Below are 113,316 nucleotides of genomic sequence, written 5' to 3' on the forward strand. Positions count from 1 at the left end.
GAAGCGTCCCTGTGGAACTGGGGCAATGGAGGGTGCGCGACCATCCCTGCGAACATCGCCAACCTGGAACAGGCCTACCTGACGACGGCCACCTGAGCCCGCTCGGCCGCGTGCCCGCGGGCGGGCCGGACCCGTACGCGGATGCCCTCGCGGGTCACCGGGCCGCCCTGGACCACCCGTTCGCGCAGGTGGACCAGGACTTCCGGGATGTCGATGGCGACCGGGCACACCTCGTAGCAGGCGCCGCACAGGGTGGAGGCGTAGGGCAGCGAGGCGTCGATCTCGCTTGCGGTGCCCCGGAGTTGGGGGCTGAGGATGGCGCCGATCGGGCCCGGGTAGACGGAGCCGTAGGCGTGGCCGCCCGCGCGCTCGTACACCGGGCAGACGTTGAGGCAGGCGGAACAGCGGATGCACCGCAGGGCCTGGCGGCCGACCTCGTCGGCGAGGGTGTCGGTGCGGCCGTTGTCGAGGAGGACGAGGTGGAAGGCGCTCGGCCCGTCGCCCCGCGTGGTGCCCGTCCACATCGTCGTGTACGGGTTCATCCGCTCGGCCGTCGAGGAGCGCGGCAGCGTCTGGAGGAAGATCTCCAGGTCGCGGAAGGTCGGCAGCACCTTCTCGATGCCGACCACCGAGATCAGGGTCTCGGGCAGGGTCAGGCACATGCGGCCGTTGCCCTCGGACTCGAGGACGACCATCGTGCCGGTCTCGGCGACCATGAAGTTGGCGCCGGACACGGCGACCTTGGCGCGCAGGAACTTCTCGCGCAGGTGCAGCCGCGCGGCCTCGGCGAGTTCGCGCGGGTCGTCACCGAGGCCGTCCGGCGCGGGGCGGCCCCAGCGGCCCATCTCCGCCGCGAAGACCTCGCGGATCTCGTCCCGGTTGCGGTGGATGGCCGGGACCAGGATGTGGGAGGGCCGGTCGTGGCCCAGCTGGACGATGAGTTCCGCGAGGTCGGTTTCGTAGGCGGCGATCCCGGCGGCCTCCAGGGCCTCGTTCAGGCCGATCTCCTGGGTGGCCATGGACTTGACCTTGACCACCTCGCGCTCACCGGTGGCCAGGACGAGGTCCGTCACGATCCGGTTGGCCTCCGCGGCGTCGGCCGCCCAGTGGACGGTGCCGCCCGCCGCGGTGACCGAGGCCTCCAACTCCAGCAGGTAGCGGTCGAGATGGCGCAGGGTGTGGTCCTTGACCGCCTTCCCGGCGGCGCGCAGCAGGTCCCAGTCGGCGAGTTCGGTGACGGCCCGGGCGCGCTTGTCGCGGATGGTGTGGGTGGCGCGGCGCAGGTTGGCGCGCAGTACGCCGTCGTGTAGGGCCTCCCGCGCGGCGGCGGGGAAGGCCGGGAAGGAGGGCATACCGAGGTCCGTGGGTCCCGTACCGGTCATCGCGCGGGTTCCTCCTCGGTGGCGGCCAGGATCTCGGCGAGGTGCAGGGCGCGCAGCGGGGATCCGACGCGGCGCAGGGTGCCGTCGAGGTGGGCGAGGCAGGAGTTGTCGGCCCCGCAGAGCACCCGGGCGCCGGTGCCCTCGGCGGCGCGGATCTTGTCGGCACCCATCGCGGCGGACACGTCGGGGTTCTTGAGGGCGAAGGTGCCGCCGAAGCCGCAGCACTCCTCGGCCCCCGGCAGCTCGACGAGCTCCAGCCCCCTGACCGCGGCGAGCAGCCTGCGCGGCCGGTCGCCGAGCCCGAGGAAGCGCAGCCCGTGGCAGGACGGGTGGTAGGTGACCTTGTGCGGGAAGTACGCGCCGACGTCGGTCACCTTGAGCACGTCCACCAGGAACTCGGTCAGCTCGTACACCCGCGGGGCCAGGTCGGCGGCCAGCTCGTACAGCGTGTCACCCCGGCCCTCCCCCGCCGCTCTCCGGCCGATCCGCGGGTAGTGCTCGCGGATCATCGCGGCGCAGGATCCGGAGGGCGTGACCACGTGGTCGTATCCGGCGAAGGCGGCGGCGGTGCGCCGCAGCAGGGGTTCGCTCTCGTGGCGGTATCCGGTGTTGTACTGGGGCTGGCCGCAGCAGCTCTGCGCGGCGGGGAAGTCCACCTCGACGCCCAGCCGCTCCAGCAGTCGCACGACGGCGATGCCCGTCGAGGGGTACAGCGCGTCATTGACGCAGGTGACGAACAGGGCGACCCGCATGACCCGCACAATAGCGGGGTGCAGAATGGCCCGGTGAAGAAGTTCTCAGTGATCGGTATAGGCGCGGGCGACCCGGACCACCTCACCCTCCAGGCGGTGAAGGCGATCGGGGCCGCGCACGCGTTCCTCATCCTGGAGAAGGGCGAGGAGAAGGCGGATCTGACCGGGCTGCGGCGCGCGATGCTCGACGCCCACGCCCGCCCGGACCACCGGCTCGTGGAGGGCCGCGACCCGGACCGGGACCGCACTCCGGCCGATTACGCGCCGACGGTGGACGGCTGGCGCAGCGCGCGGGCCGAGCTGTTCGAGCGGTTCATCGCGGACGACCTGGCCGAGGGCGAGACCGGCGCGTTCCTCGTGTGGGGCGATCCCTCCCTGTACGACTCCACCCTCGCGATCCTCGACGAGGTGCTGGAGCGGGGCCGGGTGGAGTTCGCGCACGAGGTGGTCCCCGGCATCAGCAGCGTGTCCGCGCTGCTGGCCCGGCACCGGACCAACCTGAACCGGGTCGGCCGCCCCGTCCAGATCACCACCGGGCGGCGCCTCGCCGAGGGCTGGCCCGCGGACGTGGACGACGTGGTGGTGATGCTGGACGCGCGGCACGCCTTCACGCACCACCTCGACCAGGACCTCTTCATCTACTGGGGCGCCTACGTCGGCACCGAGGACGAGATCCTGGTCTCGGGGAAGCTGGCCGAGGTGGCCGGGCGGATCGAGGAGCTGCGCACGGAGGCCCGGGCCCGCAAGGGCTGGATCATGGACACCTACCTGCTGCGCCGGAACTGACCCGCCGGGCCGGGGCGACCCGGCCCGGCGAGATGATCTAGGCGAGCAGTGTGGCGAGACCGGCCGCGAGGTGTTCGTACTCCTCGGGCCGGTTGTAGATCTGGCCGCAGATCCTGATGCCGCCGCCGCCCGGCCACGGCCAGACCAGGACCCGGATGCGCAGCCGCGCCGCGATCTCCTCGCGCAGCGCCCGGGCGCCCTCCTGGGTCTCGGCGGTCCCCGGGGGCAGCCGCAGCGCGCGCATGGCGAGCCCTTCGGTGTGCGGCAGCGGCACCAGCCCGGGCAGTTCGGCGAGCAGCGCCGCCCCGTACGCGGCCAGCGCGCTGTTGTGGGCCCGTACCTTGGCGGCGTCGAGACCGGCCAGCAGGTCCAGGCCCTCGGGGGCGGCGAGCCAGCCGGTGTAGTCGACGGTGGCCCGGCCCTCCAGCGAGCGCGGGAAGCCCCGGTGGTCCTCCCAGGAGGGGACCAGGGGCCGGATCCGGGCCCGGTGCCCGGGGTCCGGGACGGCGAGCACGGCGCTGCCCGACGGCGCGTAGCCCCACTTGTGCAGGTTGCCGAACCAGAAGTCGGGCCCGCCGGCGAGCGGCTCGGCGATCATCCCGAGGGCGTGCGCGCCGTCGACGATGGTGGTGATCCCGCGCTCGGCGAGGTCGGCGAGGAGCCGCGGCGAGGCGATGACGCGGGCGGTGGGCGAGCTGATGTGGTCGAGGACGGCCACCTTGGTGCGCGGGGTGAGCCCGGCCAGTACGGCTTCGCGTACGGCGTCCTCGTCGGGCAGCGCCGGGTCGAGGGCGACGGTGGTGAGCGGGGCGCGGCGGGCGGCGGCCTCGACGACGGTGCCGTAGCCGTGGTCGGTGACCAGGATCTCCTCGCCGTCGGCGAGCCGCAGGGCGCCCAGGGCCAGGTTGGCGCCCTCGGTGGCGTTGGAGACGAAGGCCATGGTCTCCGGGTCGGCGCCCGGGGCGAGGTGGGCGGCGACGCGGGTGCGGGCGGCGGCGATCCGGTCCGGGGCGCCGATGAAGAAGGAGTCCGGGTCGGCGTGCGCCTCGTCGCGCAGGGCCTGCTGGGCGTCCTGGACGGGTATCGGCACGGCGCCGAAGGAGCCGTGGTTGAGGTGGGCGATGTCCGGGTCCAGGCGGAAGAGTCCGGCCCCGCCGGGGAAGGCGGACAGGGTGGTGGGCTCGGTCACGGATGCCTCCGGGGTGTCGGCACGGCGGTGCGCGGGTGTGGCGGTGCTGTCCTTCCGGATCATGGGGGGTGGCCGCACGGTCCGGTAGGGCCAATTACGCCACGGCGGACGGCGGCCCCGCCCGGTCAGGACTCCCGGCCGCTGCTGACGCCGTAGTACTGGAGGTCCTGTACCTGGACCGTGCGGTCCACCGGGTACGGCAGCTCCACGGTGGTCGTGGTGGTCCCGTCGCGGACCACCCGGGCCGAGCTGGTGCCGGGTTGGAGGGGAAGCAGCTGCGCGTGGACCCCGGCCGGGGCCTCGTACGCGTCCTTGGCGGCGCCCGTGGCGGTACGGACGGTGGCGGGCGCGGTCAGGAAGCTCAGCACCTCCACCGCGTCCCGCGGGGCGGCGCTGCCCTTGCGCGGGGACATCACCAGGGACTGGTTCCCGGTCGGGTCGGCCGCGGCGAACTGGGTGCGCGAGGTCAGGTAGAGCGTGTCCCGGACGATCGGCGGCCAGGCGCCCGTCTTGAACCGGGCCAGGTAGTAGGAGGAGAGGTCCAGGTAGGTGTGGCCGTTGTGCAGGGACGGCGCGAACTGGCTGCCCTCCGAGTAGTCGTTCCAGGTGGTCAGCTGTACCCAGTCGGCGCCGTCGTCGATGGCGTGGGTCCAGGTGGACCGCAGCGTGGCGGTGTTCCCCGCCTCGTCGTAGATGCCCTGGTTGGGACGGGCGTCCTGGACCGAGACCGGCTGCATCCAGATCTTGCCGAGGCCGTGCGCGCGCCGGACGTCGCCGGCCGCTCCGTCCTGGCCGACGTAACTGCGGCTGCCCCACTCGGAGAACCCGTAGCTGAGGGGCGCGAACCGCTCGTGGTGGGCGTCGAAGTCGAGGAAGAGGGGGACGAACGCGGTCCGGATGCCGTGCTTCGACCGCAGGAGGTCCAGGACCCGGGTCCACCAGGCGACGTCCTTCTGCTCCGCCTTGAACGGCGAGACGACCAGGCGGCCGTCGCCGAGCCGGTGCGCGGCGGGCGCCTTGCCGAGGGCGGCGATCGCGTCGGCCAGCACGGCGGGGTCGTCGGCCTGGAGCGAGGTCATGTCCGGCATCAGCATCACCTTGAAGGCGGGATCGACCGAACGGGCCGCCTCCATCAGCCGGTTGGCCCGGTCCCAGTTGGCGCCGGAGAGGGAGAGCAGGTCGAGGGTGAACCCGTCGATCCCGGCGGCGCGGGCCGTGCGCACCTCCTCGCGGAGGTTGGCGAGCTCCCAGTCGCCCCCCTTGGGCGGTACGGGCAGCGGCCGGTCGCGCAGCAGCCCGCCGTAGCGCTCGTGCTTGCCGTTCTCCCCCGCCGGGGTGAGGTAGTTGCGCGCGTAGTAGTCGCTGTCCGCGCTCGCGTTGTCGAGGGAGAGCGGGTACGGGGTGAAGTAGTGGGCGAAGACCAGCTTCTTGCCGGATCCGGCCCGGGCGGCGGCCGGCAGGTCGAAGGGCAGTGCGCCGGCGGGCCGTTGGCCGGTGGTGCCCGGGCCGGACGGACCGCCCGCGGCTCCCGGCGCGGAGGGGGCGGGGCCCGTCCCCGGTGTGCCGTTCGCGGGGGCCCGGTCGGCCGGGTCGTGGCCGCCGGGTCCGGTGGACCACGGCGCGCCGGTGTCCGGCGCCGAGCGGTCGTGCCGTGAGCCGGCGGAGAAGGGGTCCCCGGCGATGCCCGTCGCGGCGAACACCCCGATCAGGAGGAAGGCCGCCAGGAGCCCGGCCCCCAGGGTCCTGCCGCCGCGCACGCCCGCGCGGCGGCGGTGCGACAAGGGCCGTCTCCGTCTCCGCGCGCCCATGCTGGATCCCCTCCCGGAACACGCCCCGTGCGGGGGCTGCACAGCAGTAGAGCCGATCCCCGCGGTCGGGACAACCGTTGCCGGGCTCGCCGGGTCCGGCGCGTACGTCACGGGGACCACCGTGCCTACGCCGAACGCGGGCCATTCCACGGAATGGGAAATTCCCCTGGTCTTACGGCGCAGCTGGCGCATAATCGTCGGCACGCGGCTCGATTCAACCCTCGTGCCGCACTTGGCCACGCATGCAATGGGGGGCATCGTGCCGATGGGGGAACGGGACCGGGATCAAAGACGCGAACCGGGACGGGAACACGGGCGGGACCCGGGTTGTACGGGGACGCTGCCGGCGACCTCCGCCGAGCTGTCCCGGCTGCTCACGGCCGTCCGGCGGGGGCGGGTCCTGACGGTGACCGGAGGGTTCGGGGCGTCGCGGAGCCGGCTGGTGCGGGAGATGGCCCGGCGGCTGACGTCCAACTTCTGCGACGGGGTGGCCGTCGTCACCCTCGAATACGCCTCCGGGGTGCGCGAACTGGTGGGCGCGCTGGGCTCCGTACCGGGGATGCCCTACCTGCCGTACGGGTCGGCCAACGCCGCCTCGTGGCTCGCCGAGCGGGACATGCTGCTGGTCCTGGACGGCTCCGACCGGCTCACCCCGGAGGCGTTGAACTGGCTGCGCGCTTTACTCGCCCGCGCGCCGGGACTGCGGATCCTGGCGGCCGGACGCTGCCCGCTGGCGCTGGAACAGGAGCGGGTCCACCGCCTCTGACGCCGCCCGGGGCGCACCGCCCGCCGGGTCACCGTCAGGACCGGGGACCGGCCTGCGCCCGGGCCTCGGCCGCGGCCTTCAGGTCGGGTTCGGTCCAGTCCGCGGCGAGCAGGCCGAGGATCACCTCGTCGACGAAAGCGCCGTACACCCAGCCGGAGCCGCGGAGGGTGCCCTCGAGGACGAAGCCGGCCGCGCCCGCGGCCCTGCGCATCGCCGTGTTGTCGGCGAGGGTCTCCACCTGGAGGCGGTTCATCCCGCGCAGGGTGAATCCGTAGCGGCACAGCAGCTGGACCACCTCCGCCCCGAACCCGCGGCCGCGGCTGCCGGGCCGCAGGGACAGCCCGAGGTGGGCGCTGCGGTTGTGGGTGTCGATGCCCCAGAGCACCGCCTCGCCCGCGAGCTCCCCGGAGGCGAGGTCGACCACGGAGAAGAGGTCGGCCTTCTCGGGGGGCGCGGCGGGTTCGTACGGCGAGTGCCCGCCCGCGAGGGGCAGCGGGCGCCAGGGCTGGGCGTTGGCCCGCGAGTGGGTGTACACGTCGTCGTACAGCTCGGCGTGCAGGACGGCCACGTCGTCGGGGTGGCGGGCGCGCAGGCCGGCCAAGTGTCCATTGATCACGCGGTATTACTAGCCGCCGCCGGGTCCGGGCCACAACCGAATAAGACGGCCCCGGCGCGGGACGCACGACCGCCCCGGCCGGAGGGACCCCGGCCGGGGCGGTGCGTCACGTGCGTCGTGCGGGGGCGGATCAGCCCAGGAGCGTGAGCGCCTGGTTCAGCGTCGCGGACGGACGCATGACGGCCGTGGCCTTGGTGACGTCGGGCTGGTAGTAGCCGCCGATGTCGGCCGGGGAGCCCTGGACCGCGATGAGCTCGCCGACGATGACCGACTCCTGCTCGCCGAGGGTCTTGGCGAGGGCCTCGAAGGAGGCCGCCAGCTCGGCGTCCTCGGTCTGGCGGGCCAGCTCCTGCGCCCAGTACAGGGCGAGGTAGAAGTGGCTGCCGCGGTTGTCGATGCCACCGAGGCGGCGGCTCGGCGACTTGTCCTCGTCGAGGAACGTGCCGGTGGCCCGGTCCAGCGTGTCGGCCAGCACCTGGGCGCGGGCGTTGCCGGTGGTCTGGGCGAGGTGCTCGAAGGAGACGGCCAGCGCGAGGAACTCGCCGAGGCTGTCCCAGCGGAGGTAGTTCTCCTTGACGAGCTGCTGCACGTGCTTCGGGGCGGAGCCGCCGGCGCCGGTCTCGAAGAGGCCGCCGCCGTTCATGAGCGGAACGACCGACAGCATCTTGGCGCTGGTGCCCAGCTCCAGGATCGGGAAGAGGTCGGTCAGGTAGTCGCGCAGCACGTTGCCGGTCACCGAGATGGTGTCCTCGCCGCGGCGGATGCGCTCCAGCGAGTAGGCGGTGGCCTTCTCCGGCGACAGGATCTCGATGGTCAGGCCATCGGTGTCGTGGTCGGCGAGGTAGGTCTTCACCTTGGCGATGAGCTGGGCGTCGTGCGCACGGGTCTCGTCCAGCCAGAAGACGGCCGGGGAGCCGGTGGCGCGGGCGCGGGTGACGGCGAGCTTGACCCAGTCCTGGATCGGCAGGTCCTTGGTCTGGCAGGCGCGGAAGATATCACCGGCGGCGACCTCCTGCTCCAGGACCGTGGTGCCCGCGGCGTCGACGAGGCGGACGGTGCCCGCGGCGGCGATCTCGAAGGTCTTGTCGTGGCTGCCGTACTCCTCGGCCTTCTGGGCCATGAGGCCGACGTTCGGCACCGAGCCCATCGTGGACGGGTCGAACGCGCCGTGCGCGCGGCAGTCGTCGATGACGACCTGGTAGACACCGGCGTAGCTGCTGTCCGGGAGGACGGCGAGGGTGTCGGCCTCGGCGCCGTCCGGCCCCCACATGTGACCGGAGGTGCGGATCATCGCCGGCATGGAGGCGTCGACGATCACGTCGGACGGGACGTGCAGGTTGGTGATGCCCTTGTCCGAGTCGACCATCGCGAGGGCCGGGCCCTCGGCGATCTCGGCGTCGAAGGAGGCCTTGATCGCGGCGGCGTCGGGCAGCGCGCCCAGGCCGTTCAGGATGGTGCCGAGGCCGTCGTTCGGGGACAGACCGGCGGCGGCGAGGGTCTCGCCGTAGCGCGCGAAGGTCTTCGGGAAGAAGGCGCGGACCACGTGGCCGAAGACGATCGGGTCGGAGACCTTCATCATCGTGGCCTTGAGGTGCACGGAGAACAGGACGCCCTCGGCCTTGGCACGCTCGATCTGGTCGTTGAGGAAGGTGCGCAGCGCGTCGACGTGCAGCACGGAGGCGTCCACGACCTCACCGGCGAGCACCGGTACGGACTCGCGCAGCACGGTGGTCGCGCCGTCCTTGGCGACGAACTCGATGCGCAGCGAGCCGGCCTCGGTGATCACGGTGGACTTCTCGGTGGAGCGGAAGTCGTCGGCGCCCATGGTGGCGACGTTGGTCTTCGACTCGGGGGTCCAGGCGCCCATGCGGTGCGGGTGGGCCTTGGCGTACTTCTTGACCGAGGCGGGGGCGCGGCGGTCGGAGTTGCCCTCGCGCAGGACCGGGTTGACGGCGCTGCCCTTGACCTTGTCGTAGCGGGCGCGGGTCTCGCGCTCCTCGTCGGTCTTCGGGTCGTCCGGGTAGTCCGGCAGCGCGTAGCCCTGGCCCTGGAGCTCGGCGACCGCGGCCTTGAGCTGCGGGATCGAAGCCGAGATGTTGGGCAGCTTGATGATGTTCGCGCCGGGCGTCTTGGCCAGCTCGCCCAGCTCGGCGAGGGCGTCCTCGATGCGCTGGTCGGCTTCGAGACGCTCGGGGAAGCTCGCGATGATCCGGCCGGCCAGCGAGATGTCCCGCGTCTCCACGCGCACGCCGGCGGTCGAGGCGTACGCCTGGACCACGGGCAGGAACGAATGGGTGGCCAGGGCCGGGGCCTCGTCAGTGTGCGTGTAGATGATGGTCGAGTCAGTCACCGGATGCTCCGCTCCACAGTCTGCGTCTCTCGTCTGCAACATTGCTCGACATCAAGATATCTCGTGATCGGCTCTCCTCCGACAGCCCCCCGCCCCGGCTTCGGCGAGAGACGCGTCACCCCTGGTCGCCGGGGACGCTCCGGCGCTCCGGGCGCCGTGGGGAACGGCGAGAGCGCCGCGCCCACGGGTCCGTGGGGCGCGGCGCTCTCGGTGACGCGGGTGCTACGGGCGGTACTGGTGACGCCGGGGGAACCTCAGACCGCGACCTTCGGGTTCGGGCCGTACTGGTTCGGCTGCGGGTGGCCCTCGGTGGCCATGAGGACGATCAGCCAGATGCCGCCGACGAACGGGATCAGGGCGATCAGCATCCACCAGCCGGACTTGCCGGTGTCGTGGAGCCGGCGGACCGCGAGACCGAGACCGGGCAGCAGGACGGCCAGCCCGTACAGGACGTAGAGCAGCGGGAAGGTGCCGAGAAGGTTGTCCACCAGCGCCACGACGATGACCGCGGCGAGGTTGACCAGGACGAACATCCAGTATTCCTGTCGGCGCGAGCGGCCGGAGAAGTCGATGTAGCGCTTGAGTACCACGTCGGTGTACCAGTGCATGGATCCCCCCAGAGGACGGATGTGCGGCGGCCCGTCCTGGCGGAGCAAGCCGGGGCAGAATTTATGCCCCCTTTATGTGGTGGTCAAGCCATCGCGCAAGACGAATTCAGAGCCACTTTCCTGGCCGGCCGATGGCCCGAAACCATGGACTCGCGTGGCACTTCCGGGTGACGGAAGTCTTACGGCCGGGACGGGAACCCCCGTTGGCGCCCGGACCTCCGTAGCGTCCGGAGCATGCGAGTACTCGTCACAGGCGGAGCCGGGTTCATCGGCTCGCACATCGTCGGGGCGCTGCGGCGCCGTGGACACGACCCGGTCGTACTGGACGCGCTGCTGCCCGCCGCGCACCCCGGTCCGCCGGACCTGCGGGACGCCGAGTTCGTACGGGCCGACGTACGGGACGCGCCCGCCGTGCGGGAGGCCCTGCGCGGGGTGGACGCGGTGTGCCACCAGGCCGCGATGGTGGGGCTGGGCAAGGACTTCGCCGACGCCCCCGCGTACGTCGGCTGCAACGACCTGGGAACGGCCGTCCTGCTGGCCGAGATGGCCTCGGCGGGCGTGCGCGACCTGGTGCTGGCCGGGTCGATGGTCGTCTACGGCGAGGGGCGTTACGACTGCCCCGCGCACGGCGTGGTCCACCCGGCCCCGCGCCGCGCGGCGGACCTGCGCGCGGGACGGTTCGAGCCGCACTGCCCGTCCTGCGGGGCGGAACTGACCCCGGGCCTGGTGGACGAGGACGCCCCGGCGGACCCGCGCAACGTGTACGCGACGACGAAGCTGGCCCAGGAGCACCTGGCGGCGTCCTGGGCCCGGTGCGTGGACGGCCGTTCGGTGTCGCTGCGCTACCACAACGTCTACGGGCCGGGCATGCCGCGCGACACTCCGTACGCGGGAGTGGCCTCCTTCTTCCGCTCGGCGCTGGCCCGCGGCGAGGCGCCCCGGGTGTACGAAGACGGCGCCCAGCGGCGGGACTTCGTCCACGTCCGGGACGTGGCGGAGGCGAACGTGACGGCGCTGGAGGCGGTCGCCTCCCGGCCCGGGGGCACGGCGACGGCGTACAACACCGGCAGCGGTGACCCGCACACGGTCGGCGAGATGGCCGCGGCCCTCGCCACCGCCCACGGCGGCCCGGCCCCGGTGATCACGGGCGAATTCCGCCTCGGCGACGTCCGCCACGTCACGGCGGACTCCACCCGCCTACGCCACGACCTCGGCTGGCTCCCCCAGATCAGCTTCACCACCGGCATGACGGAATTCGCCCACGCAACCCAACGCCCCTCGGCAACCACGACCCACACCGATCCGACCGGGGCCCATCCCAGCCCCGCCGGCGTTTGAGGCGCGGGGGTCCGGGGGCAGCGCCCCCGGGGCCAGCGCCTAGCGAACCGGCAGGGTCACCTCGAACCGACACCCCCCGGGAACGTTCCGCACCTCGGCCCGCCCCGCATGCGCCTCCACGATCCCCCGCACGATCGCCAACCCCAGCCCCGCGCCCGCCGGAGGCACCGGCCCGGCCCCCGCCGGCGGCGTCCGCGCCACGGTCCCCCGCCAGCCCGTGTCGAAGACCCGCGTCAGGTCCTCCGCCGGGATCCCCCCGCACCCGTCGGTCACCGACAGCACCACCCCGTCCCCCCGCCGCTCCGCGGCCACCGCCACCGTCCCGTCGGCCGGGGTGTGCCGGATGGCGTTGATCAGCAGGTTCGCCAGGACCCGCGTCATCTCCTTGCCGTCCACCTCGACCGGGACCCGCTCCACCGCCTCCCCCACCAGCCGTACGCCGTGCTCCCGCGCCAGCGGGTCCACCCCCGACAGCGCGTCCCCGACCAGGTCGTAGGCCGACATGCGGCTCGGGGTCAGGGACAGCGCCCCGGCGTGGATCCGGGACAGCTCGAAGAGGTCGCTCACCATCGAGTTGAGCCGCTCCACCTCGGTGCGGATCTGCCGGTGGTAGCGCGCCGGGTCGGCGGCCATGCCGTCCTCCAGCGCCTCCGACATCGCGCGGAGCCCCGCCAGCGGGGTCCGCAGGTCGTGCGAGATCCAGGCGACCAGCTCCCGGCGGGAGGTCTCCAGCGCCCGCTCCCGCTCGCGCGAGGCGGCGAGTTTGGCGCTCGTCGCCGCCAACTCACGCGAAAGCCCCGCCAGTTCGGCGGTCGCCTGCCCCGGCGGCGCCGCGAAGCTGCCGCCGTCACCGAAGTCGCGCGCCGCCAGGGAGAGTTCGCGGCTGCGGGCGACCACCCAGCGGCCCAGCACCAGCGCGGTGGCCAGCGAGACCACGGCGGCCATCGCGGCGACCAGGGTGACCACGCCCAGGTCGTGCGGGGACAGGAACATCGCCTGGGCGACCGCGAGCGTACCGGCGAGCATCGCGGTGACGGTGACGGCGCCCACCACGGTCAGGGACACGGTCACCGAGCGGTGGCGCACCAGGCGCAGGACGGCCGCGCCCAGCGCCCCGGCGCAGGCGGCTCCGCCGAGGGCGAAGAGCGCGATGAGCAGGATGTCCTTCATCGCGCTTCCTCCTGTCCGGCGTCGAAGCGGTATCCGACGCCCCACACGGTCTGGATGAGCCGGGGGCTGCCGGGATCGTCCTCGATCTTCGCGCGCAGCCGCCGCACGTGCACGGTGACGGTGGACAGGTCCCCGAAGTCCCAGCCCCACACCTCCCGCATCAGGTCCTCCCGGCCGATCGCGCGCCCGGGGTAGCGCAGGAAGTGGGCCAGCAGATCGAATTCGCGCAGGGTCAGGGCCAATGCGGCGCCGTTCTTGGTGGCCCGGTGGGTCGCCGGGTCGAGCGCGAGCCCGGCGCCCGCGAGCACGACCGGGGCGGCGGCCGCGGCGGCGGGCCCGGCGGGCCGCTCGGCCGCGCGGCTGCGCCGCAGGACGGAGGTGACCCGCAGGACGAGCTCGCGCGGGCTGAAGGGTTTGGTGACGTAGTCGTCCGCGCCGACCTCCAGTCCGGCGATCCGTTCGTCCTCGTCACCGCGCGCCGTGAGCATGATCACCGGTACCGGCCCGGTCGCGCGCAGCCGTCGGCACACCTCCAGCCCGTCGATTCCGGGCAGCATCAGGTCCAGGACGACCAGGTCGGGCCGGTTCCGTTCGGCGCGGGCCAGGGCGGCCGGGCCGTCCGCGGCCTGCTCCACGGCGTACCCGGCCCGGTGCAGGTAGCCGGTGACGACCTCGGCGACGGTCGGGTCGTCGTCCACCACGAGGATCCGCGGGAGTGGGGGGTCCATGCTCATGCGCCCAGCCTCCCACCGGTGGCCCTTCGGCGGGGCGGCCGGGCCACCCGGCGGGGGTGACGTCCGCGTTTCGTAAGGAGTAGATGGCCCTTTCGCGGCCTTGTGATTCCTACGGTGAAGCCCGTGACAGCACACTCAGTGAGCACAGACCCCACGACGGTAGACGTCGTCCTTCCCTGTCTGAACGAGGCCGAGGCGCTGCCCTGGGTCCTCGCCCGTATCCCCGCCGGGTGGCGCGCCCTGGTCGTGGACAACGGTTCCACCGACGGTTCCGCCGAGATCGCCCGCTCGCTCGGCGCCACGGTGGTGACCGAGTCCCGGCGCGGGTTCGGCGCCGCCTGCCACGCCGGGTTGCTCGCCGCCGAGGCGGAGGTCGTGTGCTTCTGCGACTGCGACGCCTCCCTCGACCCCGGGCTGCTGGCGGGGTTCGTGGCGTCCGTCGCGGCCGGTGAGGCGGACCTGATCCTCGGGCGGCGACGGCCGCGGGGCCGCGGCGCCTGGCCGCTGCACGCGCGGGCCGGGAATCTGGCGCTGGCCCGGCTGCTGCGCCGCCGGACCGGGCTCACCCTGCGCGACCTGGGCCCGATGCGGGCCGGGCGGCGGGCGGAGCTGCTGGGTCTGGAGCTGAGCGACCGGCGCAGCGGCTATCCGCTGCAGATGGTGGTGCGGGCGGCCGACGCGGGCTGGCGGGTCCGGGAGGTGGACGTGCCGTACGTGCCGCGCTCGGGGAAGTCGAAGGTGACCGGCACCTGGCGGGGAACCTGGCAGGCCGTGCACGACATGAGCAAGGTGCTGGCGCAGCCGCCGGTCGCCGGGCCGTCCGTCGGCGCGCCGGGCGCCCCGGCCGGGGGTGCGCGGTGAGCACATCGACGCGGACCACGCTGATGGTGATCGCCAAGGAGCCCCTGCCGGGCCGGGTGAAGACCCGGCTCACCCCGCCGTTCACACCCGCCGAGGCCGCTTCCCTCGCCGAGGCCTCGCTCGCCGACACGCTGGACGTCGTGGCCAGGACCCCGGCCGCGAGGCGGGTGCTGGTGCTCGACGGGCGGCCCGGGCCCTGGGTCCCGCCGGGTTTCGAGGTGGTACCGCAGGGCGCCGGAACGCTGGACGAGCGGCTGGCGGCCGCCTTCGCGGGATGCGCCGGGCCCGCGCTGCTGATCGGCATGGACACGCCTCAGGTCACGCCGGAGCTGCTGGGGCGCGCGGCCGACCCGGCGGGCTGGGCGACGTACGACGCCTGGTTCGGACCGGCGGTCGACGGCGGGTTCTGGGCGCTGGGGCTGGCCGCCGCGGATCCCGGGCTGCTGCTCGGCGTACCGATGTCCGTCCCGGAGACGGGCGCCGTGCAGTACGAGCGGCTGCGCGCGGCCGGGCTGCGGGTGGGGCGGCTGCCGCTGCTGCGCGACGTGGACGGCGCCGAGGACGCCCGGCTGGTGGCGGCCGAGGCGCCCGGGGGGCGGTTCGCGTCCGTGTACAGGGAGCTGACGAGGGGCCCGGCGGATCCGGCGGCGGCCCCGGCGAACACCGCCGCGGCGGATGCGGCGGCCCGCTCGTGAGCGCCCTCGGCACCGCCGGTACGGGCGCCGCGACCGCGGCGGCGTGGACGGCCGACCCCTACACCGTGGCCCTGCGCCGCGGCCGCGGCCCGCTCTTCCTGCGGCGCGGCGACGGCTGGTTGCTGCCGCTGGACGTGGAGCGGTGGTGCGAGGCTCCCGACCGGGCGGACCGGACGGTGCTGGCCCGCTGCCGGGGCGCGGTGCTCGACATCGGCTGCGGGCCGGGCCGGCTGGTCGCGGCGCTCGCCCTGCGGGGCCACCGGGCGCTGGGCATCGACGTGAGCCCGGAGGCGGTGGCCCGTACGACCCGCTCGGGCGGGGCGGCGCTGCACCGCTCGGTCTTCGAGACCCTGCCCGGCGAGGGCCGCTGGGACACGGCGCTGCTCATCGACGGGAACATCGGCATCGGCGGGGATCCGGCCGCCCTGCTGGAGCGGCTGGCGCGGGTGAGCGCCCCCGGCGGCGCGCTGATCGTCGAATGCGCGGCGGGCGCGGGGGCGGAGGTCGACGAGCGGTGCGTGGTGCGGGTCGACGACGGCCGGGGCGGGGTCGGTACGCCGTTCCCCTGGGCCCGGGTCGGCGCCGCGGCGCTCGGCGGGTACGCGGGGGCGGCGGGCTGGAGCGCGGCGGAGCGGTGGACCGCCGACGGGCGGATCTTCGTCCGGCTGGTCCGGGCCGGGACGGGGGTGACGCGGAGGGGCCGGCCGGGGCTCCGGGGGCTCGACCGAGCGCAAGTTACTTAGACGTATCTAGTGACTTACCACGCAAGCGACAGTAGAACTTGTTCTCACTCCGCCGAGAGTGAGGAAGATCACGTGAGTGACTCCGCCATGCCCGACAAGGGATCCAAGGGATTTTCCCGTCGCGGGTTCATCGCAGGAACAGGTTCTATTCTGGGGGTGATGGCCGTAGCCGGTCGAGCCAACGCGGCCACGGTGCGGGGCTCCGCTTCGAACGCCGCCGCCACAGCCGTCGCGTCCACGCCGATCACCGACGGGGCCCACGTCCCGGTGCTGGTGATCGGCACCGGGTACGGCGGCTCCGTCGCCGCGCTGCGGCTCGCCCAGGCGGGCGTCGACGTACAGATGATCGAGATGGGCATGGCCTGGGACACCCCCGGGCCGGACGGCAAGATCTTCTGCAACACGCTCAACCCCGACCAGCGGTCGTACTGGCTGCGCACCCGGACCAAGGCGCCGCTGAACTACTTCCTCGGCTTCCCGATCGACAGGGACATCCCCAAGTACACCGGCATCCTGGACGCCGAGGACTTCGCGGGCATCACGGTCTACCAGGGCCGGGGCGTCGGCGGCGGTTCGCTGGTCAACGGAGGTATGGCGGTCACGCCCAAGCGCGAGAACTTCGGCGCCGTGCTCCCGACGGTGAACGCCGACGAGATGTACACCACCTACTACCCGCGCGCCAACGCCGGGCTCGGGGTGGGCCTGATCGACCCGGCCTGGTTCGACACCGTGGACTGCTACCAGTTCGCGCGGGTCGGCCGCAAGCACGCCCAGCGCTCCAACTTCCCCTACGTCTTCGTGCCCGACGTGTACGACTGGGACTACATGAAGAAGGAGGCGGCGGGCACCGCCACCAAGTCCGCGCTGGACGGGGAGATCCTCTACGGCAACAACTACGGCAAGAAGTCGCTGCAGAAGACCTACATCGCCGCCGCGAAGGCGACCGGGAAGGTCTCCATCTCGCCGCTCCACAAGGTCACCACCGTCTCCCCCTCGGGCGGTGGCGGCTACACGGTCGTCATCCAGCAGCTCGACACCACCGGCGCCGCCGTCGCCACCAAGAGCGTGACCGCGGACAGGGTGTTCTTCGCCGCGGGCAGCGTCGGCACCAGCAAACTGCTCGTGAAGCTCAAGGCCACCGGCCTGCTGCCGAACCTCAACGACGAGATCGGCAAGGGCTGGGGCGACAACGGCAACGTCATGTGCGGCCGCGCCAACCACATGTGGGACCCGACCGGCAAGCTCCAGGCGACCATCCCCTGCGGCGGCATCGACAACTGGGCGGCGGGCGGCGCGTTCGCCGAGGTGGCGCCGCTGCCGACCGGCATCGAGACGTACGCCTCCTTCTACCTGTCGATCACCAAGAACCCGAACCGCGCGCGGTTCACCTACAACGCCGGTACCGGCAATGTGGACCTGGACTGGCAGACGGCCTGGAAGCAGCCGGCCATCGACATGGCCAAGACCATCTTCGACAAGATCAACTCGAAGGAGGGGACGATCTACCGGACCGACCTCTTCGGCACCTACAAGATCTGGGGCGACCACCTCACGTACCACCCGCTCGGCGGCGCCGTCCTCGACAAGGCCACCGACAACTACGGTCGGCTGCACGGGCACCCCGGTCTGTACGTCATCGACGGAGCGCTGATCCCCGGCAACACCAGCGTCAACCCGTTCGTGACCATCACCGCGCTCGCCGAGCGCAACATCGAGAAGATCATCGCCACGGACCTGTGACCCGGCCGTTCGCGAGACGGGTGCGGGGCCGGCCGGATCCACCGGCCGGCCCCGCACCTCGTCGTGCGCGTCACGCGCCCGGCAGCACGCAGACACTGTCGAGGCCGAGCACGTGGTTGAGCCTGCCGAAGGCCAGCCAGGAGCCGATGCTCATGCTCAGCTCCACGATCTCGGCCTGCGTGTACGCCGCCTTCATCCGGCCCCAGAACTCCTCGTCGAGACCGTGGTGGTCGAGGGTGTAGCGCTCCGCGTACTCGGCGGCCAGCCGGGTCCGCTCGTCGAACACCTTGGTGGTGCGCCACTCGCCGACGGCGTCGGGGAACGAGTCCTCGACCTTCTCGCCGTCCCGGTCCGTGCGCCAGTCGAGGCAGAAGACGCACCCGTTGATCTGCGCCACGCGCAGCCGGGCCGCCTCGAACTCCCGCAGCCCCAGGGTGGTGTGGGCGTAGACGGAGAGCGAGAAGTTCGCGGCGGCCATTCCGATGCCGGGGACCATGTCGCCCCAGACGTACTCGATCGGGTGCTGGCCTTCGGGAATGTCGATGTGCAGGGCGTTCATGGTTGCTTCCTCCTTCACGGCTCCTTCCTCCTTCACGGCTGCTTCCTTCCGAGTCTTCCGACCGCCGGGCGCAGCGGTACGTCGAGCGCGTCGTAGAGGCCGGGTTCGGCGGCCGCGAGCCAGTCGATGGCTCCCACCAGCCGTCCCACGGCCGTGGCGTTGCCGCCCGCCGACCGGTTCTCGCCCTCGTCGGTGCACTCGACGGTGACCTCGATGCGCGGGCGGCCCTCGATGACGACGCGGTGCGCTCCGGCGCCGTCGGGGGGCGTGGGCCAGTCCGGGGCGCAGGAGGCGTGGATCCGGGTGACGTGTTCGATGACGATGCGGGGCTCGCCCTCGACGATCCCCTGGACCTCGAAGCGGATGGCGCCCTGGGTGCCGGCCTCGAACTCGCCCATCGTGGCGGTGCGTACGGTCGTCTCCAGGGCGCGCCGGTCCGAGGTCTCGCGGATCTCGTCGAGTGCGACGCCGAGCGCGCGGGCCATCATCCGTATCTGCCCGCCCCACACCATGGTGGGCACGGACGGCATGAGCATCATCGGCTCGAAGTCCATCGGCCGGCCCATGCCGACCAGGTGGCGGACGGAGTCCGGCTGGTCGTAGGTGGAGTAGTCGAAGATCTCCTGGCAGCGGATCACGTCCACGGTGGTGCCGAGTCCGCTGATGAGCAGGGGCAGTACGTCGTTGCCCCAGCCGGGGTCGACGCCCGAGGCGAAGAGCGAGCCGCCGCCCTCGGCGACCGCGGCGAGCACCGGGTCGCGGAATTCGGGCGGGGCGCTGCGGTGGTCGTAGAGCGGATAGAGGGCGGGGCTGACGACGACGGCGCCGGAGCGGACCGCCCGCACGATGTCGTCGAGGGCGTCGTCGGGCCGGACGTCGCCGGAGGCCGCGTACACGACCGCCCGGTGGCCCGCGGCCAGGACGGACGCGATGTCGTCGGTCGCCGGGACCCCGAGTGCGTAGGTGAGCCCGGCCAGTTCGCCCGCGTCGCGGCCGACCTTGTCGGGATGGTGGACGAGTACTGCGGCGAGGTGCAGGGCCGGGTGGGCCGCGACGGCACGGATGGCCGCGCGGCCGACGTTGCCGGTTCCCCAGACAACCGTGGAAATCATGCGCGGAGGGTAGCGAGCGGGCCTGCAGGTTCCTAGAGCCGCGGCCCGTAAAACTAGAACCGGATTCAGTCTTGGGGGGTCGTGTCCTCGCCCGGGGATGTCGTGCCCTCGCGTGAGGATGTCGTGTCCTTGTGCGGTGGTGTCGTGTCCTCGCGCGGGAGCGTCGGTTCTTTGCGTTGCGGTGTCGGTTCCTCTCGGCGGGCTGTCGGTTCCGCGCGGCGGGTACGGGCGCGCCGCCGGGCGGCGCGGTACGCGGCCGCGGCCAGGGTGAGGGCGAGCACCGCGCCGAGCACGATCAGCAGGTTGCGCCCGTACGGCAGCGGCAGCGCCGAGGAGTTGGGCGGCGCGCCGGGGCGCAGCAGCAGCGGGAGGGTGATCAGGACGAGCGATCCGCCGGTGATCAGGGCGCCGCGTACGAGCCCCCGCGCGGCGGCGTCCGAGCCGTCGGCCGCGGCTTCGGGGCGGGCCCCGGCGCCTGCGCCTGCGCCGGACCCGGCACCGGGCCGTACGCCGGACCGGGCCGCCGCGGCCGCCAGGAGCAGGCCGACCGCGAGGACCAGCGGGGCGATGACCGCGTCGTGCAGGACGAGGCCGCCGCCGAGCCAGATGGCCACGTCCAGCGGGCCGGGCAGCTCCATGACCTGCCAGGCCCCGGCGGCGATCAGGGCCAGCCCGAGCGCGCCGAGGAGATACCGCGCGACGGTGGCACGGTCAGGACGGGCGGGGCGGGCGGGCTCGGCGGGGCCGGCGGGGCCGCTTCCGCTTCCGCGTCCGGGGAGCCGGTTCATCACAGCACCTCCAGCAGGGTGACCCACTTGGTCTGGAGCACTCCGGGCCGGTTCGGCGCGATGATCCGGGCCGGGAAACCGTGGTCGGGCGAGAGCGGCTGGCCGTGCAGCGTCAGGGCGAGCAGGGTCAGCGGGTCCCGGGCGTAGTCGCGCCCCATCTCCATGACCCGGTAGGCGCCGCCCACCTCCAGCGAGGTGACCCGTACGGCGGCGCCGGGCGGCGCCCCGGCCCGGTCCAGCAGGTCCCGCACCCGGACGCCGCCCCAGACCGCGTCCACGCTCCAGCCCTCGACGCAGGCGATCGGCAGCTCGGCCACCGTCTGCGGCAGCGCGAGGAGTTGAGCATGCGTCAGGCTGTACGGGAGCGGCCCGCGCACCTCCAGCCGCCAGTCCCGCAGCATCCGCGGGCTCACGCCCGCGGCGGCCGCCGTGCGGTTGACGGGCAGGCTCTGCGGCCCGTACCCGGGATGCCGGGGAGCCAGCAGGTCGAGCCCGGCGAGCGGGGTGAAGGACTGGCCGACGGTGGTCAGGGTGACCGCGCCGACGGCCGCGCCGAGACCGAGCATCAGGGAGCGCCGGTCCGGTCCGTCCTGTGCGGGGAGTTCGAGCGTACCGGCGGAACGCCTGCTCCAATGGGCCCTGATCTCGGGGGCCTTGACCGCGATGTGCAGCAGGATCGAACCGGCGGCCACCCACGCGACGGCGAAGTGGACGGGCACGAAGGAGAACGGCCAGGGGTACCACTCGGCGATGTTGAGCAGCCCGCTGAAGACCTCGAACACGGCGGAGGCGACGAGCAGCGCGACCGAGAGGCGCTCCAGGGCGTGCCGCACCGAGCGCAGCGGCGGCCAGACGAACAGCCGCGGGTAGACCGTCCACAGTTTGACCAGCAGCAGCACGATCGCGGCGAGCCCGGTGCCCACGTGCAGCCCTTGGGTGAGCGCGTACCCCCAGACCGGACGGCTCGGCAGTGAGTCCGCCGCCCAGGACGGCGGGTGCTGGAGATAGTGGCTGATCAGCCCGGTCACGAAGCACACGGCGAAGGCCGCGCCCAGCCACCGGCCGACGGCGGTGGCGGTACGGGCGTCGTGCAGTCGGCCCGAGAACGAGGGCGGTCGCGGGCGCGGCGGGGAGACCCGGCGCGGGGTCGGTGCGGTCATGCCCTCCATCAGAGCCGCACGGGCCGCCGAGCGGGGGTTTCGACACCTTACGAAACGCGGACACCAGGCCCGGCCGGCCCCGTCCCGGCCCGCCGCGCTGCGAGGCTGACCGCATGCACAGCCCCCGCGCCGCCCTCCGCCGCACCCTGGCCCCCGCCCTCACGGCCGCCCTCCTCGTCGCGCTGCTCGCGACGCTGACGGCGACGGTCCGCACGGACGGCTTCTTCACCGACCAGGCGACCCTGACCTGGTGGTACGCCGCCTCCTGGGCCCTGTTCGCGGTGACCGTGGCCGCCCTGCGCGCGGTCCCCGCCCGGTACGTCGTCCCGCTGGTCCTGGCCGGCGCGGTCGCCGTGGCCGTCACGGGCCTGGTCGCGCCGCCGCGCACCAGTACCGACTCCTACCGGTACGCCTGGGACGGCCGGGTACAGGCCGCCGGGGTCTCCCCGTACGACCACGCCCCGGCCGATCCCGCGCTCCGGCGGCTGCGCGACGACTGGCTGTTCCCGCGGGGGGCGGCCGCCTGCGCCGGGCCGGACCGGGCCGCGGTGTCCGACGGGGTGTGCACGCGCATCAACCGGCCCCGGGTGCACACGATCTACCCGCCCGTGGCGGAGGGCTACTTCGTCCTCGTCCACGCGCTGTCACCGTCCGGCGTACGCCACAAGGCCCTCCAGACCGGCGGCGCCCTGCTGGCCGTGGCCGTGACGGCCTTCCTCCTGCTGATCCTGCGCCGCCGGGGCGCGGACCCGCGCCACGCCGCTTACTGGGCCTGGTGCCCGGCCGTGCCCATCGAGGCGGTGAACAACGCCCACGCGGACGTACTGGCGGTGCTCCTGTCGGTGGCCGCGCTGGGCCTGGTCATCCGCCGCCGGGCTCTGGGCGGGGCCCTGTTCGGCCTGGCGATCGCGGCGAAGATGCTGCCCGCCGTCCTGCTCCCGGGCGCCCTGTCCGGCGTACGCCGATGGCGCGACGCGGCCGCCCTGCTGCTGCCCGCCGCCGGTGTCGTGGCCCTGACGTACCTGCCGTACGTCCTGGCCTCCAGCTCCTCCGTCTTCGGCTACCTCGGCGGCTACGCCGAGGAGGAGGGCTACGACGACCCCGCCGCCAAGGGCCGCTACGCCCTGCTGCGCCTGGTGCTCCCCGACTCCTGGTCCCTGCCGGCCGTGGCCGTCGTCCTGCTCGCGGTGGTCGCGTACGTCTGGCGCCGCGGCGACCCGGACCGCCCCTGGCACGGCTCCCTGCTGGTCACGGGCACCGCGTTCCTCCTGCTCACCCCGGGCTACTCCTGGTACGCCCTGCTGCTGATCGCCCTCGTGGCCCTGGACGGCCGCTGGGAATGGCTCCCGACCGCCCTGGCCGGCGCGGCGTCGTACATCGCCTCCTCCCCCGCGGCCCTGGGCCCCACCACCCCGACGACGTCCTACGCCCTGGCCGCGACGACAGCCCTGACGGCAACGGCGGTGCGGTACTGGGCGGGCCGTCAGAGCCATCCGTTGCGGCGGAAGCCGCGGTGGATGGTGAAGCAGGACGCGGCCATGACGAGGAGGACGGCCGGGTAGCCGTACGTCCAGTGCAGTTCCGGCATGTGGTCGAAGTTCATGCCGTAGATGCCGCAGACCATGGTGGGGACGGCGACGATCGCCGCCCACGCCGTGATCTTGCGCATGTCCTCGTTCTGGGCGACGGTCACCTGCGCGAGGTGGGCCTGCAGGATCGAGTCCAGGAGGGCCTCGTAGGCGCTGATCTGTTCCGTGGTCCGCGAGAGGTTGTCGGCGACGTCGCGGAAGTACGGGCGGACGTCGGCGGGGACGGCCGGTATCGGTTCGGTGCCCAGGCGGTGGAGCGGGCGGTCCAGGGGGGCCACCGCCCGGCGCAGTTCGAGCAGTTCGCGCTTGAGCTGGTAGATCCGGCCCGCGTCGCCCCGGCCGCTGAACTCGCTGAACACCGTGCTCTCGACGGAGTCGATGTCGCTCTGGACCGAGTCCGTGACGCAGAGGTAGTCCTCGACCACGTGGTCCGCCATGGCGTGCAGGACCGCCGCCGGGCCCTTGGCGAGCTGCTCGGGGTCGCGTTCCAGGGCCTCGCGCAGCGGGCCGAGGGAGCCGTGGCCGCCGTGCCGGACGGTGATCACGAAGTCGGTGCCGACGAAGGCCATCAGTTCGCCGGTGTCGACCACCTCGCTGCTCTCGGTCAGCCGCTCGTGCTCGACGTAGCGGACCGTCTTGAGGACGGCGAAGAGCGTGTCGTCGTAGCGCTGCACCTTGGGCCGCTGGTGCGCGTGGACGGCGTCCTCGACGGCCAGCGGGTGCAGGCCGAAGAGCGCGGCGAGGCCGGCGAGCTCCTCCTGGTCCGGCTCGTGCAGCCCGACCCAGACGAAGCCCCCGCCGTCCTTGCGGATCCGGCGCAGCGCCTGCTCGGCGTCGGCGCAGTCCTCCTGGCGCACGCCGTCCCGGTACACCACGCAGTTGACCACGGCGCTCCCCAGCGGGGACCTGGCCGGGTGGCTCAGGTCGACGGCGCGCCGGTAACCACGGCGCACGGCCTTGCGCAGGCTGCTGATACGCAGGCTGCTGAACATCGACACGGTACGTACTCCTCTTCGGCGGATCGCCAGACAGTCTCCCACCAGCCAGGTCCCGTCGACGGCCTGCCCCCGGTGGCGCACGGCGCGGGAGGACGGGGCTCCGGAGCGGGGGCTCCGGAGCGGGGGCTCCGACCGGTGCGCGCGGAGGGCCGCGTACCGTTGCGCCGCAGACGAAGGCGTGGCGGGACGATCCGAGGAGACGGTTGTGGCGGCAGCACCGGAAGTGGGATCCGCGGTGGGGGACTTCACCCTGCCCGGCGGCGAGCTGGTGGGCGACGCGTTCGAGCGGCGTGATTTCTCGCTGGGCGCGCAGCGCGGCAAGCCCGTGGTCCTGGCGTTCTACCCGGGCGACAACACCGCCGTGTGTACGAAGCAGCTGTGCTCGTACTCCAGCGGCTTCGAGGAGTTCGCCGAACTCGGCGCCACCGTATGGGGGATCAGCCCGCAGGACGTCGACAGCCACGAGGGTTTCGCCCGGCGGCACGGACTGCGGATGCCGCTGCTCGCGGACACCGGACGCGAGGTCGCGCGGGCGTTCGGGGTCAGCGCTCCGGGCATCGGCCTGCGCCGGTCGGTCTTCCTCATCGCGCCGGACGGCACCCTGCACTGGAAGCACGTGGCCCTGCTGGGAGCGACGTTCCAGAGCGTCTCCACGCTCGCCCGGCAGCTGGCCGCCTTCGCGTAGGGCGTCCGCCCGGGGATCCCTTCTTTCCCGCCCGCGGGTGAAGGTGGCCGGTCCGGCGGACCGGCCCGCGGCCGGGCGGTAGCGTGCCCCGTGCGTGAGGGTCGTCGACCGTGGGGGATGGATCCGCTGTGCCTGCTGTGCCTGCCGTGCCTGCCGTGTCTCCTGTGCCCGACCCTGCCGTGCCCCTCGCGTCCGCCGTGATGGGCCCGTTGCTGCCCGGCGATCCGGTGGGCATCGCCTCGTACCGCCTCGTGGGGCGGCTCGGCGCGGGCGGCATGGGCGTCGTCTACGCGGCCGTGGACGGCGCCGGCCGCAGGGTCGCCCTCAAGACGGTGCATCCGCAGCTCGCCGCCGATCCGCAGTTCCGGGCCCGTTTCCACCGCGAGGTGGGCGTGCTGCGACGGGTCACCGGGCCGTGCCTGGTCCCCCTCGTCGACGCGGACCCGGCCGCCGCCGCGCCGTGGCTGGTCACGACGTACGTACCCGGCCCCACCCTGCACCAGTACGTCGCCGCGCACGGGCCGCTGACGGGGGCCCGGCTGCACCTCCTGGCGGCGGGTACGGCGGCCGCGCTGGCCGCCGTCCACGCGGCCGGGGTGGTCCACCGGGACCTGAAACCGGCCAACGTGATCCTGTCCCCGGACGGCCCCCGGGTCCTCGACTTCGGCATCGCGCACGTCACGGACGGCACCGCGGTGACCCGTACCGGCGTCATGACCGGCACCCCCGGCTGGATCAGCCCGGAGCAGTACCGCGACGGCGCGGCCGACAGCCGCGGGGACGTCTTCGCCTGGGGCGCGCTCATCGCCTCGGCGGCCACCGGCCGGCCGGTCTTCGGGACCGGGGCCCCGGACGCGGTGGCGTACCGCGTGCTGCGCGAGGAGCCCGACCTGGAGGGCGTGCCGGAGGAACTGCTCGGCGTGCTGGTCGCCTGCCTCGCCAAGGAACCCGGCGAGCGGCCGATGTCCGGGGCCCTGGCGCTCGTCACCGCCCGTCTCCTGGGCGGGGCGGACACGGCGGTCCTGCCCGTCGGCACCACCCCGGCGGCGCCCGCGCCGGTGAGCGGCGCAGACGTATCCGGCGTCGCAGACGTATCCGGCGTCGCCGACGTACCCGGCGTGGGAGACGTACCCGTCGACAACGCCCTGATCGCGGCCCGTTGGGACATCCCCTCGATCGAGGACCCCGCCTGGAGCACCGGCCCCCTGACGGGCGCCACCCCCGGCACCGCCCCCGCACCGGGACCCGCACCCGCACCCGCACCGACACCGACACCGCGCGGAATCTGGCTGCGCCGTGGGCTGTTCGTCGCGGCGGCCGCCGCGCTCGGCGGCGTCGTCGGGCTGGGCCTGAGCCTGCTCCCGTCCGGACCGGCCGACGGACAGACGGCCGCGTCGTCGCGGACCCCCGAAGCCCGGCGCGGCGGTACGGCGTCCAGCGCCCCGCGGACCCCCTCCGCACCGGCCGCGAGCCCGGGCGCCCAGCTCTCCGCGAGCAGCCCGCCGCCCTCCCCGAGCCGCGCCGTCGCCCCGGCCCTCACCCGGACCGCGGTGCACACCATCGCCCCCTGGTCCGTGGCCGGCGGCGAACCCGCCGAGGGGATCACGATCACCGGGGAGATCGACGGATCCTGCTGGACGGCCTCCAGCAAGACCCCGCGCACCGACGCCTGGCGCTGCACGACCGGCAGCACCATCCTCGACCCCTGCTTCGCCCCCGGCGAGGGCCCCGCCGAGGTGCTCCTCTGCCTGGACGGCAACGCGCGCCGCATGCGGCGCATGACCCTGACGCAGCCGCTCCCCCAGGACGCGTTCCGCGCACCCGGCGGCCCGGCCGCGACCACTCTGATCATCGAGCTGGCCAACGGCGAGACCTGCGGCTTCGCTTCCGGCGCGACCTCCGTACTGGCCGGTCAGCGCCTCAACTACTTCTGCGACGGCGGCGGCGCCGTGTACGGCGACCCGGACCAGTCCCACCCGGTCTGGACCGCCGACTACCGCAAGGACCAGAGCCCGACGACGGAGAGCGTCCCGGTGCGCGCCGCCTACCAATAGCCGCCCGCCCGCAGCCGCGTGGACGACCCGCGGCCGTCGCCGGCCGCGTGGACGAGACGCGACGCCCTAGTGGTTCTCGGTCGGCCGCAGGTCCCTCGGGATGAGCGCCCACGTCGTGACCGCCGCGACCACAGCCAGGCCCCCGGCCAGCAGGAACGCCGGGGTGATGGCCAGCGTGTAGGCGTGCGAGGCGGCGTCGAGCAGGGCCTGGCCGGCGCTGCCCCCGAGCCGCTCCGCGGTGTGCGCGGCCTCGCCCACCGAGTCCTGTACGGCGCTCAGCGTCGGGGCGTCCAGGCCGAGCACCGGGAGGTTGCCCCGGTAGAGGGCGGCGGCCGTGGAGCCGAGGACGGCCACGCCCATCGCCGAGCCCAGTTCGTAACAGGTCTCCTCGATCGCGGCCGCGCTGGAGACCTCGTCCGCGGGCGCCGTGGAGATCAGGGTCACGGAGGCGACCGTGGTGGCCATGCCCGCGCCCAGGCCCATGACCGTCAGGGCCACGGCGAAGGCGGGGTAGCCGAGGTCGGTGAACCGCTGGACGGTCCAGGGCAGCGCCATGCCCGCCGCCAGCACGACCAGCCCGGCGCCGAGGACGTGCCGGATCGCGAAGCGCTGCATGAGGGCGGGGGCCACCATCGAGGCGCAGATCAGGGCGAGCGGAGCGGGCAGCAGCCGCAGTCCCGCTTCCAGGGGGGTGTAGCCCTGGCCGTACTGGAACCACTGGGTGACCAGGAAGAGGATCGCGCCCATGCCCACCATCGGCAGGAAGATCGCCGTGGCGGCCACGCTGAAGGCGGGCCTCGCGAACAGCCGGACCTGGAGCAGCGGACGGTCCAGGCGCAGCTGGCGGCGTACGAAGACGGTCAGCAGGGCGGCCGCGAGGGCGAGCAGCGCCCAGGGCAGCGGGTCCGCGACGCCGCTCTTGCCCAGCTGCTTGATGCCGCCCGCGAGGGCGAGCATGCCGACGATCGACTGGCCGACGCCCCACCAGTCCCAGCGGCCGGCGGCCCGGGGCGAGCGCGATTCGGGCAGGTAGCGCAGTCCGGCCGCGACGATGACCGCCGCGACGGGGAGGTTGAGGAGGAAGGCGGAGTGCCAGCCGTAGTCCTGGACGAGGAGGCCGCCGACGACCGGCCCGAAGGCCATGCCGCCCCCGAAGACCGCCGCCCAGACGGCGAGGGCGAAGGCGCGCTCCTTGGCGTCGGTGAAGACACCGCGCAGGATGGACAGGGTGGACGGCATGATCGCCGCGCCGCCGACGCCGAGCAGGGCGCGGGCGGCGATGACGTGCCAGGCCTCGGTGGAGAACACGGCGATGAGCGAGGCCGCCGCGAAGATGCCGAAGCCCGCCATCAGCAGCCGCTTGCGTCCCCAGCGGTCACCGAGGGCGCCCGCGGTGACCAGCAGGCCGGACAGGGCGAGCGCGTAGATGTCGATGATCCACAGCTGCTGTACGGCGCCCGGCTGGAGGTCGCCGACGAGCGAGGGGAACGCCACGTTGAGGATCGTGGTGTCCATCGAGATGAGCAGGAGACTGCCGGAGAGGATCGCGAGCACGATCCAGCGGCGCGGGTCCTGCGGGGGCGTGCGCATGGGGTGTCCGTTCGGGTGGTGCGGGGGGCCGGGCACAGGTAGGCATCACTCAGCGAGTCCCCACAGTCCCAAACGATACAAATTTGTCTCATCTGAAGCAACCCTGACTCACCTTTCACCCTTAGGTAAAGAATCAACCATGTCCCATTTGCCCCCACGGAGCTCTTGGCGAGTTAGGTTAGCCTTCCCTTCATGTCGCTCCTCCATCTGGCCGCCTCGGCCGGCTACAGCACGCCTCCCCTCTGGCGCGTCCTCACTAAGGCCGGTTACTTCATCGGCCTGTCCGGAGCCATCGGCGCCACCGTGACCTACGCCGTCTCCGTACGCCCCGCGCTCCGCGCCCCCTCGAGCGACGCCGCCGACGTGGAGGTCCTCCAACGGAAGAGCGCCCGCTACCTGGCCTGGGCCGGAGTCGTCCTGCTCGTCGCGGGCTACTTCCAGCTCGCCGCACGCGTGGCCCGGGCCGGGAAGGGCATGCCGTTCGGCGACTCCCTCTCCCCCGCGCGGATCGGGGACTTCCTCACCGCGCCGGCGGCCAAGGGCGCGTGGATCGCCCAGGGCGCGGTCCACATCGCGCAGAACGTCGTACTCCTCGCCGCCGCCGTCACCCTGGCCGCGCTGTTCCTGCCGCGTGCACGCCGGCACCTGAACGCCCTCGCGCTCACCGCCCTGCCGCTGAGCCTCGCCGTCACGCTCATCGGCGCGGTACCGACCACCGCGCCCAAGAACGGCGACAAGGTCCTGGACCTGCTGTCCGGCCAGCTCCACATCATCAGCGGCGTGGTCTGGGTCGGCGGACTCGCCGTGCTCGCCTCCCTCGCGACCTCGCGCCGCCTGCCGGGTCAGGGCGCGGGCCTGCTGTGGGCGGACATCTGGCGGCGCTTCTCCCTCGTCGCCCTCGTCTGCGTCGGCGCGGTCCTCACCTCCGGGCTGTGGCTGAGCTGGAAGCACGTCGGCGCCGTCAGCCAGCTGTGGACGACGACGTACGGGCTCTTCCTGCTCGCCAAGATCCTGCTGGTGCTCGCCATGGTGGCGGCCGGCGGCGCCAACCAGTTCTGGCTGATGCCCCGCATCGCCAAGGCCCGCGCGCAGGACGACACGTCCTCGCTCCTGCACCTCACGCTGCGGCACTTCCCGAAGGTCGTGTGGGGCGAAGTCGCCCTCGGGGCCGCCGTCCTGGCCGTGGTCCCCTTCCTCAGCGGCTCCGCCCGCTCCGAGGCGGGCAACCCGGCCGCCGTCTCCAGCGGCAGCGTCTTCGCCGTGGGCGCGCTGTTCGTCCTCACCCTGGCGGCGTCCCTGTACGTCACGGTCCGGACCTCCGACGCCCTCGCGCGGCGCACGGCCACCGCCCCCGGCTCCCCTTCTCCCTCCCCTTCCGCCTCCCCCTCCGCCTCCACGCCCGCTTCCGCCTGATCCCGCTCCCGCTCCCGTTAGAATCTCCCACCACTCGAACAAACTGACGGCCGACAGGGCGCGGTTCGGGCCGGACAGAGGGAACGGGAGCCGCCGTGGGGTCCGTAGGGGAAAGACTGAGCGCGGCGCGCGTACGGTCCTTCATCGGCCGGGATAACGAACTCGCCTGCTTCGAGGCCGCGTTGGCGGGCGACGAAGAGGCAGCGTTCGCGTTCTACGTGCACGGGCCGGGCGGCATCGGGAAGTCGACGCTGCTACGGCGCCTGGCGGACCGCGCGCGGGCGGCGGGCCGACCGCTCATCGAGCTCGACGGCCGGTTCGTCAGCCGGGACCCGGCCGCATTCGAGCGCGCCGCCGGTCCGTTCCTGCACGAGGCGGGCACGGTCCTGTTCGTGGACTCCTTCGAGCACTGCCAGTGGCTCGAGAGCTGGCTGTGGCACCACTTCCTCCCCCGCGCCGCGAACGACACGCTCGTCGTCCTGGGCGGACGGCGCGCTCCGCAGGCGCAGTGGACGTCCGACCCGGCCTGGTCCGGACTCCTGTACGTGAGCGAACTGGGGCCGTTCTCGGCGGAACAGGCCCGGAGCCTGCTGGTCGCGGCCGACATCCGGCCCGAACTGCGCGACCGGGTCATCCGCTTCGCCGGAGGCAACCCCCTGGCCCTCTCCCTCGCGGCCGCGGCGGGATCCGCGGGCTGCGGCAGCGAGGAGATCTGGGCCCCCTCGGCGGACGTCCTGCGCACCCTGCTGGCGGGGCTGGTCGGCGAGGTTCCCACGGCCGCGCACCGCCGCGCCCTGGAGGTGGCGGCGCAGGCCCACTCGACCTCCGAGGAACTGCTGGCCGCCGTACTGCCCGAGGAGGAGGCCCATCCGCTCTTCTCCTGGCTGAGGGACCTGCCCTTCATGGAGTCCACGCACCGGGGGCTCCACCCGCACGACGCCGCGCGCGAGACGCTCGCCGCCGACCTGCGCTGGCGGGCGCCCAACGCCTTCGCGGCCATGCGCCGACGCCTGACCGACGAATTCCTGCGCGTACTGCGCGAGGCGCCCGAAGAGCGGGTGTGGACCGTCACCGACGAACTCTTCTACCTCTTCCGGGAGGGCGAGACCCTCTCCCGGCTGCGCACCTGGTCCCGCGAGGACGAAGTGCACGACCGGCCGCTCTACCCGGCCGACCTCGACGCCGTGCTGCGCATGGCCGCGGAGACCGAGGGACCGGCCTCCGCGGAGCTGGTCCGCTACTGGGCGCGGCGCCAGCCGCAGGCCTTCAGCGTCTACCGTCTCGTGAGCACGGGCCGGATCGTGGCGTTCACGGCCCGTCTGGCGCTGCCGTACCCTCCCGATCCCCGGGACCTGGCCACCGACCCCGTGGTAGCCGCCGCGTGGGAGTACGCCGATGCCACCGCGCCGGTGAAACCCGGCGAGCACATCGGGGTGAGCCGCTTCACGGTCTACCCCGAGCAGTACCAAGTCCCCTCGCGGGTGACCGACTTGAGCAGTTCCCGGGCCCAGGCGGAGGCGGCCCGCGCGCCCGGCAGGGCCTACGGTTTCGCCGTCTACCGGGACGCCGAGACCTGGGCCGCGCGCGTCAAGGGAACCCTCGACGACACCGGGGCACGCCCGCGCGTCGGCGCGTACACCTACGGCCTGTTCAGCGTCGACTGGCGGGACGTCCCCGTCGAGGCCTGGCTCATGAAGTTCATATCGGCCCCCGCCGAGCCCGTCCGGTCCGGACCCTCGCCGCTGTCGCGCACGGCGTTCGACCAGGCCGTGCGGGAAGCCCTGACGCACTGGGGGGACGCGGGCGCCTTCGCTGCCTGCGCCCTGCTGCGCACCCGACTCGCGGCCGATCTCGGCGATCCCGCGGGAGAGTTGCGCATCCTGATGCGCCAGACCGTCGACGACCTCGGCCGCGACCCGCGCGGGGTGCGCGCCCGCGAGGCCCTGACCGCGGGGTACTTCTCCGGCGCGCCCACCCAGGAGGGCGCCGCGCGCCGCCTCGGCCTGCCGTACGGCACCTACCGCCGCCATCTGCGCCAGGGTCTGGACCTGCTCTGCGAGGCCTTGTGGCGCCAGGAGTTGCACGGCCCCCGATAGCGGCGACGGCGGGGCCGAGCCCGGCGGCGGGCGGCCCGGTGGACAGGTGCGGACAGCGGTGGACAGTGCCCGGCCCCGCCGGACCTGGAGAGTGGACACCGGGCGGCGCGAGTCTGTGCGCCATGAACGCAGTACGTACACAGACCGACCGGGCGACGGGCCGGACCCCACGGCCGGGAGCCGCGCTCGCGGCGCTCGCCGCGGCTCAGTTCACCGTCATGCTCGCCACCTCCAACGTCAATGTGGCGCTCCCTCAGATCCGGGCCGGAGTCGGCCTGTCGGACGGCGGGACCACCTGGGTGGTCAACGCCTACGGCCTGGCTTTCGGGGCGCTGCTCCTCGCGGGCGGACGGATCGCCGACCTGCTCGGGCGCCGCCGGGTGCTCCTCACCGGACTCGCCCTGTTCGCGCTGGCCTCCCTGGCGGCGGGACTGGCCCCCTCCGCCCCCGTACTGATCGCGGCCCGCGCCCTCCAGGGCCTCGGCGCCGCCGCCATCGCCCCCGCCGCGCTCGCCCTGGCCCTGGACCGGGCCGCCTCCGGCCCGGGGCGCGGCAGGGCGCTGAGCGTGTGGGGAGCGGTCTCCGGCGCGGGAGGAGCGTGCGGCGTCCTGCTGGGGGGTGCGCTCACCCAGGCATGGGGCTGGCCCTGGATCTTCCACTCGGTCGCGCTCGGGGCGGGCCTGGTCCTGGCGTCGGTCGCGCGCTTCGTGCCCCGGTCGCCCGCGCGCGACGGCGTACGGAGCCCCGGGCGGAACGGAGTACCGAGCGCCGGGCGGTTCGACGTGCTGGGCACCTTCACCGTCACCCTCGCCCTGACCTGCCTGGTCTGGGGCCTGACGACCGCCCGCGGCTCCGGCTGGGCCGACGCCCCGGTACTGGGCGCCCTCGGCGCCACGGCCGTGCTGCTCGCGGCCTTCGTCGCGATCGAGCTCCGGCGGCCGGACGCGCTGGTGCCGGCCCGGCTGTTCGCCGGCGGCCAGGTCGCCGCGGGCAACCTGCTGACGGCCCTGCTGGGGTCCGTCTGGATCGCCCTGTTCTTCTTCCTGCCGCTCTACCAGCAACAGGTGCTCGGATACGGCCCCTTGGCCACGGGGGCCGGACAACTCCCCCTCGCCGCCGCCAATATGCTCGGTGCCTCTCTCGCGCCGCGGCTCGCCCGGCGGCTCGGCGCCCGTACGGCCGTGGTCGCGGGCCTGCTCACCGAGGCCGCCGGGCTGCTCTGGCTGTCCCGGATCAGCGCCGACGGGAGCTACCTCGCCGACCTCCTCGGTCCGTGCGTCCTGATCGGCCTGGGCCTCGGCATCGCGTTCGTACAGCTCACCGCACTCGCCGTCGACGGCGTCCCGGGCAAGGACGCGGGTCTCGCCGGCGGGCTGGTGAACGCCACCCGCCAGGTGGGCGGCGCGATCGGTCTGGCCGCCCTGGCCACCCTGGCCGGCTCGGTCACCGCCCACGCGGCCACCCGGCAGGCCCATCTGGAGGCCCTCACCACCGGCTACCGGGCCGCCTTCGCGGTCTCGGCCGCGGTGCTGGCCGCCACGGCGGCCCTCACCCCGCTCCTCACCCGCCGCACCGGAACGCGTACCGCGACGCCCGCCGCCCAGCCGGCGCCCGAGCCACGCACCTCGACCGTCTGACCAGGCACCCCAAGCCCCCAAGCCCCCGGGCACCCATGCCCACCCACCGAAGGAGATCCCTGCCATGACCACCACGAACCCCGCCGAGAAGCCCTACCTGACCGGCCACTACACCCCCGTCGCGGAGGAGATCACGGCCACCGGGCTCACCGTGGAGGGCACCCTGCCCCCCGAGCTGACCGGCCGGCTGCTCCGCAACGGACACAACCCCAAGCCCGGTGTCACCCCCACCCACTGGTTCAAGGGCAGCGGCATGGTCCACGGCATCCGGCTGCGCGACGGCCGCGCCGAGTGGTACCGCAACCGCTGGGTGCACACCCCCGCCCTCGAGGGCGCCCCGTACATGACCGAGCGCGGACCCGACCTGACCGCCAGCACGGCGGGCACGCACATCATCGAGCACGGGGGACGCCTGCTGGCCCTGTGCGAGGCGAACCTGCCCTTCGAGCTCACCCCGGAGCTGGACACGGTCGGCGCCTATGACTTCGGCGGCACGCTGCGCGGCGCCATGACCGCGCACCCCAAGGAGGACCCGGTCACGGGGGAGCTCCACTTCTTCGGGTCCTCGCCCTTCCCGCCGTTCCTGACGTACTACGTCGCCGACGCCAAGGGCGAGATCATCCACAGCGCCGAGATCCCCGGGGCGACCGCCTCGCTCAAGCACGACTTCGCCCTCACCCGCCACCACGTGGTCTTCATCGAGGGCAGTGTCACCTTCGCCCCCGCCGATCACTCCGGCATCCCCTACGGCTGGAGCGACGCCCAGCCCTCGCGCATCGGTGTCCTGCCGCGCGGGAGCGACGGCGCCGCGCGCGTCCGCTGGTTCTCCATCGAACCGGGCAGCTTGCTGCACGTGTCCAACGCCTACGAGGACGGGCAGGGCCGCATCGTCCTGGAGGGCCCGACCGTGGACCGCGAGGGCTTCCGGCTCTCCTGGAACTGGTGGATCGGCGCGCCCGACCGCGGCACCGAGCCCGCGGCCCGCTCCTACACCCGCCGCTGGGTCATCGACCTGGCCGACGGCACCGTCGACGAGCAGATCACCGACGACCTGCCGGTGGAGTTCCCGACCCTCAACGAGGCGTACCTGGGCGCCGAGAACCGCTACCAGTACGCCATCGCCTTCCCGGACGAGAAGGGCTTCGGCGGCTACGGCGTCGTCAAGTACGACCGCACCACCGGCGCCCGCCGCATCCACCAGGTCGGTGACGCCCGCCTGCCGAGCGAAGCCGTCTTCGTCCCCGCGGCCCGGGCGACGTGCGAGGACGACGGCTACCTGCTGACCGTCGTCTCCGACCTCAAGCAGAACGCGTCACAGCTGCTGGTCCTCGACGCCGCCGGCCTCGACCGCATCGCCACCGTCCACCTGCCGCACCGCGTACCCGCCGGCATCCACGGCTCCTGGATCCCGGACAACCCCCTGACGGACCAGCGGAGCTGACGCTCCGCCCGTACGAAGCGGTCCCGGTGGCCCGCACCCCGGCGGTCGAGGCCGGGGTGCGTGAAGCCGAGTCCCCGGGTCAGGCCCCGGCCGCTCCGGTTCCCGCGATCGCCTCCGGGCGCAGCAGGGCGGCGAGCGTCTCCGCCGGGAGCAGCCCCTGTTCCAGGACGAGCTCGGCCACGCCCCGGCCGGTGGCGAGGGCTTCTTTGGCGATGGCGGTGGCGGCGGTGTATCCGATGTGCGGGTTCAGGGCGGTCACCAGGCCGATGGAGTTCTCGACCGTGGCGCGCAGGGTCGCGGTGTTGGCGGTGATGCCGCCCACGCAGCGCTCGGCGAGGGTGAGGCAGGCCGCGCGCAGGTGGGTGACGGACTTCGAGAGCGAGTGCAGGATGACCGGCTCGAAGGCGTTGAGCTGGAGCTGTCCGCCCTCGGCGGCCATGGTGATGGTGATGTCGTTGCCGATCACCTCGAAGGCGACCTGGTTGACGACCTCCGGGATCACCGGGTTGACCTTGCCGGGCATGATGCTCGAACCCGCCTGTACCGGCGGCAGGTTGATCTCGCCGAAGCCCGCGCGCGGCCCGGAGGACAGCAGGCGCAGGTCGTTGCAGGTCTTGGACAGCTTGACGGCGATGCGCTTGAGGACGCCCGACATCTGGACGAACGCGCCGCAGTCCTGCGTGGCTTCGACCAGGTTGGCCGCGGTGACCAGGGGCAGCCCCGTGATGTCGGCGAGGCGGCTGCGGGCCGCCTCGGCGTATCCGGGCGGGGCGTTGAGACCGGTGCCGATGGCGGTGGCGCCGAGGTTGATCTCGTAGAGGAGCCCGAGGGCCTCCGCGAGCCGGCAGCGGTCCTCGTCGAGCATGACGGCGAAGGCGGAGAACTCCTGCCCGAGCGTCATCGGCACGGCGTCCTGCAGCTGGGTGCGGCCCATCTTCAGGACGTCGCGGAACTCGGCGGCCTTGCGGGTGAACGCGTCCTGGAGGACGGCCATGGCGTCGAGCAGGCCGCGCACCGCGAAGACGGTCGCGATCCGCACGGCGGTCGGGTAGACGTCGTTGGTGGACTGGCCGAGGTTGACGTCCTCGTTGGGGTGCAGGTGCCGGTAGTCGCCCCTGGCGCGGCCCAGCAGCTCCAGAGCCCGGTTGGCGATGACCTCGTTGGCGTTCATGTTGGTGGAGGTGCCGGCGCCGCCCTGGATGACGTCGACGACGAACTGGTCGTGGAGCTTGCCGCCACGTATCTCCTGGCAGGCGGCTTCGATCACGGCGGCCTTCGCGGGCTCCAGCAGGCCGAGTTCCTCGTTGGCGAGGGCGGCGGCCTCCTTGACTGCGGCGAGGGCGTCGATCAGGTGCGGGTAGACGGAGATGGGCGTGCCGGTGATGGGGAAGTTCTCGATGGCGCGCAGGGTGTGGACGCCCCAGTAGGCGTCGGCGGGGACGTCGCGGTCCCCGAGCAGGTCGTGTTCACTGCGGGCGGCGGCGGTCATGGGTGGGCGGCCCTCTTCCTGAGGTGGGTGGGTCACGGTGGTGAAGGGGATGGATTCAGGCGGTGGCGGGGACGCCGGGCGGGTGCAGCGCCGCCACCGGCCGGATGCCGCCGACCGGCCGGCCTCCGCCGGAGACCGGCTCGCCCTCGAACGCGGCGAGCAGCCTCGGTTCGACTCCCGCCCGGGCGAGGGCGGCCGCCGTCACGGGCATGCGCGCCCGGTCCGCGCCGTCGGCGATCTTCACGGCGACGGCGCGGCCGTCGGGCAGTGCGGCGACCTGGACGCCCTCGAATCCGTCCTTGGCCAGCAGCCCGGGCACCGCGCGCATAAGCTCGGCCGAGTCCCGCCCCGTGCCGGACGCCATCTCCGGGTGGACACGCAGGGCGTCCGCCACACGGCGCTCGGCGGTGTCCGGCGCGGCCGTGGCGATGCGGGCGGCGGCGCGGGCCAGGCCGTACAAGGACATCGCGAACAGCGGGGATCCGCAGCCGTCGACGGTGACGCTCGCGATGTGCTGGCCGGTGAGTTCCTCGACCACCTCGGCGATCGCCCTCTGGAGCGGGTGGCCCGGGTCGAGGTAGCTCTCCAGGGGCCAGCCGGCCAGCGTGCACACGTACAGCATCGCCGCGTGCTTGCCCGAGCAGTTCTGGGCGAGCCGCGAGGGCCCGCGGCCCTCGCGCAGCCAGGCGTCCCGGACCGCCGCGGCGTACGGCAGGTCGGGGACGTTGCGCAGGTCGTCCTCGGTGACGCCGGCCCGTTCGAGGATCTGCCGGGTGCCGGCGAGGTGGCGCTCCTCGCCGGAGTGGCTGCCCATCGCCAGGGAGAGCAGGGCGCCGTCGAGCGGCAGCCCGGCCCGCACCATGGCGACGGCCTGGACCGGCTTGAGGGCCGAGCGCGGGTAGCACGCGGCCTCGATGTCGCCGATGCCCCACCGGACGGCGCCGTCGCCGTCGAGGACGACGACGGAGCCGTAGTGGACTCCCTCGATCACGCCGCCCCGGGTGACGTGGGCGACCGGTACGTGCTGGGGCTCGCGGATCGCGGGCGCGTCCGCGAGGAGACTGCTGCGCATCACTGCCTCGTTCGGTGGTGGGTTGCCGCGGACCGGTGTGGCGGGCGGCGCGCCCGGCCCGCCCCGGGGGGCGGGACGGGTCGGGGTCCGCCTCAGCCCTCGCTCTTGCCGGCGGCGTCCGCCACGCGGCCGCGGACGGCGTACCAGCCGGCGACCAGCGCCGCGGCGATCAGCGGCACGCACAGCACGGTGGTGCGCGCGGCCCCTCCGTCGGCGTACATGAGGACCAGGACGGAGGCGAGGAAGGCCAGCGTCACGAGTTCGGTCCACGGGGAGCCGGGCAGGCGATAGGCGGGGCGGGTCAGTTCACCGTCACGGGTCTTCCGCCAGAAGAGGAGGTGGCAGAGCATGATCATGCCCCAGGTGGCGAGGATGCCGATGGCGGCGAGGTTGAGCACGATCTCGAACGCCTCCGCCGGGACGACGAAGTTGAGCCCGACGCCGAGGACGCACATGCCGCTGGTGAGCAGGATGCCGCCGTAGGGCACCTGGGTCCGGCTCAGCCGGGCGGTGAAGCGCGGGGCGGAGCCGTTGACGGCCATCGAGCGCAGGATGCGGCCGGTGGAGTAGAGGCCGGAGTTGAGCGAGGACATGGCCGCGGTGAGGACGACCAGATTCATCACGTCGCCGGCCGCCGGGACGCCGATGTGGGAGAGGACGGTCACGAACGGACTCTGGCCGGCGCTGTAGCTGCTCCACGGCATCAGCATCGACAGCAGGACGACCGAGCCGACATAGAAGAGGCCGACGCGCCACATGATCGAGTTGATCGCCTTCGGCATGATCTTCTCAGGATTCTCGGTCTCACCGGCGGCGACTCCGACCAGTTCGACGGAGGCGTAGGCGAAGACGACGCCCTGGATGATCAGCAGCATGGGCAGCAGGCCGTTGGGAAAGATCCCGCCGTTGCCGGTGATCAGGGCCGGGCCGGGGACGGCGCCGTCGACGGGGTGCCGGGTCACGAGGAAGAAGATCCCGATCGCCATGAAGACCACCAGCGCGCCGACTTTGACGATGGCGAACCAGAACTCCAGTTCGCCGAAGATCCGCACCGAGATGAGGTTCACGGTGAGGACCACGGCCAGGGCTATGAAGGCGATCACCCACTGCGGGACGTCGGAGAACAGGCGCCAGTAATGGGTGTAGGTGGCGACGGCGGTGATGTCGGCGATGCCGGTGGTCGCCCAGTTGAGGAAGTACATCCAGCCCGCGGTGTACGCGCCCTTCTCCCCGAGGAACTCCCGGGCGTACGAGACGAAGGCGCCGGAGGACGGCCGGTACATGACGAGCTCGCCGAGCGCCCGCACGACGAGGAACGCGAAGATCCCGCAGACGGCATAGGCGACGAACAGGGAGGGCCCGGCGTCGGCGAGGCGTCCGCCCGCGCCGAGGAAGAGCCCGGTGCCGATCGCACCCCCGATGGCGATCATGTTGACGTGCCGGGGTTTCAAGGACTTGCTGTAGCCGGTGTCCCCGGCGTCGACGTGACGGGTCGTGGGGCGCTTCTCGTCTTTGAGGAACTGCTCGCTCACGCCTCGGGTCTGCCTTCCGTGGAGGTGGCCGCGCGCTGGGGGCGCACGATGTCGGTGAGGGTCTTCTCGACGCGCAGGAGGTGGTGGGACATGGCCTCCACCGCGTCGTGCTCGGAACCGTCGGCCAGCGCCTCGAGGATCGCCCGGTGCTCGCAGTTGGACTGCTCGCGCCGGCCGCCCAGTTCGTTGAGGAAGGTCGACTGACGCGCCAGTGCGTCGCGGATCTCCTCGATGACGCGCCGGAAGACGGGGTTGCGGGATGCCTCGGCCACCGCCAGGTGGAAGACGGTGTCCATCGCCACCCACGCGGTGGTGTCGGTCTCCTGCTCCATCCGGTCGAGCAGATGGCCCAGATGGTCCAGGTCCTCCGGGGTGCGGCGCAGCGCGGCGTACCCGGCGACCGGGATCTCGACGTGCCGGCGCACCTCCAGCAGGTCGCTGGCGACGTAGTCGCCGAAGGTGGGGTCCTCGACCGTGTTCGCCAGGACGAACGTGCCCTTGCCGGTCTTGGAGACGGTCAGTCCGATGGCTTGGAGGGCGCGGAGCGCCTCCCGCAGCACGGGCCGGCTGACCTGGAGGACCCGGCACAACTCGGCTTCGGAGGGGAGCTTGTCGCCCACGGCGTACTCACCGCGCTCGATGGCGCTGCGCAGGTGACCGAAGACCGCTTCCATCGCGCTGACGCGCCGGGGGGCCTGGCCACCTGTCTGGCTGTCTGACAGGTTCACGCTGCGATCCTGAGGGGTGCGCCGGAGGGTGTCAAGACTCCGTGTCGGAAAGGTCCGGCCCGGCGAGCTCCGTACGGTGCGCGTTGTCCGTCCGGCCGCCGGAGTCGCCGGATCGGCGCCGACGGCGGCCGGAGGTGAACGGACCATGGAGTCCGCATGAAATACGGCCAACCTGGCGACGGCCGCACGCGCGTAGACCGCACCGCGACGCCGGGGATCACGGCGCGTCCGAGTATCGGACGCGATGGCTGAAAGTTAAACTATGGGGTGGGCGGTGCACTACGTTCCCCCTCGGTTGACGTTCCACCGAGAGGACACCCCTCATGACCGCAGCCGACGACAGCGCACCGGCAACGGCCCACATCCTCACCGGCTACCGCCCCGAGGACGGCTTCATGGCCGTGGAGCTGGACCCGCCTCCCGCCGAATACGTCTGGCACGACGAGCACGCCGAGCAGCGGGAGCGGCGCTACGGCCCGGGAGCGGGCTACCACCAGTGGCTGGCCGTGGACGCGCGCGGCGGCGCCGTCTGGTTCGGCGACATCGACTGGCGCGCCCCGCGTGAGGACCTCGGCCGCCGGCTCCCCGGCCTCCCCCGCAGGACGCTCGGCGACGGGGCCGTCCCGGCACCCGGAGTCATGGTGCAGCTGCTCGGCCACCTGACCCATGACGAACGGCGGGGCTGCTCCTGGCGCTTCTTCACCGCCGAGGAGTTGCACGCACTCGCGCTGCGCGTACTGCCCGCCGTGCAGCGGCTCGTGGACTCCATCCACCGGATCGGACCGGAAGGCGAGCTGGAGTGGTCGGCCGAGGCCGCCACCGCCTGGGACGACATCGAGGAGGCCACGACCCACACCGTCACCTCCTCCGGCGAACTCCTCTGGCCCCGGCCGCACACGACACCGACCCCGGCGTGGCGCGTCGAGGTCGGCGCGTTCCTCGCCGTGAACCCCGACCTGTGCGACCCCTCCTGGGGCCTGGCCACGGACGCGGAGCTCGATGCCTACGCCGACTACCGTCCCGAGAGCGGCTACGGCGGCGTACCGGGGCGGCTGTGCCGGGCCGCCGACCGGCGGATCGAGGACGGTTTCACCTTCTACGGCCACCGCGCCGCCCTGTACGCCTACCGCGCCCAGGCGTGCGGCGACCGCACGCCGACGGACGCCCGCACCTGGCTGGAGACGACCGAGGCGGGCAGGGGCACCTGGGAGGCGGCCAAGCCCCTCGGAGCCACTCTCGCCGACGTTCCGGACTGCCTGCTGGCGGCCCTGGCCGAAGGGTTCCAGAGCGCCGCGCACGAGGAGGGCCTGGTCCTGACCGGCCTGGACGCCCATCTGCGCCGGCTGCGTGCCGAGGAACGCTCCGCCGTCGACCGGCAGCTCGTCCGCGAAGCCGAGCACGTCGAACGCCTCGAGAACACGCTCAAGGACCTCCGCGCCGCGCGGAACCGCACCGTGACGCGGATCCTGGCCTGGTCCGACGGGCGCAGCGACGGGGAAATCGCCCGCCTGGTGTCCCTGCCCGACGACTACGTCAGCGAGTGGCGGGCCCGGCTGACCGACGGACGGACGACCGGCACGCCCACCCCCTGAAGCACCGCGCGCGGCGAGGACCGGGGCACCAGCACCGCCGCCTCCCCCACGGCCCGGCCGGCCGGGCCGCCCGGGGCGCGCCGAGGGTCCGTCACGCCGGGTGCCGCCACACGTTCTTCATGCTCCGTGCATGGTCCTGCCCGGCTCGGCCGCGCATGATCGACGGGCGCCCGGCCGCACCCGAACGCGCACCCGAACGCGCCCCCGAGGAGCACCCCCATGCCCAGCCGCCGTACCTTCCTGGCCGCTTCGACCGCGACGCTCGGTCTGACCGCCGTCACCGCCACCGCCGCCGGGTCGGCTCAGGCGGTGTCCGAAGCGGCGGCCCCGGGGACGGCGGAGGGCTCCGGCACCCGGCCGCCGAACATCGTCGTCGTCCTCGCCGACGACCTCGGCTACGGCGAACTCGGCTCCTACGGCCAGAAGTTGATCACCACCCCCCGGCTGGACCGGCTCGCCACCGAGGGGCTCCGCTTCACCGATGCCTACTCCACCGCCGCCGTCTGCGCACCCTCGCGCTGCTCCCTGCTGACCGGACTCCACACCGGCCACGCCACGGTCCGCGCCAACCCTTCCTCCGGCGGCCAGGGCTCGCTCACGGCCACCGACACCACCTTCGCCGAGGTGCTCCGGGCGCGCGGCTACCGTACCGCCGTGATCGGCAAGTGGGGCTTCGGGCCGGAGGCCGCCGGCCAGGACAGCCATCCGGCCGCCCGCGGCTTCGAGGAGTTCTACGGCTACATCGACCACGGCCACGCCCACGACTACTACCCCGAGTACCTCTGGCACAACGGGGTCAAGGAGCCCATCCCCGCCAACGCGGGCGGCGCCACGGCCGTATACGCCCCCGACCTCCTCGAACGGCACGCCCTGGAGTTCATCGACGCCCATGCCGCCGAACCGTTCCTCCTGCTGCTCACCCCGAACGTCCCGCACGCCCCCAGCGACATCCCCGACACCGGCGCCTACGCCGCCCGGAGCTGGCCGGCCGCGGACAAGGGCCACGCGGCCCAGGTCACCTACTTCGACTCGCTGGTGGGCAAGGTGATCGACCGGCTCCACGGCCTCGGCCTGGATCAGGACACCGTCGTCCTCGTCACCAGCGACAACGGCCCCCACGAGGAGGGCGGGGTCAACCCCGACCTGTTCGACGCCAACGGCCCGCTGCGCGGCTACAAGCGCAACCTCTACGAGGGCGGCGTACGCGTCCCCCTCATCGCCTGGGGCCCCGGCCGGGTCCAGCGGGGCACCAGCGACCGCCCCACCCCGCTGACCGACGTCCTCCCCACCCTCGCCGAGCTCGGCGGCGCCCCCGCCCCCACCGACCTGGACGGGCTCTCCGCCGCTCCCCTGCTCGCCGGCAGCGCCGACTCGGCGCGCCACGGGCACCTGTACTGGTTCCGCGACGAGTCGGGAGTCACCAGCCGGGCCAACGCCCAGGACAACAAGCGCGCCACCTGGCTCGCCGAGGCGGTCCGCCGGGAGAACTGGAAGGCCGTGCGCTTCGCCCCCGTACGCGACCACGATCTGCCCGACGACAAGTGGCAGGTGGAGCTGTACGACCTGGCGACCGATCTCGGCGAGACCCGCAACGTCCTCGACAAGAACCCCTCCAAGGCCACGGAACTGGTGGCGCTGATGCGCTCCTCCTGGAAGGACACCTATCCGCGCGCCCCGTTCGGGACCCGCCTGACGCTGCCCCGCCTGGCCGTCCCCGGCCAGGCGTTCACCGTGACCGCGACCCTGGACAACGGGTCCGCACGGCCCTGGACCACCGCGGCCCTCGGCCTGCGCGCTCCCGCCGGATGGACCGTGACCTCCGCCTCCCCGGCCACGGCGGGGGAGCTCGCCGCCGGTGCCCGGCTCACCGCCTCCTGGCAGGTCACACCGCCCGTGGACGCCGCGCCCGCGACCCCGTGGGAGCTCACCGCGGAGGGCACCGCCCTCACCCCGGCCGGGCCGGTCCGCTACCCGGCGGCGGGCACCGTCCCGACCCCGCCTCCCGCGCCCACGCGCGATTCCTACCTCTCCGACCTCACCTGGATCAGCGCCACCAACGGCTGGGGGCCGGTGGAACGCGACGCCTCCAACGGCAAGAACGCCGCCGGCGACGGCCCGCTGATCTCCTTCGGCGGTACGACGTACCCCAAGGGCCTCGGCGTCCACGCGCCCAGCGACATCGCCTACCATCTCGGCGGCCTCGCTGTACGGTTCACTTCCCTGGTCGGCATCGACGACTTCTCCGCCAAGCAGAGCACCCTCGGCGCCACCCGCGCCAAGGTCTACGGCGACGACCGCCTGCTCCTCACCACCCCCACCTTGACGGCGGCCACCGGCCCGGTCCCGGTCGACCTGGACGTACGGGGCGTCCGCGTCCTGCGGCTGGTGGTCGAGGACGCCAACAACCGGACGTCCTTCGACCACACCTCCTGGGCCCTGGCCCGGGTCACCGCGTCCTGACCACCCCCGCACGCCCGCGCCGAAGAGGCCGTTCCGGATCACTCCGAAACGGCCTCTTGGGCAGGTGGGGGCCGTCCTACGCGGGGGCGGCGGCCACGCGGAACCCGATGTTGCCGGTCGAGCTGTCGGGCGTGTTCGAGCTGCGGGCCGCGACGCGGTAGCGGTTGCAGTAGGAGTCGTGGCAGAGGTACGAGCCTCCGCGCATCGCCCGGGACGTCTCCTCGCCGGGGGTGAACCAGTCCGCGCACCACTCCCAGACATTGCCGACCGTGTTGTAGAGCCCGAAGCCGTTGGGCCGGAAGGATGTCACGGGGGCGGTGGAGACGTAACCGTCCGCACCGGAATTGACGACCGGGAACTCGCCCCGCCATATGTTGCACAGGTAGCGCCCGTCGGGCATGAGCTCGTCGCCCCAGGGATAGCGGCGCTGCTCCAGGCCACCGCGGGCCGCGTACTCCCACTCGGCCTCGGTGGGCAGGCGGGTGCCGGACCAGGCGCAGTACGCCTGGGCGTCGTGCCAGGACACATGGACGACGGGATGGTTCCGCCGGTCGGTGACCTGCGAACCGGGCCCTTCGGGGTGGCGCCAGTCCGCCCCCTCCACCGCCCGCCACCACGGGACGGCCGCCACGGGCGCGGAGACCGCGGCGACCTCGTCGGCGAGGAAGGCCCCGAAGGTGAAGGAGAAGCCGAAGCGCTCGGCCTCGGTGGTGTAGCCGGTGGCCGTGGCGAAGGCGGCGAACTGGGCATTGGTGACCGCCGTGGCCGCGATCCGGAAGGGCTCCACGGCCACCTCGCGGATCGGCCCCTCGGCGTCCGCCGGGAAGCCCTCCGGGTCGTCGGTACCCATGAGGAAGCTGCCACCGGGCAGGGTGAGCAGCTGCCGGGCCGGCCGGGAGGCCGTCGGCGCGGGGGGCGGCGGCGCGAGGGTGAGCGTCGGGGCGGGGGCGTGGCCGGGGGTGCAGCATGCGGACATGGCGGCTCCGTCGGGACGGGGAAAGGACGGGAGGCGGGGGGCGCCAGGTGCGGGCCCCGCCGTTCCTGCTGCCATGGCGACGACACTAGGGGAGGGGGAACCCTCGTTCCATGTACGGCGGATGAAATGCCACCGGGCTTCGTCTGCGCGAGGACGAAGCCCTCGGCCCGCACGGGAGGGACGCCCCACCGGTCCGGGACGCACGAAAGGCCGTCCTCTCATCCATGAGAGAACGGCCTCCGACCTGCTAAAAGCATGGTCGGGACGACAGGATTTGAACCTGCGACCCCTTGACCCCCAGTCAAGTGCGCTACCAAGCTGCGCCACGTCCCGCTACGCGCTGACCTGCGGCTTTCGTCGCGATCGGCTCGTGCATGAGAACGATACCGCACTTCGGGTGGTGGTCGCGCGCACCTTTCGTGGCAGGGCGGGGTTGACCTCGAGCGCGGTTGAGGTTGCACGATCGGTGTATGACGCAAACGACTGCGGACACAGGATTCCGCTTCCAGGATCTGGACCGGCTCATGGGGCTCATGACCGGGGACGAGAAGCACGGGCCGGCCGCCACGTCGACCCTGGACACACTGTGGGTGCTGTACGACCGGGTGCTGCGCGTGGACCCCGGGAGCGCCGCGAACCAGGGGCGGGACCGGTTCCTGCTGTCCAAGGGGCACGGGCCGATGGCCTACTACGCCGTCCTCGCCGCCAAGGGGTTCTTCCCCGTCGAGTGGCTCCCCGGCTTCGGCGGGTACGCGTCCCCCCTCGGGCACCACCCGGACCGCACCCTGGTCCCCGGCGTGGAGATCGGCAGCGGCTCGCTCGGCCACGGGCTGCCGCTCGGCGTCGGCAGCGCGCTCGGGCTGCGGGCGCAAGGGCTCGACGGTCCGGCGGTGTGGGTGCTGATCGGTGACGCCGAGCTGGACGAGGGCAGCAATCACGAGGCGATCGCCTACGCCGGGGCCGCCGGTCTGGAGCGCCTGCACACCGTGGTGATCGACAACGACTCCGCCACCCACGGCTGGCCGGGGGGCATCGCCTCCCGCTTCGAGGCGGCCGGATGGTCGGCCGTCACCGTGGACGGGCGGGACCACGAGGCGCTGCACGCCGCCTTCACCGCACCCCACCCCGGGCGGCCGCACGCCGTGGTCGCCCGCGTCGAGACGAAGGGCTGAGGAATCCGTGGACATCGTGCCGGGAAACTCCATGCGGGAGCGTTTCGTCTCCTTCACCACACAACAGCTCGACGAGGACCCGCGGCTCGCCGTGGCGCTCGCCGAGATCACCATGGCCGGGTTCCGCCCCGCCCAGGAGCGGCATCCGGACCGGGTGATCAACGTCGGAATCCGGGAGCAGCTGCTCGTGGGCGTCGGCGGCGGCCTGGCGCTGACCGGGCTGCGGCCGGTGGTGCACACGTTCGCGAGCTTCCTCGTCGAGCGGCCGTTCGAGCAGGTCAAGCTGGACTTCGGGCATCAGGGCACGGGCGCGGTCCTGGTCAGCGCGAGCGCCTCGTACGACTGGCCCGCGGGCGGGTTCACCCACATGGCACCGGGTGATGTGGCACTGCTGGACACGCTGGACGGCTGGACCGTCCACGTCCCCGGGCACCCCGACGAGGCCGAGGCGCTGCTGCGTCACGCGTACGCCGCCGGGGACGACAAGGTGTACGTCCGGCTCTCCGAGCAGTCCAACGCCGCCCCGCGCCCGGTCGACGGCGCCGGCCTGCTGACGGTGCGCGAGGGGCGCGCGGGGGTGGTGGTGGCGGTGGGACCGCTGCTGGACAACGTCCTCGCGGCCACGGAGGCGATGGATGTGACCGTGCTCTACGCGACGACCGTACGGCCCTTCGACGAAGCGGCCCTGCGCGCGGCGGTCGCGCCGGCGCTGTCCGGGGCGGCGGGCGGCGCCGGGGCGAGCGGGCCCTCCGGAACCGTCCGGTCGGCCGATGTGGTCCTGGTCGAGCCCTACCTCGCCGGTACGTCGGCCGGCGCGGCCGCCGCTGCCCTGATCGAGGTCCCGCACCGGGTCCTCGGCCTGGGCGTGGGCCGGGCGGAGCTGCGCAGGTTCGGCACGATCGAGGAACACACCGCGGCCCACGGCCTGGATCCGCGCGGGCTGCGCGAGCGGATCAGCTCCTTCTTCCGGTGGTAGTCACGGCGCGCGCAGCCCGTCCTCCCGGGCGCGCAGCCCGTCCTCCCGGGCGTGGAGCACGGACACCAGCTCCGCGGCCAGTGCCTTGACCGTCGCCAGTCCCTCCGTCCCCCAGCGGCGCGGCACCACGTCCACCGCGCACACCGTCCCGAGCACGGCCCCCCGCCGGTCCGTCAGCGGGGCGCCCAGATACGAGCGCACCCCGCTCTCGTCGACCACGGCGTTGCCCGCGAAGCGCGCGAAGTCCCGTACGTCCTGGAGGACCAGCGCGCGCCGCCGGACCACCACATGGGGGCAGTACCCGTGGTCGCGGGCGAGCACGCGCGCCGGATAGCCGCTCGCCGGGGCGTCGGCGGCGTGGTGCAGACCGGCGAAGAACTGCCGGTCCTCGCCGATGAAGTTGACCCCGGCGTACGGCGCGCCCAGGGTCGTCGCGACCCGCCGCGCGAAGGCGTCGAGCTCCGTGTCGACCCGCTCCCCCAGGCCGAGTTCGCGCAGCCGCAGGACGCGCGCGGGCGCGTCCGGGTCCACCGGTGTGAGGAGCAGGTGCCCGGTCGATTCGTAGTAGGTCATGGCGGTTCCCCCGACTCGGATGACGTGGCCGTGGCGGCCGTGGACAGCAGGTGGTGGACGAGGACGGCCAGCGCCCTCGTGCCGGAACCGGTGAGCCGCGCGTCGCAGCGCACGACGGGCACCTCCGGCGCGAGGCCCACCGCCTCGCGGATCTCGTCGGTCGTGTAGCGGTGGCCGCCGTCGAACTCGTTGACGGCGAGGATGAAGCCGATCCCGCGCCGCTCGAAGAAGTCGACGGAGGCGAAGCAGTCGGCGAGCCGCCGGGTGTCGACGAGAACCACCGCCCCCAGCGCGCCGGCGCACAGCTCCTCCCACAGGAACCAGAAGCGCTGCTGGCCCGGCGTGCCGAAGAGGTAGAGCACCCGCTGGGTGTCCAGGGTGATCCGCCCGAAGTCCAGCGCGACCGTCGTCGCCGTCTTCGCCTCGACCCCGTCGAGCGGGTCGGCGGCCTCGCTCAGCCCGCTCAGCAGCTCCTCCGTGCTCAGCGGCTCGATCTCGCTCACCGCGCCCACGAAGGTGGTCTTGCCCGCCCCGAACCCGCCCGCGACCAGGATCTTCAGCGTCACCGGCGCGCCGTGCCCGCCCGGTACGGACGCCGGGCCCCCGGCGTCACAGCCTGCGGCGCAGGCCATCGAGCACCGCCCTCAGCAGGCACTGGTCATCGGCCGCGATCCCGGGGACCCCGGGGGTGCCCGGGAAGCGGGGCGAGCGGGCCGTGACCGCCCCGTACTCCATCAGGTCCGACAGCAGCACCTTGGTGACCACGGCGGGCAGCCGCAGCTGCCCGGCGACCTCGGCGACCGTGACGGCCGCCGCGCCCGCGCACAGGCGCAGGGCGAGGCTGTGGTCCGGGCCGAGCGGCGCACACGGCCGCACGCCCGTGGCGCTGACCAGGGAGAGCAGGTCCAGGGTCAGCCCCGGGCGGGTCCGGCCGCCGCTCGCGGTGTACGGGCGCATCACCCGGCCCGCGGTGTCGTCGAGCCAGGGCGTGTCCCGCGTGCCTCCCACCGGTCGCGGCTCCGCCGTGCGCGCCCCCGTGACACGCCGCCTCATCGCTCCGGGGCGGCGGCCGGGCGCCGCGGCGGGGCCGCGAGGTACGGACGTACGCTCTTGACCAGCATCGCCATCTCGTAGCCGAGCACCCCGGCGTCCGCCTCCCGGTCCGCGAGGACGGCCAGACAGGTCCCCGCGCCGGCCGCCGAGACGAAGACGAGCGCGGAGTCCAGCTCGACGACGACCTGCCGGACCTCGGCCCCGTCCGCGAACCGCGAACCGGCGCTGCGGCCGAGGGAGTAGAGCCCGGACGCCAGCGCCGCCAGGTGGTCGGCGGCGTCGGCGTCGAGACCGTGCACGCAGCTGACGAGGCCGTCGGAGGTGAGCAGCACGGCACTGCGGGTGAAGGGCACTCGTTGCACCAGACCGCCCAACAGCCAGTCCAAGTCGGAGAGTTGAGTGGTCTTCACGGCGACTTCGGCTGTCATCGGAGCGTCTCCTCGTTGCGGGTCGTGGTTCCTGGCACCGTCATGACGGGTCCTGCGACTGGGCGAGACCGAAGCCCCGCTGGAAGGCGGCCATCAAGCCGGGTTCGTGCAGGGGCGGTTCGCCGTCGCCGGTACCGGCTTCCGCGCGGCGCGGTGCGGGAACCTCGCGCAGCTGCGGCGCGAGGTGCTCCTGGGCCCGGCGCCGGGGCAACGGCGGGCGGCCGCCCGCGCCTCGGGCGGCGGGCACCACGGCGGACAGGGCGGCCGTGCCCGAGGCCGGGGGCAACGCCGTGGTGATCAGCACGGGTTCGGGCAGCCGCTCCGGCGCGGCCACCCACTCCGCCGCGGGCTCCGGCACCGGCTCCGGCTCGGCCATCACCTCGGCCATCACCTCGGCAGGCGCCTTGGCCACCGGGTCGGCCACCGGGTCGGCCACGGGCTCCAGCACCGCCACCGCCACCGCCTCGACAGGCGGCACGGGCGGCACGGGCAGCACGGGCTGCAAGGGCGGCACCGGCACCACAGGCGCCACGGACGCCCCCGCCGGCCCCTCCTGATCCGCATCCGCCCCCGGGTAGGACCCCGCCCCCGCCCCCGGATCCGGAAGCCGCCCCGGATACGCCGCCGCCGTCCGTACGGGCTCCAGCGGCGGCCCGGAGGCCGGCTGCCCGGTCCCCCACGAGGTGGCCCGCGAACCGCCCGCCGCGTCGGCCGCGCTCGGCGCTTCCGCGCCCAACAGCTCCTGCGGCAGCACCAGTACGGCCATCACCCCGCCGTAGATGTTGGACTTCAGCTCGACCGCGATCCCGTGCCTGCGGGCCAGCGCCGAGACCACGAACAGGCCGATCCGGCCGTCCGCCAGCAGCTGCCGGACGTTGATCTGGTCGGGGTCGCCGAGCAGCGCGTTCATCCGGTGCTGCTCCTCGGGCGGCATGCCGAGGCCCCGGTCCTCGACCTCGACGGCGATCCCGGCGGTGACCCGCTCGGCCCGCAGCACGACATCGGTGTCCGGGGCGGAGAACACCGTCGCGTTCTCGACGAGTTCCGCCAGCAGGTGCACCACATCGGCGACGGCGTGCCCGCGCACCGTGCCGCCCGCCGGGGGCACCACCTTCACCCGGGTGTACTGCTCGACCTCCGCCACCGAGGAGCGCAGCACCTCGCTGAGGTCGATCGGCCGCGTCCACTGACGCCGGGAGGCGGCGCCGCCGAGCACCGCGAGGTTCTCCGCGTGACGCCGGATCCTGGTCGCGAGGTGATCGACGTGGAAGAGCTCTTTGAGCAGGTCGGGGTCCTCGACGGTGTCCTCGAGGTCGTCGAGCAGCGAGATCTCGCGGTGCACCAGCGACTGGAGGCGGCGCGCGAGGTTGACGAAGACCTCCACCTTCCGGTCGCTGTCGGAGGGGATCCCGGGCCCGGCCAGCCGCACCAGCGTCGCGTGCGCCTGTTCCCGGGCGCCCCGCAACTCCTGGGAGAGCAGCCAGAATTCGTCCACCTGCTCCTGCCCGGCGCCGGTCCCGGGAGCGACCACGGCGCCACCGCGCGGCGGCCGGGGCGGTTCCTCGCCCCGCTCCAGCCGCTCCGCGACGGTCCGCAGCTCCTGCCGGCCGCGGGCGCTGGACCGGCGCAGCGCCTCGCAGCGGTCCCGCACGGCCTTGCCCGCGCGCTGGGCGCCGAGCAGGGCGGCGGCGAGCGCGCCGACGACGAGCAGGGCGCAGCCGGTCAGCACCGGCCACAGCCGTGCGTCGCGCTCGCCCGCGCCACCGCCGAGCTGGAGGGTGAAGATCACCGCGGCGGCGCCGCTGAGCCCGGCGGCGAGGGTGGGCAGCACGGCGGCGCGGATCAGCTGGGGCCGTATCTGCCGGCCCGGACCGGTGACGGCGTGTCTCGACGGGGAGTGGCGGGGGCGGGCGGCGCGGAGTCCGGACATCGGCGTCCTCGGTACGGTACGGGGCCGGGTCCCCGCGGTACCGGGACCCGGTGTTGATCACCGAGTACCCACGCTAGACCGCGTTCTCGTTCCGGAGGCGGCCAGTCGGGGAACTTCACCGGGGTGCGTCCCGCTCCGGAAGGAGCGCTCGCACGACAGCCCGAATACCCCCTCGGGCGCCTCCCCGGCGCCCGACGCTCCCCCGCGAGCCCCCCGCCGTACGGCCGCACGGCGGGGCGGCCGCGCCGGGTCAGCCGCCCACGGCCTCCGGCTCCTCGCGCGGGTCCGCGGCGGGCGTCGGGCGGGACCGCACGGCGGCGGGCCGGGACGCGGAGCCGTGCCCGGCCACGGGGGTCGGCGCCCCGGCGAACGGGCGCCACCACGGCTCGGCCGGGGCGTCCGCCGCACCCGGCTCGAAGGGCCGGCCCGGCACGGGCAGCGCGATCGCGGCGCCCGCCCGGCCGGCGGCCGACAGGGTGCCCTCGCCCGGCTCGTCCCACGGGTGCGGGGCCAGGTTGAAGGTGCCCCAGTGGATCGGCAGCATCGTGCCGTGCGGGACGCCGCCCTGGAGGTCGAGGTGGGCGGTCATGCCCTCCTCCGGCGTCATGTGGATGTCCGGCCAGTACTCGGAGTACGCGCCGATCTGGATCATCGTCGCGTCGAACGGGCCGTGCTCCGCGCCGATCTCCTTGAACCCGGGGAAGTAGCCCGTGTCACCGCTGTGGAAGATCCGGTGCTCGTCGCCCGCGACGACCCAGGAGGCCCACAGCGTGAACTGCTGGTTGCGCAGGCCCCGCCCGCAGAAGTGCCGCGCGGGGGTCGCGGTCAGCGACAGCCCGGCGATCTTGGTGCTCTCGTTCCAGTCGAGCTCGCGCAGCCGGTCGGCGGGGACGCCCCAGCGCTCCAGGTGCGCGCCGACGCCGAGCGGGACCGCGAAGACCGTGTCCGTACCGGCCAGGGCCTTGATCGTCGGCAGGTCGAGGTGGTCGTAGTGGTCGTGCGAGATCACCACGACGTCGACCGGCCCCAGCGCGGCCAGCGGCACCGGCACCGGGTGCAGCCGCTTGGGTCCGGCGAAGGGGAAGGGGGAGCACCGCTCGCCCCAGACCGGGTCGAACAGCACGCGGCGCCCGTCGATCTCGGCGAGCACCGTGGAGTGCCCCATCCAGGTCAGCCGCAGGCCGCTGACCGGCGGTTTCGCCAGATCGGCCAGGGTGGTCGGATGAACGGGGACGGGGGCGCCGGGATTGCGCCGGACCCGCTGCTCCTTGTGGAAGTAGATCTTGGCGAATTCCAGCATCGAGCCGGAGGGTCTGGTCCTCGCCCCGACTGGATTCTGGAAGACGCCGTCGGCGAAGTTCGGCGAGCGCAGGATCCGCTCCATCCGCGCGCCGGACGGATCCGCGCCGAAGGCTTCGGGTCGCAGGGCGCGCAGCCGCGGACGCAAGGGACGGGAGCCGGGGCCGGAGCCGGTCAAGGCGCCTCCAGAGAGGAAGTGAGCAGGGCTGGTCGTACGTTCTACCACCATCCCAACGCGCACCGGCCCCGAAGGATTCCGCTTCCCGCCCCCGGCTCGCTACAGCGGCAGGAGATCCGGGCGCTTGGCCGCCATGTGGTCCCCGGAGGACTCCCCGCGCAGGCGCCGGCCGATCCACGGAACGAGGTACTCGCGCGCCCACTGGATGTTGTCCCGGGTGACCTCGGCCGAGCCGCGCGGCTGCTGCGGAGGCCACGGCTGGTCCGGGTCCGCGGGCACCTCCAGCCCCAGCACCTGGGCGGCGCGCAGCGCGACCCGGGTGTGCCCCTCGGGCGAGAGGTGCAGCCGGTCGCCGTCCCAAGCACGCCTGTCCTGGACGGACTTCAGCGACCAGAGGTCGAGCACCGGGCACTCGTACCGGTCCGCGATGGACCGGACGTGCGCCGAGTACGTCGCCACCTTGCCCCGGATGTGCTTGAGCACCGGCACCCCGCGGGTGTCGAAGCCGGTGGTGATCATCACCTGGCCGACGGAGCCGACCAGGTCGGCGAGGGCGGCCTCGAACCGCTCCGCCACGTCGTCGGGGTCGCTCCCGGGCCGGATGATGTCGTTGCCCCCGGCACAGAAGGTGACCAGGTCGGGGGCCAGCTCCTTGGCCCGGGGGACCTGGTCCGCCACGATCTGGTCCAGGAGCTTGCCCCGCACGGCCAGGTTGGCGTACCGGAAGTCGTGCTCCTCGCGCTGATCGGCCAGGAGCACGGCGAGGCGGTCGGCCCATCCGACGCAGATGTCCCCCGGCCCCGGATCCCCCACCCCCTCGGTGAAGCTGTCCCCGATCGCCGCGTACGAGCCGATGCCCTGCAGTGCCGTCTTCACTGTCGTCGTCTTTGCCGTCGTCTTCGTCGTCATCGCTGTCGCTGCCACGAGAAGACATCTTTCACCCCAGGACGTGACCTACGCCACCGTAGGCAGGCCTTGACGGACCGTGATCTATACCACCTGGTCAGTAAGGAATAAGTGAGGAATCCGTCAGGTGCCCCGGTGCCGTCAGACGTTCACGCCCTGGGCGCGGAGGTAGGCCAGCGGGTCGATGTCCGTGCCGTAGCCCGGACCCGTGCGGATCTCGAAGTGCAGGTGCGGGCCGGTGACGTTGCCCGTGGCGCCCGAGAGGCCGATGCTCTGGCCCGCGGTGACGCTCTGGCCGACCGAGACCGACAGCTGGGACAGGTGGCCGTACTGCGAGTAGCGGCCGTCGGCGTGCCGGATGACGACCTCGTTGCCGTACGCCCCGCCCCAGCCCGCGGAGACCACGGTGCCCGCGCCGACGGCGCGGACGGTGGTGCCGGTGCCCACGGCGAAGTCGACGCCGGTGTGGTAACCGCTGGACCACATGGCGCCGGGGGTCCGGTACTGGGTGGTGATGGAGGCGGAGACCGGGGCGACGAAGCCGGAGGCCGAGGTGGCCTTGGTGCCGGTGCCGGTGCCGGAGCCCTTCGCGGTGCCGGAGCCGGCGGCCTCGTCCGAGGTGCCCTTGCCCGCACCCTTGCCGGTCGTGGCGGCCGGTTCCCCGGAGCCGCCTTCGTCCGACGTGTCGGCGCCGGCGCCCGCCACCGGGGCCGGCTCGGCCGGAGCCGACTCCTCGACCGGGGCCGGGGCCTGCGCCCGGCTGCCCAGGGTGAGCTTCAGCCCCGGGTGGATCAGCGACGGGTCGGCGCCGACGGCCTCGTGGTTGTCCTCGTAGAGGCGCTGCCAGCCACCGCTCAGGTGCCGCTCCGCGGCGATCTTGGAGAGGTAGTCACCCGGGACCACGGTGTACACGGCGGAGGTCTGCGCCGCCGCCGACCGCAGCGCCACCGGAGCCTGGGCCGGCCGCGCCTGGGCCGGAATCGCGGCGGTGGCCGAGGTGGCGGTGGCCGAGGTGGCGGTGGACGTGGCGGCGGCGTGCGCGCCCGCCGCGCCCATCAGCGGCAGCGCGAGCGCCGCGCTTCCGGTCCCGGCGACGACGAATCCGCGGGTGATCGCGGCGGACTTCGGGCGGCGGTGCTTTCCCTTTGCGGGCATGGCGAATTCCTCTCCGTCGCCTGCGAGGTGAGCTGTCGGGTTCGGACTGGAGATGTCCGGCCGTAGGTGCACGGCTTCACCCCGAGCCGTCCGGAGGAAAGATCCATGAGGGGATCTCGTCCGGAACGGCGGCTTACCTGGTTCCCCCGCTCCTGCCGGGCGCGTGAATCGTCGGGTGCGGTTTCGGATGGTGGCAGGATTAGGCGGTCCATCCGGGTGGACGCGAAGGTATTCCGTCCGGACGCACGGAACAAGCCGTGAATTCCCCAAGGGAATGGCCCGGGTGAGGGATCGACGGAATTCCGGTCACCCTCCGTGGAATCACCGGCGGCAACAACCGTCCCCGCAAGGCAATTCGGCTTTCGCGATCACACACTCACGGTCACCGTATGATCCTGCTCACGGGGCCCGGCCCGATCTCCCCGGCCCTTGCGGCAAGTTACCCTGAAGTAGCGCAATCCGGACATGCCACGACGATACGGAGGAGTCCCCGTGACCCAGCAGATACCCCAGCACCCCTCCACGGAGCCGGAGCTGACCGGAGTGCGCAACTTCCGTGACGTGGGCGGGCTTCCGACCGCCGATGGACGGAGGGTCAGATCAGGACAGGTCTTCCGAAGCGGACATCTGGCACATGCCACCGAAACCGATACGGAATTCCTCGCCTCGCTCGGTCTCCACACGGTCTTCGACTTCCGCAACGCCGCCGACCACGCCCTCGAGGGCCCGGACGTCGAGCTGCCCGGCGTGCGCAACGTCAACCTGCCGCTCTCCGACCCGGCGGACGGCACGGAGTTCTGGCGGATGGTGCGCGACGGCGATGTCGAGCAGCTGCGCGAGGTCCTCGGCGACGGCAAGGCCGCCCGCCGGATGGCCAACTCCTACCGGGAGATCGTCCGCACCCGCACCGCGGAGCACCGCCAGGTCGTCCAGGCCCTCGCCCAGGACCACGTTCCGGTCCTGATGCACTGCGCGGCCGGAAAGGACCGGGCCGGCCTCTCGATCGCCGTCACCCTGCTCGCGCTCGGCGTCGAGCGTGAGGCGATCGTCGCGGACTACCTGGAGTCGAACGCTCCGCACCGCCGCTACAAGGTGCGCCGCAGCGGCGAGTCCGCCGAAGCCCGCTCGCCCGAGGTGATGGAGCTGCTCGCCCCGCTCTTCGACGCCCGCGCCGAGTACCTGCACGCGGCCTTCGAGACCCTGGAGGAGATCTGGGGCAGCCTCGACCGCTACGTCGCCGAGGGCCTCGGACTCACGCCCGAGACCCTCGGCCGGCTGCGCGACCGGCTCCTCGTCTGACCCGGCCGACATCCGACGGCCGCCCGGGCGGCCGTCGGCCGGATCCCGGGCGGCGGCCCGCGGTCAGCGGTTCGCGACCGCCTGCTTGACCAGGGTCCTGCCGAAGTCCCACATCAGAGCGCCCCCGCCGTGGGCGTCGTCCATGACCTCCCGGAAGGCGCCCACGAAGCGGTCCACGTCCGCCTCGTCCACGATCAGCGGCGGAATGAGCTTGATCACCTCCAGGTGGTCACCGGACACCTGGGTCAGGATCCGGTGCTTCTGGAGCAGCGGTACGACGACCATCTGCGCGAAGAGCCCCTTGCGGGCCGCCTGGAGCATGGTCCACCGGCTGCGCAGGCCGAGCGAGGACGGCCGGCCGAACTCGATGCCGATCATCAGCCCCCGGCCGCGCACCTCGTGCAGCAGCTCGTACTCGTCCACCATCGCCGCGAGCCGGCCGCGCAGCAGGTCGCCCATGGCGCGGGCGTTGGCCACGACCGCTTCGTTCTCCATGACCGAGAGCACCGCGAGCCCGGCCGCCATCGCCTGCGCGTTGGAGCCGAAGCTGGCCGAGTGCACGAGCACCCGGTCCATCGACGAGTACACCTTCTTGAAGATCCAGTCCTTGCCCAGGGTCGCCCCGACCGGCACGTAGCCGCCCGACAGCGCCTTGGCCACGCACACCAGGTCCGGTTCGACCCCGGGCTCGTGCTGGTAGGCGTAGAACTCCCCGGTCCGGCCGAGACCGGTCTGCACCTCGTCCGCGATCAGCAGCGCCTTGTGCCGGTGCAGCAGGTCCTGCGCGGCGCGCAGGAAGCCGGGCGGGGCCTCGAGCACCCCCTTGCCCTGGATCGGTTCCACCACGAAGGCGGCCACGTCGCCGCGCTTCAGCTCGCGCTCCAGGGCCGCCAGATCCCCGAGCGCGATCTTGGTGTCGGGCAGCAGCGGCGCGAACCCGTCCCGGAATCCCGCCTCCCCGTTCACCGACAGGGAGCCGGTGGTGAGCCCGTGGAAGGCGTGGTCGCAGTACAGGATCCTGGGGCGGCCCGTGGCGAAGCGGGCGAACTTGAGCGCGGTCTCCACGGCCTCCGTACCGCTGTTGCCGAAGAAGACCCGGTCCAGGTGCGGGCTGTAGGACAGCAGTTTCTCCGCCAGCAGCCCGGGCAGCGGCTGGCAGTCGAAGCGGGTGAGGTCGGCGAGCTGCGCGTCGAGCACGTCGTGCAGGGCGCGCCGGACGACGGGGTGGTGGCGGCCCAGCCCCATCACCCCGAAGCCGGCGAGCATGTCGAGGTAGTCGTGCCCCTCCGCGTCCCAGAAGTGGGCTCCCTCGGCCCGCTCGTAGACCTTGTCGAAGCCGATGGTGTGCAGCATCCGCGGCAGCTGGTGGTTGAGGTGACGGGCGTGCAGTTCGTAGCGCTCGCCGCCCCGCTCGGCCAGCAGGGAGCCCAGGTCGAACTCCTTGCCGGGGCCCCCCGGGGCCGCCGTCATACCCGCTTCTCCCAGTTGCCCCCCACCGTCTCCCGGGCCGCCCGCAGGGATTCCTTCAGCGAGCCCATGGTCGCGAGGACGGCGGTCGGCTCGTACCCGCAGTGCGCCATGCAATTCGCGCAGCGCGGGTCCTTTCCGCGGCCGTACTTGCTCCAGTCGGTGTCCTCGATCAGTTCCCGGTACGTCGGTACGTACCCGTCGCTCATCAGATAGCAGGGGCGCTGCCAGCCGAACAGCGAGTAGTTGGGAATGGCCCAGGCCGTGCAGGGGAAATCGGCCTTGCCTTCCAGGAAGTCCAGGAAGAGCGGGGAGTGGTTCAGCCGCCAGCGGCTCCGGTTTCCGCCGGAGAATGCCTTGCGGAAGAGTTCCCTCGTCTGTTCCACGCCCAGGAAGTGCTCCTGGTCGGGGGCCTTTTCGTACGCGTAGGCGGGCGAGATCATCATCTCGTCGACCTGGAGGTCGTCATTGAGGTAGTTGAGCACCTCGATGATGGTCTGCGGGGTGTCGGTGTTGAAGAAGGTGGAGTTCGTGGTCACCCGGAAGCCGCGCCGCTTCGCCTCCTTGATGGCCGCGACGGCCTCGTCGAAGACGCCTTCCTTGGCGACGGACTCGTCGTGCCGCTCGCGCAGGCCGTCGATGTGGACGGCGAAGGCGAAGTAGGGCGAGGGCGTGAACTTCTCGATCTTCTTGCGGAGCAGCACCGCGTTGGTGCACAGGAATACGTACTTCCGCTTGGCCACCAACTGCCGCACGATCTCGTCGATCTGCGGATGCATCAAGGGCTCGCCGCCCGCGATGGACACCATGGGCGCGCCGGACTCGAGTACGGCGCCGACCGCCTGGGCCACCGGCATGCGCTGCTTGAGCACCCCGGCCGGGTGCTGGATCTTCCCGCACCCCTCGCAGGCCAGGTTGCAGGCGTAGAGCGGTTCCAGCTCGACGATCAGCGGGAACTTCTCACGCTTGCGGAGCTTCTGTTCGAAGAGATACGTCCCGACCCTGATGGACTGTCGCAGCGGCATGGCCATCTGGCTCACCTCCTGGGGAGCAGCGAAGAACGGTGCCATTCGTAAAATGCGGGTAGTACCGCACGCAATACGCGGAAGGCCGATATTCCACCGCGTACGGTGCCGATTCGGACCAGCTCATGCTCCGGAGCGTCCACGATCACCCGGACGGCCGCAACCGGGCGCGGCCCGGTGCGGTCGCCCGTGTGGGCGGCGGTCCAGAGGGTGGCCGCCGATTCCATGTCGACCGCGATGGCGCCGGTGGCGCGCAGCTGCGCGCGCTCCTGGCCGCGGACGACGTGGTCGGAGCCGATCAGGGGGCCGGTATGGACGGTCCGGCCGGGTACCGCCCGGGCGAGCGCCTCGGCGAGGTGCTCGGCGGCGACGCAGGCGACGGCGCCGCGCGGGTCCCGGGTCTCCTCGGCGACCACGAGGTCGCCGGGGTGCATGCCGGGGACCAGCCCGGCACAGAATCCGGTGGCGAGTACGGCCGCCCCGCGCATCCGGGGCTCGGCCAGCGAGCGTGCCACGGCCCGCTCGGCGGCGGGCGGGCCCATGCCGGTGCGCAGGAGGCTGTACCCCTCGGGCGCCCCGCGGTGGCGGCGGCTGCGCAGGGCGGCCTCCTCGATGCGCAGGGCGCAGGCGATGAGGAGGAGCGCTCGCGGCGCGCCCGCGTCGTCCCCCGCCCCGGTCGCCGGGCGCGCCGTCACCGGGGTTCCCCGTCCACGGCCGGGGCGGAGGCGCCGCCCACGCGGACGGCCGCGGCCGCGGCCGCGCCGTCGGCGAAGGGCTCGCCGTACAGGTAGCGGCCGAGGGCGGTGAGCGGGAACACCTGCCGGTACAGGTGGTAGTTGATGGAGAAGTCCCAGGGGAAGCCGGTGCCGGTGAAGTAGGGCTCGTCCCAGGAGCCGTCGGCCCGCTGGGTCTCGACCAGGTGGGCGATCCCGCGGCGCACCGCCCTGGTCTCGCGTTCACCGGCCGCCAGCAGGGCCATCAGCGCCCAGGCGGTCTGGGAGGCGGTGGAAGCGCCGCGCCCGGCCCAGGAGGGGTCCTGGTAGGAGCGCTGGTCCTCGCCCCAGCCGCCGTCCTCGTTCTGTACGGTCTCCAGCCAGGCCACCGCGCGCCGGATCGCCGGGTGGGTCACTGCCAGGCCGGCCGCGGTGAGGGCGGGGACCACCGATCCTGTCCCGTAGACGTAGTTGGTGCCCCAGCGGCCGAACCAGGCTCCGCACGGCTCCTGTTCGGCGAGCAGCCACGCGATGCCGCGCCGGGTGCGGGGGTCCGCCGCCCTGCCCTCGACGGCGAGCATCTCCACGACGTGGGCGGTGACATCGGCTGAGGGCGGGTCGATGACCTCGCCGAAGTCGCAGAACGGCAGCCGGTTGGGGAGGACGCTGGTGTTGTCGGCGTCGAAGGCGCCCCAGGCTCCGTTGCGGGACTGCATGCCGAGGGTCCAGGACACCCCTCGGGCCACGGCCGCCTCCAGCCGCGCCGGGTCGGGGTGGCGGATCCGACGCAGGGCGAGGACGACCTCGGCGGTGTCGTCGATGTCGGGGTAGTTGTCGTTGTGGAACTCGAACGCCCAGCCGCCGGGGGCGAGTCCGGGCCGCTTCACGGCCCAGTCACCGCTGCGGACGATCTCCTCGCCGAGCATCCAGTCGGCGGCCTTGACCAGGGCCGGGTGGTCGGCCCGCAGGCCCGCGTCGGCGAGCGCGATCGCGGCGAGGCAGGTGTCCCAGACCGGGGACTGGCAGGCCTCGATCATCCGCGCGCCGTCCTCGCGCCAGACGGCGAACCGGTCGAGGGACTCCAGGCCCGCCCGCATCACGGGGTGGCGCAGGTCGTAGCCGAGCAGGTGCAGCGCGATGACGGAGTACACGGCGGGCGGCTGGATGCCGCCCCAGCAGCCGTCGTTCTCCTGGCGTTCGATGATCCAGCGGGCGGCCGCGTCCATGGCGGCCTTGCGCAGCCGGCGCGGGGCGAGCCTGCGGTAGAGGTGCAGGGCCTTGTCCATGCGCTGGAAGGCGCCGTCCCAGCTGGCGAGGCGGGCGAGCTGCCGGACGGGGTACGGGTCCCGCGCGTCGGTGTGCAGTTCGTCGAGGGCGAAGGGCGCGGGGCGGACCGGCCGCTGCGCGGAGACGATGGTCAGCGGCACGATGGTCTGGCGGGCCCAGCACCCGAAGTCGTAGATGTTGAGCGGCACCCACTTGGGGAGGAACACCAGCTCGGGCGGGAGTTCGGGCAGGTGGTCCCAGCTCCACCAGCCGAAGAGGGCCAGCCAGATCCGGGTGAAGACCCGGGCGGCGGCGATCCCGCCGTGGGCCCGGATCCAGGCCGAGGCGCGGGCCATGTGCGCCTCGTCCGGGTCGTCACCGGCCAGGCGCAGGGCGACGTACGCCTCGATGGTGGCGGAGAGGTCGGACGGGCCGCCGTGGAAGGTGGCCCATGTGCCGTCCGGGCCCTGTTGGCCGCGGATGAACAGGCCGGCGGCGCGGGTGGTGGCCTCGTCCTGCACGCCGAGGAACTGCCGCAGGAGCAGGTCCTCGGCGTCCATGGTGACGTTGGTCTCCAGGTCGCCCTTCCACCAGCCCTCGGGGTCCTGGCGGTCCAGCAGGTTGCGCGTGGCCCGCTCGGCGGCCTCGCGGACGGCCTGCTCGTCGGCCGCGCGGACGGGCCGGCCCGCGGCCTCGTGCACGGGCCGGCCGGCCGCCTCCCGGACGCCGCGCCCGGTGGCCGTCGGGTCCGCGCTCCGGCCCGGCGGCCCGGGTGGACCGGCCCGCTCCGGGCGGACCGGTGTCGCGGTGTCGCTGCCCGAGTCGGTGCCGCAGTCCCCGGCACCGCCGTCGGTCGTCGCTGTCATGGCTTCCCCTTACGTGGCAGTGTCCTCTGCTGTGCTGGGGTCTGCCGTCGGCCGGGCGCCCTCCCCTGGGGAAGCGGCGCCGGCCGGCGACTTGCGCGTCATATCTGCGTGCGGGCGGCGATCACCTCTTGCGCACGACGACGAAGTCGGCGAGAGCGATGAGCTGGTCACGCACCCGCTGGGGCATGTCCACGTCGTCGAGCGCCTTGACGGCGATCACGTGCTGGCGGCGCGCCTCGTCGGCGGTCCACTGACGGCCGCCCGCCGCCTCGATGAGCGCGGCGCGGGCCGCGAACTCCTCCTCCGAGAAGTTCTCGAAGTCGTTGCTCTTGGCGTCGGCGGCGAGGAGTTCGGCCAGTTCCTCGGAGGCCGGGCCGCCCGCGGCGAGCGCGGCGACCACGGGCAGGGACTTCTTGCGCTGGCGCAGGTCGCTCCAGGTCTGCTTGCCGGTGGCGTCGGGGTCCCCCCAGATGCCGAGCAGGTCGTCGACGGCCTGGAAGGCGAGGCCGAGGTGGTAGCCGTACTCCTCCAGCTTGTCGGCCGTGCGGTCGTCGGCGCCGCCGAGCACCGCGCCGATGGAGACGGCGCAGGCGAGCAGCGCGCCGGTCTTGTTGCCCTCCATCTCCAGGCACTCCTCGACGCTGACGCGCTCGCGGTGCTCGTAGGAGATGTCCTGGGCCTGGCCGTCGATCAGCTTGCGGCTGGCGGTGGTCAGCCGGAGCGCGGCGCGCCCGGCCTCGACGGTGCCGAGCTCCAGCAGGACCTCGTTGGCGAGCGCGAACAGCGCGTCGCCGACCAGGATCGCCAGGGCGGGGCCGTGCACCTTCCACACCGTGTCGCGGTGGCGGCGCTGCTCGTCGCCGTCCATCAGGTCGTCGTGCAGCAGGGAGAAGTTGTGCACCAGCTCGACGGCGACCGCGCCGGGTACGCCGACCTCGGCCGCGGCGCCCGCCGCCTCGGCGGAGAGCAGGGCGAGCGCGGGGCGCACGGCCTTGCCGCCGTCGCCGTCGGCCGGGTTGCCCTGGGCGTCGATCCAGCCGAAGTGGTAGGCCGCGACGGTGTCCATGGGCGGTGCGAGCCGCCCGACGGCCGCGCGCAGGACGGGAGTCGACAGGGTACGGCCGCGCTCCAGGAGCGCGACGGTGTCCGTCTTCTCCGCTCCGGTCGCTGCGCTCTCGGCCTGCTCGGCGCTCCCGACAGCCGGGTTCCCCGGGTTCACTGGCTCTCCTCTGGTTCCTGTACGTGCGGTACCGGTCGTGCTGGTGATCGTCATGCCGCCTCCTGCAGCGGATGTTCGCGGGGGCGGCCGAGGGCGGCGAGCGCGGCGTGGGCCGCGTTCAGTCCGCTGCGGACGGCGCTCTCCATGGTGGCGGGCCAGCCGGTGGCGGTCCACGCGCCGGCCAGGTACAGGCCGGGCGCGCCGGTGCGGGCCGGCGGCCGCAGTCGGCCGACGCCGGGCGTGGGGGCGAAGGTCGCCGTGCGCTCCCGGGTGACGAAGAAGTCGCGGACCTTGGCGCCGCGGGCGGCGGGCAGCAGCCGTTCCAGTTCGGGCAGGTACTTCGCGCGCAGCACCGAGACGGGCTCGTCGATGTCGTCGTGGGCGACGGACTGGGACAGGGCCAGGTACTGGCCGCCGTCGGCCAGGCCGGAGCTGTCGGTGCGGTCGAAGACCCACTGGACCGGGGAGCCGAGGGCCGCGAAGAACGGCTGCTTGAGCACCTTGCGGTCGTAGACGACGTGGACGTTGAGGATGGGCGCGGTGCCGATGTCGAGGAGCTTGTCCGGGTCTTCCAGGGCGCCGGCGGGCAGCAGGCCGTGGGCCTCGCGCTGCGGGACGGCGAGGACGACGGTGTCTGCGTCGATGGTGCGGTCCTCGGCCGCGACGCTCCAGCCGCCCTCGGGGGTGCGGGTGAGGCCGGTGACCCGGGTGCGCAGTTCGGTGTGGACGCCCGCCGCGTCGAGGGCCTTGCGGGCGAGGGTGTCGTGGAGGTCGCCGAGCGGGACGCGGGCCCAGCCGATGTCGGCGGCGCCGTTCTCGGAGAGCAGCCCGGTCTTGAAGACCATTGCGGCCAGGCCCAGGGAGGACTGCTCGGCGGTGGCGTTCAGGGTGGCGATGCCGACGAGGTCCCACAGGGCTTCGATGGTCCGCGGGGTCTGGCCGTAGCGGGCGAGCCAGGTCGCGAAGTCCAGCCCGTCGAGCGCCGGGTCGGCCGGGTCGAGGCGGCGCAGCGCGAGGGCGGCGCGCCCGACGCTCGCGCGCTCGGCGAGGGAGAGGTGCGGGTAGCGGGCCAGCGATCCGGCGAGGTGCAGGGGGACGGGCAGGGCGCTGCGGCGCAGTCGGCCCAGGCGCGGTCCGCCGGGGTGGGCGACGTCGAGGACGGGCACGTCGAGCCGGTCCTGGAGCGGGGCGAGGTCCGCGCCGTCGATGCGGTCCAGGAACCAGCGGTAGCCGGTGCAGCACCGCAGGTAGACGTGCTGGCCGTTGTCGACGTCGAGGTCGCCGCGCTTGAAGGAGAAGGCGAGGCCGCCGAGCCGGGGGCGGCCCTCCAGCAGGGTCACGCGCATTCCGGCGTCGGCGAGTTGCAGCGCGGCGCTCACTCCGGCGAGGCCGCCGCCGATGACCACCGCACGGTCCGCGGTCATTGATCCTCCTTCGTCGCCCCGACAGACGCCGGGCCACCGCTCGGGGTTGCGCCGCATCCCATCAGGGCCGCCTCCGGGTGCTCTGGCGCGAGATGGTCCGCGCGTCGAGGCCCGAGAGGCCTCGCACGGCGACGTACGCCTTCTCGTGGGGCGGCAGCGAGACGCGCCCGCGCAGGACCGCCTCGGGCTCGCGCTCGATCCGGTCGAGCAGGCGCCGGTAGATCCCGGCCATGGCGGCGACGCAGGCTCCGCTGCGCCGGTCGAGCATGGGTAGCAGCCGGTAGCCCTCGACGAACAGGGCGCGGGCGCGCCGTACTTCGTGGTGGACGAGTCCGGCGAAGTCGGATCCGGCGGGGGCCCGGTCGCTGTGGAAGCCTTCGGAGCAGCCGAATTTGGCGAGGTCCTCGGCGGGCAGGTAGGTGCGGCCGTTGCCCGCGTCCTCGCGAACGTCCCTGAGGATGTTGGTGAGTTGCAGGGCGAGGCCGAGGGTGTCGGCGTACTCGCCCGCGCGCGCGGCGTCGGGCGCGCCGGGGGTGGTGCCGAACACGCCGAGGGAGAGCCGGCCGATGGCGCCGGCGACGCACCGGCAGTAGGCCTTGAGGTCGTCCCAGGTCTCGTAGCTCTCGCCGCGGACGTCCATCAGGACGCCGTCGATGAGTTCGTCGAGTCCGCCGAGGGGGATGGGGAAGCGGCGGGCGGCGTGGGCGAGGGCGACGGCGACCGGGTCGGTGTCGTCCTCGTCGACGGCGCCTTCGATGACCCGGCCGAGCAGGGCGCGGGTCTCCTCCAGCCGGGCGAACTTGGCCTCGGGCGGGAGTGTCCCGTCGCCGATGTCGTCGACACGCCGGGAGAAGGCGTACAGCGCGGACATCGCCTGCCGCTTGTCGGTGGGCAGCAGCCTGATGCCGTACGCGAAGTTGCGCGCCTGCGTGCCGGTGACGGCCTCGCAGTAGCTGTAGGCGGCGAGTACCGGTGCCGACGGGGCGGACGGTGCGGACGCGTGCGTGGGGCCCTCCACGTTCGGGCTCACCTCTTTCTCGGCGCTGTGCGCAGGACGGCGGCCACCTCGCGGAGCAGGCCGCTCTTGGTGGGCTTGGGCGGGCCGGGTGCCACGTCGAATCCGGCGGCGGCCACGGCGTTCAGGGCGGCGCGCCCGCCTCCCACGAAGCCCGCGAGCAGCATCCGGAGCCTGCCGTGCACGCTACCCACCAGGGGGGTGCCTTCATTCAGGAGGTGGCGTGCGCGTTCGGATTCGAAGGCGATCAGGGAGCGGACGGAGGCGTTCGCGACCGGGGCGCGCAGGTCGGCCTCGGCGACGTGGAAGCGGCGCATGTCCTGCGCGGGGAGGTAGATCCGGTCCCGGCCCAGGTCTTCGGTGACGTCCTGGAGGTGCTCGGCGATCTGCAGGGCGGTGCAGATCGCATCGGAGTGGCGCACGCGTTCGGGCGTGCTGGTTCCGGTGAGGGAGAGCACGAGGCGGCCGACCGGGTTGGCGGAGAGTTCGCAGTAGGCGAGCAGGTCGTCGTACGTCTCGTAGCGCGAGACCCGCTGGTCCTGCCGGTTGGCTTCGATGAGCCCGAGGAAGGGGTCGGGGGTGAGCGCGTGGGCGCGCACGACGGGCCGCAGGGCCTGGAGCAGCGGGTGGCGCGGGCCCCCGGCGGTGGCGCCGAAGACCCGGTGGAGGTCCGCTTCGAGGGCGTCCAGCATGGCGAGCCGGTCGTCGCTCTGCCCTGGGTCGAGGCCCAGGAGCACGGCGTCGTGGCCGCCGGGGGCGAGGTCGCCGTCGCCGATGTCGTCGACCAGACGGGCGTACCCGTAGACCGCCATGAGGCCGTCGCGCCAGGCCCGCGGCAGGAAGGCGGGGGCGACGGGGAAGTTCTCCGCGGCGGCCTTGCGGAGGGTGGCGCGCGCGGGGTCGGCCTCGGTCCGGGGACGGATGCGCTGCCCCGGGGTCACCGCCCGCCGCCCGGGGCGGGGACGGCACAAACACCTGGGGGCCGGAGAATTCCCGTAGCCATTGCCGTCACGTCTCCCGTTCTACACTGCCGACCCAATACATCCTATTTCGGACACGCCGCCGGACTTTACCCGGGGTGCGCCGGGCCGTTCATCTACGGCTAATACAGGCCGCATACCGCGATTCAGGACCGCCCCAGCTTACGTTGTACAACAGTGCCGGGGCCTATCGGGTATTCGCCCCATTACGAGATGTCACAGCCGGGGAAATATCACCACCCCGCGTCCCGTCCCCGGCGGGTGTGCCGAGGAGGTCCCGGGCGGGCCGCGAGCCCGCCGCGACACGCCGAAGGCCCCGGCCGCACAGGACGGCGGGGCCTTCGGCGTGTCGCTCGGCGGATCCGCCCTAGCGCCCGGTTTCCTTCTCGTAGGCGGAGACGACCTCTTCGGTCGGTCCGTCCATGAGCAGTTCGCCCCGCTCCAGCCACAGGACCCGGTCGCAGGTGTCGCGGATCGACTTGTTGCTGTGGCTGACGAGGAAGACCGTACCGGCTTCCTTGCGCAGTTCGCGGATGCGCTCCTCGGAGCGGATCTGGAACTTCCGGTCACCGGTGGCGAGGGCCTCGTCGATCATCAGGACGTCGTGGTCCTTGGCCGCGGCGATGGAGAAACGCAGCCGGGCCGCCATACCGGAGGAGTACGTCCGCATCGGAAGGGAGATGAAGTCGCCCTTTTCGTTGATGCCGGAGAAGTCCACGATCCCCGCGTAGCGCTCCTTGATCTCCTCGCGGGACATGCCCATCGCGAGGCCGCCGAGCATCACGTTGCGCTCGCCGGTCAGATCGTTCATCAGCGCCGCGTTCACGCCGAGCAGCGAGGGCTGCCCGTCGGTGTAGACCTTGCCCGACTCGCAGGGCAGCAGCCCGGCGATGGCCCGCAGCAGGGTGGACTTGCCGGAGCCGTTGGAGCCGATCAGGCCGATGGCCTCGCCGCGGTACGCGGTGAAGGACACGCCGCGGACGGCGTGCACCTTGCGCACCCCGGGCGTGTCGCCCTTGTTCTTGCGGCGGCGGATTATCTTGCTGAGGGCCGCGGTCGCGCTGCCCTTGCCCCCGCCGCCGGTGTTGACGCGGTAGACGATGTGCACGTCGTCCGCGATGACGGTGGGGACCTGCCCCACGGTGGTGTCAGCCACGGCCGTAACGCTCCTCGGACTTCCAGAAGTACACGAAACCGAGTCCGCCGACGACGACCGCCCAGCCGAGGGCGAAGCCCCACACGTGCGGCGGCAGCTTGGCGGCGCTGTAGTTGTCGATCATGGCGTACCGGATCAGGTCCATGTAGATGGCCGCCGGGTTCCACTGCAGGACGTCCGAGATCCAGTGGGGCTTGCTCTTGAGGAACGTCTCGATGGAGAACATCACCCCGGACGTGTACATCCACGTGCGCAGCAGGAACGGCATCAGCTGCGCGAGGTCGGGGGTCTTGGCACCCATCCGCGCGAAGACCAGTGCCAGTCCGGTGTTGAAGACGAACTGGAGGACCAGCGCGGGCACCACCAGCAGCCACGACAGCCGGGGGTAGTTGCCGAACCCGATGGTGATCACGACGACCACGATCATCGAGTACAGCAGCTGCTGGAGCTGCTGCAGCGAGAACGAGATCGGCAGCGAGGCCCGTGGGAAGTGCAGGGCGCGGACCAGGCCGAGGTTGCCGGAGATCGCCCGGACACCGGCCATCACCGAGCTCTGGGTGAAGGTGAAGACGAAGATCCCGATGACCAGGAAGGGGATGTACTCCTTCAGGGTCATGCCCTTGGAGGCGCCGAGGATCACGCCGAAGATCAGCAGGTAGACGGCCGCGTTCAGCAGGGGGGTCGCCACCTGCCAGATCTGGCCGAGCTTCGCCTGGCTGTACTGGGCCATCAGCTTGGCCTGGGAGAAGGCCATGATGAAGTGGCGACGTCCCCAGAGCTGCCGGACGTACTCGCCGAGCCCGGGCCGGGCACCGCTCACGGACAGGCCGTACTTCTTGGCCAGCTCCGCGGCCGTGAGACCTTCGTCGGCTGACGGCGGCCTGCTCGTGGCGAGGGCGCCGTCGTGGGTTGTGTCACTCACAAGTTGAAACTTTCGTCTTCAAGATGCGGCAGGGGGGCGTCGGGCCGGGGCGCCGAGTGCCGGGGGTAGGCACCCATGCTCCCAGATCCGGCGTGGTCGTCGAGGGACGGGTGACCGGCGCCATCAGATGACGGGTGGACGGCCGAGCCTGGTCAGGCGCCATACGGTCCGCCACTTCATGGGGCGGCGGGGTCCGCACGGTGTGACCCAGCCCTCCTTGAACCCGCCGAACCAGGCCTTCAGCGCGCTCGCCGAGGGACGGCGCGCCAGCGTCAGCAGCAGCCAGACGCCGACGTATACGGGAACGAGCGGGGCGGGCAGATTGCGCCGGGCCAGCCAGACCCGGTTGCGGGCCACCATCCGGTGGTAGACCGCGTGCCGGGACGGGGCGGTCTTCGGGTGCAGCAGCACCATGTCGGCGCGGTAGTCGATCAGCCAGCCCGCGTCGAGCGCGCGCCAGGCCAGGTCGGTCTCTTCGTGCGCGTAGAAGAACTCCCCGGGCAGCGCTCCGACCTGCTCGAACACCTTCGTCCGTACGGCGTTGGCGCCGCCGAGGAAGGTGGTCACGCGCGAGGACCGCATCGGGTCGGAGGCGCGCAGCCGGGGCACGTGCCGACGCTGGGTCTCGCCGCTCTCAGGATCGGTGATCCGGAAGCTGACGATCCCGAGCTCCGGGTCCTCGGCGAAGGCCCGGCGGCACAGCTGCGCGGTGTCGGTGCGCTCCAGCAGCCCGTCGTCGTCGAGGAAGAGCAGCGCGTCCACGTCGCGGCCTGCGGGGCCGAAGGCCTCGATGCCGACGTTGCGGCCGGCGGGGATGCCGACGTTCTCCGGCAGGTCGACGGTGCGGACCCCCGGGGGCAGCCCGGTCACCTTCACACCCTGGCCCACGACGACCACCTCGACGGGGTCGCCGTCCTGGCGGGCCACCGAGTCGATGAGCGCCTTCAGCTCGTCGGGCCGGTTGCCCATGGTGATGATCACGGCGCCCAGCCGCAGCGGCGCGCTCACTTGAGCCTGCTGGAGGCCAGGATCGACACCAGGTGCAGCACGGTCTGCAGGATCGCGATGCCCGCCAGCACGGCGACGCCGAGCCGGGAGAAGTACAGGTCGCCGCGGACCTGGTCCACGACGGCCAGCAGCAGGATGAGCAGCGAGGCCTCGATGCCGAGGACGAGGCGGTGGAACTTCAGCGCGGCGGCGGCCCGGCGGGCCAGCGCCATGCCGGACGAGCGCGGGGTGGCCGCCGCGTCCTTGACCACGGGCAGGCCGCCCTGGTGGCGGGCGACGCCGACCAGGTCGGTCTCGGCCTTGATCAGGATCGCGCCGAGCGCCGCGAGGGTGCCGAGGAAGGCCCACAGCCAGTCGATCCGGCCGCCGCCCCACAGGTCGGCGGCGCGCAGGCCGAAGCCGACGAGGACCGCCGCGTCGCACAGGTAGGCGCCGACGCGGTCCAGGTACACCCCGGAGAGCGAGAACTGCTTCTTCCAGCGGGCGACCTCGCCGTCGACGCAGTCGAGCAGGAGGTAGCCCTGGACCATGACCACGCCGAGGACGGCGCCCCAGATGCCCGGCACCAGCAGGGCCGGGAGGGCGAGGACGCCGGAGAGGGTCATCACGTAGGTCAGCTGGTTCGGCGTGACCTTGGTGGTGACCAGGAGGCGGGTGATGCGCAGGGAGATCTCGCGCATGTAGAGGCGCCCGCCCCAGTGCTCGCCGCTGACCCGGTCCTTGACGCCCGCCGGGTGAACGACGGGCCGGAGTTCAGCTACGGATGGTCTCTGCATAGTCGGAGTAAGCGTCCCTGATCTCGGCGGCGGACAGGTTGAGGTGCTCCAGGATGGTGAAGCGTCCCGGGCGGGTCTGGGGTGCGTACTCGACGGCCGCGACGAACTCGTCCACGCTGAACCCGATCTCCTCGGGCAGCACGGGCAGGCCGTGGCGGCGCAGCACCTGGGCGATCAGCCCGGACTGCTCGGCCGCCCCGCGCAGGTGCATCGCGAAGGCCGCACCGATGCCGACCTGCTCGCCGTGGAGCGCGGAGCGCCCCGGGTAGAGCAGGTCGAAGGCGTGGCTGATCTCGTGGCAGGCGCCGGAGGACGGGCGGGTGTCCCCGCTGATCGCCATGGCGATGCCGGACAGCACGAGGGACTCGGAGAAGACGGTGAGGAACGCGTCGTCGCCGCAGTCACCGGGGTGACGCAGCACGGCCTCGCCCGCCGTCCGGGCCATCGCGGCGGCCAGGCCGTCGACCGGCTCGTCGTTGAGGCGGTGCGAGAGCTCCCAGTCGGCGATCGCCGAGATGTTGGAGATCACGTCACCGATGCCGGCGCGGACGAAGCGCACCGGGGCTTCCTTGATCACGTCGAGGTCGATGACCATCGCGATCGGCATGGGGACCCCGTAGGAACCCCGGCCGTTGTCGTTGTCCAGGATGGACACCGGCGAGCAGATGCCGTCGTGCGAGAGGTTCGTGGCGACGGACACCATGGGCAGGCCGACCCGCGCCGCGGCGTACTTCGCCACGTCGATGATCTTGCCGCCGCCCAGTCCCACGACGGCGTCGTAGCGGCGGCCCTTTATGTCGTCGGCCAGCTTGACCGCGGAATCCAGGGTGCCGTCGACGACCGGGTACCAGTCGGCGTGCGGCAGGACGGGCTCCAGCTTGGCGCGCAGCACCTGGCCGGAGCCCCCGCTGATCGCGATCGCCAGCTTGCCCGACGCCGAGATCCGCTGGTCGGCCAGGAGGCCGGCCAGGTCGTCCATGGCGCCGCGGCTGATGTCGACGACGACCGGCGAGGGGATGAGCCGTGTCAGTACAGGCATGCGATCGTCCGGCCCTTGGCGAGGTCGTCGTGGTTGTCGATCTCGACCCACTTGACGTCACCGATGGGGGCCACGTCGATCGTGAAACCGTCGTCGACGAGCTGCTGGTAGCCGTCCTCGTAGTAGAGGTCGGGGTCGCGCTCGAAGGTGGTCTTCAGCGCCTCGGCCAGCGCCTCGGCGGCCTCCGGCTCGATCAGGGTGACGCCGATGTACTCACCGGTCGCGGTGGCCGGGTCCATCAGCTTGGTGATCCGCCGGACGCCCTTCTCACCGTCGGTGATGACCTTCATCTCCTCGTCGGCCAGGTGCTTGACCGTGTCGAGGGCGAGGATGATCTTCTGGCCCTGGCCGCGCGCGGCGAGCAGGGTCTTCTCGACGGAGACCGGGTGCACGGTGTCGCCGTTGGCGAGGATGACGCCCTGCTTCAGGACCTCACGGGCGCACCAGAGGGAGTAGGCGTTGTTCCACTCCTCGGCCTTGTCGTTGTCGATCAGCGTGATCTTGACGCCGTACTTGGCCTCCAGGGCCTCGCGGCGCGCGTAGACGGCTTCCTTGCGGTAGCCGACGACGATGGCGACCTCGGTGAGGCCGACCTCCGCGAAGTTGCCGAGGGTGAGGTCGAGGACGGTGATGCTCTCCTCGTCGCCTTCGGGGCCGACGGGCACGAGGGCCTTGGGAAGGGTGTCGGTGTAGGGACGCAGGCGGCGTCCGGCACCGGCCGCGAGGACAAGGCCGATCATGCTGGTTCTCCTTCGTCATGTACGGCGGGTGCTCCCGAGGAGACCCAGAACCGGATGCTCTCCACGAGCACCACGAGTGCCACGAACACGGCCAGGGCCGTGAGCGCGACGGGGAAGTCCGTGGCGCGCTCCGCCAGGACGGCGGCCAGGACCGTGGTCAGCAGGACCCGGCCCTCGTGGCCGCCCGTCGTCCGCACCAGCCAGTGCGGGGGCGCGCCGGTGCCGCCGCGGATGCGGTACACCGTGTCGTAGTGATGGTAGGCGACCGCCGCGACCAGTCCGAATGCCGCCGGAAGGGCTCCGGGGACGTCCGCCTTGGCCGCCAGGATCAGGACCGTCGTGTATTCGGCGGCCCGGAAGACGGGCGGCACGAGCCAGTCGAGGGCGCCCTTGAGCGGGCGCGCGACGGCCAGTGCGGCCAGTACGGCGTAGAAGACGGCGGCGATGACGACCTGACGGGCGCCGAAGGCCGAGACCCGGGCGGTCCACACCAGGGCGACCGATCCGACGACCGCGGCGGCGATCCCCGCGCCCGGGGCCACCCGGCCCGCCGCCCGCTTCACCAGCTCGGCGAGCGGACCGGAGTCGGCGAGGTCGGCGAGGGCCTGGGCGGCCCGGTCGGTCCGCCGCGCCTTGCGGGTCAGCGACCGCAGCACCCGTCCGGCGGTGGTGTAGAGCGCGCCGAAGGCGCAGCCGACGAGCAGGGCGTAGAAGACGACACGGGGGGTGGTGACGGCGGTCAGGACCGCGATCATCGCCCAGCGCTCACCGATCGGCAGGATGATCATCCGACGGACCCAGACCGTCCAGCCGACGCTGTCGAGCCTGCCGGACAGCGCGGCGGTGGGGCTCGTATTGGCCGTCGCGTCGTGATTGGCCTCGTTGAAGGCGAAGTCCACGACGTGGCGGCAGGTCATGAGGATCATGGAGCCGAGCGCGAGGGCCCAGACGTCGTCCCCGTTCCTGGCGGCGCCGAGCGCGAGGCCCGCGTAGAAGGAGTACTCCTTCGCGCGGTCGAAGGTGGCGTCGAGCCAGGCGCCCATCGTCGAGTACTGGAGCGAGTAGCGGGCGAGCTGCCCGTCGGTGCAGTCCAGTACGAAGGAGACGAGGAGCAGCACGCCCGCGGCCACGTAGCCCCAGCGGTCGCCGGTCGCCGCGCAGCCCGCCGCGATCAGCGCGGTGATCAGGGAGGCGGTGGTGACCTGGTTCGGGGTCAGGCCCCGGCGCGCGCACCAGCGGGCGATGTAGCGCGAGTACGGGCTGATGAAGAAGGTGGTGAAGAACCCGTCGCGGGACTTCACGGCGGTGCGCAGCCGGACGGCCTCGTCGTCGACGGCGGCCACGGCGGCCACGGCCGACCGCCGCGCCTCGTCCGTGGCGGGGACCGCCGCGACGAGGCTGCCCAGGTCGGGCTGGTGGACGGGGGTGCCGGCGGCCTCGACGGCCGCGGCGAGGCGGTCGGCGTAGGGGGCGGAGCCCGCTCCCCCGTCCTCGGCCGCGACGGCCCGGGTGAGGGCGGCGCGGCCGGCGGGCTGGACCGCGAGCGCGCCCGGCACCGCGCAGGCGTCGAAGCGCGGGTCGGTCAGGGCGAGGCGCAGGGCGTGCAGGTGCCCGACGAATTCACTGTCGACGATCGCGACGCGCTGGTCCGCGGGTACGGCGGCCAGCGCGGCGGTGGTGTGTGCCGGACCGGCCACGGGCTCGACGTCGAAGCCGAGTGACCTCAGCTCGTCCGCGAGCGCTGAGCCGGGGACCGGCGGGCCGGTGAGGATGGCGGTCGGCAGACGAACTCACTCCTTGCGACGTACACACGGGACGGCCGCCACGTGGGGCGGCGGCACGTCGGCAGAGGCTATCGGATGAATGGAAGCGGGGGTTCACCACCCGTTCACGGCCCGACAATCCGATGATTGCCGGGCTCACGGGCCCGTTCGGATCATCATTGACGATCGTGCCACGCACGCCAAACCGCCCGGATGCCAGGGTATTCGCCAGCACGTGCGCATACCCTTCCAGCACCTTCTGGCGCCTTCTCCAGCCATAAGGCACGATCTGTGCGGAAAGGGTGGGATCGATGACCGCCACCCCCGCCGCGACGCGCCGGCCCGCCCGGCCCGAGGTCCCCGCCGACGCGGCCGCCGTGCGCGCCGTCAACCTGGCGGCCTTCGGCACCCCTCTCGAGGCGGACCTCGTGGACGCGCTGCGCGCGCACGCCTCCTGGCTGCCCGGCCTGTCGTACGTCACCGAGGCGCCGGACGGCGCCAGGGCGGCTCCAGTGCCGGACGATTCCGTGCCTGTACCTATGGGCACGATCACGTATCCGGCTCCCTTCGGCGTCTGACCGTCGCACCGGGCGGCGTACCCGCCCCCGGCGGTCCCGCCGCATACCACGTGGCGGGGGACGGCCCGGCGCAGATCACCGAAGTGGGGACAAGCCGCATTTGTGCGGCAGACTGAACGCCGAAGTCCGAAGCGAAGGATGGGTATGCCGACCACACCAGCCACCGCCGCGAACAGCGCGTCCACCGGCACCGGCACTCAAGAACCGATCATGCTCGAACTGGTCGACGAGTCCGGTCATACCATCGGCACCGCTGAGAAGCTCTCCGCACATCAGGCGCCCGGCCTGCTGCACCGGGCCTTTTCCGTGTTCCTCTTCGACGAGCAGGGCCGCCTGCTCCTCCAGCAGCGGGCGCTGGGCAAGTACCACTCCCCCGGCGTCTGGTCGAACACCTGCTGCGGGCACCCCTACCCCGGGGAGTCCCCGTTCGCCGCGGCCGCCCGGCGCACCCACGAGGAGCTGGGCCTCTCGCCCTCGCTGCTCGCGGAGGCGGGGACCGTGCGCTACAACCATCCGGACCCCGCGTCGGGGCTGGTCGAGCAGGAGTACAACCACCTGTTCGTGGGACTCGCGCAGGCGCGGCTGCGGCCGGACCCGGAAGAGGTCGGCGACACCGCCTTCGTGACGGCCGACGAGCTGGTGAAGCGCCACGCCGAGGCGCCGTTCTCGGCCTGGTTCATGACCGTACTGGACGCCGCGCGGCCGGCGATCCGCGAGCTGACGGGCGAAGCCGCGGGCTGGTAGCCCACGCCGCACCCCCCGCCGCGGGACGACGACCGTACGCCGGTCAGCCCGCGGCGGTGAGCGGCAGGGCGGCCCAGATGACCTTGCCGCCGGTCGAGGTGTGCTCGACGTCGCAGACCCCGCCGGCCTCCCGGGTGGTCTCGCGGACGAGCAGCAGGCCACGGCCGCCGGTCTGGCCGAAATCCGCCTCCAGCGCCTTGGGGCGGTAGGGATGGTTGTCCTCGACGGCCACCCGCACCCATGCGCGGCCGATCGCGACCTCGACGGCCACCTCCGGCGAGAGCAGCGCCGCGTGCCGCACCGAGTTCGTGACCAGCTCGGAGACGATCAGCAGCAGCGAGTAGACCAGGTCCCGATCGGCCGGTACGCCTTGGCGGCCGAGCAGGTCGCGGACCGCCCGCCGCGCCTGCGGAACGGATTCTTCTTTCGAGGGCACGGTGAAGCGCCACACGCCTTCGTACGCGAGGGGACCGGCCGGGGCGTCCGGTCCGCTCCCCTCGGCTTGCGGGACACTCCCGCTGACGTCCATTTCCCGGCCCCCGTCTTCACGCTCGATCGTCTCCACGCGTCAAGAGTGGGGACCGGGCTGGTCCAGGCCGGACCTCTGACCATAAGTCAGCGCTATTACGGCACTTTTTGACCGGTGGCGTATGACGGAGTCAGTTGTTCGACTGTTCCTGATCTTCCATGGCACGCTTATCGGCCGCCTGGCGCGCGGCGGCCGCCGTGTCCGGGGCCGCCGTCCGCGCCCCCGTCCCCTCGTCGTCCCTGACCAGGCCCAGGATCCGGCGCGCGCTCAGGCCGAGCGCCACCAGACTCAGCCCGTCGAACAGCAGGGCGAGCGAGAAGAAGGTTCCGATCACGTACTGACTGCTGCCCGGCCAGCTCCACAGCACCAGCACGCCCAGCAGCACCCCGAAGGCACCCTGGACCAGGGTCAGGATGAAGTTGGAGCCCCGCACCACCAGCGCGCCCGCCAGCCGGAACACCCCGCCGGTCAGGAAGAGCAGCGCCGCGAACATGGTGAGCGCCTCGGCGCTCGCCTCGGGGCGGCGCAGGATCACGAAGCCGGCGGCGAGGTTGATGGCGGCGACGATGACGGCGAGCCAGAAGTAGTTGCTCTTGCGGGCCTGTACCGCCTGGACGAGGCCGACCAGGCCGCCGACCAGCAGCAGCCAGCCGAAGAGGAACATCGAGGTCAGCGTCGCGACCCCGGTGTAGATGAGCCCGACCAGCCCGGCCACGACGAGGATCACACCGAGCAGGGCCAGCAGGCCGAAGCCGCGGCTCAGCTTCTCCTTGCCCTGCTTCGTCCGACCGTTCTCGTCGATACGGCGTGTGCGGTCTGCGGCCATGGACGCGCCTCCTCATCGGCACCCCCCGGTCCCCCGGACTCCCTTGATCATAGGTTCGGCCGGCCGGGATAGCATCCGGCGCATGGACGCGCAGCTACTGCACACCGTCGCGGACGGGGTCGCCACGGTCGTCATCTCGCACCCCGCCAAGCGCAACGCCATGACCGCGGCGATGTGGCGGCGGCTCCCGGAGCTGCTGGAGGCCCTCGCGGCCGATCCGGGGGTCCGGGCGCTGGTGCTGACCGGGGCCGGTCCCACCTTCTGCGCCGGGGCCGACATCTCCTCGCTGCGGGAGCCGCCGCGGGGGCCGGAGCCGGACGCCGGGGGCGGCGCGGCGCCCGAGGACGGTCCGCAGACCCTGGCCGTGCGGGCCGAGGAGGCGCTCGCCGCCTTTCCCAAGCCGACCCTGGCCGCGATCCGCGGGTTCTGCGTGGGCGGCGGCAGCCAGCTCGCCGCCGCCTGCGATCTGCGGTTCGCGGAGGAGGGCGCGTCCTTCGGGGTGACCCCGGCCAAGCTGGGCATCGTCTACCCCGCCTCCTCGACCCGGCGCCTGGCCGCCCTGGTGGGCCCGGCGACGGCCAAGTACCTCCTGTTCTCCGGCGAGCTGATCGACGCGGAGCGGGCGCTGCGGACCGGACTGCTGGACGAGCTGTTGCCCGCGGGCCGGCTGGACAAGCGGGTCGCCGATTTCACGGCGATCCTGGCGGCCCGCTCGCAGCTCACCCAGGCCGCGGCTAAGGAGTTCGCGGACGGTCGGACGGACCGCGACGGCCACTGGGCGGAGCAGGCGCGCGGCAGCGGCGACACCGCCGAGGGGGTCGCCGCCTTCCTGGAACGCCGCACGCCCTCCTTCACCTGGACGGCGGGCGGACCTACTTCATGACGAAGCGGCTCTTCTCGCGCCACTCCGCCACCACGTCGGCGGGCGCCTTCTCCGGCGAGCCCGCGTCGTAGGGCGGCTGCGGGTCGTACTCGGTGAGCAGCTGGACCGACTGGGCCAGCCGGTCGCCGCCGATCCGGCCGAGCAGGGTCAGGCCCATGTCGATGCCGGAGGAGACCCCGGCCGCGGTCACGTACTTGCCGTCGATGACGACCCGCTCCCCGGTGGGCTCCACCCCGTACGCCGGGAGCTGGTCCAGGGCCAGCCAGTGGCTGGTCGCGCGGCGGCCCCGGAGCAGCCCGGCGGCCGCCAGCAGCAGGGACCCGGTGCACACCGAGGTGGTCCACCGGGTGCCGGCGTCGGCCGTGCGCAGCCAGTCCAGCAGCACCTCGTTCTCCATCTGGGCGCTCTGCCCCGGGCCACCGGGGACCAGCAGGATGTCCGGGCCCGGCACATCGGCCAGGGACCGGTCGGCGACGAGCGAGAGCTGACCGGAGTCGTTGCGGACGGGCCCCGGGGTCTCCGCGACGAAGACCGTCTCGGCGCCGGGCAGGCGGCCGAGGGTGTCGAAGGGGCCGATGGCATCGAGGGCGGTGAAACGGTCGAAGAGCAGGATGGCGATCTGCATGCGGTGTCCTTCCGTGAACGGATCGTGCCGGTCGGGGTCGGTGGGGGGCCCGGGCGGTAGGTGGGCCGGGCGGTAGGTGGGCCGGGCGATATGGGGGCCGGGGGCTCAGCGGGCGCCGAAGCGGCGCCGGTATTCGAGCGGCGGCTGACCGAGGGTCTTGACGAAGGCGCGCCGCAGCGCCTCCGGGGTGCCGTACCCGCAGGCCTTGGCGATCTGCGCGACGCCGTCGGAGGAGTCCTCCAGCAGCCGCCGGGCGTGCTCGACCCGCACCCGCTCGACGTAGCGGCCGGGGGTGGTGCCGGTCTCGGCGTGGAAGGCGCGGGCGAAGTGGCGCGGCGAGAGGCGGGCGCGGGCGGCGAGCGCCTCGACGGTCAGCTCCGCGCCGGGGTGTTCGGTGATCCAGTGCTGCACCTCGCGCAGCGGCTCGCGCTGCGCGCTCTGGGCCGAGAGCAGCGCGCTGAACTGGGCCTGGTTGCCGGGCCTGCGCAGGTAGACCACCAGGTGGCGGGCGATGTCCAGGGCGAGGGCCCGGCCGTGGTCCTCCTCCACCAGGGCCAGCGCGAGGTCGATCCCGGCGGTGACCCCGGCGGAGGTGGCCACGTACCCGTCCCGGACGTAGATCGGCTCGGACTCCACCCGCACCTTCGGGTAGTCCCGGGCCATCCGCTCGCAGGCGTTCCAGTGGCTGGTGGCGCGCCGTCCGTCCAGCAGGCCCGCCTCCGCGAGCAGCAGCGCGCCCGTGCAGACGGCGACGAGCCGGCCCGGGTCCGCGCCGTGGGTGCGCAGCCAGTCGGTGAGCCGTGGCTCGAAGTCCCCCCGGTAGCGGCCGCCCGGCACCACCAGCGTGGTTCCCGGACCCGGCGCCGCGCTCTCCAGCGGCCCGTCCGGGACCAGGGTCAGCCCGCTGCCGGTGCGGACGGGCGCGCCGCCCGGGGACGCCGTACGGATGCGATAGCCCTCGCGGCCGGGGAAGCGGCCCACGCCCGCGAAGACCTCGACCGGGCCGGTGACGTCCAGGCTCTGGACGCCGTCGTAGAGGAGGACGAGCACGTCGCGCCGGGGTTCGGAGGGCATGGATCCATCGTCTTGCGCGCCCGCGGTGGCCGCAATGCCGGGCTCCCCACCTTTCCTGCCATGACCCGTTCGGGCGGGCCGGGAGCGGCCGATAGGATCGACGGATCATGACTGCAACCCTCGTCGCCAAGGAACTCGCCGCCGGGCACGGCGCGCGCTCGCTCTTCACCGGTCTCGACCTCGTCGTCGCCCCCGGTGACGTCATCGGCCTCGTCGGCGTGAACGGCGCCGGGAAGTCGACGCTCCTGCGCATGCTCGCCGGGCTCGACACCCCGGAGACCGGTGAGCTGCGGCTCTCCCCGCCCACCGCGACCATCGGCCACCTGCCGCAGGAGCCGGAGCGCCGCCCCGGCGAGTCGATCCGCGCGTTCCTGGCCCGCCGGACCGGTGTGGCGGCCGCGCAGACGGCGCTGGACGAGGCCACGCAGGGTCTGGTGGACGGCGTCGCGGGCGCGGACGACGCGTACGCGACCGCCCTGGACCGCTGGCTGGACCTCGGCGGGGCGGACCTGGACGAGCGGGCCGAGGAGGTCGCGGCCGACCTCGGGCTGTCCGTCGGCCTCGACCTGCCGATGACGGCGCTCTCCGGCGGCCAGGCCGCCCGTGCGGGTCTCGCCTCGCTGCTGCTGTCGCGCTACGACGTCTTCCTGCTCGACGAGCCGACCAACGACCTGGACCTCGAGGGCCTGGAGCGGCTGGAGGACTTCGTGAAGGGGCTGCGCGCGGGCACGGTGGTGATCAGCCACGACCGCGAGTTCCTGACCCGGACGGTCACCAAGGTCCTCGAACTCGACCTGGCACAGCAGCAGGTCAACCTCTACGGCGGCGGGTACGACGCCTACCTGGAGGAGCGCGAGCGGGCCCGGACGCACGCCCGCGAGGAGTTCGACGAGTACGCCGACAAGCGCTCGGCGCTCGAGGGGCGCGCGCAGATGCAGCGCGGCTGGATGGACAAGGGCGTCAAGAACGCGCGGCGCAAGGCCACCGACAACGACAAGATCGGCAAGAAGTTCCGCAGCGAGGCCAGCGAGAAGCAGGCCTCGAAGGCGCGGCAGACGCAGCGCGCCATCGAGCGTCTCGAGGTCGTCGACGAGCCGCGCAAGGAGTGGGAGCTGCGCATGGAGATCGCGGCGGCGCCGCGCTCCGGCTCGGTGGTCGCGACCCTGCGCGAAGCGACCGTGACGCGCGGGGACTTCACCTTCGGCCCGGCCAGCTTCCAGCTGGACTGGGCGGACCGGGTGGCGATCACCGGGGCCAACGGCGCCGGGAAGTCCACGCTGCTCGCGGTGCTGCTGGGGCGGCTGGCGCCGGACTCCGGTTCCGCCACGCTCGGTTCGGGCGTGCTGGTGGGTGAGGTGGACCAGGCGCGCGGGCTGTTCCTCGGGGAGGAGCCGCTGCTGGAGGCTTTCTGTGCGGCGGTGCCCGACACCGAGCCGGCGGAGGTCCGTACCCTGCTGGCGAAGTTCGGGCTGAAGGCGGCGCACGTCACGCGTCCGGCGGCCACGCTGTCGCCGGGCGAGCGGACGCGGGCGGCGCTGGCCCTGCTGCAGGGGCGCGGGGTGAACCTCCTGGTGCTGGACGAGCCCACGAACCACCTCGACCTGCCGGCGATCGAGCAGCTGGAGTCCGCGCTGGAGGCGTACGAGGGCACGCTGCTGCTGGTCACGCACGACCGCCGGATGCTGGACGCGATCCACGTCACCCGTCGCCTGCGCGTGGCCGACGGCACCGTCACGGAGGCGTAGCCCCCGCGGCCACCCCCCGGCCCCGGCGACCGTGCCCCGGCCGTGGCCGGCTTCGCCTCCGGCGGCGCCTCAATCGCCGGCGAGGCTGTTGTTGCCCCGCGATGCCGGGAACGCCGGCGGGGCTGGGTTTGCCGCCGGTACACCGCTGCCGCGGTGTGCCTCCGGCGGCGCCTCAAACGCCGGCGAGGCTGTCTTCGGCCGCCCCGCGCCGATGCTTGAGCCACAGCCCCACCGGAGGCGAAACCACCCCCCGGACACGACCCCGGCACCATTCAGCCCCGCCGACGATTGAGGCGCCGCCGGAGGCGAGGTCGGCACCGGCGATGATCCGGGCACCGCCCAGCCCACCCCCAGCCTCGCCGGCGATTGAGGCGCCGCCAGAGGCAACACCGGCCCCGGCGACCATCCGAGCAGCGCCCGCCACCCTCAGCCCCGCCGGCGATTGAGGCGCCGCCGGAGGCAACACCGGCCCGGGCGACCATCCGAGCACCGCCCAGCCACCCCCAGCCCCGCCGGCGATTGAGGCGCCGCCAGAGGCGAGACCGGCCCGGGCGATGGCCCGGGCACCGCCCAGCCACCCTCAGCCCCGCCGGCGATTGAGGCGCCGCCGGAGGCGAGGTCGGCACCGGCGATGGTCCGGGCAGCGCCCAGCCCACCCCCAGCCTCGCCGGCGTTTGAGGCGCCGCCGGAGGCAACACCGGCCCGGGCGACCATCCGGGCAGCGCCCAGCCCACCTCAGCCCCGCCGGCGATTGAGGCGGAGCGGGGTGCGCTGGGCCTCTCGCTCGGTGGGGTCAGGGGGCGGGGGTCGGGGGGATGCGTTTGCGGGCCAGGCGGGTGGCGACCAGGGTGCGCGGGAGGTGGCGGACAACCTGGGCGTAGGCCTTGTAGTGGCGCCCGGTGATGCTCAGCGGCCGCCGCCGCGCAAGGTCCCGCAACGCCTGCGCCACCACGGCCTGCGGCTCCAGCCAGACCGCGTCGGACAGCTTGCTGACGTCCATGCCCGCCCGCTCCTGGAACTCGGTCCGGGTGAAACCCGGAACCACCGCCAGGACCCGGACCCCGTACGGCGCCAGATCCACCCGCAGCGATTCACTGAAGGCCGTGATCCACGCCTTGGCCGCGCCATAGGTACCGGTCGGCAGCAGCCCGGCGACGGACGACACGTTCAGCACGGCCCCGCGCCGCCGCTCCCGCAGCCCCGGAACCACCGCGTGGGTCAGCCGCAGCGGCACCTTGACCAGCAGGTCGAGCATCCGCTCCTCGTCCTCGACCGGGCTGTACGGGAAGGGCGCCGGCAGCCCGAAGCCCGCGTTGTTGACCAGGACGTCCACCGGCCGGGCGGTGTCGGCGAGCCGCTCCACGACGGTGGCGCACTGCGCCGGGTCGAGCAGGTCGGCGGCCAGCACCTCGGCGGCCGCGCCGAAGTCCCGGCGCAGCTCCTCCGCGAGGGCGTCGAGCCGGTCCTTGTCCCGGGCGACCAGGACCAGGTCGCAGCCCTTGGCCGCGAAGCCGCGGGCGAAGGCGGCGCCGAGCCCGGCGCTGGCCCCGGTGATCAGAACGGTGGTGGTTCGGTTGCTCACGTGCGGGTCACTTTCCGGCGGGTTCGGGGAGTTCGGGTTCGGGGGTGAAGGTCCGCGTCGCGGCGGAGACGTAGGCCTGGGCGACCTCGACGAGGAAGCTCTTCTCGTCCTCCAGGTCGCTGCCCTCGACGGTGCCCGTGGGCCCGTGGACCGAGGAGGGTACGTACAGCGGCTCGGCCCCGTCCTGCGGCTGCCCGGCCACCCCGTCGAGCTTGGCCTGGCGGGCCTCCTTGAGTACGCAGGCCAGCGCGGCCGCCCCGTGCCGCGGGGCGGGCACCCCGGCGCCCGTGACGTGGCTGCGGGCCAGCTCCGGGACGCCCGGAGCGACGTACTCGTTCAGGATCAGGATCGCGTCGCGGGTCTCGATGACCTTGCGGTAGACCAGCAGGTCCCGCGGGACCGGCGGCCACAGCAGCTCCACCACCCGCCCGGCGCGCGGCTTCGTCAGCGCCACGTGCGGCACCGCCTCGACCAGGTCGCGCCACAGCGGCCACAGCCGCCAGGCGGTGCCGATGTCCGAGGCGGACCGGCGCAGCCCGAACAACACCGGCACGAGCAGGGCGACGGCGCGCAGCAGACCGTGCAGGTTCATCAGCAGCGCCAGCCACGGCAGGGCGGCGGTGCTGCCGAACAGCAGTTTCAGCAGGTAGATGAACCAGAAGACCCCGGCGAGCGCGGTGCCGAGGCCGAACAGCCGCAGCCCGGCGGCCAGGCCCCGGCTCTCGGTGCGCAGGCTGTAGAGCCAGCACACGTACACGCAGGCGGTGTTGGCGGACAGGTGCGCCGCGATGAGCACGAGCCAGTAGGCGAGGGAGGGCGAGGGGTCGCCGTGCGGCGGGATCATGTGGGTGCCGTGGTCGGGGGCGGCGAAATCGAGCAGGACCAGCGCCGTCAGCAGGATCACGGTGGTGACGGAGGCGGTCTGCCGGAGCCTGCGCCCCTCGGTGGTGGCCGCGGCCACGAAGTAGAGAACGGCGCCCGCGGAGAAGACCCCGATGAGGTTGCGGATCAGCCCGACGGTGTGCGAGTACGCGGGGTCGCGCATCGCGTACGTGACCACCTCGGGCAGGTTCAGCGTCATCGCGGCGGCCGCCGTGGCGACGGCGAGCAGCAGTCCGCGCTGCTGCGGGGAGCGGATGGCGGCCGGGGAGCGCAGCAGGACCGCGAGCCACAGGCACACCACGCTGGGCGTGGCCAGGGAGTCGCCGAAGGCGGCTATCGCGTCGGCCGCGAGGTACTGACCGTCAGCCGCCATGCTGCACCCGCCGGTATCCCATGGCGGACTCCAGGCGCGCCAGGGTGCCCGTGGTCTCCTCGACCGGGGGCAGTCCCGCGCTCGTCCGGATCAGACTGGCCAGCATCTCGGCCTCCTGCTCCTGGCGGGTGGTGTAGTTGGTGCGTCCGAGGATGACCGGAGCCGCGGCGCCGCTCTCCTCCCCCTCCAGCGAGTTGTGGCCGAAGAGGATGTGGCCCAGCTCGTGCAGGACGATGTGCTCGCGGTGCAGCGGGGAGGTCTGGGCCTCGTAGAAGACGTAGTCGACGCTCGTGGTGCCCACCCACAGGCCGCACACGCCGGATTCGGCGGCTTCCTTGGGGAGCGGGTGCAGCCGGATGGGCCGTCCCCGCTGCTCGGCGATCCGCCCGCACAGGGCGTCGAGGGAAAACGGATGCGGCAAGTCCAAACGGCCGAGAATCGTCTCGCACCGTTTGCGCAGGCTGAGTTGCCGGTATGGCATGTGCTCCCTCTTCGGACCCTTTCCCGGGCAGCGTTGGTAGGCAGGGGCTGATGTGGGCATGACGTCCCGAGGGGGGTCAGGGATGCCCGTGCGCCGATTGACGAACGGGCGTTCCCACATGCCTACAGATCCGGTGCGGGAGTTGGCAAGGTACGCCCCCGGGCAGGGAAGCTATTCGGCCACTTCTGCCTGCCCGGGGCCCCGACCTGCGGATCAGCCCCCGGCGCCGCCGGGGGTCGCCCGTCCTCAGCGCTTGCGGCGCTCCTGCGGACCCGTCAGACCGGCCCGGCGCAGGGCGTCGGCCATGGCGCTGTTGGCGGGCGCCGGAGCGCCCTTGCCCGCGCCCTGGCCGCCACCGGAGCCGCCCTTCGCACCGGACGCGCCCCGGCCGCCCCGCGCGCCGTTGCCTCCGTTGCCTCCGTTGCCTCCGTTGCCTCCGTTGCCGCCACTGCCCGCGTTGCCCCGGCCCTGACCCTGGCCCTGCGCCTGCCCCTGCGCCTGCCCCTGGCCCCCGCCCCGCTGCTGCGGCGGGCGTCCGCCGGAGCCGCGCTCCTGGCGGGGCCGCGGGGCGCCCGCCGTGCGGTCCGCCCCCTCCTCGTCCTCCAGCCGCAGGGTCAGCGAGATCCGTTTGCGCGGGATGTCCACGTCCATGACCTTCACCCGGACGATGTCGCCGGGCTTGACCACGTCCCGCGGATCCTTGACGAAGGTCTTCGACAGCGCCGAGACGTGCGCCAGGCCGTCCTGGTGGACGCCGATGTCGATGAACGCCCCGAAGGCCGCCACGTTGGTGACCACGCCCTCCAGGATCATCCCGGGCGCCAGGTCGCCGATCTTCTCCACGCCCTCCTTGAAGGTGGCCGTCTTGAAGGCGGGGCGCGGGTCGCGCCCCGGCTTCTCCAGCTCCCGCAGAATGTCCGAGACGGTCGGCAGGCCGAAGGCCTCGGTGACGAACTCCTCCGGGCGCAGGGAGCGCAGTACCGCGGTGTTGCCGATCAGCGCGGCGACCTCGCCGCCCGCCGTCTTGCCCATGGCCCGGACCACCGGGTAGGCCTCGGGGTGGACGCTGGAGGAGTCCAGCGGGTCCTCCCCGTCGCGGATCCGCAGGAAGCCCGCGCACTGCTCGTACGCCTTGGGGCCGAGCCGGGCCACGTCCTTGAGCGCCTTGCGGCTGCGGAAGGGGCCGTTGGCGTCGCGGTGGGCGACGATGTTCTCGGCGAGGCCGCCGCTGATGCCCGAGACCCGGGAGAGCAGCGGCGCGGAGGCGGTGTTGACGTCCACGCCGACGCCGTTCACGCAGTCCTCGACGACCGCGTCGAGGGAGCGCGAGAGCTTCACCTCGGAGAGGTCGTGCTGGTACTGCCCGACGCCGATCGACTTGGGGTCGATCTTGACGAGTTCGGCGAGCGGGTCCTGGAGCCGGCGGGCGATGGAGACGGCGCCGCGCAACGACACGTCCATGTTCGGGAGTTCCTGCGAGGCGAAGGCGGAGGCCGAGTACACGGAGGCGCCCGCCTCCGAGACCATCACCTTGGTCAGGTTCAGCTCGGGGTGGCGGGTGATGAGGTCGCCCGCGAGCTTGTCCGTCTCGCGCGAGGCGGTGCCGTTGCCGATGGCGACCAGGTCGACCGCGTGGGCCTTGGCGAGCCGGGCGAGCTTGGCCAGGGATTCGTCCCACTTGTTCGCGGGCACGTGCGGGTAGATCACGTCGGTGGCCACGACCTTGCCGGTGGCGTCCACGACGGCGACCTTCACGCCGGTGCGGAAGCCCGGGTCCAGGCCCAGGGTGGCGCGGGTCCCGGCGGGAGCGGCGAGCAGCAGGTCGCGCAGGTTCGATGCGAAGACGCGGACCGCCTCGTCCTCGGCGGCCTGGCGCAGCCGGGTGCGCAGGTCGAGGCCCAGGTGCACCTGGATCTTCGTGCGCCAGGCCCAGCGGACGGTGTCGGCGAGCCACTTGTCCCCGGGCCGGCCGCGATCGGCCACTCCGAAGCGGCGGGCGATCATGCCCTCGTACGTGGAGGGGCCGGGGGTCTCGCTCGGCTCCTCGGGCTCCAGCGTGAGGTCGAGGACGTCCTCCTTCTCGCCCCGCAGCATGGCGAGGACGCGGTGCGAGGGCAGCGCGGTGAGGGGCTCGGCGAAGTCGAAGTAGTCGGCGAACTTGGCGCCCGCCTCCTCCTTGCCGTCGCGGACCTTCGCGGCCATCCGGCCCCGGGTCCACATCCGCTCGCGCAGTTCGCCGATCAGGTCGGCGTCCTCGGCGAACCGCTCGGTGAGGATGGCGCGGGCGCCTTCGAGGGCGGCGGCCGCGTCGGCGACACCCTTGCCGGCGTCGACGAACGCGGCCGCCGCGGCGGCCGGTTCCACCGACGGGTCGGCGAGCAGACCCGCGGCGAGCGGCTCCAGGCCCGCCTCGCGGGCGATCTGCGCCTTGGTGCGGCGCTTGGGCTTGAAGGGCAGGTAGATGTCCTCCAGCCGGGCCTTGGTGTCGGCCGCGTTGATCATGGCCGTCAGCGCGTCGTCGAGCTTGCCCTGTTCCCGTACGGACTCCAGGATCGCGGCGCGGCGGTCCTCCAGTTCGCGCAGGTACCGCAGCCGCTCCTCCAGGGTGCGCAGCTGGGTGTCGTCGAGCAGCTCGGTGGCTTCCTTGCGGTAGCGCGCGATGAACGGCACGGTGGAGCCGCCGTCGAGCAGCTCGACGGCGGCCTTGACCTGCCGCTCCCGTACGCCGAGTTCCTCGGCGATCCTGCCTTCGATGGACGTCGTCACGTTCCGGTCCCGCCTTCGTCTGCACTGCACTGGAAGCTGCCAAGTGTGGCAGGTGGCGGTAACGGAGGCCGGGAACCCTGCCGATCGGTCCGGCGGGCGGGGGCGGCGGGAGCCGTGCCGGGAGGGGTCAGCCCTTGCCGGTGAGGTCGGCGGGGAAGGCTCCGGCCCGTATGGCGGTGGCGACGAATCCGCCGCCCAGCTCGTGCAGGCGGGCCAGGCCGGCCGCGCCGAGGTGCTCGTACGGAGCCGCGTCGAGCCGGTCGGTGTCGGCCTCCAGCCGCTCGCGCAGCGCCGTCCCGGCCTCGGTCAGTTCGTTGTCGGCGTCGAGCAGCCCGCGCCCGCGCAGCCGGTCGGCGGCCGCCGCCAGGTCGTCCGCGCTCCAGCCGCGGGTGGCCATCAGCCACTTCTGGGTCATGCCGCGGCCCGTGGCGTTGTGGCTGACCACCGCCTCGACGGGGTCGAGACCGGCGATGAGGAGGGCGGCGAGGTGACCGTCGCCGCGGTGCTCGCGCAGCAGGGTGGCGGCGTGCCACAGGCGCAGGTGCGCCGCCTCGGGCACCGGCAGGTCGGCGTGCGCGGAGTAGAGGGGGCGCGCGTGGCGGGTGCAGGCCTCGGTGGCGCGCATCGCGAGGTCGGCGGCCTCGGCCAGCTCCGGGGAGGCCAGGGTCTCCGCGCCGAGCAGCCGGGTGAGGGTCGCGTCGACGGCCCGCAGCCGGGCGGCGAGGACCTGCTCGGGGTCCGCCTTCTGCCAGACGGCGGGCAGGAACCGGGCGAGGTGGGCGTGGCTGTAGTTGTAGAAGGCGGCGGCGACGGTGCCGGGGCCGACGGCGCCCAGGGCGGCGCAGCGGGAGCTCAGGGGGACGGCCGAGCCCTCGATCCCCAAGGGGGCGAATTCCTTCGCGAGATCCGGCGAGAAGTAGATGGTGACGTGCAGCGGATTGATGGCAGCGTGCCAACAGCGGCGGGCGGCCAGGGGCGGGAGGGTGGAGAGCGTCATACCGGGCACCCTACCGACTGATTGGTATGCACAACAGAGCCGCCTGCCGGCCCGGCGCCCGGCCCGTGCGGGGCCCGCGAGATCCGGCCGTTCTTCCCCGGCCCGCCCGGCCACCGGCCCCGCCCCACCTGGCCGGGGGCCGTCCGGATGCCGCGGTGTGACGTCCGAATGGCGATCGTGTGACAGCGGGGGCCATGGACATGACGTGGGGCGCAGGGGTGAATACGGTCGAACACACAAGCCCTGAACCGGGCTGAACACCGCTCAGGAGAACCGTCTCCCCTACCCCTTGGAGTCCTTCGTGCGACGCAAAGTCATCGCCCCGAGCGTGCTCGCCGCCTCCCTTCTGCTGGTGATCCCGGCGTCGGCGGCGACTGCCGGTCCGGGTGCCCCGGGTATCGGCGACCCCTACTACCCGGCCAGCGGCAACGGTGGATACGACGTCTCGCACTACGACTTGAGGCTCCAGTACCAGCCGAAGACCGACCTGCTGGAGGGCACGGCCACCCTGCTGACCACCGCCAAGCAGGACCTCTCGCGCTTCAACCTCGACTTCGGCCTCCAGGTGAGCGAGATCCGGGTCAACGGCGTCAAGGCGAAGTTCGCCAAGACCGGCACGCAGGAGCTGGAGGTGACCCCCGCGACCGCGCTGCAGAAGAACAAGCAGGCCACGGTGGTCGTCAAGTACGCGGGCAAGCCTTCGGAGTTCAAGGTCGACGGCTGGTCGGCGTGGGCGCGCACCCCGGACGGCGCGGTCGCGGCCCAGGAGCCGGACTCGGCCATCTGGTGGTTCCCGAGCAATGACCACCCGCTGGACAAGGCGACGTTCGACGTCTCGATCAACGTCCCGGACGGGCTCCAGGCCATCAGCAACGGCGTGCTCCAGTCGCAGAGTTCGAAGCTGGGCTGGACCCGCTACAACTGGCGCTCCAACAAGCCGCAGGCCACCTACCTGGCCACCCTCGCCATCGGCAAGTTCGACATCACCACGGACAAGACCGCGAGCGGGCTGCCGGTGCTCAACGCCTACAGCGTGGACCTGGGCGACAACGCGGGCGCGGCGCGGGCGAGCGTCGAGCGGACCACCGAGGTCGCGGAGTGGCTGGAGGGGGTCTTCGGCCCGTACCCCTTCAACGCGCTGGGGGGCTACGTACCGAACGTGCCCAGCGGTTTCGCGCTGGAGACCCAGACCCGCCCCTTCTACAGCCCGCGCCAGTTCGCGAACGGGGCCAACGTCCAGGTCGTCGTGCACGAGCTGGCCCACCAGTGGTACGGCGACAGCGTCTCGGTGGACGGCTGGAAGGACATCTGGATCAACGAGGGCTTCGCCCGCTACAGCCAGTGGCTGTGGTCGGAGAAGGAGGGCGAGGGCACCGCCCAGGAGCTGGCCGACTGGGCCTACGCCGCGCGGCCCGCCGAGGACCCGTTCTGGCAGGTCAAGCCCGGTGACCCGGGTGCGGACAAGCAGTTCGACGCGGCCGTCTACGACCGGGGCGCGATCGCCATCCAGGCGCTGCGCAACGCGGTCGGCGACGAGAAGTTCTTCCAGATCCTCAAGGGCTGGCCGACCGAGCACGCGTACGGCAACGCCAAGGTGAACGACTTCGTCCGCTACGCCGAGCGCGTCTCCGGCAAGCCGCTGGCCGACCTCTTCGAGACCTGGCTGTACACCCCGGGCAAGCCCGCCTTCTCGGCTCCCCCGGCGAAGGCCACCGGGCGCTCGCTCGCCGCCCCGGCCCCCGCCGCGGCCCCGAAGGCGGAGCCGAAGTCGTGGAAGAAGATCGCCGCGACGAACAGCATCCACGAGACGGAGCAGCAGCACGGGCACGGCCGCTGAGCCCACCCCGCCTCGCCCCCGTCCTGCAGGACGCCCCGCGCGCCGTCGCCCCTCAGCGGGCGGCGGCGCGCCACCGCGCCCGGGCCTCCCTGGCCACCGGCAGGTACCGCAGCCGCTCGGGCAGCAGCGGTACGACGATCCGCACGACCGCGCTGAAGCGGCGCAGCCTGCGCTCCTGGGCCGGGGTCCACTCCAGCCCGATGGCGGCCCGCGCCTCGGGCGGCATGTAGCCGACGGTGGCGAAGGCGCGGAAGCGCAGGAACAGGGTCCGCAGCAGCGGCCAGGCGAGCCGGGTCAGGATCCGTACGGGCAGCGGGCCGCCGGTGGGCCGGGGCAACGGCACGTCGGTGGCGACCAGTTCGCGGGCCACCGGGGTGGATTCGATCTCCTCGGCCAGCATCCGGTGGTAGTGCGGCCAGTACTCCTCGATGGTCCCCGGCATGTCCCGGTCGTGGATGCCGAGGATCCGCCCGACCTGGAGCCACTCGGTGTAGAGGGCCCGCTCCTGAGCGGGGGTGAAGGCGCGGAAGAGGTAGCGCGACGCGTGGAGGTAGACCGGGAAACCGGAGGCGTGCACCCAGGAGTAGCAGGCCGGGTCGAGGGCGTGGTAGCGCCGCCCGCGGGTGTCCGTGCCCTGGATCCCCTTGTGCAGCCGGCGCACCCGGCGGCCCTCCTCGGCGGCCTCCTCGCCGCCGTACACCCAGAGCTGCACCGAGCGGATCGAGCGCTCCCCGCGCCCCCAGGGGTCGCTGCGGAAGACGGAGTACTGGTCCACGCCCGCGCCGATCGCCGGGTGGGCCACCTGCAGGGTGAAGGCGGGCGGCAGCATCAGCAGCGCGCGCACGTCACCGGCGATGGTCCACAGCACCCCGCCGGGCGGCGGCGGGGCGATGTGTCCCCTGGTGTCCGGGGGGCTTCCGGTGCTCTTGGCTCGCGTGGGGCTCATGGCACAAGTATGCGAGCGCGAGAAGTCCTTTCCCCCGCCGGAAAGTCTTGTCCTGGGTGTTACCCAGAGGTAACTGCAGATGATGTGATGACGCAGCCGATCTTCCCCCGCAGGAATGATGGAGTCCTCATGCTGCTCAGCACGAACCGCCGCACCAAGGCCGCCGCCACGGCGGTCGGCGCGCTCACGGCCGCCGCGCTCGCCCTCACGGCGGCCCCGGACGCCTCGGCCGCCCCCGCCGCGGAGGCCGGCGGCGCCGCGGCGCCCCGGCTCAACGTACTGACGTACAACACCTTCCTGATGAGCACCGCCCTGTACCCCAACTGGGGTCAGGACATCCGGGCCCGCGAGATCCCGAAGGCCTCCTTCTTCCAGGGGCACGACGTCGTCGTCCTCCAGGAGGCCTTCGACAACGGCAACTCGGACGCCCTGAAGGCCAACGCGGCCGCGCAGTACCCCTACCAGACCCCGGTGGTGGGCCGGAGCAAGGACGGCTGGGACGCGACGAGCGGCGCGTACTCCTCCACCACCCCGGAGGACGGCGGGGTGACGGTCCTCAGCAAGTGGCCGGTGCTGCGCAAGGAGCAGTACATCTACAAGGACGCGTGCGGCTCCGACTGGTGGTCCAACAAGGGCTTCGCCTACGTCGTCCTGAACGTCAACGGCACCAAGGTGCACGTGGTGGGCACCCACGCCCAGTCCACCGACTCGGGCTGCAAGGCGGGCGAGGCGGCCCAGATGCGCAGCCGCCAGTTCAAGAACATCGACGCCTTCCTGGACGCCAAGAACATCCCGGCGGACGAACAGGTCATCGTCACCGGTGACATGAACGTCGACTCGCGCAGCCCGGAGTACGCCTCCATGCTCGCGGACGCGGACCTGGCCGGCGCCGACTCGCGCACGGGCCACCCGTACTCCTTCGACACCGCCACCAACTCGATCGCGCACTACCGCTACCCGACCGACCCGCGCGAGGACCTCGACTACGTCCTGTACCGCAAGGGCAACGCCCGCCCCGCGAACTGGAACAACAACGTGGTCAAGGAGCAGTCCGCCCCCTGGACCGTCTCCAGCTGGGGCACCTCCTACACCTACACCAACCTCTCCGACCACTACCCGCTGATCGGTTCGTAGGGCGGTGCGACGCCCCCTCCCGAAGGTCCGGGAGGGGGCGTCGTGCGTCCTGGCTCAGCTCTTCTCGCCGATGGCCGCCCGCAGCCAGTCGAGCGTGCCCTGCCCGAGCAGCTCCTCGGCAAGTCGCTGCCCGGTCTCGGTCGTCAGCCGGGACCGGCTGTTGTCGATCCACCGCTGGGCGCTCTCGTAGCCCTGGGCCTTGTACTCGATGCCCTGGAGCAGGCACTCCAGCTTGTCGGCATCGCGCGCGCAGATGGCTTCGGCCGAGTCCTTCCCCTCGTACTCGGCGACCAGTTCCCGGATCGTCGAGGCCAGCGGCTCGGGCATCCCCGCGATCTGGTCGGCGGTCACCGCCTCGGGGTCGGCAGCGGTCGAGTACTTCTTTCCCAGGTGGTTGACGTCCCCCGTGCGGGTCTCCTGGGTGTCGTGCCACACGGCCAGGAACGCGGCGCGCGCGGGGTCCGCCCCTTCCAGCTTCGCGATGATCGATGCGATGAGCGAGGTCCGCCACGAGTGCTCGGCAACGCTCTCGGGCTGCTTGACGCCGGCCATCCACCAGCCCGTGCGGGCCGCGTTCTTCAGTGTGCCCGCCTCGTAGAGGAAGCGCGCTACCGCGGACAGGTCGTCAGCCACGTCTGTTCTCCTTCTCACGCCTCGGCCAGGCGGATGGCGTACCGAATTCCCTCCAGCTCTCGACGCGCACGCGTCGATGGCTCGGTGCCATCCAACAGCATGGGCAGCCGGTCCCGCAGGGCGTGCCCCGCGGCGGAACTGCGGAGCAGCCCGGGGCGGGCGGCGAGCAGGGCCCAGAGCGTGTGGATGTTGAGGTCGAAGAACCCTCGGTCCGGGGAGAGTCCGGCCACGAGGTGCTGGAGCAACTTGTGCCCGTGCCACGTGGGCTTGCCGGCCCCGGCGATGAAGTCGTCGGAGAGTTGGAGGTGCGGGCTCTCGCCGATCCAGTACGACCAGTAGTTCAGGTTCGCGGCCTCGCCCGCGTCGTCATCGTCGAGGGTGGTGGTGATGAAGTGCCGCATACGGTCACGGTCCCCCTGCCGTGCCGCAACCGCGGCAACCGAGCGTGCGGTGAGCCACCGGGTCAGCCAGTCCTCCGGCCGCTCCGCGCGCTGCTGCTGACCCAGCCAGCCCGGAGTGTCGGGCGCATCGTCGTAACCGGCCAGGTACAAGGCCTGCCGTCGGAGGAGGAAGTCACCGCCGCGCGCCTCCTCGGCCGTGCGGCGCATCCGCCGGAAGAACCGGCGCCGGTCGTCCACCGTCAGCTCGGGCCGGGCGGGGGCCGGACCGCGTCTCGGCCGGGTCGGAGACGCGAGTCCGCGCATCGACTCCGGGGTGACACCGTTCAGCGGCGGACACCATGCCGGTACGACCGCGCTGCGGGTTTCCCTGACTGCGAGTCAGGGCAGTCCGACCGTCGCTTCCCATGGGGCCTCCTCGACCAGCGTCGCACCCCAAACTACCGGTACCCGAAGTCACTTCGGGCACGATGGCGCCGTCCCTAGGCTCGTCTCACCACCCGCTGATGACGGTAGGGAGACCTTGGATGGAAGTGCGCGAGAGCAGGCCGGACGACTCCTTCGGGCACGTCGATCACCCGCTGCTGGGCCAGCAGGTCCACGACCCGAAGAGCGGCCTCCAGGGCGAGTTGATGGCCGTCGTCGAGGAGTTCGTCGGCACGGTGGCCGGGACGCGGAGGCATGCACGGACCGCATACGTCCGCGGCGCCGACGGCCTGGAGTTCACGGCGGCGCCGGGCACGCTGGAGCGGGCCGCCGCGGGCCAGATCTGCTGCCGCTGTGACGGCATCATCCGCACCGGGGGCCATCAGTTGATCCAGCACTCCGCCTCCGGGGCCCGTCCCTCCACCTGGGAGCACGACATCCGCGACTCCTCGTGCAGGCGCTTCCGCGCGGACGAGCGGTGAGCGACGCGGCCCGGTCGGCCCCGGCCGGCATCGGATCCCGGCCGGGGCCGCTTCCCCGCGGTTACGCGGAGGCCTCCGGCGCGTACGGGTCCGCGTACGGGTCCGCGTACAGCTCCTCGATCAGGGCGCCGTACTTCTCCCGGACGACCTTGCGGCGCAGTTTCAGCGTGGGGGTCAGCTCCCCGGACGCGGGGCCCCACTCCTCGGTGAGCAGGCGGTAGCGCTTGATCTGTTCCGTACGGTTGAGCCGCGCGTTGGCGGCCTCGACGGCGCGGGCGATCTCCCGCGCGACGGCCGGGTGCGCGGCCAGCTCGGCGGGGGTGGCGGCGTCGATGCCGTGGGCGGCGGCCCAGGCGGGGGCCAGCTCCGGGTCCAGCACCAGCAGGGCGACCAGGTAGCTGCGGCCGTCGCCGTGCACCAGGGCCTGGCCGATCAGCGGGTGTTCCTTGACCGTGTTCTCCACCAGGGCGGGCGAGACGTTCTTGCCGTTCGAGGTGATGATGAGTTCCTTCTTGCGGTCGGTCAGCCAGAGGTACCCGTCCTCGTCGAGCCGGCCGATGTCCCCGGTCGGGAACCAGCCCTCCGCGTCGCTCGCGTCCTCCACCGTCCCGTCGGGCCGCAGGTAGCCGCCGAAGACGGTCGCGCCCCGGGTGAGGATCTCCCCGTCCTCGGCGAGCCGCAGCTCCAGCCCCTCGATGGGGCGGCCGACCGAGCCCAGCCGGAAGCCGTCGGCGCTGTTGACGGTGCACACGCCGGAGGTCTCGGTGAGCCCCCAGGCGTCCATGACGGTGATGCCCCAGCCCGCCCAGAACCGGACCACGTCCAGCGGCATCGGCGCGGTCGCGCTGGCCGTCCACACCAGCCGGTCGAGCCCGGCCGGCACCAGCAGCGGGTCCAGCACCCGCTCCTTGGCCACGGCGTACGCCGTTTCGACGGCGGGCGGGACCTCCTCGCCGCGCTCGCGGTGCGCGGCGCGGGCCCGGGCGATGTCGTTGGCCGCCTCGATGGCCTCGCGCCGCTCCCGCGGCAGCTGGGCGAGCACGGCCCGTACGGAGGCGGCGAGCTTCTCCCAGACGCGCGGCACCCCGAAGAACTGCACCGGGCGCAGCTCGCGGACCACGCCCGCGACGGCGGCCGGGTCGGCGCACAGCCGTACGTGCGCGGCGCGCAGCAGCGGCAGGTAGATCCCGAGGACCCGCTCGGCGATGTGCGCGAAGGGCAGGTAGCAGATGTGCTCGGCGTGCTCGGGCAGGTCGACGTGCCGGTCGAGACGGACGGTCTGGAGCATGAGGTTGCGGTGGGTGAGCCGGACCCCCTTGGGGTCGCCGGTGGTCCCCGAGGTGTAGACGACGGTCAGCGGGTCCTCGGGGCGGGCCTCGCGCCGGCCCTTCTCGAAGGCATCGGAGCGGAAGGTCCGGGCGCCGCTCGCGTACAGGGAGCCGTACGTCAGGTGCGCGCCCGCGTCGGCCGCCTCGGCCACCACCAGCCGCTCCAGGGGCACGTCCGGATCGGCCAGCAGGGGCTCCCAGCGGGCGAGTTCGCGGGCGCCCTCGACGACGGCGACGCGGGCCCGGCTGTGCCGGGCGATGTGCGCTGTCTGCTCGGGCGCGGAGGTTCCGTAGACGGTGACGGGGACGGCGCCGAGGTGGACGAGGGCGAGATCGCTGAGCCAGTGCTCGGGGCGGTTGGCCATCATCATCAGGACGTGGTCGCCGCGCTCGACGCCGAGGGCCGCGTAACCGGCGGCGAGCACGCCCACCGTGCGGCGCGCCTCGGACCAGCTGAGGGTGGTCCAGCCGGGGCCCTCGCGCCAGGAGAGGGCGGGGAGGCCGCCGTGCTCGGCGGCGTTGCGGGCGAGCAGATCGGGCAGGGTGATCTCGTCGGGACGTCCGGGCAGTCGCAGTTTCGTGGTCATGGGCAGCTCCTGGCCGTTTCACATCGTTGGTGCGACAGCAATACTGTTGAACACGAGCTGTGCCGATGAAACGCGTGCTGATCAGAGAGCGAGGCGGAGACCATGACCACCCAGGCGCCCGAGCCCACGCTCACGGTCGACGAGCTGGCGTCCCGGGCGGGCGTGACCGTCCGCACCGTACGGTTCTACAGCACGCGCGGACTTTTGCCCCCTCCCGTGATCGGACCCCGTCGCGTCGGCCATTACGGGCCGGAACACCTCTCCCGGCTGGCCCTGATCGAGGAGTTGCAGCATCAGGGGATGACCCTGTCGGCGATCGAGCGCTACCTCGACGCGCTGCCCGACGACCTGAGCGCGCACGACCTGGCGATCCACCGGGCGCTGGTGGCGACCTGGGCTCCCGACGCGGCGCTGGAGTCCTCGCGGGAGGAGCTGGACAAGCGCGCGGGCCGGGTCCTGTCGGACTCCGACGTCCGGCGGCTGACCGCCATGAACGTGCTGGCGCCGACGCCGGACCGGGAGCGCTTCCGAGTGGACCTGGGGCTGCTGCGGCTCGGGGTGGCGCTGCTCGACGTACCGATCGCGCACGAGACGATCCTGGCGGCGCGCACGGTGCTGATGGAGCACGCGAGGACGGCGGCGCACGAGCTGACCGCCCTGTTCCGGGACGAGGTGTGGGGGCCGTTCACGGAGGGCGAGAGCGATCCGGAGCGGGTGGAGGCGATGAAATCGCTGTCCGCGCACATGCAGCCGATGGTGGTGCAGGCGCTGGTGACCGCGTTCCAGCGCTCGCTCAAGGAGGAGCTGCGGGTGGCCTTCGTCGCGGAGGACCCGCAAGCGCAGGACCCGCGAGCGCAGGACCCGCAAGCGGAGTAGGACCCGCGAGCGCAGGTCCCGGAAGCGGAGTAGGACGGGCGCGGGCGCGGGGCGGGTGTGAAGTCGGCGCGCCCACAGGTACTTTCGGGCCATGGCGATCATTCACAAGACCACGATGAACCCCGGAAAAATGGAACTCCTCGCCGCGTGGCTGCCGCAGCGGCCCTGGTACCTCGCGACCGGCCGCCCTCCGGCGCCGGTCAAGGCGGGCGGCTTCCGGCTCGACGATCCGCAGGGCGAGGTGGGTGTCGAGATCATGGTCGTCACCGACACCTCGGGCGAGCGGCCGCACTCCTACCACCTGCCGGTCACCTACCGCGCGGCGCCGCTCGAGGGAGCGGAGGCAGGCCTGATCGGCACCTCGGAGCACGGGGTGCTCGGGCGCCGCTGGGTGTACGACGGCACGCACGACCCGGTGTGCGTCGCCCTGCTGCTCGCGCTGATCCAGGGCCGGGCGGCGGCGCAGCACCAGAACCTCAGCGAGGTCCCCGAGCCCTCCGTGACCGCCCGCTACACGGGCCCCGAGGTCCCGGAGCTCCCCGTGGCCGGGCAGCCGGAGGTGGCCGACGGCGCGGAGGGCACGGAGGTCGTGCTGCCGGGGGGCGCGCTGCTCGGGGTGACCCGCGTCCTGCTCCCGCTGGACGCGGACGCGGAAAAGGAAGCGGACGGGGAAGCGCCGGCCGGCGCGGCCGCGGACGCGGTCGTCGCGGCCTGGACCACGCCGGACGGCGCCGCGCACCGGGGGGTGTTCGCCTCGTTGTCCTTCGGACCCCCGGTGCGCGCCGCCGACGTCAGTCGGTGAAGGTCTCCCCGCGCCCGGCCTTCTCGACGAGGAGGGCGGGCGGGGCGAACCGCTCGCCGTAGGCCGCGGCCAGCTCGCGGGCGCGGGCCACGAAGCCGGGCAGACCGCCCTCGTAGCCGTTGATGTACTGGATCACGCCGCCGGTCCAGGCCGGGAAGCCGATGCCCATGATGGAGCCGATGTTGGCGTCGGCGACCGAGGTCAGCACGCCCTCCTCGAACAGCCGGACGGTGTCGAGGGCCTCGGAGAAGAGCATCCGCTCCTTCATGTCGACGAAGGGGATCTCGGTGCCGGGCTTCGTGAAGTGCTCGCGCAGGCCCGGCCAGATCCCGGCCCGCTTGCCCGCCTCGTCGTAGTCGTAGAAGCCCGCACCGCCGCTGCGGCCGGGGCGGCCGAACTCGTCCACCATCCGGTCGATGACGGTGTCGGCGGGGTGCGCGGCCCAGCTGCGCCCGGCGTCCTCGAAGGCCTTGCGGGTCTCGTTGCGGATCTTGCGGGGCAGGGTCAGCGTCAGCTCGTCCATCAGGGAGAGCACCTTCGCCGGATAGCCGGCCTGCGCGGCCGCCTGCTCGACGGAGGCGGGCTCGATGCCCTCGCCGACCATGGCGACGCCCTCGTTGATGAACTGGCCGATCACCCGCGAGGTGAAGAAGCCGCGCGAGTCGTTGACCACGATCGGGGTCTTGTTGATCTGGCGGACCAGGTCGAAGGCACGGGCCAGGGCCTCGTCGCCGGTGCGCTCGCCCTTGATGATCTCCACCAGCGGCATCTTGTCGACGGGCGAGAAGAAGTGCAGCCCGATGAAGTCGGCGGGGCGCGACACCCCTTCGGCCAGGCCGGTGATGGGCAGGGTGGAGGTGTTGGAGCAGAGCAGCGCGTCGGGCTCGATGACGTCCTGGATCTCCTGGAACACCTTGTGCTTGAGGGAGGTGTCCTCGAAGACGGCCTCGATCACGGCGTCACAGCCCGCCAGGTCGGCCGGGTCGGCCGTGGGCGTGATCCGGGCGAGCAGTTCGGCGCGCTTGGCCTCGGTCGTGCGGCCGCGGGAGAGCGCCTTGTCGAGCAGCTTCTCGGAGTAGGCCTTGCCCTTGGCGGCGGCCTCGGCGCTGACGTCCTTGAGGACGACCTCGATGCCCGCGCGGGCGCAGGAGTAGGCGATGCCCGCGCCCATCATGCCCGCGCCGAGGACGGCGACCTTGCGGACCGGGCGGGGTGCGATGCCCCGGGGACGGCTGGCGCCGGAGTTGACGGCCTGGAGGTCGAAGAAGAACGCCTGGATCATGTTCTTGGCGGTCTGTCCGGTGACCAGCTCGGTGAAGTACCGGGCCTCGATGGTCAGCGCGGTCTCGAAGTCGACCTGGGAGCCCTCGACGGCGCAGGCCAGGATGTTGCGCGGAGCCGGGTACGGAGCCCCGTTCAGCTGCTTCTTCAGGTTGGCCGGGAACGCCGGGAGGTTGGCGGCGAACCGGGGGTTGGACGGCGTACCGCCCGGGATCCGGTAGCCGGGGGCGTCCCAGGGCTGCTGCGAGGCGGGGTTGGCGTCGATGAAGGCGTGCGCCTTGGCGAGCATCTCCTCGGGCGTGGCGGCCAGTTCGTGGACGAGGCCGTTGTCCAGGGCGCGCTGCGGGTTGTACTGGGTGCCCTGGAGCAGCACCTTGAGGAGGGCGTCGGCGATGCCCATGAGGCGGACGGTGCGGGTGACACCGCCGCCCGCCGGGAGCAGGCCGAGGGTGACCTCGGGCAGGCCGATCTTGGAGCCGGGGGCGTCGAGGGCGACGCGGTGGTGGCAGGCGAGCGCGATCTCGTAACCGCCGCCGAGGGCCGCGCCGTTGATGGCGGCGACGACGGGCTTGCCGAGGGTCTCGATGCGGCGCAGGGAGCTCTTGATGGCGGTGCCGGTGTCGAAGGCGAGCTGGGCGTCCTCGGGGCGGAGCCGGATCATCTCCTTGAGGTCGCCGCCCGCGAAGAAGGTCTTCTTGGCGGAGGTGAAGACGATGCCCCGGATGGAGTCCTTCTCGGCCTCGGCGCGGTCGGCGATCGCCGCGATGGAGTCCTTGAAGGCCTGGTTCATCGTGTTGGCGGACTGGTTGGGGTCGTCGAGGATCAGGGTGACGACGCCGGTCTCGTCCTGTTCCCAGCGGATCGTGGTGGACTCGCTCATTTTCGCTACTTCCGTGTGAGAAAGGGGGGTTGCCGGGGACGGGGACGGTCAGAGGCGCTCGACGACGGTGGCGACGCCCATGCCGCCGCCGACGCAGAGGGTGACGAGCCCGTAGCGCTTGTCCTGGCGCTCCAGCTCGTCGATGACGGTGCCGAGGATCATCGCTCCGGTGGCGCCGAGGGGGTGGCCGAGCGCGATGGCGCCGCCGTTGACGTTGACCTTGTCGAGGGAGACCCCCATGTCCTTGACGAAGCGCAGGACGACGCCCGCGAAGGCCTCGTTGATCTCGATGAGGTCGATGTCGTCGATGGTCAGTCCGGCCTTGGCGAGGGCCTTGCGGGTGGCCGGGGCGGGGCCGGTGAGCATGATGGTGGGCTCGGAGCCGGAGACGGCGGCCGAGACGATCCGGGCGCGCGGCGTCAGCCCGTTCCGCTCCCCCGCCTCGCGGGAGCCGATCGCGACGAGCGAGGCGCCGTCGACGATGCCGGAGGAGTTCCCCGCGTGGTGGACGTGGTCGATCTTCTCGACCCAGTGGTACTTCTGCAGCGCGACGGCGTCGAAGCCGCCGAGGTCGCCGATGTCCGCGAAGGACGGCTTCAGCCGGGCCAGGGTGTCGGCGGTGGTGCCGGGGCGGACGAACTCGTCGTGGTCCAGGACGACCAGGCCGTTGCGGTCGGTGACCGGGACCACGGACTGCGCGAAGCGGCCGTCCTTGATGGCCGCGGCGGCGCGCTCCTGGGACAGGGCCGCGTACTCGTCGACATCGCGCCGGGAGAATCCCTCGATGGTGGCGATCAGGTCGGCGCCGATGCCCTGCGGGACGAAGTTGACGTCCCAGTTCGTCATCGGGTCGTTGAACCAGGCGCCGCCGTCCGAGGCCATCGGGACGCGGGACATGGACTCGACGCCGCCCGCGAGGACCAGGTCCTCCCAGCCGGAACGGACCTTGGCGGCGGCCATGTTGACCGCTTCCAGTCCGGAGGCGCAGAAGCGGTTCTCCTGTACGCCGGCCACAGTGTCCGGCAGTCCGGCGGCGATCGCCGCGATCCGGGCGATGTCGGAGCCCTGGTCGCCGACCGGGCCCACGACGCCGAGCACGATGTCGTCGATGGTCGCCGGGTCCAGGCCGGGGTTGCGCTCGCGCAGGGCGTGGATGAGGCCGACGACGAGGTCGATCGGCTTGGTCCCGTGCAGGGCCCCGTTGGCCTTGCCGCGGCCGCGCGGGGTGCGGATCGCGTCGTACACGTACGCTTCGGTGCTCACTGGTCAAGCCTTTCGAGGGTTCGATGATCGGGCGGGGAGGGGAAGTGCCGGTCAGCCGAGCAGGGAACGGCCGATGATCTCCTTCATGATCTCGGTCGTGCCGCCGTAGATGGTCTGGATGCGGCCGTCGACGAACGCCCGCGCGACCCGGTATTCGTTCATGTATCCGTATCCGCCGTGCAGTTGCAGGCAGCGGTCGGCGACCCGCTTCTGCAGCTCGGTCGCCCACCACTTGGCCATCGAGGCGTGGACGGCGTCCAGCTCCCCGTTGGCGTGGTCGACGATGCACCGGTCGAGGAAGGTGCGGGTGACGGCGCACTCGGTGGCCATCTCCGCGATCTCGAAGCGGATGTGCTGGAGCTTGGCGAGCGGACGCCCGAAGGCCTCGCGCTCCTTGACGTACGCGGTGGTGATCTCCAGCAGGTGTTCGGCGGCGGCGATGCCCGCCATCGCGATGCCCATCCGCTCCTGGGCGAGGTTGGTCATCAGGTGGACGAAGGCGCCGTTCAGCTCGCCGAGCAGGTTCTCCTTGGGGACGCGTACGTCGTGGAAGAACAGCTCGGCGGTGTCCTGGGCCTTCTGGCCGATCTTGTCGAGGTTGCGGCCGCGCTCGAAGCCCTCGGCGCCGCGCTCCACCACCAGCAGGGACAGGCCGTGCGCGCCGCCCTCGGGGGTGGTCTTCGCGACGACGATCACGAGGTCGGCCAGGATCCCGTTGGAGATGAAGGTCTTGGAACCGTTCAGCACCCAGTGGTCGCCGCGGTCCTCCGCGCTGGTCCGGATGCCCTGGAGGTCCGATCCGGCGCCCGGTTCGGTCATCGCGATGGCCGTGATGGTCTCGCCCGAGCAGAAGCCGGGCAGCCAGCGCCGCTTCTGCTCGTCGGTGGTCAGCGAGGTCAGGTACGGCCCGATGATGTCGTTGTGCAGGCCGATGGCCAGCCCGGCGGCGCCCGCCCGGGTGAACTCCTCGGCGATGACCGCGGCGTAGCGGAAGTCCGGGTTCCCGCCGCCGCCGTACTCCTCCGGTACGGCGAGCCCGAGCAGCCCCTGGCGCCCCGCGGCCCGCCACGCCTCGCGGCTGACGATGCCGTCCTTCTCCCACTGCTCGTAGTGGGGCAGCACCTCCTTGGCGAGGAAGGTGCGCACGCTCTCGCGGAACGTCTCGTGCTCGGGTTCGAAGATCCGGCGCTTCACGGGGTCTCAGTCCTCCTGCTCGTACAGGGCCGGGACGTCCCAGTCGCGGGCCACGGATTCGGTGTGCGCGCCCGGCAGGGCGGGGCCGCCGCGCACGGCGGCCGGGGTGGCGGAGAAGCGGGGCGCGGGGGCGGGCTGGGTGATCCCGCCGAAGTCGGTGAAGGTGCCGCGGGCGGCGAGGTGCGGGTGGGCCGGGGCCTCGCGCAGCGACAGCACGGGGGCCACGCAGGCGTCCGTACCGTCGAAGACCTCCGTCCACTCCTGGCGGGTGCGGGTCTTGAAGCGGGCGGCGACGGCCTCCCGCAGCTCGCCCCAGCGGGCCAGGTCCTTGCGGGCGGGGGCCTCGTCCTTGATGCCGAGCAGGTCGGTGAAGGTGTCGTAGAACTGCTGCTCCAGCGCTCCGACCGCCATGTACCCGCCGTCGGCGGTCTCGTAGGTGCCGTAGAAGGGGCAGCCGCCGTCGAGCAGATTGGCCCCGCGCCGGTCCTGCCAGCCGCCGGCCGCCATCATGCCGTGGATCATCGAGGTGAGGTGCGCGGTGCCGTCGACGATCGCCGCGTCGACGACTTGGCCCGTCCCGGTGGCGCGCGCGTGCTGGAGGGCGGCGAGGACCCCGATCACGAGGTAGAGGGAGCCGCCCGCGTAGTCCCCGACCAGGTTGGCGGGGACCGCCGGGGGCTCGTCCGGCTTGCCGATCATGCCGAGGGCGCCGGTGACCGCGATGTAGGCGATGTCGTGTCCGGCGCTGTGCGCGAGGGGACCCTCCTGGCCCCAGCCGGTCATCCGGCCGTAGACCAGCCGGGGGTTGCGGACGTGGCAGTCGGCCGGACCGACGCCGAGCCGCTCGGCGACCCCGGGGCGGAACCCCTCGATGAGTACGTCGGCCCGCTCGACCAGGTCCAGGACGCGGGCCGGGCCCTCGGCGGACTTGAGGTCCAGCAGGACGGAGCGTTTGTTGCGGTTGGTGATGTCGAAGGCGGGGTTGACGGCCAGGCCGCCCCCGCCGGGCCGGTCAACGCGGACGACGTCCGCGCCGAGGTCGGCGAGGAGCATGGCGGCGAACGGCCCCGGGCCGATGCCCGCCAGCTCGACGACGCGCACTCCGGCGAGCGGGCCGTTCCCTGTCCCTGCCATCGAGGTCACTGCCATCGAGCCCCCAGCATCCGTGGTACCCCTGTGTGACACAACTGATGTAACACCAGTGATGCTAGGAAGGGGCCCGGAGGAACACAACCCCCTGGGGCGGTCGACCGAGCAAGCGCTTAGCGACTTTCCACTCCTCGTCCTACCCCTCGGTCCCGGAGCGCTCGTCGAGCGCCTTCACATGCCGCTTGAGGGCCACGGTCCGGTAGCTCTCCTCCACCCACTCGCACAGCACCTCGGCGCTCGGCGACCCCTTCTCCCCCAGCGGTACGGTGACCCAGCCCGAGCGGCCCAGCCCGTACCCGGTGGGTTCGGCGCCCGGCGCGGTCATCGCGTGGCCGTGCAGGTCCTCGTCCGTGAGCTTGACCGACAGGCCGGGCGGCTCGGGGCCGTCGGCGCTGCCCAGGAAGACGAAGATCTTCTTGTTGATCTTCACCACGGAGCTGGCCGGATCCCACGGCTGCTCCTCGACCGCCTCCGGCAGCCCGAGGGCGAACTCCCGCACCGCCTCCCACTTGCGCACCGCAGCCTTCATCGACGCCTCCCACTCACCACAGGTCACACCTGCTCGCACGGACAGTCGATCCTCACGCTAGCCTCAGCGACTCCAGCATCATGCGCATCTCACGCCAGGCCGCGTCCGAGATGGCGCGGGCCACGCGGTGGTTCTTGACCATGTTGCGCACGGTCAGGTCCCCGGCGCCGGAATGCGGAGGACGTGTACTCGGCGGACTTGCGGTACCACTTCCGCGACTTGAAAAGGAGCCAGGATGAACAGCCGAAACAGCCGAAACAGCCGGGACGGCGACCGGAACGCGCCGGAAGGACCTGAACGCGCCTACGACGTGGTGCTCTTCGGGGCGACCGGGTTCGTCGGGGCACTGACCGCCGAGTACCTCGCCGCGCACGCGCCCGCCGGATGCCGGTGGGCGCTCGCGGGCCGGGACCGCGCCAAACTCGAACGGCTCCGCGAGCGACTCGCCGCCGTCCACCCCGGCTGCGCGGAGCTGCCGCTGCTGACCGCGGACGCCGCCGACCCGCGGCAGGTGCGGGAACTCGCCGCGGCCACCCGGGTGCTGGCCACGACCGTGGGCCCGTACGTCCGGTACGGCGCGGAACTGGTCGCCGCCTGCGCCGCGGCCGGCACCGACTACCTCGACCTCACCGGGGAACCGGAGTTCGTGGACCGGATGTACGTCGAGCACGACGCGCGCGCCCGGGAGAGCGGCGCGCGGATCGTGCACGCCTGCGGGTTCGACTCGATCCCGGCGGACCTCGGCGCGTACTTCACCGTCCAGCGGCTGCCCGAGGGCGTCCCGCTGACCGTCGACGGGTTCCTCCGCTCGCACGCCACCTTCTCGGGCGGCACCCTGGCCTCGGCACTCGGTGCCTTCGGGCGCGGGCCGCAGACCCTGGCCGCCGCGCGGGCACGCAAGCTGCACGAGCCCCGGCCGGCGGGCCGCCGGGCGCGGGGGCCGGTCGGGGCGCCCCGCTACAGCCGGGAGACCGGGACCTGGGCGCTGCCGCTGCCCACCCTGGATCCCGGCGTCGTGGCCCGCTCGGCGGCCGCGCTGGAGCGGTACGGTCCGGACTTCCGCTACCGCCACTACGCGTCCGTGCGGCACCTGCCGGTCGCGCTGGCCGGGGCGGGCGCGGTCGGCGCGACGGTCGCGCTGGCCCAGATCCCGGCGGTGCGCACCTGGCTCGGCGGCCTGTGGGAGCCGGGCACCGGGCCGGACGCGGAGCGCAGGGCGCGCAGCTGGTTCACGGTCCGGTTCGTGGGCGAGGGCGGCGGGCGCCGGGTGTTCACCGAGGTCTCCGGCGGCGACCCCGGATACGGCGAGACGGCGAAGATGCTCGGGGAGTCGGCGCTCTGCCTGGCGTACGACCCGCTCCCGGCGACCTCGGGGCAGGTGACCACGGCGGTGGCGATGGGGGACGCGCTGCTGGAGCGGCTCCAGAAGGCGGGCATCCGCTTCCGGGTGGTGGACGAGCGCGCGGTGTGAGGCCCGGGGGCGCGGCGTGAGGCCCGGGGCGCGGCGTGAGGCCCGGGGGGCTCGCGGCCGCTCCCTCAGCCTGCCTCCCGCAGGGCCAGGCGGCAGAGGGCGTCCGCGCGGCGGGTGCTCTCGGGGATCCGGAAGCGCGGGCTCAGGGCCAGGGTGTGCGCGGCGGCGTTGTCGAGGGAGACCCGGTGGCCCACGGACACGTACACCGGCTTGGTCCCGTCCTGGGTGCGCAGCGCGCGGCCGACCTCGGCGCCGTCGGGGGCGAGGAGGGGGGAGGCGTCCCCCCGCCGGGTGCCGGGCTCCTCGTACGTGAAGGTGAACGGATTCTTCGCGACGCCGATGGTGGCCAGCCCGGTGACCACCCCGAGGTGGCAGGCGAGCCCGAAGCCGCGCGGGTGCGCGAGCCCGTAGCCGTCGCAGACGACGAGCCCGGGCGCCTCGGTGAGCGCGTCCAGGGCGGCCAGCACGGTGGGCAGTTCACGGAAGGCGAGCAGGCCCGGCACGTACGGGAAGCTCACGTGCCCCACGGCGGTCGCCTCCTCGACGACCTCCAGGGTGCGCGCGTCGAGGACGACGGCCGCGGCGGCGACCAGGTCGCGCTCGTCGTCGTACGCCACGTCGACACCGGTCACCCGGCCCTGCCCGACCGGCGGTCCGGTCTCGGTGAGCACGACCTGGTGCCGCAACGCGTCCTGGATCGCCCGGGCCTCGGCCTCATCGGCGGGGGTCTTCACACTCGTCATGATGGTGCGAGAGTAGCCTGACGATCATGTTCGTAATGGAGCTGACCTACACCGCGCCCATCGAAGCCGTCGAGGACGAGATGGACGCGCACCTCACCTGGCTGGACGGCTACTACGCCTCGGGCGTCTTCCTCGCGTCGGGCCGCAAGGTGCCGCGCGAGGGCGGCGTGATCCTGGCGGCCGGGGTCTCCCGCGCCGAGATCGAGAAGATCGCCGCCGAGGACCCCTTCGCGGTGGCGGGCGTCTGCGCCTACCGCATCACGGAGTTCATCGCGACCAAAACCTCCACGGACCTCTCCACGGTCCGCGAATCGCCGCTGGTATAGGGGGTGTTGGCCGGGACGCCCCGGCGGGGCGAGGCGCGGTGCGCGGGGACGGGATCCCGGCAGACCTGACCCGGCCGGGCGGGCAGCGGACGTACCCCGCGGGCCGGCGACCGGTGGGAGTGCGTCGCCGCGCCGGCCCGGGCGCGGGTCACTCGTGGGCGGGAGTACCTACTCCCGCCCGCCCGGCTCCAGGCGGGCCGCGCGGCCCTTCTCGCCCGCCGCCCAGCAGGACAGGTCCGGGGTGCAGTCGACCGTGTCGAAGGAGCCCGTGCCCAGCGGGCGCCAGGTGCGGCCCGCGTCGAGGGTGACGTCCGTGCCGGTCGGTCCGACCGCCAGGGCCGCCGCGCCGGTGTACGGGATCCAGGCCACCCCGGAGCGGTAGGCGGGCGGCGGCGCACCGGCGGGGCGCCAGCTGCGGCCCGCGTCGGCGGAGACCGCGCCGGCCTTCGGGGAGGCCTCGCCGGTCCGGTAGTCGCCGCCGACCGCCAGACCGTGCCCGCGGTCGCGGAAGGCCAGCCCGAAGACCCCCTTCGCGGGGTCCCCCGCGGGGAGGGTGGAGTCGGCCGCGCTCCAGGTCACGCCCCGGTCCGCCGAATGCAGCACCCGCGCGCTCGCACCGCCCCCGGTGGCCAGCCAGACGTCGGACGCCCCCGCACTGACCAGGCACTGCCCGCTCGCGGCGAACCCGGCCTCCCCGGGCAGCGCGTCCGGCATCCCGGCGTTCGGCAACACCCGCCAGCTGCGGCCACCGTCCGCCGTGGACAGGATCCGGAACTTCCCGTCCACCGGGTCGCTCACGGCGAGCCCGTGCGCGGGATCGAAGAAGGTCAGGCAGTCGTAGAAGGCCCGGGGATCGGGGTTGCGGAAGGCCTCGGTCCAATGGGCCCCGCCGTCCTCGGTCCGCCAGACCCGGGAGTCCTCGCCCTCGCCGATGGACAGGGCCACGGCGCGCCGCGCGTCGAAGGCCTCGATGTCGCGCAGCTCCAGGCCGGCGGCCCCGGGCGGCGAGACGTCTCCCCAGGTGCGGCCACCGTCCACCGTGCGCAGCACCTTGCCCTGGGATCCGGACAGCCAGGCCGTGGAGCGGCTGACCGCCGCCAGCCCGCGGAAGCGGGCGTCCGTACCGGTGCCCTTGAGGGCCCAGCCGAGTCCGGATCCGGACCCGGTACCGGACCCGGATTCGGACCTGGTATCGAGCCCGCCCGCCGCAGCGAGCCCGGACGAGCCGCCGGCTTCCGCCCGGGCGGGGGCGGCCAGCACCCCGACCAGAGCTGCCGCGCACATGCCAACCGCCAGAAGTCTCATGGCGCCGGAAGCTAACGCACCCCGCACCGGCCGTCCAGGGCGCGTCACCGCCACCCGGGCCGCCCGCCACCGCGCCGCGCACCGGCGGCGCGACCACGCAGGGTGTCCGTTCGGCGACCCGGGTGATCCCTTAGGCCTGTGGGACGAGTGCGATTCAGCCTTCCTCGAAGCGCCGGGCGGACCGCCCCAGCGCCCCACTCCCCTTGCGCCCCATGGCCACCACGGCCTGACCGTGCGATCACACAACACACTTCCGGCCATTCGGTGACACAGCTCACTCCCTCCCCCCATGCACGGATTCGCGTTTTCCCGCGTCTATCCGGATGCCGGGCCCCAGCCACAGTCCGGCCACCGATCCGCCGCAAGGGAGCGAGCCTTGATCACCATCATCGAGCAGGCCGTGCAGGCCCGTCTGGTCGCCACAGCGCCGAAGGTCGAGACCGTCCCCGTCACCTTCCACTACGACCGCTCGGATCCCTTCGCCGTCCGCATGGCCTTCCCCGCACCGGCGACGCTGGAGGGCGTCGAGGTGTCGTGGACCTTCGCCCGCGAGCTGCTGGAGGCGGGCCTGGACCGCCCCTGCGGCCACGGCGACGTGCGGGTGCGGCCGTACGGATCGGGCCGGACCGTGGTGGAGTTCCACGCTCCGGAGGGCGTCGCGATCGTCCTGATGGCCAGCTCGGAGCTGCGCAGCTTCCTGGAGCGGGCCGCGACCGTGGTCCCGCCGGGGCTGGAGCACCTGTACCTGGACGTGGACCACAGCCTGGCCGAGCTGATGCGCGACTCCTGTTGACGGCTGCCGCTCGACGACCGCCGCGCAACAGCTGCCGTGCGAAAACCGTTTGCGGGCCGCCGCGGCCCTGCGTAGCTTCGTAGACGCCCCATTGCCGCCGAAACGGAGCAGGACGTTGCTCATCTGAGGTCCGAGACACCGACCCCCCAAGCCCTCCGCCCATCGTCCGGAGTGCTCCCGTCGGCCGTCTCCCCGCGTTGCATCGCACCATTCACGCAACCTGGAGGCCTCCATGAGCCATGCCCCTACGTTCGTCACCTGTTCCTCCCTGTCCTTCGACTGGCCGGACGGAACCCCCGTCTTCGACGGGCTCCAGCTCGCCATCGGCCCCGGCCGTACCGGACTGATCGGCCTCAACGGCGCGGGCAAGTCCACCCTGTTGAAACTGATCGCGGGTGAACTCCTCGCCGCCGACGGCCAGATCGCCGTGGCGGGTACGGTCGGCCACCTCCCCCAGGGCATCACCCTCGACACCTCGCTGCGCGTGGACGAGGCCCTCGGGATCGACGCTGCCCGCTCCGCCCTGCACGCCATCGAGGCGGGCGAGGCCACCGAGGCCAACTTCGCGGCGGTCGGCGACGACTGGGATGTGGAAGAGCGCGCCCTCGCCACCCTCGATCAGCTGGGGCTGGGCCGGATCGGCCTCGACCGCACGGTCGGCGAGCTGTCCGGCGGCGAGTCGGTCCTGCTGAGGCTGGCCGCGCTCCTGATCGCCCGGCCGGACGTCCTGCTGCTCGACGAACCCACCAACAACCTCGACCTGCGGGCCCGGCGCAGGCTGTACGCAGCCGTCGAATCCTGGACCGGCGTCCTGGTCCTGGTCAGCCACGACCGCGAGCTGCTCGACCGGGTGGACCAGATCGCCGAGCTGCGCGAGGGCGAAGTCCGCTGGTACGGCGGGAACTTCAGCGCGTACGAGGACGCCCTGGCCACCGAGCAGGAGGCCGCCGAGCGCCTGGTCCGGGTCGCGGAGGCCGACGTACAGCGCCAGAAGCGCGAACTGTCCGACGCGCACGTCAAACTGGCCCGCCGCAAGCGGTACGGACAGAAGATGAACGACACCAAGCGCGAGCCGAAGATCGTGATGGGCCAGCGGAAGCGGCAGGCCGAGGTGTCGGCGGGCAAGCACCGCATCCTGCACACCGAGAAGCTCGCGCAGGCGCGGGAGCGGCTCGACCAGGCGGTGGAGGCGGTGCGCGACGACGACGAGATCCGGATCGAGCTGCCCGCCACCCTCGTCCCGGCCGGGCGCACCGTGCTGACCCTGCGCGGACTGCGCCTGGCACACACGGGTGCGGTGGCGGTTCCGGGCGAGTGGGAGATCCGCGGACCGGAGCGGATCGCCCTGGTCGGGCGCAACGGCGCGGGCAAGACCACCCTGCTGCGCACGGTGGCGGGGCTGATCCCGCCGGTGTCCGGCGAGGTGCTGGCGCACGTACCGGCGCGCTTCCTGCCGCAGCGGCTCGACGTGCTCGACGACGAGCGGTCGGTCGTGGAGAACGTGGCGCGCTTCGCCCCGGAGGCCACGAACAACCGGATCCGGGCGCGGCTCGCCCACTTCCTCTTCCGGGGCGCCCGGGCGGACCGGACGGCGGGCACCCTGTCCGGCGGCGAGCGGTTCCGGGCGGCGCTCGCGGCGCTGCTGCTGGCGGAACCGGCTCCGCAGCTGCTGATGCTGGACGAGCCGACGAACAATCTGGACCTGGCGAGCGTGCGGCAGCTGACGGACGCGCTGGATTCGTACGAGGGGGCGCTCATCGTGGCCGGCCACGACGTGCCGTTCCTGGAATCGATCGGGATCACGCGGTGGCTGCTGCTCGACGACGAGCTGCGCCCGACCACGGCGGAGGAGGTGCGGGAGTCGATGTGGCAGGACTGAGCGGGCTCGGGTCCGCGCCGCCCCCGGCTCGGGTCCGCGCCGCCCGGCGCGGATCACCGGCGTCAGGCGCGGATCACCGGCGTCATACGGGCCCCAGGGGTCGCTCCGTGTGACACTTGCGCTACGAACCGTAGCGTAATGGTCATCCGCCCTGCCCGGACCGCAGGAGAGGGGAACCGCCCGTGCCACCGAGGAGTACGCCGACGGCCCGGCAGCAGCGCCTGGGCGCGGAGCTGCGCAGGCTGCGCGAGCAGTCGGGCATGACGGTGCAGCGGGCCGCCGCGCTGCTGGGGGTCGACCGCACCCGGATCCCGAACATCGAGTCCGGCCGGATCGGCATCAGCGAGGAGCGGCTGCGCACCCTGGCCCACCACTACGGCTGCCCCGACGCCGCGTTCGTGGACCTGCTCGCGGCGATGGCCCGGGAACGCGACAAGGGGTGGTGGGAGCGGCACCGCGGGCTGCTGCCGCCGGGCCTGCTCGACATCTGCGAACTGGAGCACCACTGCGCCGCGTTGCACACGGCGGTGACCACGCACATACCCGGTCTGCTGCAGACCGAGGAGCACGCGCGGGCGGTCTTCGACACCGCCGACCCGCCGCTGCCGGAGCCCGACCTCCAGGCCCGCCTGGCGCTGCGCATGGACCGCCGTCGCGTCTTCGAGCGGGAGCGGCCGCCGTCGTACGAGGCGGTGGTGCACGAGGCGGCGCTGCGCATGCGGTTCGGCGGGCCGAGGGTGGCCCGGGCTCAACTGGAGCACATCCTGGCCGAGTCGGAGCGCGACCTCACGACGGTCCGGGTGATCCCCTTCAGCGCGGGGGGCTTTCCCGGCGCCGGTCAGTCGTTCACGTACGCGGCCGCCGCGATGAGCCGGCTGGACACCGTGCAGCTGGACAGCTCGCACGGCTCGACGCTCCTCGACGCGCACACAGAGCTGCTGCGCTACCGGGGGCTGCTGGACCGGCTGCGGGCCCTGTCGCTGCCGGCGGCCGCCTCGCGCGACTTCGTCCGCGCGATCGCGCGGGACCTGTGAGGCGCGCACCGAAGAGGACCGAAGAGACATGGCGACGACCTCAGCCGCAGAGCGACGAGAGACGAGAAGGAAGACATGAGCACGACGACGACCGGGGCCGCCGCCCCCGCCGCGCCCACAGCCCGCTCCCACCGCGCCATCGACTGGGACGAGGCCTTCTGCAGCGAGGGCGCGAACTGCTTCCGCTTCGGCCGGGACGCCGACGGCAGGGTCTACATCGGCACGACCGGCTCCGCCGCATACGTCTCGGACACGGCCGAGGCGCTCCGCGCCCTGATTTCGGCGGTCAAGGGAGGTGCGGCGGATCACCTTCTGGTGTGACTTTGGGCGCCGCGGCGCGGCCTCGAACTGCATACATAACCGGACGTAACCAGCCACCGCGAGGGGTGGGGCTTGGTTCCTCTTGACGCCGCGCTTAACCTACGGGTTCGTAGGCTACGGAACCGTAGGTATTCGCTTTGTCCCCAGGAGCACCCGTGACGATCACCTCTCCCCACCTCGGCAGCTCGGAGGCGTGGACCGACGCCAAGCTGCTGTTCGCGCTGGAAGAGGTGGTGGAGAAAGAGCTGAACCGCCACCTGAAGGTGACGAAGGACTGGATGCCCCACGAGTACGTTCCGTGGAGCGACGGCCGCAACTTCCCGGGCTTCTTCGAGGACGGCGAGGAGTGGCATGTCGGCCAGTCCAAGGTCACCGACATCGGTCGGACGGCTCTGGTGGTCAACCTCCTCACCGAGGACAACCTCCCGAGCTACCACCACGAGATCGCCTCGCTCTTCGGCCGCAACGGCGCCTGGGGCACCTGGGTGCACCGCTGGACCGCGGAGGAGGGCCGCCACGGCATCGTGATGCGCGACTACCTCCTCGCGTCCCGCGCCGTGGACCCGGACAAGCTCGAAGAGTTCCGGATGATGCACATGTCGGAGGGCTTCGAGTCCGACAACCGGCACTCGATGCTCCACTCGGTGGCGTACGTCGCCTTCCAGGAGCTGGCCACGCGCATCTCGCACCGCAACACGGGCCACCAGTCCGGTGACCCGGTGTGCGACCGGATGCTCGCCCGCATCGCGGCCGACGAGAACCTGCACATGATCTTCTACCGCAACCTGCTCGGCGCCGCCTTCGAGCTGGCCCCGGACCTGACGATGCAGTCCGTGCGCGACGTGGTCGTCGGCTTCCGGATGCCGGGACACGGCATGCCGGGCTTCGAGCGGGCCGCCGCGCAGATGGCCATCGGCGGCATCTACAACATGCGCATCCACCACGACGACGTGCTGAGCCCGGTGCTGCGCTTCCTCAAGGTGATGGAGATCGACGGCCTCGGCCCCGAGGGCCAGAAGGCCCAGGACGAGCTGGGCATGTACATGGACGGCCTGGACTCCGAGGCCCGCAAGTTCGACGAGCGGCTCGCCGCCCGCGCGGCCCGCATCGCGGCGCGCAAGGCCTGATCCGACCACCCGTGACCCGCGGTGGGCCCGGTCCGCACCCCTTCCGCGAGTGACGACGAGCCCCGACAGAGCACCGCTCTGCCGGGGCTTTCGGCCGTGACCCGACTGTCAGCCGCGACCCGGCTGTCAGCCGCGCGGGCGCAGTGCGTGGCGCTCGCCCTCCGACAGGCCGCCCCAGACGCCGAAGCGCTCGTCGTTGGCCAGGGCGTACTCCAGGCAGGCCACCCGCCCCTCGCACGCCCCGCACAGCCGTTTCGCGTCGCGCAGGGACGAACCGGGCTCCGGGAAGAAGAAGCCGGGGCCCGTCTGCGCGCAGAGGGCGAGTTCGTACCAAGAGGCGTCCGTCGTCGCCGTTGCCGTGCGTTCGCTCGTGTTCATCGACATGCGCAGATACTCACCGCGCGCGATGTACGTCCGATCAACGACCGATCAACAACGTCGTGATGGGGTCGCGAGCACACCGGAGGGAGTGCGCCGCGACGGCCGAGAAGTCCCCGCGGCGCGCGTGCAACCGGCGGATGGGCGTGCGCGGTCGGAGACGTAGTGGAACGGGATCGCGTGGCGCAGTGACGTCCCGCGCGTTCTCGCACCTCGGCTGACATGACGCCCGGCTGCCACGGGCGCGAGGTCCGAGCCGCGGGCCCCGGGCCCCGGGCCCCGGGCCCCGGGTCAGGATGCCAGGCGGGCGAGGGCCAGCGCGTGGGCGCGGTCCAGGGAGTCGGCGGCGGTGCACGGGACGTCCGGCTGTACGCCGACGCCCTCCCAGTTCGCGCCGGAGACGGGGTTGACGGCGCGGCCGACGGGGACGGTGGCTTCCAGGTGCGGGTGCACCGTCCAGCCCTGGCACGGATGTGCGCCGCCACGCGTGCGCTCGCCCACGACCACGGCGCGGCCGAGCTGCTGGAGGTCGTACGCCAGCTCCTCGGCGGCAGAGAAGGTGGTGCCACTGGACAGCACGTACAGCGGCTTGGTGCCGCCGAAGCGCGCGCCGGGAACGTGCGGCAGGCTCCAGGACTGCTCGCTGCGCTCGCCGCCGCGCCAGTGCATGGTGTTGAGGTGGGTGCGCTCGTCGAGCAGGTAGCTGCAGACGAAGGCGACCGTGTCCGGGTCGCCGCCCCGGTTGGCGCGCAGGTCCACGATCAGCGCCTGGGCGCGGGAGGCCAGGGTGAGCGCGGCGCTCAGCGGTTCGGCGGTCCACTCCAGCGGAAACAGCATCGGCGCCAGCTCCACCACGGCGACCCCTCCGTCGAGCAATTCCACCCGGGGCACCCCGCCCAGCGAGGTGTCGAAGTCCCGGCGCATGGCGTCCCGGGTGGCCGCCCCCCGCTCCGGGGAGACCGGGTCGGCGTGGTGCTTCAGTCTCAGGTGCCGGTCGCCGTTGACGGACTGCAGGTCCGCGGTGACCCGTCGGGAGAGCTCCTCGGCGTCGTCGACGTCGTAAGCCCCCTCGGCGAGGCGTCGTCGCAGCAGGCCGGCGAGCTGCTGGGCCATCTCGGGGAACACGTAGTTCCCGGTCAGCAGTCGGACCGTCTCGTCGATGACGGGGGCAGGCAGGAGCTTCGTCAGAGTCGTCATGGCAGGGAGTAGAGCACCGCCCTTGCGAAAGCGTCAAGGAATTTAGACACTTTCG

General features: G+C 72.9%; 99 protein-coding genes, 1 tRNA gene, 1 pseudogene and 1 riboswitch. Of the genes and pseudogenes, 35 read left to right on the forward strand and 66 right to left on the reverse strand.

Going from position 1 to position 113,316, the window contains the following annotated elements; genetic code table 11:
• Positions 1-74: 74 nt before the first annotated feature.
• Entirely contained in the window at positions 75-1,382 is a 1,308-nt protein-coding gene (locus ABT084_RS11860) for a lactate utilization protein B (protein WP_351041283.1), read from the reverse strand.
• On the reverse strand, positions 1,379-2,134 hold the full coding sequence (locus ABT084_RS11865; protein WP_351041286.1) for a (Fe-S)-binding protein: 756 nt from the start codon (positions 2,132-2,134) through the stop codon (positions 1,379-1,381). Before ABT084_RS11865 ends, ABT084_RS11860 begins: the two co-directional genes overlap by 4 nt.
• A gap of 33 nt (positions 2,135-2,167) precedes the next feature.
• On the opposite strand from ABT084_RS11865, the gene cobF reads away from it, so the two are divergent.
• Positions 2,168-2,920 carry a precorrin-6A synthase (deacetylating) gene (cobF, locus tag ABT084_RS11870; RefSeq protein ID WP_351041289.1) on the forward strand — a complete coding sequence of 251 codons (753 nt, stop codon included), beginning with the start codon at positions 2,168-2,170 and terminating at the stop codon, positions 2,918-2,920.
• Positions 2,921-2,957: 37 nt separating this feature from the next.
• Here the strand turns inward: cobF and ABT084_RS11875 are convergent, their stop codons facing one another.
• Both ABT084_RS11875 and ABT084_RS11880 read right to left on the reverse strand, forming a co-directional pair.
• A complete protein-coding gene (locus ABT084_RS11875; protein ID WP_351041292.1) occupies positions 2,958-4,109 on the reverse strand; it encodes an aminotransferase class V-fold PLP-dependent enzyme in 1,152 nt (383 codons plus the stop codon).
• A gap of 125 nt (positions 4,110-4,234) precedes the next feature.
• The gene (locus tag ABT084_RS11880) at positions 4,235-5,890 is read right to left on the reverse strand and encodes a glycoside hydrolase family 71 protein (protein ID WP_351041295.1); all 1,656 of its coding nucleotides are present in this window, start codon (positions 5,888-5,890) and stop codon (positions 4,235-4,237) included.
• A gap of 286 nt (positions 5,891-6,176) precedes the next feature.
• On the opposite strand from ABT084_RS11880, the gene ABT084_RS11885 reads away from it, so the two are divergent.
• A complete protein-coding gene (locus tag ABT084_RS11885; RefSeq protein WP_351041298.1) occupies positions 6,177-6,683 on the forward strand; it encodes a hypothetical protein in 507 nt (168 codons plus the stop codon).
• A gap of 34 nt (positions 6,684-6,717) precedes the next feature.
• Here the strand turns inward: ABT084_RS11885 and ABT084_RS11890 are convergent, their stop codons facing one another.
• The 3 genes from ABT084_RS11890 to ABT084_RS11900 form a co-directional block, all read right to left on the reverse strand.
• The gene (locus ABT084_RS11890; protein ID WP_351041300.1) at positions 6,718-7,299 is read right to left on the reverse strand and encodes a GNAT family N-acetyltransferase; all 582 of its coding nucleotides are present in this window, start codon (positions 7,297-7,299) and stop codon (positions 6,718-6,720) included.
• Positions 7,300-7,429: 130 nt separating this feature from the next.
• Positions 7,430-9,649, reverse strand: a complete 2,220-nt coding sequence (locus tag ABT084_RS11895) for an NADP-dependent isocitrate dehydrogenase (RefSeq protein ID WP_351041303.1) — start codon at positions 9,647-9,649, stop codon at positions 7,430-7,432.
• 254 nt (positions 9,650-9,903) lie between these two features.
• Positions 9,904-10,257: a DUF805 domain-containing protein gene (locus tag ABT084_RS11900; RefSeq protein WP_351041305.1), complete on the reverse strand. Its 354-nt coding sequence runs from the start codon at positions 10,255-10,257 to the stop codon at positions 9,904-9,906.
• Between the two features lie 234 nt (positions 10,258-10,491).
• Here ABT084_RS11900 and ABT084_RS11905 point away from each other — a divergent pair, with 234 nt between their 5' ends.
• Positions 10,492-11,595, forward strand: coding sequence for an NAD-dependent epimerase/dehydratase family protein (locus tag ABT084_RS11905; RefSeq protein ID WP_351041308.1), 1,104 nt, complete (start codon positions 10,492-10,494; stop codon positions 11,593-11,595).
• Between the two features lie 39 nt (positions 11,596-11,634).
• On the opposite strand, the gene ABT084_RS11910 is transcribed toward ABT084_RS11905, so the two are convergent.
• Positions 11,635-12,765, reverse strand: coding sequence for a sensor histidine kinase (locus tag ABT084_RS11910; RefSeq protein WP_351041311.1), 1,131 nt, complete (start codon positions 12,763-12,765; stop codon positions 11,635-11,637).
• The gene (locus tag ABT084_RS11915; protein WP_351041314.1) at positions 12,762-13,499 is read right to left on the reverse strand and encodes a response regulator transcription factor; all 738 of its coding nucleotides are present in this window, start codon (positions 13,497-13,499) and stop codon (positions 12,762-12,764) included. The genes ABT084_RS11910 and ABT084_RS11915 overlap by 4 nt, the downstream gene beginning before the upstream one ends.
• Positions 13,500-13,613: 114 nt before the next feature.
• Here ABT084_RS11915 and ABT084_RS11920 point away from each other — a divergent pair, with 114 nt between their 5' ends.
• The 4 genes from ABT084_RS11920 to ABT084_RS11935 all read left to right on the forward strand — a co-directional run bounded on the left by ABT084_RS11920 (position 13,614) and on the right by ABT084_RS11935 (position 17,538).
• Positions 13,614-14,360: a glycosyltransferase family 2 protein gene (locus ABT084_RS11920; RefSeq protein WP_502968902.1), complete on the forward strand. Its 747-nt coding sequence runs from the start codon at positions 13,614-13,616 to the stop codon at positions 14,358-14,360.
• A gap of 23 nt (positions 14,361-14,383) precedes the next feature.
• Entirely contained in the window at positions 14,384-15,055 is a 672-nt protein-coding gene (locus tag ABT084_RS11925; RefSeq protein WP_351041577.1) for a TIGR04282 family arsenosugar biosynthesis glycosyltransferase, read from the forward strand.
• Positions 15,052-15,798: a class I SAM-dependent methyltransferase gene (locus tag ABT084_RS11930; RefSeq protein ID WP_351041320.1), complete on the forward strand. Its 747-nt coding sequence runs from the start codon at positions 15,052-15,054 to the stop codon at positions 15,796-15,798. The genes ABT084_RS11925 and ABT084_RS11930 overlap by 4 nt, the downstream gene beginning before the upstream one ends.
• 87 nt (positions 15,799-15,885) lie before the next feature.
• Entirely contained in the window at positions 15,886-17,538 is a 1,653-nt protein-coding gene (locus ABT084_RS11935; protein ID WP_351041580.1) for a GMC oxidoreductase, read from the forward strand.
• A 70-nt stretch (positions 17,539-17,608) separates the two neighbouring features.
• Here ABT084_RS11935 and ABT084_RS11940 read toward each other — a convergent pair whose 3' ends face one another.
• The 4 genes from ABT084_RS11940 to ABT084_RS11955 all read right to left on the reverse strand — a co-directional run bounded on the left by ABT084_RS11940 (position 17,609) and on the right by ABT084_RS11955 (position 21,157).
• Complete coding sequence (locus ABT084_RS11940) at positions 17,609-18,097, reverse strand: carboxymuconolactone decarboxylase family protein (protein WP_502968908.1); 489 nt, start codon at positions 18,095-18,097, stop codon at positions 17,609-17,611.
• A gap of 32 nt (positions 18,098-18,129) precedes the next feature.
• A complete protein-coding gene (locus tag ABT084_RS11945; RefSeq protein WP_351041323.1) occupies positions 18,130-19,209 on the reverse strand; it encodes an NAD(P)H-dependent amine dehydrogenase family protein in 1,080 nt (359 codons plus the stop codon).
• Positions 19,210-19,274: 65 nt separating this feature from the next.
• Positions 19,275-19,997 (reverse strand): hypothetical protein, encoded by a 723-nt coding sequence (locus tag ABT084_RS11950; RefSeq protein ID WP_351041326.1) that lies wholly within the window; start codon positions 19,995-19,997, stop codon positions 19,275-19,277.
• The gene (locus ABT084_RS11955) at positions 19,997-21,157 is read right to left on the reverse strand and encodes a molybdopterin-dependent oxidoreductase (RefSeq protein WP_351041328.1); all 1,161 of its coding nucleotides are present in this window, start codon (positions 21,155-21,157) and stop codon (positions 19,997-19,999) included. Before ABT084_RS11955 ends, ABT084_RS11950 begins: the two co-directional genes overlap by 1 nt.
• Before the next feature lie 113 nt (positions 21,158-21,270).
• Between ABT084_RS11955 and ABT084_RS11960 the strand changes: the two genes are divergently transcribed.
• Positions 21,271-22,719, forward strand: coding sequence for a glycosyltransferase 87 family protein (locus ABT084_RS11960; protein ID WP_351041330.1), 1,449 nt, complete (start codon positions 21,271-21,273; stop codon positions 22,717-22,719).
• Here ABT084_RS11960 and ABT084_RS11965 read toward each other — a convergent pair.
• Positions 22,641-23,738 carry a magnesium and cobalt transport protein CorA gene (locus ABT084_RS11965; protein WP_351041585.1) on the reverse strand — a complete coding sequence of 366 codons (1,098 nt, stop codon included), beginning with the start codon at positions 23,736-23,738 and terminating at the stop codon, positions 22,641-22,643. The genes ABT084_RS11960 and ABT084_RS11965 overlap by 79 nt on opposite strands.
• 211 nt (positions 23,739-23,949) lie before the next feature.
• Here ABT084_RS11965 and ABT084_RS11970 point away from each other — a divergent pair, with 211 nt between their 5' ends.
• Together ABT084_RS11970 and ABT084_RS11975 are read left to right on the forward strand one after the other, a co-directional pair.
• Positions 23,950-24,429 (forward strand): peroxiredoxin, encoded by a 480-nt coding sequence (locus tag ABT084_RS11970; protein ID WP_351041333.1) that lies wholly within the window; start codon positions 23,950-23,952, stop codon positions 24,427-24,429.
• A 164-nt stretch (positions 24,430-24,593) separates the two neighbouring features.
• Positions 24,594-26,483 (forward strand): serine/threonine-protein kinase, encoded by a 1,890-nt coding sequence (locus ABT084_RS11975; protein ID WP_351041336.1) that lies wholly within the window; start codon positions 24,594-24,596, stop codon positions 26,481-26,483.
• Positions 26,484-26,549: 66 nt separating this feature from the next.
• Here the strand turns inward: ABT084_RS11975 and ABT084_RS11980 are convergent, their stop codons facing one another.
• On the reverse strand, positions 26,550-28,073 hold the full coding sequence (locus ABT084_RS11980; RefSeq protein ID WP_351041339.1) for an MFS transporter: 1,524 nt from the start codon (positions 28,071-28,073) through the stop codon (positions 26,550-26,552).
• Positions 28,074-28,265: 192 nt separating this feature from the next.
• On the opposite strand from ABT084_RS11980, the gene ABT084_RS11985 reads away from it, so the two are divergent.
• The 4 genes from ABT084_RS11985 to ABT084_RS12000 all read left to right on the forward strand — a co-directional run bounded on the left by ABT084_RS11985 (position 28,266) and on the right by ABT084_RS12000 (position 34,660).
• Positions 28,266-29,486: a CopD family protein gene (locus tag ABT084_RS11985; RefSeq protein ID WP_351041341.1), complete on the forward strand. Its 1,221-nt coding sequence runs from the start codon at positions 28,266-28,268 to the stop codon at positions 29,484-29,486.
• Between the two features lie 95 nt (positions 29,487-29,581).
• Positions 29,582-31,582: an ATP-binding protein gene (locus ABT084_RS11990; protein WP_351041344.1), complete on the forward strand. Its 2,001-nt coding sequence runs from the start codon at positions 29,582-29,584 to the stop codon at positions 31,580-31,582.
• Positions 31,583-31,704: 122 nt separating this feature from the next.
• The gene (locus ABT084_RS11995; protein ID WP_351041346.1) at positions 31,705-33,219 is read left to right on the forward strand and encodes an MFS transporter; all 1,515 of its coding nucleotides are present in this window, start codon (positions 31,705-31,707) and stop codon (positions 33,217-33,219) included.
• Between the two features lie 64 nt (positions 33,220-33,283).
• Positions 33,284-34,660: a carotenoid oxygenase family protein gene (locus ABT084_RS12000; RefSeq protein WP_351041349.1), complete on the forward strand. Its 1,377-nt coding sequence runs from the start codon at positions 33,284-33,286 to the stop codon at positions 34,658-34,660.
• Between the two features lie 79 nt (positions 34,661-34,739).
• Here the strand turns inward: ABT084_RS12000 and aspA are convergent, their stop codons facing one another.
• From aspA to ABT084_RS12020, 4 genes are all read right to left on the reverse strand, one after another.
• Positions 34,740-36,149: an aspartate ammonia-lyase gene (gene aspA / locus ABT084_RS12005; RefSeq protein WP_351041352.1), complete on the reverse strand. Its 1,410-nt coding sequence runs from the start codon at positions 36,147-36,149 to the stop codon at positions 34,740-34,742.
• Between the two features lie 55 nt (positions 36,150-36,204).
• A complete protein-coding gene (locus ABT084_RS12010; protein ID WP_351041355.1) occupies positions 36,205-37,221 on the reverse strand; it encodes an asparaginase in 1,017 nt (338 codons plus the stop codon).
• 92 nt (positions 37,222-37,313) lie between these two features.
• A complete protein-coding gene (locus ABT084_RS12015) occupies positions 37,314-38,753 on the reverse strand; it encodes an amino acid permease (RefSeq protein WP_351041358.1) in 1,440 nt (479 codons plus the stop codon).
• Positions 38,750-39,481, reverse strand: a complete 732-nt coding sequence (locus ABT084_RS12020; protein ID WP_351041360.1) for a FadR/GntR family transcriptional regulator — start codon at positions 39,479-39,481, stop codon at positions 38,750-38,752. The genes ABT084_RS12015 and ABT084_RS12020 overlap by 4 nt, the downstream gene beginning before the upstream one ends.
• A gap of 323 nt (positions 39,482-39,804) precedes the next feature.
• On the opposite strand from ABT084_RS12020, the gene ABT084_RS12025 reads away from it, so the two are divergent.
• Both ABT084_RS12025 and ABT084_RS12030 read left to right on the forward strand, forming a co-directional pair.
• Positions 39,805-41,073 (forward strand): hypothetical protein, encoded by a 1,269-nt coding sequence (locus ABT084_RS12025; protein ID WP_351041363.1) that lies wholly within the window; start codon positions 39,805-39,807, stop codon positions 41,071-41,073.
• 219 nt (positions 41,074-41,292) lie between these two features.
• Complete coding sequence (locus ABT084_RS12030) at positions 41,293-43,533, forward strand: sulfatase family protein (RefSeq protein ID WP_351041366.1); 2,241 nt, start codon at positions 41,293-41,295, stop codon at positions 43,531-43,533.
• A 76-nt stretch (positions 43,534-43,609) separates the two neighbouring features.
• Here the strand turns inward: ABT084_RS12030 and ABT084_RS12035 are convergent, their stop codons facing one another.
• A complete protein-coding gene (locus tag ABT084_RS12035; protein ID WP_351041369.1) occupies positions 43,610-44,509 on the reverse strand; it encodes a formylglycine-generating enzyme family protein in 900 nt (299 codons plus the stop codon).
• 256 nt (positions 44,510-44,765) lie between these two features.
• Positions 44,766-44,842, reverse strand: a tRNA-Pro gene (locus ABT084_RS12040).
• Between the two features lie 137 nt (positions 44,843-44,979).
• Here ABT084_RS12040 and ABT084_RS12045 point away from each other — a divergent pair.
• Both ABT084_RS12045 and ABT084_RS12050 read left to right on the forward strand, forming a co-directional pair.
• Complete coding sequence (locus tag ABT084_RS12045; RefSeq protein ID WP_351041372.1) at positions 44,980-45,681, forward strand: thiamine pyrophosphate-binding protein; 702 nt, start codon at positions 44,980-44,982, stop codon at positions 45,679-45,681.
• A gap of 31 nt (positions 45,682-45,712) precedes the next feature.
• On the forward strand, positions 45,713-46,657 hold the full coding sequence (locus ABT084_RS12050) for a transketolase family protein (protein ID WP_351041588.1): 945 nt from the start codon (positions 45,713-45,715) through the stop codon (positions 46,655-46,657).
• Here the strand turns inward: ABT084_RS12050 and ABT084_RS12055 are convergent, their stop codons facing one another.
• The 8 genes from ABT084_RS12055 to ABT084_RS12090 form a co-directional block, all read right to left on the reverse strand.
• Entirely contained in the window at positions 46,658-47,230 is a 573-nt protein-coding gene (locus ABT084_RS12055) for a GAF domain-containing protein (protein ID WP_351041374.1), read from the reverse strand.
• Positions 47,227-47,862: a GTP-binding protein gene (locus tag ABT084_RS12060; protein ID WP_351041377.1), complete on the reverse strand. Its 636-nt coding sequence runs from the start codon at positions 47,860-47,862 to the stop codon at positions 47,227-47,229. The genes ABT084_RS12055 and ABT084_RS12060 overlap by 4 nt, the downstream gene beginning before the upstream one ends.
• The gene (locus tag ABT084_RS12065) at positions 47,840-48,283 is read right to left on the reverse strand and encodes a DUF742 domain-containing protein (protein WP_502968903.1); all 444 of its coding nucleotides are present in this window, start codon (positions 48,281-48,283) and stop codon (positions 47,840-47,842) included. The genes ABT084_RS12060 and ABT084_RS12065 overlap by 23 nt, the downstream gene beginning before the upstream one ends.
• Entirely contained in the window at positions 48,280-48,711 is a 432-nt protein-coding gene (locus ABT084_RS12070) for a roadblock/LC7 domain-containing protein (protein WP_351041382.1), read from the reverse strand. The genes ABT084_RS12065 and ABT084_RS12070 overlap by 4 nt, the downstream gene beginning before the upstream one ends.
• A 40-nt stretch (positions 48,712-48,751) precedes the next feature.
• Complete coding sequence (locus ABT084_RS12075) at positions 48,752-50,641, reverse strand: sensor histidine kinase (protein ID WP_351041384.1); 1,890 nt, start codon at positions 50,639-50,641, stop codon at positions 48,752-48,754.
• Positions 50,642-50,891: 250 nt separating this feature from the next.
• Complete coding sequence (locus ABT084_RS12080) at positions 50,892-52,118, reverse strand: MBL fold metallo-hydrolase (protein WP_351041387.1); 1,227 nt, start codon at positions 52,116-52,118, stop codon at positions 50,892-50,894.
• A 99-nt stretch (positions 52,119-52,217) separates the two neighbouring features.
• Positions 52,218-53,027 (reverse strand): SGNH/GDSL hydrolase family protein, encoded by an 810-nt coding sequence (locus tag ABT084_RS12085; protein ID WP_351041591.1) that lies wholly within the window; start codon positions 53,025-53,027, stop codon positions 52,218-52,220.
• A gap of 138 nt (positions 53,028-53,165) precedes the next feature.
• Complete coding sequence (locus ABT084_RS12090) at positions 53,166-54,179, reverse strand: M23 family metallopeptidase (protein ID WP_351041390.1); 1,014 nt, start codon at positions 54,177-54,179, stop codon at positions 53,166-53,168.
• A 2-nt stretch (positions 54,180-54,181) separates the two neighbouring features.
• Positions 54,182-54,363: riboswitch (cyclic di-AMP (ydaO/yuaA leader) on the reverse strand.
• Between the two features lie 308 nt (positions 54,364-54,671).
• Between ABT084_RS12090 and ABT084_RS12095 the strand changes: the two genes are divergently transcribed.
• Positions 54,672-55,478 (forward strand): tyrosine-protein phosphatase, encoded by an 807-nt coding sequence (locus ABT084_RS12095; RefSeq protein ID WP_351041393.1) that lies wholly within the window; start codon positions 54,672-54,674, stop codon positions 55,476-55,478.
• A gap of 63 nt (positions 55,479-55,541) precedes the next feature.
• On the opposite strand, the gene ABT084_RS12100 is transcribed toward ABT084_RS12095, so the two are convergent.
• The 15 genes from ABT084_RS12100 to ABT084_RS12170 form a co-directional block, all read right to left on the reverse strand.
• Positions 55,542-56,948, reverse strand: a complete 1,407-nt coding sequence (locus ABT084_RS12100; protein WP_351041396.1) for an aspartate aminotransferase family protein — start codon at positions 56,946-56,948, stop codon at positions 55,542-55,544.
• Positions 56,945-57,976, reverse strand: a complete 1,032-nt coding sequence (hpnH, locus tag ABT084_RS12105; protein ID WP_351041399.1) for an adenosyl-hopene transferase HpnH — start codon at positions 57,974-57,976, stop codon at positions 56,945-56,947. Before hpnH ends, ABT084_RS12100 begins: the two co-directional genes overlap by 4 nt.
• A gap of 5 nt (positions 57,977-57,981) precedes the next feature.
• Positions 57,982-58,665, reverse strand: a complete 684-nt coding sequence (locus tag ABT084_RS12110; RefSeq protein ID WP_351041402.1) for a phosphorylase family protein — start codon at positions 58,663-58,665, stop codon at positions 57,982-57,984.
• The gene (gene shc / locus ABT084_RS12115) at positions 58,662-60,815 is read right to left on the reverse strand and encodes a squalene--hopene cyclase (RefSeq protein WP_351041404.1); all 2,154 of its coding nucleotides are present in this window, start codon (positions 60,813-60,815) and stop codon (positions 58,662-58,664) included. The genes ABT084_RS12110 and shc overlap by 4 nt, the downstream gene beginning before the upstream one ends.
• 121 nt (positions 60,816-60,936) lie before the next feature.
• Complete coding sequence (locus ABT084_RS12120) at positions 60,937-62,034, reverse strand: polyprenyl synthetase family protein (RefSeq protein ID WP_502968904.1); 1,098 nt, start codon at positions 62,032-62,034, stop codon at positions 60,937-60,939.
• A 50-nt stretch (positions 62,035-62,084) separates the two neighbouring features.
• Complete coding sequence (gene hpnE / locus ABT084_RS12125; RefSeq protein ID WP_351041410.1) at positions 62,085-63,458, reverse strand: hydroxysqualene dehydroxylase HpnE; 1,374 nt, start codon at positions 63,456-63,458, stop codon at positions 62,085-62,087.
• 61 nt (positions 63,459-63,519) lie between these two features.
• Positions 63,520-64,488 carry a presqualene diphosphate synthase HpnD gene (hpnD, locus tag ABT084_RS12130; protein ID WP_351041412.1) on the reverse strand — a complete coding sequence of 323 codons (969 nt, stop codon included), beginning with the start codon at positions 64,486-64,488 and terminating at the stop codon, positions 63,520-63,522.
• Positions 64,485-65,414, reverse strand: a complete 930-nt coding sequence (gene hpnC / locus ABT084_RS12135) for a squalene synthase HpnC (RefSeq protein WP_351041415.1) — start codon at positions 65,412-65,414, stop codon at positions 64,485-64,487. The genes hpnD and hpnC overlap by 4 nt, the downstream gene beginning before the upstream one ends.
• A 406-nt stretch (positions 65,415-65,820) precedes the next feature.
• The gene (locus tag ABT084_RS12140; protein ID WP_351041418.1) at positions 65,821-66,609 is read right to left on the reverse strand and encodes an ABC transporter ATP-binding protein; all 789 of its coding nucleotides are present in this window, start codon (positions 66,607-66,609) and stop codon (positions 65,821-65,823) included.
• Positions 66,602-67,531: an ABC transporter permease gene (locus ABT084_RS12145; RefSeq protein WP_351041421.1), complete on the reverse strand. Its 930-nt coding sequence runs from the start codon at positions 67,529-67,531 to the stop codon at positions 66,602-66,604. Before ABT084_RS12145 ends, ABT084_RS12140 begins: the two co-directional genes overlap by 8 nt.
• Positions 67,532-67,654: 123 nt before the next feature.
• Complete coding sequence (locus ABT084_RS12150; protein WP_502968909.1) at positions 67,655-68,500, reverse strand: glycosyltransferase family 2 protein; 846 nt, start codon at positions 68,498-68,500, stop codon at positions 67,655-67,657.
• 35 nt (positions 68,501-68,535) lie between these two features.
• A complete protein-coding gene (locus ABT084_RS12155) occupies positions 68,536-69,315 on the reverse strand; it encodes a CDP-alcohol phosphatidyltransferase family protein (protein WP_351041426.1) in 780 nt (259 codons plus the stop codon).
• A complete protein-coding gene (locus ABT084_RS12160) occupies positions 69,293-70,354 on the reverse strand; it encodes an iron-containing alcohol dehydrogenase family protein (protein WP_351041429.1) in 1,062 nt (353 codons plus the stop codon). The genes ABT084_RS12155 and ABT084_RS12160 overlap by 23 nt, the downstream gene beginning before the upstream one ends.
• Positions 70,342-71,094 (reverse strand): phosphocholine cytidylyltransferase family protein, encoded by a 753-nt coding sequence (locus tag ABT084_RS12165; protein WP_351041431.1) that lies wholly within the window; start codon positions 71,092-71,094, stop codon positions 70,342-70,344. Before ABT084_RS12165 ends, ABT084_RS12160 begins: the two co-directional genes overlap by 13 nt.
• Positions 71,091-72,878, reverse strand: a complete 1,788-nt coding sequence (locus tag ABT084_RS12170) for a DUF5941 domain-containing protein (RefSeq protein ID WP_351041594.1) — start codon at positions 72,876-72,878, stop codon at positions 71,091-71,093. Before ABT084_RS12170 ends, ABT084_RS12165 begins: the two co-directional genes overlap by 4 nt.
• 290 nt (positions 72,879-73,168) lie before the next feature.
• Here ABT084_RS12170 and ABT084_RS12175 point away from each other — a divergent pair, with 290 nt between their 5' ends.
• Positions 73,169-73,435 carry a hypothetical protein gene (locus tag ABT084_RS12175; protein WP_502968905.1) on the forward strand — a complete coding sequence of 89 codons (267 nt, stop codon included), beginning with the start codon at positions 73,169-73,171 and terminating at the stop codon, positions 73,433-73,435.
• 144 nt (positions 73,436-73,579) lie between these two features.
• Positions 73,580-74,179, forward strand: a complete 600-nt coding sequence (gene idi / locus ABT084_RS12180; RefSeq protein WP_351041434.1) for an isopentenyl-diphosphate Delta-isomerase — start codon at positions 73,580-73,582, stop codon at positions 74,177-74,179.
• 43 nt (positions 74,180-74,222) lie between these two features.
• On the opposite strand, the gene ABT084_RS12185 is transcribed toward idi, so the two are convergent.
• Positions 74,223-74,708 carry an ATP-binding protein gene (locus ABT084_RS12185; protein ID WP_502968910.1) on the reverse strand — a complete coding sequence of 162 codons (486 nt, stop codon included), beginning with the start codon at positions 74,706-74,708 and terminating at the stop codon, positions 74,223-74,225.
• A gap of 130 nt (positions 74,709-74,838) precedes the next feature.
• Positions 74,839-75,534, reverse strand: coding sequence for an HdeD family acid-resistance protein (locus ABT084_RS12190; protein WP_351041439.1), 696 nt, complete (start codon positions 75,532-75,534; stop codon positions 74,839-74,841).
• An 82-nt stretch (positions 75,535-75,616) separates the two neighbouring features.
• Between ABT084_RS12190 and ABT084_RS12195 the strand changes: the two genes are divergently transcribed.
• Positions 75,617-76,417 (forward strand): enoyl-CoA hydratase/isomerase family protein, encoded by an 801-nt coding sequence (locus ABT084_RS12195; protein WP_351041442.1) that lies wholly within the window; start codon positions 75,617-75,619, stop codon positions 76,415-76,417.
• Here the strand turns inward: ABT084_RS12195 and ABT084_RS12200 are convergent.
• Both ABT084_RS12200 and ABT084_RS12205 read right to left on the reverse strand, forming a co-directional pair.
• Entirely contained in the window at positions 76,407-77,042 is a 636-nt protein-coding gene (locus tag ABT084_RS12200; RefSeq protein ID WP_351041445.1) for a DJ-1/PfpI family protein, read from the reverse strand. The two genes, ABT084_RS12195 and ABT084_RS12200, sit on opposite strands and share 11 nt — an antisense overlap.
• Before the next feature lie 105 nt (positions 77,043-77,147).
• Entirely contained in the window at positions 77,148-78,116 is a 969-nt protein-coding gene (locus ABT084_RS12205; protein ID WP_351041447.1) for a GlxA family transcriptional regulator, read from the reverse strand.
• Between the two features lie 107 nt (positions 78,117-78,223).
• Here ABT084_RS12205 and ABT084_RS12210 point away from each other — a divergent pair, with 107 nt between their 5' ends.
• The gene (locus ABT084_RS12210) at positions 78,224-79,861 is read left to right on the forward strand and encodes an ABC-F family ATP-binding cassette domain-containing protein (protein ID WP_351041450.1); all 1,638 of its coding nucleotides are present in this window, start codon (positions 78,224-78,226) and stop codon (positions 79,859-79,861) included.
• A 793-nt stretch (positions 79,862-80,654) separates the two neighbouring features.
• On the opposite strand, the gene ABT084_RS12215 is transcribed toward ABT084_RS12210, so the two are convergent.
• The 5 genes from ABT084_RS12215 to ABT084_RS12235 all read right to left on the reverse strand — a co-directional run bounded on the left by ABT084_RS12215 (position 80,655) and on the right by ABT084_RS12235 (position 86,942).
• Positions 80,655-81,443 (reverse strand): SDR family NAD(P)-dependent oxidoreductase, encoded by a 789-nt coding sequence (locus tag ABT084_RS12215; RefSeq protein ID WP_351041452.1) that lies wholly within the window; start codon positions 81,441-81,443, stop codon positions 80,655-80,657.
• A gap of 7 nt (positions 81,444-81,450) precedes the next feature.
• On the reverse strand, positions 81,451-82,698 hold the full coding sequence (locus ABT084_RS12220; RefSeq protein ID WP_351041455.1) for an MAB_1171c family putative transporter: 1,248 nt from the start codon (positions 82,696-82,698) through the stop codon (positions 81,451-81,453).
• Positions 82,688-83,119: a hypothetical protein gene (locus ABT084_RS12225; protein ID WP_351041458.1), complete on the reverse strand. Its 432-nt coding sequence runs from the start codon at positions 83,117-83,119 to the stop codon at positions 82,688-82,690. The genes ABT084_RS12220 and ABT084_RS12225 overlap by 11 nt, the downstream gene beginning before the upstream one ends.
• Positions 83,120-83,425: 306 nt before the next feature.
• Complete coding sequence (locus ABT084_RS12230) at positions 83,426-85,945, reverse strand: Tex family protein (protein WP_351041460.1); 2,520 nt, start codon at positions 85,943-85,945, stop codon at positions 83,426-83,428.
• Between the two features lie 127 nt (positions 85,946-86,072).
• Positions 86,073-86,942, reverse strand: coding sequence for an SCO6745 family protein (locus tag ABT084_RS12235; protein WP_351041462.1), 870 nt, complete (start codon positions 86,940-86,942; stop codon positions 86,073-86,075).
• A 301-nt stretch (positions 86,943-87,243) separates the two neighbouring features.
• Here ABT084_RS12235 and ABT084_RS12240 point away from each other — a divergent pair, with 301 nt between their 5' ends.
• A complete protein-coding gene (locus ABT084_RS12240; RefSeq protein ID WP_351041465.1) occupies positions 87,244-88,779 on the forward strand; it encodes a M1 family metallopeptidase in 1,536 nt (511 codons plus the stop codon).
• Positions 88,780-88,831: 52 nt separating this feature from the next.
• Here the strand turns inward: ABT084_RS12240 and ABT084_RS12245 are convergent, their stop codons facing one another.
• Positions 88,832-89,725 (reverse strand): oxygenase MpaB family protein, encoded by an 894-nt coding sequence (locus ABT084_RS12245; protein WP_351041468.1) that lies wholly within the window; start codon positions 89,723-89,725, stop codon positions 88,832-88,834.
• A 129-nt stretch (positions 89,726-89,854) separates the two neighbouring features.
• Between ABT084_RS12245 and sph the strand changes: the two genes are divergently transcribed.
• Positions 89,855-90,859: a sphingomyelin phosphodiesterase gene (sph, locus tag ABT084_RS12250; protein ID WP_351041470.1), complete on the forward strand. Its 1,005-nt coding sequence runs from the start codon at positions 89,855-89,857 to the stop codon at positions 90,857-90,859.
• 54 nt (positions 90,860-90,913) lie between these two features.
• On the opposite strand, the gene ABT084_RS12255 is transcribed toward sph, so the two are convergent.
• Both ABT084_RS12255 and ABT084_RS12260 read right to left on the reverse strand, forming a co-directional pair.
• A complete protein-coding gene (locus ABT084_RS12255; RefSeq protein ID WP_351041473.1) occupies positions 90,914-91,492 on the reverse strand; it encodes an HD domain-containing protein in 579 nt (192 codons plus the stop codon).
• A 14-nt stretch (positions 91,493-91,506) separates the two neighbouring features.
• Positions 91,507-92,241 (reverse strand): annotated as a pseudogene (locus ABT084_RS12260) (transcriptional regulator); the annotation flags it as partial.
• 176 nt (positions 92,242-92,417) lie between these two features.
• Here ABT084_RS12260 and ABT084_RS12265 point away from each other — a divergent pair.
• Positions 92,418-92,798 (forward strand): hypothetical protein, encoded by a 381-nt coding sequence (locus ABT084_RS12265; protein ID WP_351041478.1) that lies wholly within the window; start codon positions 92,418-92,420, stop codon positions 92,796-92,798.
• A 61-nt stretch (positions 92,799-92,859) separates the two neighbouring features.
• Here ABT084_RS12265 and ABT084_RS12270 read toward each other — a convergent pair whose 3' ends face one another.
• Entirely contained in the window at positions 92,860-94,713 is a 1,854-nt protein-coding gene (locus ABT084_RS12270; RefSeq protein ID WP_351041481.1) for an AMP-dependent synthetase/ligase, read from the reverse strand.
• 102 nt (positions 94,714-94,815) lie between these two features.
• Here ABT084_RS12270 and ABT084_RS12275 point away from each other — a divergent pair, with 102 nt between their 5' ends.
• Together ABT084_RS12275 and ABT084_RS12280 are read left to right on the forward strand one after the other, a co-directional pair.
• Positions 94,816-95,589: a MerR family transcriptional regulator gene (locus ABT084_RS12275; RefSeq protein WP_351041484.1), complete on the forward strand. Its 774-nt coding sequence runs from the start codon at positions 94,816-94,818 to the stop codon at positions 95,587-95,589.
• Positions 95,590-95,680: 91 nt separating this feature from the next.
• A complete protein-coding gene (locus ABT084_RS12280) occupies positions 95,681-96,391 on the forward strand; it encodes a maltokinase N-terminal cap-like domain-containing protein (protein WP_351041487.1) in 711 nt (236 codons plus the stop codon).
• On the opposite strand, the gene ABT084_RS12285 is transcribed toward ABT084_RS12280, so the two are convergent.
• From ABT084_RS12285 to ABT084_RS12305, 5 genes are all read right to left on the reverse strand, one after another.
• Positions 96,381-98,552, reverse strand: coding sequence for a 3-hydroxyacyl-CoA dehydrogenase NAD-binding domain-containing protein (locus ABT084_RS12285; protein ID WP_351041490.1), 2,172 nt, complete (start codon positions 98,550-98,552; stop codon positions 96,381-96,383). The two genes, ABT084_RS12280 and ABT084_RS12285, sit on opposite strands and share 11 nt — an antisense overlap.
• Before the next feature lie 48 nt (positions 98,553-98,600).
• Complete coding sequence (locus ABT084_RS12290) at positions 98,601-99,815, reverse strand: acetyl-CoA C-acetyltransferase (RefSeq protein WP_351041492.1); 1,215 nt, start codon at positions 99,813-99,815, stop codon at positions 98,601-98,603.
• Between the two features lie 51 nt (positions 99,816-99,866).
• Entirely contained in the window at positions 99,867-101,009 is a 1,143-nt protein-coding gene (locus tag ABT084_RS12295; protein WP_351041495.1) for an acyl-CoA dehydrogenase family protein, read from the reverse strand.
• A gap of 6 nt (positions 101,010-101,015) precedes the next feature.
• Entirely contained in the window at positions 101,016-102,143 is a 1,128-nt protein-coding gene (locus tag ABT084_RS12300; RefSeq protein WP_351041497.1) for a CaiB/BaiF CoA transferase family protein, read from the reverse strand.
• 151 nt (positions 102,144-102,294) lie between these two features.
• A complete protein-coding gene (locus tag ABT084_RS12305; RefSeq protein WP_351041500.1) occupies positions 102,295-102,687 on the reverse strand; it encodes an MmcQ/YjbR family DNA-binding protein in 393 nt (130 codons plus the stop codon).
• A gap of 235 nt (positions 102,688-102,922) precedes the next feature.
• Here ABT084_RS12305 and ABT084_RS12310 point away from each other — a divergent pair, with 235 nt between their 5' ends.
• Positions 102,923-104,158 carry a saccharopine dehydrogenase family protein gene (locus tag ABT084_RS12310; protein WP_351041502.1) on the forward strand — a complete coding sequence of 412 codons (1,236 nt, stop codon included), beginning with the start codon at positions 102,923-102,925 and terminating at the stop codon, positions 104,156-104,158.
• A gap of 65 nt (positions 104,159-104,223) precedes the next feature.
• Here the strand turns inward: ABT084_RS12310 and ABT084_RS12315 are convergent, their stop codons facing one another.
• A complete protein-coding gene (locus tag ABT084_RS12315) occupies positions 104,224-104,901 on the reverse strand; it encodes an endonuclease V (RefSeq protein WP_351041505.1) in 678 nt (225 codons plus the stop codon).
• A gap of 26 nt (positions 104,902-104,927) precedes the next feature.
• Here ABT084_RS12315 and ABT084_RS12320 point away from each other — a divergent pair, with 26 nt between their 5' ends.
• On the forward strand, positions 104,928-105,227 hold the full coding sequence (locus tag ABT084_RS12320; RefSeq protein WP_351041508.1) for a YciI family protein: 300 nt from the start codon (positions 104,928-104,930) through the stop codon (positions 105,225-105,227).
• A gap of 168 nt (positions 105,228-105,395) precedes the next feature.
• On the opposite strand, the gene ABT084_RS12325 is transcribed toward ABT084_RS12320, so the two are convergent.
• Complete coding sequence (locus ABT084_RS12325; RefSeq protein WP_502968911.1) at positions 105,396-106,523, reverse strand: oxidoreductase; 1,128 nt, start codon at positions 106,521-106,523, stop codon at positions 105,396-105,398.
• Positions 106,524-106,908: 385 nt separating this feature from the next.
• Here ABT084_RS12325 and ssgD point away from each other — a divergent pair, with 385 nt between their 5' ends.
• The 5 genes from ssgD (at position 106,909) to ABT084_RS12350 (ending at position 111,686) form a co-directional block, all read left to right on the forward strand.
• The gene (ssgD, locus tag ABT084_RS12330; protein ID WP_351041514.1) at positions 106,909-107,325 is read left to right on the forward strand and encodes a spore wall synthesis regulator SsgD; all 417 of its coding nucleotides are present in this window, start codon (positions 106,909-106,911) and stop codon (positions 107,323-107,325) included.
• Between the two features lie 232 nt (positions 107,326-107,557).
• Positions 107,558-109,204, forward strand: coding sequence for an ABC-F family ATP-binding cassette domain-containing protein (locus tag ABT084_RS12335; RefSeq protein ID WP_351041517.1), 1,647 nt, complete (start codon positions 107,558-107,560; stop codon positions 109,202-109,204).
• A 182-nt stretch (positions 109,205-109,386) separates the two neighbouring features.
• Positions 109,387-110,238: a helix-turn-helix domain-containing protein gene (locus ABT084_RS12340; protein WP_351041519.1), complete on the forward strand. Its 852-nt coding sequence runs from the start codon at positions 109,387-109,389 to the stop codon at positions 110,236-110,238.
• Positions 110,239-110,313: 75 nt separating this feature from the next.
• Complete coding sequence (locus tag ABT084_RS12345; RefSeq protein ID WP_351041522.1) at positions 110,314-110,559, forward strand: hypothetical protein; 246 nt, start codon at positions 110,314-110,316, stop codon at positions 110,557-110,559.
• A 155-nt stretch (positions 110,560-110,714) separates the two neighbouring features.
• Positions 110,715-111,686, forward strand: a complete 972-nt coding sequence (locus tag ABT084_RS12350; RefSeq protein WP_351041525.1) for an acyl-ACP desaturase — start codon at positions 110,715-110,717, stop codon at positions 111,684-111,686.
• 126 nt (positions 111,687-111,812) lie between these two features.
• On the opposite strand, the gene ABT084_RS12355 is transcribed toward ABT084_RS12350, so the two are convergent.
• Together ABT084_RS12355 and ABT084_RS12360 are read right to left on the reverse strand one after the other, a co-directional pair.
• Positions 111,813-112,070: a WhiB family transcriptional regulator gene (locus ABT084_RS12355; protein ID WP_502968906.1), complete on the reverse strand. Its 258-nt coding sequence runs from the start codon at positions 112,068-112,070 to the stop codon at positions 111,813-111,815.
• A 285-nt stretch (positions 112,071-112,355) separates the two neighbouring features.
• Positions 112,356-113,261: a S41 family peptidase gene (locus tag ABT084_RS12360; RefSeq protein WP_351041528.1), complete on the reverse strand. Its 906-nt coding sequence runs from the start codon at positions 113,259-113,261 to the stop codon at positions 112,356-112,358.
• Positions 113,262-113,316: the final 55 nt, after the last annotated feature.

The sequence above is a fragment of the Streptomyces sp. NPDC002138 genome, from assembly GCF_040296485.1.
Taxonomy (GTDB): Bacteria; Actinomycetota; Actinomycetes; order Streptomycetales; family Streptomycetaceae; genus Streptomyces.

Bases quoted from the DNA above. Each gene is read 5' to 3' on its own strand.
- ABT084_RS11860 (WP_351041283.1), bottom strand. From the start codon at position 1,382: ATGACCGGTACGGGACCCACGGACCTCGGTATGCCCTCCTTCCCGGCC.
- ABT084_RS11865 (WP_351041286.1), bottom strand. From the start codon at position 2,134: ATGCGGGTCGCCCTGTTCGTCACCTGCGTCAATGACGCGCTGTACCCC.
- ABT084_RS11900 (WP_351041305.1), bottom strand. From the start codon at position 10,257: ATGCACTGGTACACCGACGTGGTACTCAAGCGCTACATCGACTTCTCC.
- ABT084_RS11905 (WP_351041308.1), top strand. From the start codon at position 10,492: ATGCGAGTACTCGTCACAGGCGGAGCCGGGTTCATCGGCTCGCACATC.
- ABT084_RS11910 (WP_351041311.1), bottom strand. From the start codon at position 12,765: ATGAAGGACATCCTGCTCATCGCGCTCTTCGCCCTCGGCGGAGCCGCC.
- ABT084_RS11915 (WP_351041314.1), bottom strand. From the start codon at position 13,499: ATGAGCATGGACCCCCCACTCCCGCGGATCCTCGTGGTGGACGACGAC.
- ABT084_RS11925 (WP_351041577.1), top strand. From the start codon at position 14,384: ATGGTGATCGCCAAGGAGCCCCTGCCGGGCCGGGTGAAGACCCGGCTC.
- ABT084_RS11935 (WP_351041580.1), top strand. From the start codon at position 15,886: ATGCCCGACAAGGGATCCAAGGGATTTTCCCGTCGCGGGTTCATCGCA.
- ABT084_RS11940 (WP_502968908.1), bottom strand. From the start codon at position 18,097: ATGAACGCCCTGCACATCGACATTCCCGAAGGCCAGCACCCGATCGAG.
- ABT084_RS11945 (WP_351041323.1), bottom strand. From the start codon at position 19,209: ATGATTTCCACGGTTGTCTGGGGAACCGGCAACGTCGGCCGCGCGGCC.
- ABT084_RS11950 (WP_351041326.1), bottom strand. From the start codon at position 19,997: ATGAACCGGCTCCCCGGACGCGGAAGCGGAAGCGGCCCCGCCGGCCCC.
- ABT084_RS11955 (WP_351041328.1), bottom strand. From the start codon at position 21,157: ATGACCGCACCGACCCCGCGCCGGGTCTCCCCGCCGCGCCCGCGACCG.
- ABT084_RS11960 (WP_351041330.1), top strand. From the start codon at position 21,271: ATGCACAGCCCCCGCGCCGCCCTCCGCCGCACCCTGGCCCCCGCCCTC.
- ABT084_RS11965 (WP_351041585.1), bottom strand. From the start codon at position 23,738: ATGTTCAGCAGCCTGCGTATCAGCAGCCTGCGCAAGGCCGTGCGCCGT.
- ABT084_RS11980 (WP_351041339.1), bottom strand. From the start codon at position 28,073: ATGCGCACGCCCCCGCAGGACCCGCGCCGCTGGATCGTGCTCGCGATC.
- ABT084_RS11985 (WP_351041341.1), top strand. From the start codon at position 28,266: ATGTCGCTCCTCCATCTGGCCGCCTCGGCCGGCTACAGCACGCCTCCC.
- ABT084_RS11995 (WP_351041346.1), top strand. From the start codon at position 31,705: ATGAACGCAGTACGTACACAGACCGACCGGGCGACGGGCCGGACCCCA.
- ABT084_RS12000 (WP_351041349.1), top strand. From the start codon at position 33,284: ATGACCACCACGAACCCCGCCGAGAAGCCCTACCTGACCGGCCACTAC.
- aspA (WP_351041352.1), bottom strand. From the start codon at position 36,149: ATGACCGCCGCCGCCCGCAGTGAACACGACCTGCTCGGGGACCGCGAC.
- ABT084_RS12010 (WP_351041355.1), bottom strand. From the start codon at position 37,221: ATGCGCAGCAGTCTCCTCGCGGACGCGCCCGCGATCCGCGAGCCCCAG.
- ABT084_RS12025 (WP_351041363.1), top strand. From the start codon at position 39,805: ATGACCGCAGCCGACGACAGCGCACCGGCAACGGCCCACATCCTCACC.
- ABT084_RS12030 (WP_351041366.1), top strand. From the start codon at position 41,293: ATGCCCAGCCGCCGTACCTTCCTGGCCGCTTCGACCGCGACGCTCGGT.
- ABT084_RS12035 (WP_351041369.1), bottom strand. From the start codon at position 44,509: ATGTCCGCATGCTGCACCCCCGGCCACGCCCCCGCCCCGACGCTCACC.
- ABT084_RS12045 (WP_351041372.1), top strand. From the start codon at position 44,980: ATGACGCAAACGACTGCGGACACAGGATTCCGCTTCCAGGATCTGGAC.
- ABT084_RS12050 (WP_351041588.1), top strand. From the start codon at position 45,713: ATGCGGGAGCGTTTCGTCTCCTTCACCACACAACAGCTCGACGAGGAC.
- ABT084_RS12055 (WP_351041374.1), bottom strand. From the start codon at position 47,230: ATGACCTACTACGAATCGACCGGGCACCTGCTCCTCACACCGGTGGAC.
- ABT084_RS12060 (WP_351041377.1), bottom strand. From the start codon at position 47,862: ATGGCCTGCGCCGCAGGCTGTGACGCCGGGGGCCCGGCGTCCGTACCG.
- ABT084_RS12065 (WP_502968903.1), bottom strand. From the start codon at position 48,283: ATGAGGCGGCGTGTCACGGGGGCGCGCACGGCGGAGCCGCGACCGGTG.
- ABT084_RS12070 (WP_351041382.1), bottom strand. From the start codon at position 48,711: ATGACAGCCGAAGTCGCCGTGAAGACCACTCAACTCTCCGACTTGGAC.
- ABT084_RS12075 (WP_351041384.1), bottom strand. From the start codon at position 50,641: ATGTCCGGACTCCGCGCCGCCCGCCCCCGCCACTCCCCGTCGAGACAC.
- ABT084_RS12085 (WP_351041591.1), bottom strand. From the start codon at position 53,027: ATGACGACGAAGACGACGGCAAAGACGACGACAGTGAAGACGGCACTG.
- ABT084_RS12090 (WP_351041390.1), bottom strand. From the start codon at position 54,179: ATGCCCGCAAAGGGAAAGCACCGCCGCCCGAAGTCCGCCGCGATCACC.
- ABT084_RS12100 (WP_351041396.1), bottom strand. From the start codon at position 56,948: ATGACGGCGGCCCCGGGGGGCCCCGGCAAGGAGTTCGACCTGGGCTCC.
- hpnH (WP_351041399.1), bottom strand. From the start codon at position 57,976: ATGGCCATGCCGCTGCGACAGTCCATCAGGGTCGGGACGTATCTCTTC.
- shc (WP_351041404.1), bottom strand. From the start codon at position 60,815: ATGACAGCGACGACCGACGGCGGTGCCGGGGACTGCGGCACCGACTCG.
- hpnE (WP_351041410.1), bottom strand. From the start codon at position 63,458: ATGACCGCGGACCGTGCGGTGGTCATCGGCGGCGGCCTCGCCGGAGTG.
- ABT084_RS12150 (WP_502968909.1), bottom strand. From the start codon at position 68,500: ATGGGCAACCGGCCCGACGAGCTGAAGGCGCTCATCGACTCGGTGGCC.
- ABT084_RS12155 (WP_351041426.1), bottom strand. From the start codon at position 69,315: ATGCAGAGACCATCCGTAGCTGAACTCCGGCCCGTCGTTCACCCGGCG.
- ABT084_RS12160 (WP_351041429.1), bottom strand. From the start codon at position 70,354: ATGCCTGTACTGACACGGCTCATCCCCTCGCCGGTCGTCGTCGACATC.
- ABT084_RS12165 (WP_351041431.1), bottom strand. From the start codon at position 71,094: ATGATCGGCCTTGTCCTCGCGGCCGGTGCCGGACGCCGCCTGCGTCCC.
- ABT084_RS12175 (WP_502968905.1), top strand. From the start codon at position 73,169: ATGACCGCCACCCCCGCCGCGACGCGCCGGCCCGCCCGGCCCGAGGTC.
- idi (WP_351041434.1), top strand. From the start codon at position 73,580: ATGCCGACCACACCAGCCACCGCCGCGAACAGCGCGTCCACCGGCACC.
- ABT084_RS12185 (WP_502968910.1), bottom strand. From the start codon at position 74,708: ATGGACGTCAGCGGGAGTGTCCCGCAAGCCGAGGGGAGCGGACCGGAC.
- ABT084_RS12190 (WP_351041439.1), bottom strand. From the start codon at position 75,534: ATGGCCGCAGACCGCACACGCCGTATCGACGAGAACGGTCGGACGAAG.
- ABT084_RS12195 (WP_351041442.1), top strand. From the start codon at position 75,617: ATGGACGCGCAGCTACTGCACACCGTCGCGGACGGGGTCGCCACGGTC.
- ABT084_RS12200 (WP_351041445.1), bottom strand. From the start codon at position 77,042: ATGCAGATCGCCATCCTGCTCTTCGACCGTTTCACCGCCCTCGATGCC.
- ABT084_RS12205 (WP_351041447.1), bottom strand. From the start codon at position 78,116: ATGCCCTCCGAACCCCGGCGCGACGTGCTCGTCCTCCTCTACGACGGC.
- ABT084_RS12210 (WP_351041450.1), top strand. From the start codon at position 78,224: ATGACTGCAACCCTCGTCGCCAAGGAACTCGCCGCCGGGCACGGCGCG.
- ABT084_RS12220 (WP_351041455.1), bottom strand. From the start codon at position 82,698: ATGGCGGCTGACGGTCAGTACCTCGCGGCCGACGCGATAGCCGCCTTC.
- ABT084_RS12235 (WP_351041462.1), bottom strand. From the start codon at position 86,942: ATGACGCTCTCCACCCTCCCGCCCCTGGCCGCCCGCCGCTGTTGGCAC.
- ABT084_RS12245 (WP_351041468.1), bottom strand. From the start codon at position 89,725: ATGAGCCCCACGCGAGCCAAGAGCACCGGAAGCCCCCCGGACACCAGG.
- sph (WP_351041470.1), top strand. From the start codon at position 89,855: ATGCTGCTCAGCACGAACCGCCGCACCAAGGCCGCCGCCACGGCGGTC.
- ABT084_RS12265 (WP_351041478.1), top strand. From the start codon at position 92,418: ATGGAAGTGCGCGAGAGCAGGCCGGACGACTCCTTCGGGCACGTCGAT.
- ABT084_RS12270 (WP_351041481.1), bottom strand. From the start codon at position 94,713: ATGACCACGAAACTGCGACTGCCCGGACGTCCCGACGAGATCACCCTG.
- ABT084_RS12275 (WP_351041484.1), top strand. From the start codon at position 94,816: ATGACCACCCAGGCGCCCGAGCCCACGCTCACGGTCGACGAGCTGGCG.
- ABT084_RS12280 (WP_351041487.1), top strand. From the start codon at position 95,681: ATGGCGATCATTCACAAGACCACGATGAACCCCGGAAAAATGGAACTC.
- ABT084_RS12285 (WP_351041490.1), bottom strand. From the start codon at position 98,552: ATGAGCGAGTCCACCACGATCCGCTGGGAACAGGACGAGACCGGCGTC.
- ABT084_RS12300 (WP_351041497.1), bottom strand. From the start codon at position 102,143: ATGGCAGGGACAGGGAACGGCCCGCTCGCCGGAGTGCGCGTCGTCGAG.
- ABT084_RS12305 (WP_351041500.1), bottom strand. From the start codon at position 102,687: ATGAAGGCTGCGGTGCGCAAGTGGGAGGCGGTGCGGGAGTTCGCCCTC.
- ABT084_RS12310 (WP_351041502.1), top strand. From the start codon at position 102,923: ATGAACAGCCGAAACAGCCGAAACAGCCGGGACGGCGACCGGAACGCG.
- ABT084_RS12315 (WP_351041505.1), bottom strand. From the start codon at position 104,901: ATGACGAGTGTGAAGACCCCCGCCGATGAGGCCGAGGCCCGGGCGATC.
- ABT084_RS12320 (WP_351041508.1), top strand. From the start codon at position 104,928: ATGTTCGTAATGGAGCTGACCTACACCGCGCCCATCGAAGCCGTCGAG.
- ABT084_RS12335 (WP_351041517.1), top strand. From the start codon at position 107,558: ATGAGCCATGCCCCTACGTTCGTCACCTGTTCCTCCCTGTCCTTCGAC.
- ABT084_RS12345 (WP_351041522.1), top strand. From the start codon at position 110,314: ATGAGCACGACGACGACCGGGGCCGCCGCCCCCGCCGCGCCCACAGCC.
- ABT084_RS12355 (WP_502968906.1), bottom strand. From the start codon at position 112,070: ATGTCGATGAACACGAGCGAACGCACGGCAACGGCGACGACGGACGCC.
- ABT084_RS12360 (WP_351041528.1), bottom strand. From the start codon at position 113,261: ATGACGACTCTGACGAAGCTCCTGCCTGCCCCCGTCATCGACGAGACG.